Annotated in this window: 107 protein-coding genes, 16 tRNA genes, 12 rRNA genes, 2 pseudogenes and 2 other annotated features (2 of these 139 running past the window's edge); of the genes and pseudogenes, 9 read left to right on the top strand and 128 right to left on the bottom strand. The window is 46.5% G+C overall.

Going from position 1 to position 115,343, the window contains the following annotated elements; translation table 11 throughout:
- The 6 genes and pseudogenes from ACW5MY_RS01055 to ACW5MY_RS01030 form a co-directional block, all read left to right on the top strand.
- Positions 1 to 564, top strand: partial view of an exo-beta-N-acetylmuramidase NamZ family protein gene (locus ACW5MY_RS01055; protein WP_013350843.1) — the 3' portion only. 681 nt of this gene lie to the left of the window's left edge; 564 of the gene's 1,245 nt are visible here — the last part of the coding sequence; the start codon falls outside the window, past its left edge; its stop codon occupies positions 562 to 564.
- A 138-nt stretch (positions 565 to 702) separates the two neighbouring features.
- On the top strand, positions 703 to 2,298 hold the full coding sequence (gene btr / locus ACW5MY_RS01050) for a bacillibactin transport transcriptional regulator Btr (protein WP_289394107.1): 1,596 nt from the start codon (positions 703 to 705) through the stop codon (positions 2,296 to 2,298).
- 87 nt (positions 2,299 to 2,385) lie between these two features.
- Positions 2,386 to 3,342 carry an iron-hydroxamate ABC transporter substrate-binding protein gene (locus ACW5MY_RS01045; RefSeq protein WP_289394106.1) on the top strand — a complete coding sequence of 319 codons (957 nt, stop codon included), beginning with the start codon at positions 2,386 to 2,388 and terminating at the stop codon, positions 3,340 to 3,342.
- 19 nt (positions 3,343 to 3,361) lie between these two features.
- Positions 3,362 to 4,369 carry a FecCD family ABC transporter permease gene (locus ACW5MY_RS01040; RefSeq protein ID WP_014469629.1) on the top strand — a complete coding sequence of 336 codons (1,008 nt, stop codon included), beginning with the start codon at positions 3,362 to 3,364 and terminating at the stop codon, positions 4,367 to 4,369.
- Between the two features lies 1 nt (position 4,370).
- Positions 4,371 to 5,381, top strand: a complete 1,011-nt coding sequence (feuC, locus tag ACW5MY_RS01035) for an iron ABC transporter permease FeuC (RefSeq protein ID WP_038462564.1) — start codon at positions 4,371 to 4,373, stop codon at positions 5,379 to 5,381.
- Positions 5,378 to 6,129: pseudogene (locus ACW5MY_RS01030) on the top strand (alpha/beta hydrolase). The gene feuC and the pseudogene ACW5MY_RS01030 overlap by 4 nt, the downstream one beginning before the upstream one ends.
- Here ACW5MY_RS01030 and ACW5MY_RS01025 read toward each other — a convergent pair.
- The 5 genes from ACW5MY_RS01025 to ACW5MY_RS01005 all read right to left on the bottom strand — a co-directional run bounded on the left by ACW5MY_RS01025 (position 6,118) and on the right by ACW5MY_RS01005 (position 12,114).
- Positions 6,118 to 7,059: a bile acid:sodium symporter family protein gene (locus ACW5MY_RS01025; RefSeq protein ID WP_289394439.1), complete on the bottom strand. Its 942-nt coding sequence runs from the start codon at positions 7,057 to 7,059 to the stop codon at positions 6,118 to 6,120. The pseudogene ACW5MY_RS01030 and the gene ACW5MY_RS01025 overlap by 12 nt on opposite strands.
- 150 nt (positions 7,060 to 7,209) lie before the next feature.
- Positions 7,210 to 8,682: a SulP family inorganic anion transporter gene (locus ACW5MY_RS01020; RefSeq protein ID WP_044051890.1), complete on the bottom strand. Its 1,473-nt coding sequence runs from the start codon at positions 8,680 to 8,682 to the stop codon at positions 7,210 to 7,212.
- A 195-nt stretch (positions 8,683 to 8,877) separates the two neighbouring features.
- Positions 8,878 to 9,924: a zinc-dependent alcohol dehydrogenase gene (locus tag ACW5MY_RS01015; RefSeq protein WP_289394105.1), complete on the bottom strand. Its 1,047-nt coding sequence runs from the start codon at positions 9,922 to 9,924 to the stop codon at positions 8,878 to 8,880.
- Positions 9,899 to 10,849 (bottom strand): inositol monophosphatase family protein, encoded by a 951-nt coding sequence (locus ACW5MY_RS01010; RefSeq protein WP_013350834.1) that lies wholly within the window; start codon positions 10,847 to 10,849, stop codon positions 9,899 to 9,901. The genes ACW5MY_RS01015 and ACW5MY_RS01010 overlap by 26 nt, the downstream gene beginning before the upstream one ends.
- Entirely contained in the window at positions 10,846 to 12,114 is a 1,269-nt protein-coding gene (locus tag ACW5MY_RS01005) for an aspartate aminotransferase family protein (protein WP_013350833.1), read from the bottom strand. The genes ACW5MY_RS01010 and ACW5MY_RS01005 overlap by 4 nt, the downstream gene beginning before the upstream one ends.
- Positions 12,115 to 12,341: 227 nt before the next feature.
- Here ACW5MY_RS01005 and ACW5MY_RS01000 point away from each other — a divergent pair, with 227 nt between their 5' ends.
- Positions 12,342 to 13,553 carry an MFS transporter gene (locus ACW5MY_RS01000; protein WP_172800831.1) on the top strand — a complete coding sequence of 404 codons (1,212 nt, stop codon included), beginning with the start codon at positions 12,342 to 12,344 and terminating at the stop codon, positions 13,551 to 13,553.
- 95 nt (positions 13,554 to 13,648) lie between these two features.
- Here ACW5MY_RS01000 and rrf (ACW5MY_RS00995) read toward each other — a convergent pair.
- The 11 genes from rrf (ACW5MY_RS00995) to ACW5MY_RS00945 all read right to left on the bottom strand — a co-directional run bounded on the left by rrf (ACW5MY_RS00995) (position 13,649) and on the right by ACW5MY_RS00945 (position 24,379).
- Positions 13,649 to 13,764, bottom strand: a 5S ribosomal RNA gene (rrf, locus tag ACW5MY_RS00995).
- A 51-nt stretch (positions 13,765 to 13,815) separates the two neighbouring features.
- Positions 13,816 to 16,745, bottom strand: a 23S ribosomal RNA gene (locus ACW5MY_RS00990).
- Positions 16,746 to 16,919: 174 nt separating this feature from the next.
- Positions 16,920 to 18,469 (bottom strand): 16S ribosomal RNA (locus ACW5MY_RS00985).
- Positions 18,470 to 18,766: 297 nt separating this feature from the next.
- Positions 18,767 to 18,843, bottom strand: a tRNA-Pro gene (locus ACW5MY_RS00980).
- Between the two features lie 16 nt (positions 18,844 to 18,859).
- Positions 18,860 to 18,936 (bottom strand) — tRNA-Arg (locus ACW5MY_RS00975).
- A 10-nt stretch (positions 18,937 to 18,946) separates the two neighbouring features.
- Positions 18,947 to 19,021, bottom strand: a tRNA-Gly gene (locus ACW5MY_RS00970).
- 342 nt (positions 19,022 to 19,363) lie between these two features.
- A tRNA-Thr gene (locus ACW5MY_RS00965) sits at positions 19,364 to 19,436 on the bottom strand.
- A gap of 2 nt (positions 19,437 to 19,438) precedes the next feature.
- Positions 19,439 to 19,513, bottom strand: a tRNA-Asn gene (locus ACW5MY_RS00960).
- Positions 19,514 to 19,558: 45 nt separating this feature from the next.
- Positions 19,559 to 19,674 (bottom strand): 5S ribosomal RNA (gene rrf, locus ACW5MY_RS00955).
- Between the two features lie 51 nt (positions 19,675 to 19,725).
- Positions 19,726 to 22,655: ribosomal RNA gene (locus ACW5MY_RS00950) — 23S ribosomal RNA — on the bottom strand.
- 174 nt (positions 22,656 to 22,829) lie between these two features.
- Positions 22,830 to 24,379, bottom strand: a 16S ribosomal RNA gene (locus ACW5MY_RS00945).
- The 16S, 23S and 5S rRNA genes sit together here with 5 tRNA genes alongside, the layout of an rRNA operon.
- Before the next feature lie 340 nt (positions 24,380 to 24,719).
- Between ACW5MY_RS00945 and pdaB the strand changes: the two genes are divergently transcribed.
- Positions 24,720 to 25,484: a polysaccharide deacetylase family sporulation protein PdaB gene (pdaB, locus tag ACW5MY_RS00940; RefSeq protein WP_289394104.1), complete on the top strand. Its 765-nt coding sequence runs from the start codon at positions 24,720 to 24,722 to the stop codon at positions 25,482 to 25,484.
- Here the strand turns inward: pdaB and kbaA are convergent, their stop codons facing one another.
- The gene (kbaA, locus tag ACW5MY_RS00935) at positions 25,485 to 26,081 is read right to left on the bottom strand and encodes a KinB-signaling pathway activation protein (RefSeq protein ID WP_045514132.1); all 597 of its coding nucleotides are present in this window, start codon (positions 26,079 to 26,081) and stop codon (positions 25,485 to 25,487) included. It lies immediately after the preceding gene.
- 107 nt (positions 26,082 to 26,188) lie between these two features.
- Here kbaA and gerD point away from each other — a divergent pair, with 107 nt between their 5' ends.
- Positions 26,189 to 26,746 carry a spore germination lipoprotein GerD gene (gene gerD, locus ACW5MY_RS00930; protein ID WP_013350829.1) on the top strand — a complete coding sequence of 186 codons (558 nt, stop codon included), beginning with the start codon at positions 26,189 to 26,191 and terminating at the stop codon, positions 26,744 to 26,746.
- Positions 26,747 to 26,778: 32 nt separating this feature from the next.
- On the opposite strand, the gene ACW5MY_RS00925 is transcribed toward gerD, so the two are convergent.
- The 111 genes and pseudogenes from ACW5MY_RS00925 to divIC form a co-directional block, all read right to left on the bottom strand.
- Positions 26,779 to 27,831, bottom strand: a complete 1,053-nt coding sequence (locus ACW5MY_RS00925) for an Mrp/NBP35 family ATP-binding protein (RefSeq protein WP_065521553.1) — start codon at positions 27,829 to 27,831, stop codon at positions 26,779 to 26,781.
- 79 nt (positions 27,832 to 27,910) lie between these two features.
- The gene (cwlD, locus tag ACW5MY_RS00920; protein WP_289394103.1) at positions 27,911 to 28,624 is read right to left on the bottom strand and encodes an N-acetylmuramoyl-L-alanine amidase CwlD; all 714 of its coding nucleotides are present in this window, start codon (positions 28,622 to 28,624) and stop codon (positions 27,911 to 27,913) included.
- Between the two features lie 60 nt (positions 28,625 to 28,684).
- Complete coding sequence (locus tag ACW5MY_RS00915; RefSeq protein ID WP_289394102.1) at positions 28,685 to 29,128, bottom strand: DUF2521 family protein; 444 nt, start codon at positions 29,126 to 29,128, stop codon at positions 28,685 to 28,687.
- A 227-nt stretch (positions 29,129 to 29,355) separates the two neighbouring features.
- Complete coding sequence (locus ACW5MY_RS00910; protein WP_289394101.1) at positions 29,356 to 30,123, bottom strand: class I SAM-dependent methyltransferase; 768 nt, start codon at positions 30,121 to 30,123, stop codon at positions 29,356 to 29,358.
- A 137-nt stretch (positions 30,124 to 30,260) separates the two neighbouring features.
- Complete coding sequence (rpsI, locus tag ACW5MY_RS00905) at positions 30,261 to 30,653, bottom strand: 30S ribosomal protein S9 (RefSeq protein ID WP_003225846.1); 393 nt, start codon at positions 30,651 to 30,653, stop codon at positions 30,261 to 30,263.
- Positions 30,654 to 30,673: 20 nt separating this feature from the next.
- A complete protein-coding gene (rplM, locus tag ACW5MY_RS00900) occupies positions 30,674 to 31,111 on the bottom strand; it encodes a 50S ribosomal protein L13 (RefSeq protein WP_013350824.1) in 438 nt (145 codons plus the stop codon).
- 159 nt (positions 31,112 to 31,270) lie between these two features.
- Complete coding sequence (gene truA / locus ACW5MY_RS00895; RefSeq protein ID WP_013350823.1) at positions 31,271 to 32,014, bottom strand: tRNA pseudouridine(38-40) synthase TruA; 744 nt, start codon at positions 32,012 to 32,014, stop codon at positions 31,271 to 31,273.
- Positions 32,015 to 32,026: 12 nt separating this feature from the next.
- Positions 32,027 to 32,824 carry an energy-coupling factor transporter transmembrane component T family protein gene (locus ACW5MY_RS00890; protein ID WP_289394089.1) on the bottom strand — a complete coding sequence of 266 codons (798 nt, stop codon included), beginning with the start codon at positions 32,822 to 32,824 and terminating at the stop codon, positions 32,027 to 32,029.
- The gene (locus ACW5MY_RS00885) at positions 32,821 to 33,690 is read right to left on the bottom strand and encodes an energy-coupling factor ABC transporter ATP-binding protein (RefSeq protein ID WP_045514114.1); all 870 of its coding nucleotides are present in this window, start codon (positions 33,688 to 33,690) and stop codon (positions 32,821 to 32,823) included. Before ACW5MY_RS00885 ends, ACW5MY_RS00890 begins: the two co-directional genes overlap by 4 nt.
- Positions 33,666 to 34,511: an energy-coupling factor ABC transporter ATP-binding protein gene (locus ACW5MY_RS00880; RefSeq protein WP_462061649.1), complete on the bottom strand. Its 846-nt coding sequence runs from the start codon at positions 34,509 to 34,511 to the stop codon at positions 33,666 to 33,668. The genes ACW5MY_RS00885 and ACW5MY_RS00880 overlap by 25 nt, the downstream gene beginning before the upstream one ends.
- Positions 34,512 to 34,642: 131 nt before the next feature.
- The gene (gene rplQ, locus ACW5MY_RS00875) at positions 34,643 to 35,005 is read right to left on the bottom strand and encodes a 50S ribosomal protein L17 (protein ID WP_289394087.1); all 363 of its coding nucleotides are present in this window, start codon (positions 35,003 to 35,005) and stop codon (positions 34,643 to 34,645) included.
- A 77-nt stretch (positions 35,006 to 35,082) separates the two neighbouring features.
- Positions 35,083 to 36,027, bottom strand: a complete 945-nt coding sequence (locus tag ACW5MY_RS00870; RefSeq protein ID WP_003156549.1) for a DNA-directed RNA polymerase subunit alpha — start codon at positions 36,025 to 36,027, stop codon at positions 35,083 to 35,085.
- Between the two features lie 176 nt (positions 36,028 to 36,203).
- Complete coding sequence (rpsK, locus tag ACW5MY_RS00865; RefSeq protein WP_003156547.1) at positions 36,204 to 36,599, bottom strand: 30S ribosomal protein S11; 396 nt, start codon at positions 36,597 to 36,599, stop codon at positions 36,204 to 36,206.
- A 20-nt stretch (positions 36,600 to 36,619) separates the two neighbouring features.
- Positions 36,620 to 36,985 carry a 30S ribosomal protein S13 gene (rpsM, locus tag ACW5MY_RS00860; protein ID WP_003156545.1) on the bottom strand — a complete coding sequence of 122 codons (366 nt, stop codon included), beginning with the start codon at positions 36,983 to 36,985 and terminating at the stop codon, positions 36,620 to 36,622.
- Between the two features lie 22 nt (positions 36,986 to 37,007).
- Complete coding sequence (rpmJ, locus tag ACW5MY_RS00855) at positions 37,008 to 37,121, bottom strand: 50S ribosomal protein L36 (RefSeq protein WP_003156543.1); 114 nt, start codon at positions 37,119 to 37,121, stop codon at positions 37,008 to 37,010.
- 33 nt (positions 37,122 to 37,154) lie between these two features.
- Positions 37,155 to 37,373 carry a translation initiation factor IF-1 gene (infA, locus tag ACW5MY_RS00850; protein WP_003156508.1) on the bottom strand — a complete coding sequence of 73 codons (219 nt, stop codon included), beginning with the start codon at positions 37,371 to 37,373 and terminating at the stop codon, positions 37,155 to 37,157.
- A pseudogene (locus ACW5MY_RS00845) lies at positions 37,351 to 37,633 on the bottom strand (KOW domain-containing RNA-binding protein). The gene infA and the pseudogene ACW5MY_RS00845 overlap by 23 nt, the downstream one beginning before the upstream one ends.
- A gap of 64 nt (positions 37,634 to 37,697) precedes the next feature.
- Positions 37,698 to 38,444, bottom strand: coding sequence for a type I methionyl aminopeptidase (gene map, locus ACW5MY_RS00840; RefSeq protein WP_289394086.1), 747 nt, complete (start codon positions 38,442 to 38,444; stop codon positions 37,698 to 37,700).
- Positions 38,441 to 39,094, bottom strand: a complete 654-nt coding sequence (locus tag ACW5MY_RS00835; protein WP_014469622.1) for an adenylate kinase — start codon at positions 39,092 to 39,094, stop codon at positions 38,441 to 38,443. Before ACW5MY_RS00835 ends, map begins: the two co-directional genes overlap by 4 nt.
- Positions 39,095 to 39,145: 51 nt before the next feature.
- Complete coding sequence (secY, locus tag ACW5MY_RS00830; protein WP_013350817.1) at positions 39,146 to 40,441, bottom strand: preprotein translocase subunit SecY; 1,296 nt, start codon at positions 40,439 to 40,441, stop codon at positions 39,146 to 39,148.
- 1 nt (position 40,442) lies between these two features.
- A complete protein-coding gene (gene rplO, locus ACW5MY_RS00825; RefSeq protein WP_003156499.1) occupies positions 40,443 to 40,883 on the bottom strand; it encodes a 50S ribosomal protein L15 in 441 nt (146 codons plus the stop codon).
- Positions 40,884 to 40,913: 30 nt separating this feature from the next.
- Positions 40,914 to 41,093 (bottom strand): 50S ribosomal protein L30, encoded by a 180-nt coding sequence (gene rpmD, locus ACW5MY_RS00820; protein ID WP_289394085.1) that lies wholly within the window; start codon positions 41,091 to 41,093, stop codon positions 40,914 to 40,916.
- 13 nt (positions 41,094 to 41,106) lie between these two features.
- On the bottom strand, positions 41,107 to 41,607 hold the full coding sequence (rpsE, locus tag ACW5MY_RS00815; RefSeq protein ID WP_003156493.1) for a 30S ribosomal protein S5: 501 nt from the start codon (positions 41,605 to 41,607) through the stop codon (positions 41,107 to 41,109).
- Positions 41,608 to 41,631: 24 nt separating this feature from the next.
- A complete protein-coding gene (gene rplR, locus ACW5MY_RS00810) occupies positions 41,632 to 41,994 on the bottom strand; it encodes a 50S ribosomal protein L18 (RefSeq protein ID WP_013350816.1) in 363 nt (120 codons plus the stop codon).
- Between the two features lie 33 nt (positions 41,995 to 42,027).
- A complete protein-coding gene (gene rplF, locus ACW5MY_RS00805) occupies positions 42,028 to 42,567 on the bottom strand; it encodes a 50S ribosomal protein L6 (protein WP_014469621.1) in 540 nt (179 codons plus the stop codon).
- A 31-nt stretch (positions 42,568 to 42,598) separates the two neighbouring features.
- Positions 42,599 to 42,997 carry a 30S ribosomal protein S8 gene (rpsH, locus tag ACW5MY_RS00800; RefSeq protein WP_003156489.1) on the bottom strand — a complete coding sequence of 133 codons (399 nt, stop codon included), beginning with the start codon at positions 42,995 to 42,997 and terminating at the stop codon, positions 42,599 to 42,601.
- 31 nt (positions 42,998 to 43,028) lie between these two features.
- The gene (rpsN, locus tag ACW5MY_RS00795) at positions 43,029 to 43,214 is read right to left on the bottom strand and encodes a 30S ribosomal protein S14 (RefSeq protein WP_003156488.1); all 186 of its coding nucleotides are present in this window, start codon (positions 43,212 to 43,214) and stop codon (positions 43,029 to 43,031) included.
- A gap of 22 nt (positions 43,215 to 43,236) precedes the next feature.
- Positions 43,237 to 43,776, bottom strand: a complete 540-nt coding sequence (rplE, locus tag ACW5MY_RS00790; protein WP_289394084.1) for a 50S ribosomal protein L5 — start codon at positions 43,774 to 43,776, stop codon at positions 43,237 to 43,239.
- 26 nt (positions 43,777 to 43,802) lie between these two features.
- Complete coding sequence (gene rplX, locus ACW5MY_RS00785; protein ID WP_013350813.1) at positions 43,803 to 44,114, bottom strand: 50S ribosomal protein L24; 312 nt, start codon at positions 44,112 to 44,114, stop codon at positions 43,803 to 43,805.
- Between the two features lie 36 nt (positions 44,115 to 44,150).
- Positions 44,151 to 44,519 (bottom strand): 50S ribosomal protein L14, encoded by a 369-nt coding sequence (gene rplN, locus ACW5MY_RS00780; protein ID WP_003156485.1) that lies wholly within the window; start codon positions 44,517 to 44,519, stop codon positions 44,151 to 44,153.
- Between the two features lie 41 nt (positions 44,520 to 44,560).
- Positions 44,561 to 44,824, bottom strand: a complete 264-nt coding sequence (gene rpsQ / locus ACW5MY_RS00775; RefSeq protein ID WP_013350812.1) for a 30S ribosomal protein S17 — start codon at positions 44,822 to 44,824, stop codon at positions 44,561 to 44,563.
- A 22-nt stretch (positions 44,825 to 44,846) separates the two neighbouring features.
- Positions 44,847 to 45,047, bottom strand: a complete 201-nt coding sequence (gene rpmC, locus ACW5MY_RS00770; RefSeq protein ID WP_003156482.1) for a 50S ribosomal protein L29 — start codon at positions 45,045 to 45,047, stop codon at positions 44,847 to 44,849.
- Complete coding sequence (rplP, locus tag ACW5MY_RS00765; protein WP_003156478.1) at positions 45,037 to 45,471, bottom strand: 50S ribosomal protein L16; 435 nt, start codon at positions 45,469 to 45,471, stop codon at positions 45,037 to 45,039. Before rplP ends, rpmC begins: the two co-directional genes overlap by 11 nt.
- Position 45,472: 1 nt before the next feature.
- Positions 45,473 to 46,129 (bottom strand): 30S ribosomal protein S3, encoded by a 657-nt coding sequence (gene rpsC, locus ACW5MY_RS00760; protein WP_003156476.1) that lies wholly within the window; start codon positions 46,127 to 46,129, stop codon positions 45,473 to 45,475.
- 3 nt (positions 46,130 to 46,132) lie between these two features.
- Positions 46,133 to 46,474 carry a 50S ribosomal protein L22 gene (rplV, locus tag ACW5MY_RS00755; protein ID WP_003156475.1) on the bottom strand — a complete coding sequence of 114 codons (342 nt, stop codon included), beginning with the start codon at positions 46,472 to 46,474 and terminating at the stop codon, positions 46,133 to 46,135.
- 16 nt (positions 46,475 to 46,490) lie between these two features.
- Positions 46,491 to 46,769 (bottom strand): 30S ribosomal protein S19, encoded by a 279-nt coding sequence (gene rpsS / locus ACW5MY_RS00750; RefSeq protein WP_003156472.1) that lies wholly within the window; start codon positions 46,767 to 46,769, stop codon positions 46,491 to 46,493.
- Positions 46,770 to 46,826: 57 nt separating this feature from the next.
- On the bottom strand, positions 46,827 to 47,660 hold the full coding sequence (gene rplB, locus ACW5MY_RS00745; RefSeq protein ID WP_003156470.1) for a 50S ribosomal protein L2: 834 nt from the start codon (positions 47,658 to 47,660) through the stop codon (positions 46,827 to 46,829).
- Positions 47,661 to 47,691: 31 nt separating this feature from the next.
- A complete protein-coding gene (gene rplW / locus ACW5MY_RS00740) occupies positions 47,692 to 47,979 on the bottom strand; it encodes a 50S ribosomal protein L23 (RefSeq protein ID WP_003156467.1) in 288 nt (95 codons plus the stop codon).
- Positions 47,979 to 48,602, bottom strand: a complete 624-nt coding sequence (gene rplD, locus ACW5MY_RS00735) for a 50S ribosomal protein L4 (protein ID WP_007615239.1) — start codon at positions 48,600 to 48,602, stop codon at positions 47,979 to 47,981. The genes rplW and rplD overlap by 1 nt, the downstream gene beginning before the upstream one ends.
- Before the next feature lie 27 nt (positions 48,603 to 48,629).
- Positions 48,630 to 49,259, bottom strand: a complete 630-nt coding sequence (rplC, locus tag ACW5MY_RS00730; RefSeq protein WP_003156465.1) for a 50S ribosomal protein L3 — start codon at positions 49,257 to 49,259, stop codon at positions 48,630 to 48,632.
- A gap of 39 nt (positions 49,260 to 49,298) precedes the next feature.
- On the bottom strand, positions 49,299 to 49,607 hold the full coding sequence (gene rpsJ, locus ACW5MY_RS00725; protein ID WP_003156464.1) for a 30S ribosomal protein S10: 309 nt from the start codon (positions 49,605 to 49,607) through the stop codon (positions 49,299 to 49,301).
- A 248-nt stretch (positions 49,608 to 49,855) separates the two neighbouring features.
- Positions 49,856 to 50,818, bottom strand: a complete 963-nt coding sequence (locus ACW5MY_RS00720; protein ID WP_289394083.1) for an alpha/beta fold hydrolase — start codon at positions 50,816 to 50,818, stop codon at positions 49,856 to 49,858.
- Positions 50,819 to 50,921: 103 nt separating this feature from the next.
- Entirely contained in the window at positions 50,922 to 52,112 is a 1,191-nt protein-coding gene (gene tuf / locus ACW5MY_RS00715) for an elongation factor Tu (RefSeq protein ID WP_003156451.1), read from the bottom strand.
- Between the two features lie 119 nt (positions 52,113 to 52,231).
- A complete protein-coding gene (fusA, locus tag ACW5MY_RS00710) occupies positions 52,232 to 54,310 on the bottom strand; it encodes an elongation factor G (protein ID WP_007410399.1) in 2,079 nt (692 codons plus the stop codon).
- A gap of 52 nt (positions 54,311 to 54,362) precedes the next feature.
- A complete protein-coding gene (rpsG, locus tag ACW5MY_RS00705) occupies positions 54,363 to 54,833 on the bottom strand; it encodes a 30S ribosomal protein S7 (protein ID WP_003156447.1) in 471 nt (156 codons plus the stop codon).
- Between the two features lie 39 nt (positions 54,834 to 54,872).
- Positions 54,873 to 55,289 (bottom strand): 30S ribosomal protein S12, encoded by a 417-nt coding sequence (gene rpsL / locus ACW5MY_RS00700; protein ID WP_003156445.1) that lies wholly within the window; start codon positions 55,287 to 55,289, stop codon positions 54,873 to 54,875.
- A gap of 115 nt (positions 55,290 to 55,404) precedes the next feature.
- The gene (locus tag ACW5MY_RS00695; protein ID WP_013350810.1) at positions 55,405 to 55,653 is read right to left on the bottom strand and encodes a 50S ribosomal protein L7ae-like protein; all 249 of its coding nucleotides are present in this window, start codon (positions 55,651 to 55,653) and stop codon (positions 55,405 to 55,407) included.
- A 167-nt stretch (positions 55,654 to 55,820) separates the two neighbouring features.
- Positions 55,821 to 59,420: a DNA-directed RNA polymerase subunit beta' gene (gene rpoC, locus ACW5MY_RS00690; RefSeq protein ID WP_289394082.1), complete on the bottom strand. Its 3,600-nt coding sequence runs from the start codon at positions 59,418 to 59,420 to the stop codon at positions 55,821 to 55,823.
- A gap of 62 nt (positions 59,421 to 59,482) precedes the next feature.
- On the bottom strand, positions 59,483 to 63,064 hold the full coding sequence (rpoB, locus tag ACW5MY_RS00685; protein WP_013350808.1) for a DNA-directed RNA polymerase subunit beta: 3,582 nt from the start codon (positions 63,062 to 63,064) through the stop codon (positions 59,483 to 59,485).
- 243 nt (positions 63,065 to 63,307) lie between these two features.
- On the bottom strand, positions 63,308 to 63,913 hold the full coding sequence (locus tag ACW5MY_RS00680; RefSeq protein ID WP_013350807.1) for a class I SAM-dependent methyltransferase: 606 nt from the start codon (positions 63,911 to 63,913) through the stop codon (positions 63,308 to 63,310).
- Positions 63,914 to 64,004: 91 nt separating this feature from the next.
- Positions 64,005 to 64,376 carry a 50S ribosomal protein L7/L12 gene (gene rplL, locus ACW5MY_RS00675; RefSeq protein ID WP_003156436.1) on the bottom strand — a complete coding sequence of 124 codons (372 nt, stop codon included), beginning with the start codon at positions 64,374 to 64,376 and terminating at the stop codon, positions 64,005 to 64,007.
- A gap of 41 nt (positions 64,377 to 64,417) precedes the next feature.
- Positions 64,418 to 64,918, bottom strand: a complete 501-nt coding sequence (gene rplJ, locus ACW5MY_RS00670; RefSeq protein WP_013350806.1) for a 50S ribosomal protein L10 — start codon at positions 64,916 to 64,918, stop codon at positions 64,418 to 64,420.
- 63 nt (positions 64,919 to 64,981) lie between these two features.
- Positions 64,982 to 65,124: a sequence feature (ribosomal protein L10 leader region), on the bottom strand.
- Between the two features lie 48 nt (positions 65,125 to 65,172).
- Positions 65,173 to 65,871, bottom strand: a complete 699-nt coding sequence (gene rplA / locus ACW5MY_RS00665; RefSeq protein WP_045514073.1) for a 50S ribosomal protein L1 — start codon at positions 65,869 to 65,871, stop codon at positions 65,173 to 65,175.
- A gap of 94 nt (positions 65,872 to 65,965) precedes the next feature.
- Positions 65,966 to 66,391 (bottom strand): 50S ribosomal protein L11, encoded by a 426-nt coding sequence (gene rplK / locus ACW5MY_RS00660; protein ID WP_003156430.1) that lies wholly within the window; start codon positions 66,389 to 66,391, stop codon positions 65,966 to 65,968.
- A 167-nt stretch (positions 66,392 to 66,558) separates the two neighbouring features.
- Positions 66,559 to 67,092 (bottom strand): transcription termination/antitermination protein NusG, encoded by a 534-nt coding sequence (gene nusG / locus ACW5MY_RS00655; protein ID WP_013350804.1) that lies wholly within the window; start codon positions 67,090 to 67,092, stop codon positions 66,559 to 66,561.
- 165 nt (positions 67,093 to 67,257) lie between these two features.
- The gene (gene secE / locus ACW5MY_RS00650; RefSeq protein WP_003156422.1) at positions 67,258 to 67,437 is read right to left on the bottom strand and encodes a preprotein translocase subunit SecE; all 180 of its coding nucleotides are present in this window, start codon (positions 67,435 to 67,437) and stop codon (positions 67,258 to 67,260) included.
- Between the two features lie 32 nt (positions 67,438 to 67,469).
- The gene (rpmG, locus tag ACW5MY_RS00645) at positions 67,470 to 67,619 is read right to left on the bottom strand and encodes a 50S ribosomal protein L33 (protein ID WP_003156421.1); all 150 of its coding nucleotides are present in this window, start codon (positions 67,617 to 67,619) and stop codon (positions 67,470 to 67,472) included.
- Between the two features lie 89 nt (positions 67,620 to 67,708).
- Positions 67,709 to 68,365 (bottom strand): RNA polymerase sporulation sigma factor SigH, encoded by a 657-nt coding sequence (sigH, locus tag ACW5MY_RS00640; protein WP_014469614.1) that lies wholly within the window; start codon positions 68,363 to 68,365, stop codon positions 67,709 to 67,711.
- Between the two features lie 62 nt (positions 68,366 to 68,427).
- Positions 68,428 to 68,940 (bottom strand): ribosome-dependent mRNA decay endonuclease Rae1/YacP, encoded by a 513-nt coding sequence (gene rae1, locus ACW5MY_RS00635; protein WP_013350802.1) that lies wholly within the window; start codon positions 68,938 to 68,940, stop codon positions 68,428 to 68,430.
- A 6-nt stretch (positions 68,941 to 68,946) separates the two neighbouring features.
- The gene (rlmB, locus tag ACW5MY_RS00630; RefSeq protein ID WP_013350801.1) at positions 68,947 to 69,696 is read right to left on the bottom strand and encodes a 23S rRNA (guanosine(2251)-2'-O)-methyltransferase RlmB; all 750 of its coding nucleotides are present in this window, start codon (positions 69,694 to 69,696) and stop codon (positions 68,947 to 68,949) included.
- On the bottom strand, positions 69,680 to 70,111 hold the full coding sequence (locus tag ACW5MY_RS00625) for a Mini-ribonuclease 3 (protein WP_013350800.1): 432 nt from the start codon (positions 70,109 to 70,111) through the stop codon (positions 69,680 to 69,682). Before ACW5MY_RS00625 ends, rlmB begins: the two co-directional genes overlap by 17 nt.
- Before the next feature lie 4 nt (positions 70,112 to 70,115).
- Positions 70,116 to 71,516: a cysteine--tRNA ligase gene (gene cysS / locus ACW5MY_RS00620; protein WP_013350799.1), complete on the bottom strand. Its 1,401-nt coding sequence runs from the start codon at positions 71,514 to 71,516 to the stop codon at positions 70,116 to 70,118.
- Positions 71,513 to 72,166 (bottom strand): serine O-acetyltransferase, encoded by a 654-nt coding sequence (cysE, locus tag ACW5MY_RS00615; RefSeq protein WP_003156410.1) that lies wholly within the window; start codon positions 72,164 to 72,166, stop codon positions 71,513 to 71,515. The genes cysS and cysE overlap by 4 nt, the downstream gene beginning before the upstream one ends.
- 74 nt (positions 72,167 to 72,240) lie before the next feature.
- Positions 72,241 to 72,474: a binding site (T-box leader), on the bottom strand.
- 2 nt (positions 72,475 to 72,476) lie between these two features.
- Positions 72,477 to 73,928, bottom strand: coding sequence for a glutamate--tRNA ligase (gene gltX, locus ACW5MY_RS00610; protein ID WP_014469613.1), 1,452 nt, complete (start codon positions 73,926 to 73,928; stop codon positions 72,477 to 72,479).
- 91 nt (positions 73,929 to 74,019) lie between these two features.
- The gene (gene ispF / locus ACW5MY_RS00605) at positions 74,020 to 74,496 is read right to left on the bottom strand and encodes a 2-C-methyl-D-erythritol 2,4-cyclodiphosphate synthase (protein WP_013350796.1); all 477 of its coding nucleotides are present in this window, start codon (positions 74,494 to 74,496) and stop codon (positions 74,020 to 74,022) included.
- Entirely contained in the window at positions 74,489 to 75,187 is a 699-nt protein-coding gene (gene ispD, locus ACW5MY_RS00600; RefSeq protein ID WP_038463178.1) for a 2-C-methyl-D-erythritol 4-phosphate cytidylyltransferase, read from the bottom strand. The genes ispF and ispD overlap by 8 nt, the downstream gene beginning before the upstream one ends.
- Positions 75,188 to 75,200: 13 nt before the next feature.
- Complete coding sequence (locus tag ACW5MY_RS00595) at positions 75,201 to 76,301, bottom strand: PIN/TRAM domain-containing protein (RefSeq protein WP_013350794.1); 1,101 nt, start codon at positions 76,299 to 76,301, stop codon at positions 75,201 to 75,203.
- Between the two features lie 113 nt (positions 76,302 to 76,414).
- Complete coding sequence (gene disA, locus ACW5MY_RS00590) at positions 76,415 to 77,497, bottom strand: DNA integrity scanning diadenylate cyclase DisA (protein ID WP_013350793.1); 1,083 nt, start codon at positions 77,495 to 77,497, stop codon at positions 76,415 to 76,417.
- A gap of 3 nt (positions 77,498 to 77,500) precedes the next feature.
- Positions 77,501 to 78,880, bottom strand: coding sequence for a DNA repair protein RadA (gene radA, locus ACW5MY_RS00585; RefSeq protein WP_013350792.1), 1,380 nt, complete (start codon positions 78,878 to 78,880; stop codon positions 77,501 to 77,503).
- A 93-nt stretch (positions 78,881 to 78,973) separates the two neighbouring features.
- Positions 78,974 to 81,409, bottom strand: coding sequence for an ATP-dependent protease ATP-binding subunit ClpC (gene clpC, locus ACW5MY_RS00580; RefSeq protein ID WP_013350791.1), 2,436 nt, complete (start codon positions 81,407 to 81,409; stop codon positions 78,974 to 78,976).
- Positions 81,406 to 82,497: a protein arginine kinase gene (locus ACW5MY_RS00575; protein ID WP_013350790.1), complete on the bottom strand. Its 1,092-nt coding sequence runs from the start codon at positions 82,495 to 82,497 to the stop codon at positions 81,406 to 81,408. The genes clpC and ACW5MY_RS00575 overlap by 4 nt, the downstream gene beginning before the upstream one ends.
- Complete coding sequence (locus tag ACW5MY_RS00570; protein ID WP_013350789.1) at positions 82,497 to 83,054, bottom strand: UvrB/UvrC motif-containing protein; 558 nt, start codon at positions 83,052 to 83,054, stop codon at positions 82,497 to 82,499. The genes ACW5MY_RS00575 and ACW5MY_RS00570 overlap by 1 nt, the downstream gene beginning before the upstream one ends.
- A gap of 13 nt (positions 83,055 to 83,067) precedes the next feature.
- A complete protein-coding gene (ctsR, locus tag ACW5MY_RS00565; protein ID WP_003156396.1) occupies positions 83,068 to 83,532 on the bottom strand; it encodes a transcriptional regulator CtsR in 465 nt (154 codons plus the stop codon).
- 227 nt (positions 83,533 to 83,759) lie between these two features.
- A 5S ribosomal RNA gene (gene rrf, locus ACW5MY_RS00560) occupies positions 83,760 to 83,875 on the bottom strand.
- A gap of 51 nt (positions 83,876 to 83,926) precedes the next feature.
- Positions 83,927 to 86,856, bottom strand: a 23S ribosomal RNA gene (locus tag ACW5MY_RS00555).
- A 174-nt stretch (positions 86,857 to 87,030) separates the two neighbouring features.
- Positions 87,031 to 88,580, bottom strand: a 16S ribosomal RNA gene (locus ACW5MY_RS00550).
- Between the two features lie 166 nt (positions 88,581 to 88,746).
- Positions 88,747 to 88,822, bottom strand: a tRNA-Ala gene (locus ACW5MY_RS00545).
- Between the two features lie 4 nt (positions 88,823 to 88,826).
- Positions 88,827 to 88,903: transfer RNA gene (locus ACW5MY_RS00540), tRNA-Pro, on the bottom strand.
- Positions 88,904 to 88,919: 16 nt separating this feature from the next.
- Positions 88,920 to 88,996 (bottom strand) — tRNA-Arg (locus ACW5MY_RS00535).
- A gap of 11 nt (positions 88,997 to 89,007) precedes the next feature.
- Positions 89,008 to 89,093, bottom strand: a tRNA-Leu gene (locus ACW5MY_RS00530).
- 14 nt (positions 89,094 to 89,107) lie between these two features.
- Positions 89,108 to 89,182: transfer RNA gene (locus ACW5MY_RS00525), tRNA-Gly, on the bottom strand.
- 24 nt (positions 89,183 to 89,206) lie between these two features.
- Positions 89,207 to 89,288: transfer RNA gene (locus ACW5MY_RS00520), tRNA-Leu, on the bottom strand.
- Positions 89,289 to 89,295: 7 nt separating this feature from the next.
- A tRNA-Lys gene (locus tag ACW5MY_RS00515) sits at positions 89,296 to 89,371 on the bottom strand.
- A gap of 37 nt (positions 89,372 to 89,408) precedes the next feature.
- Positions 89,409 to 89,484, bottom strand: a tRNA-Thr gene (locus ACW5MY_RS00510).
- Positions 89,485 to 89,489: 5 nt separating this feature from the next.
- Positions 89,490 to 89,565, bottom strand: a tRNA-Val gene (locus tag ACW5MY_RS00505).
- A gap of 23 nt (positions 89,566 to 89,588) precedes the next feature.
- Positions 89,589 to 89,704 (bottom strand): 5S ribosomal RNA (rrf, locus tag ACW5MY_RS00500).
- A gap of 51 nt (positions 89,705 to 89,755) precedes the next feature.
- Positions 89,756 to 92,685 (bottom strand): 23S ribosomal RNA (locus ACW5MY_RS00495).
- A gap of 174 nt (positions 92,686 to 92,859) precedes the next feature.
- Positions 92,860 to 94,409, bottom strand: a 16S ribosomal RNA gene (locus ACW5MY_RS00490).
- A gap of 329 nt (positions 94,410 to 94,738) precedes the next feature.
- Positions 94,739 to 96,238 (bottom strand): lysine--tRNA ligase, encoded by a 1,500-nt coding sequence (gene lysS / locus ACW5MY_RS00485; protein WP_013350788.1) that lies wholly within the window; start codon positions 96,236 to 96,238, stop codon positions 94,739 to 94,741.
- Positions 96,239 to 96,327: 89 nt separating this feature from the next.
- Positions 96,328 to 97,329, bottom strand: a complete 1,002-nt coding sequence (gene dusB, locus ACW5MY_RS00480) for a tRNA dihydrouridine synthase DusB (protein WP_193351200.1) — start codon at positions 97,327 to 97,329, stop codon at positions 96,328 to 96,330.
- A complete protein-coding gene (locus ACW5MY_RS00475; RefSeq protein ID WP_014469610.1) occupies positions 97,329 to 97,556 on the bottom strand; it encodes a helix-turn-helix domain-containing protein in 228 nt (75 codons plus the stop codon). The genes dusB and ACW5MY_RS00475 overlap by 1 nt, the downstream gene beginning before the upstream one ends.
- On the bottom strand, positions 97,508 to 98,011 hold the full coding sequence (folK, locus tag ACW5MY_RS00470) for a 2-amino-4-hydroxy-6-hydroxymethyldihydropteridine diphosphokinase (RefSeq protein WP_013350786.1): 504 nt from the start codon (positions 98,009 to 98,011) through the stop codon (positions 97,508 to 97,510). Before folK ends, ACW5MY_RS00475 begins: the two co-directional genes overlap by 49 nt.
- Positions 98,008 to 98,370 (bottom strand): dihydroneopterin aldolase, encoded by a 363-nt coding sequence (folB, locus tag ACW5MY_RS00465; protein WP_289394080.1) that lies wholly within the window; start codon positions 98,368 to 98,370, stop codon positions 98,008 to 98,010. Before folB ends, folK begins: the two co-directional genes overlap by 4 nt.
- The gene (gene folP / locus ACW5MY_RS00460) at positions 98,363 to 99,220 is read right to left on the bottom strand and encodes a dihydropteroate synthase (RefSeq protein WP_269390550.1); all 858 of its coding nucleotides are present in this window, start codon (positions 99,218 to 99,220) and stop codon (positions 98,363 to 98,365) included. Before folP ends, folB begins: the two co-directional genes overlap by 8 nt.
- 13 nt (positions 99,221 to 99,233) lie before the next feature.
- Positions 99,234 to 100,085: an aminodeoxychorismate lyase gene (gene pabC / locus ACW5MY_RS00455; protein WP_289394079.1), complete on the bottom strand. Its 852-nt coding sequence runs from the start codon at positions 100,083 to 100,085 to the stop codon at positions 99,234 to 99,236.
- Positions 100,082 to 100,669, bottom strand: coding sequence for an aminodeoxychorismate/anthranilate synthase component II (gene pabA, locus ACW5MY_RS00450; RefSeq protein WP_289394078.1), 588 nt, complete (start codon positions 100,667 to 100,669; stop codon positions 100,082 to 100,084). The genes pabC and pabA overlap by 4 nt, the downstream gene beginning before the upstream one ends.
- Positions 100,670 to 100,675: 6 nt before the next feature.
- Entirely contained in the window at positions 100,676 to 102,097 is a 1,422-nt protein-coding gene (pabB, locus tag ACW5MY_RS00445) for an aminodeoxychorismate synthase, component I (RefSeq protein WP_289394077.1), read from the bottom strand.
- A gap of 167 nt (positions 102,098 to 102,264) precedes the next feature.
- The gene (gene cysK / locus ACW5MY_RS00440; protein ID WP_013350780.1) at positions 102,265 to 103,191 is read right to left on the bottom strand and encodes a cysteine synthase A; all 927 of its coding nucleotides are present in this window, start codon (positions 103,189 to 103,191) and stop codon (positions 102,265 to 102,267) included.
- Between the two features lie 75 nt (positions 103,192 to 103,266).
- A complete protein-coding gene (locus ACW5MY_RS00435) occupies positions 103,267 to 104,157 on the bottom strand; it encodes a peptidyl-prolyl cis-trans isomerase (protein ID WP_013350779.1) in 891 nt (296 codons plus the stop codon).
- 45 nt (positions 104,158 to 104,202) lie between these two features.
- The gene (hslO, locus tag ACW5MY_RS00430; RefSeq protein ID WP_013350778.1) at positions 104,203 to 105,078 is read right to left on the bottom strand and encodes an Hsp33 family molecular chaperone HslO; all 876 of its coding nucleotides are present in this window, start codon (positions 105,076 to 105,078) and stop codon (positions 104,203 to 104,205) included.
- A 10-nt stretch (positions 105,079 to 105,088) separates the two neighbouring features.
- The gene (locus ACW5MY_RS00425; protein WP_462061648.1) at positions 105,089 to 105,865 is read right to left on the bottom strand and encodes a type III pantothenate kinase; all 777 of its coding nucleotides are present in this window, start codon (positions 105,863 to 105,865) and stop codon (positions 105,089 to 105,091) included.
- Between the two features lie 148 nt (positions 105,866 to 106,013).
- Positions 106,014 to 107,933 (bottom strand): ATP-dependent zinc metalloprotease FtsH, encoded by a 1,920-nt coding sequence (gene ftsH / locus ACW5MY_RS00420; protein ID WP_013350776.1) that lies wholly within the window; start codon positions 107,931 to 107,933, stop codon positions 106,014 to 106,016.
- Positions 107,934 to 108,030: 97 nt separating this feature from the next.
- Complete coding sequence (gene hpt, locus ACW5MY_RS00415; RefSeq protein ID WP_013350775.1) at positions 108,031 to 108,570, bottom strand: hypoxanthine phosphoribosyltransferase; 540 nt, start codon at positions 108,568 to 108,570, stop codon at positions 108,031 to 108,033.
- Positions 108,567 to 109,985, bottom strand: a complete 1,419-nt coding sequence (gene tilS, locus ACW5MY_RS00410) for a tRNA lysidine(34) synthetase TilS (protein ID WP_014469605.1) — start codon at positions 109,983 to 109,985, stop codon at positions 108,567 to 108,569. The genes hpt and tilS overlap by 4 nt, the downstream gene beginning before the upstream one ends.
- Before the next feature lie 104 nt (positions 109,986 to 110,089).
- The gene (locus tag ACW5MY_RS00405) at positions 110,090 to 111,091 is read right to left on the bottom strand and encodes a protein kinase domain-containing protein (RefSeq protein WP_013350773.1); all 1,002 of its coding nucleotides are present in this window, start codon (positions 111,089 to 111,091) and stop codon (positions 110,090 to 110,092) included.
- The gene (locus ACW5MY_RS00400; protein WP_013350772.1) at positions 111,057 to 111,794 is read right to left on the bottom strand and encodes a vWA domain-containing protein; all 738 of its coding nucleotides are present in this window, start codon (positions 111,792 to 111,794) and stop codon (positions 111,057 to 111,059) included. The genes ACW5MY_RS00405 and ACW5MY_RS00400 overlap by 35 nt, the downstream gene beginning before the upstream one ends.
- Before the next feature lie 67 nt (positions 111,795 to 111,861).
- Positions 111,862 to 114,351: a stage II sporulation protein E gene (gene spoIIE, locus ACW5MY_RS00395; RefSeq protein WP_014469604.1), complete on the bottom strand. Its 2,490-nt coding sequence runs from the start codon at positions 114,349 to 114,351 to the stop codon at positions 111,862 to 111,864.
- 210 nt (positions 114,352 to 114,561) lie between these two features.
- A tRNA-Glu gene (locus tag ACW5MY_RS00390) sits at positions 114,562 to 114,633 on the bottom strand.
- 9 nt (positions 114,634 to 114,642) lie between these two features.
- A tRNA-Met gene (locus ACW5MY_RS00385) sits at positions 114,643 to 114,719 on the bottom strand.
- A 154-nt stretch (positions 114,720 to 114,873) separates the two neighbouring features.
- Positions 114,874 to 115,260, bottom strand: a complete 387-nt coding sequence (locus tag ACW5MY_RS00380) for a S1 domain-containing RNA-binding protein (RefSeq protein ID WP_004264630.1) — start codon at positions 115,258 to 115,260, stop codon at positions 114,874 to 114,876.
- 80 nt (positions 115,261 to 115,340) lie between these two features.
- Positions 115,341 to 115,343, bottom strand: partial view of a cell division protein DivIC gene (gene divIC / locus ACW5MY_RS00375; protein ID WP_289394076.1) — the end only. Its footprint extends 375 nt past the window's final position; only the last 3 of its 378 coding nucleotides appear in the window; its start codon lies beyond the right edge, outside the window; its stop codon occupies positions 115,341 to 115,343.

Below are 115,343 nucleotides of genomic sequence, written 5' to 3'. Positions count from 1 at the left end.
ACCGTCGTAAAGATGAAGCGCTGGAAACGGACGATGACGATTGAAGATACCGGTCTGCCGTTTGTCCTCCCTTCGCCAAACATCCCGACCCCGGACAGCATATTCGCATATTCGGCAACAGGCTTAATTGAAGGCACAAATGTATCTGAAGGAAGAGGCACGACGAAGCCGTTTGAACTTATCGGTGCGCCTTATATGAAGAGCACAGAGCTTGAAGAACGCCTTAACAGCCTCAAGCTTCCCGGCGTCACCTTCAGAGCCGCTTCATTCATCCCCAGCTTCTCCAAGCATCAAGGCAAGCTATGCCACGGCGTACAAGTCTACGTAACAAACAGAAACACATTTGAAGCGGTAAAAACAGGGCTCTCCATTCTGAAAACCATGCATGACTTATATCCGAATGACTTCTCATTCCTGCCGACAGGAGCTTTTGACAAGCTGATCGGCAACGGCTGGGTACGCAAAAAAATAGAACAAAGCGCTTCCATTCAAGACATCATCAGCACATATCAGCGCCGGCTTGATCAATTCGAGCCCGTAAGAAAGCAATACCTCATATACTGACAAGATTCGTGTTACACGTGTAACATTTTGACGTGTTTTGCATTTCCGCCTTTTTATAGGAAAACATTCATTTATTTGGTACAATTCAAATGATAACAGTTATCATTTAAATGAATGTTTCCTAAAAGGTGGTTTCTCATGAAAAACACATTATTCTTTCACCCAATTGATATCATCTCCGTAAAAAAAACAGCCGACCTTCTGTCAGAGCATCAGCTCACTGATTCCCCCGTACTGATCTTTCATGTGAAAGGCGAGGGAAAAATTGATATCGGAACAGACAGCGTCCCGCTCCAGAAGGAAACACTCTACATCTGTCCTCGTGATGAGACATTCAATATTGACCCTATACCGTCAGACGGCATCCATTTGTATATCGTCAGACTGCGTGTTTTTTCCTATTTATCAGACGAAGAAGCGATGCTTCCCGTTAATGGGGGAGACATCTTTCACGGACTCCAGCAAATGAATTTGCAGACGGTTGAACATTTAACAAGCAGGCTTCAGTCACTTTCCGAAAATGTGCAATCAGCAGACGCATTGCAGAAAATGAAATCAACAGCCGACTTTCAGCAGCTGATGTACGACCTGTATGCCGCAAAAGTGTGTCATCAGAACAATACGAAAGCGGCGATCGAACAGACAAAACAATTCATACATGCACAATTCGACACAAAAATCACGCTCACCCAGCTTGCGCAAATGGCGGGGATCAGCCCCAAGCATTACAGTGAATCCTTTAAAAAGCTATATGGGCAGAGCGTAACAGAATATATCACAGACATCCGCATGACCAATGCAAAAAAGCTGATGGCCAAAGCCAGCTGCAAACTGCGGGAAATCGCTCATCAAATCGGCTACCAGGACGAATTTTATTTCAGCCGCATCTTTAAAAAACATACAGGCAGCTCACCTACAAGCTATATGAAAAAAAGACGCACAAAAATGGCTGCGTACGGGAAAGAAATGATGGGGCATCTGATCCCGCTGCATCACGTGCCTTACGCTGCGGCGCTTCACCCGAAATGGACGGCCTATTATTACAAACAATTCTCTTCCGACATTCCCGTTCACCTGAGCGCTTACCGCTACAACGCAGATTGGGAAGAGAACTTACATACGCTGTCTCAAGCTGCGCCTGACATCATTTTCAGTCTGGATTCTGTCAGTGAAGAAGAAAAACAGCGCCTGAATGATATCACCGAAGTTTTCTACCTGCCGACTCAAGACAATTGGAGAGATCAGTTTCTGCGCACAGCCGCTTACCTGAATGAAGAACAGGAAGCAAAGCATTGGCTTGAAGCCTATCAAAGCCTTGCGCAATCAGCGAAGGATTCGCTTCAACACTTGCGGCATCAGCGTTTCTTATTTGTCCGTGTGTACAAAGAAAATATGTATATCGCCCATAACAACAGCATTGAGGAAGTCTTCTTCGGCGATTTAGGCTTTGCCTCCGCAAAACCGGAATCCTTTGCTCCTGACGAAAAGATTTCATTGGACATGCTGGCGGATTGCCAAGCTGACTGCATCATGCTGTTTACTTGCAAAGAACCGGAAACACTTCGCTATTTTCAGCGCATTCAGCAGACCGAGATATGGCAGAACCTTAGAGCCGTCAGCAATAAACGCGTGTTTCCCATTTCATCCGACCCGTGGATTGAATATTCTCCAAGCGGCCATCAGCGGATCATTGAGCAAAGCATTTCCATTTTTTCCGAAGATCGTCCATGGTAATACCGGAAATTGTCCATGGTCTTATCTCTGTTCATTCTCTATAATTCCAATTGATAATAGTTATCAATTGAACAGGAGGAACAATAGATGAAGAAATTGGCATTCGCTTTCATGATTTTGCTTTTGGCTTTCACGGCCGCGGCTTGCGGAAGCTCAGAAACATCTGATACAGCAAGTAAAGGAAAGGACGCTTCTTCAGATAAAAAGAAAATCGAATATCTCAGAAAAACATATGAAGTCAAAGCGCCGACTGACAAAATCGCCATTACAGGCAGCGTAGAGTCAATGGAAGACGCCAAATTACTCGACGTCCATCCGGCAGGAGCGATTTCATTCTCCGGCAAATTCCCGGAACTGTTTAAAGATATTACAGATAAATCCGTATCAACCGGTGAAAAAATGCAGCCGAATATGGAAAAAATTCTTGAGCTGCAGCCGGACGTCATTCTGGCATCAACCAAATTCCCGGAAAAAACATTGAAAAAATTGAGCGGCACCGCTGAGACCATTCCTGTCTCTCATATCTCATCAAACTGGAAAGAAAACATGATGCTGCTCGCCCAGCTTACCGGTAAAGAGAAAAAAGCGAAAGAAATCATTGCCGATTACGAGCAGGATCTGAAAAAGACAAAAACAAAGATCAACAGCAAAGCGAAACAGTCAAACGCGCTGGTTATCAGAATCAGACAAGGCAATATTTATATTTACCCTGAACAAGTTTATTTCAACTCCACGCTTTACGGTGATTTAGGTCTGAAGGCGCCGGCCGAAGTCAAGGCGGCGAAAGCGCAGGAACTGATTTCTCTTGAAAAATTAAGCGAAATGAATCCCGACCATATCTTTGTACAATTCTCTGATGATGAAAACGCGGATAAACCGGACGCATTGAAAGATTTAGAGAAAAATCCGATCTGGAAGAGCCTGACGGCAGTCAAAAAAGACCATGTATACGTCAATACGATTGATCCATTAGCTCAAGGCGGAACCGCTTGGAGTAAAATCCGCTTCTTACAGGTTGCGGCTGATAAGTTGACTCAAGACTAATAAAGAGTAGGTTTTTCACATGTATGCAAAACGGCGGACACACATTATTATCATCGCTTCACCGATTGCCATTGTTCTGTCGCTGCTGCTTTCCGTTTTATATGGCGCAAAGCAGCTTGACGTCCATACCGTGTTCTCCGCATTGCTGCACTTTAATCCGGAGAATACCGACCATCAGATCATATGGCATTCAAGAATCCCAAGGGCTGCCGGCGCGATGTTTATCGGCGCCGCCCTTGCTGTTTCCGGAGCGCTCATGCAGGGAATCACACGGAACTATCTGGCCTCGCCTTCGATCATGGGTGTGTCGGATGGCTCCGCTTTTATCATTACCCTTTGCATGGTATTGCTCCCTCAATCGACATCCATTGAAATGATCATATACTCGTTCATCGGTTCCGCTTTCGGCGCCGCCCTTGTTTTCGGGCTGGCCTCCATTCTCCCCGGCGGTTTTACCCCGGTGCAGCTTGCCATTATCGGAACGGTGACCAGTATGCTTCTCAGCAGTCTGTCGGCTGCGCTTTCGATTTATTTTCAAATCTCGCAGGATCTCAGTTTTTGGTACAGCGCGAGACTGCATCAAATGAACCCTGATTTTTTGAAACTGGCCGTCCCGTTTTTCGCTATCGGAATCATCACAGCCATGATTCTCAGCAAAAAGGTCACAGCCGTATCATTAGGAGACGACATTTCAAAAAGTTTGGGACAGCAGAAAAGAACTATCAAACTCATGGCGATGGCGGCCGTTGTCATATTGACCGGAAGCTCGGTGGCGCTCGCCGGAAAAATTGCCTTTGTCGGTTTGGTCGTTCCGCACATCACACGCTTTCTCGTCGGATCAGACTACAGCAGGCTGATTCCCTGCGCGTGCATCATCGGCGGCGTCTTCCTGACCCTTTGCGATCTTGCCAGCCGATTGATCAATTATCCGTTTGAGACACCTATTGAAGTTGTTACTTCTATCATCGGTGTTCCTTTCTTTCTTTATTTGATTAAAAGAAAAGGAGGGGATCAGCGCGGTGCGTAAAATGGCCGGAATTTATCTCATACTGATTGTTCTCATACTGCTCGTAAGCTATTTCAGCATGACAAGCGGTTCTTTTTCCGCAAAGCCGGGTGAACTGCTCAGCACGCTTTTCCACATCCATCCGAATCCTCAATATGAAATTTTGCTGTTTCAGCTGAGGCTGCCGCGCATTGTCATGGCGGCTGCCATCGGACTCGGTTTGGGGATAGCCGGAACCGTTATTCAGGCCATTACCAAGAACGGGCTGGCCGATCCCGGTATTTTAGGCATCAATGCCGGAGCCGGAGCGGGAATCGTCGCGTTTATGCTTCTGTTTCAGGGGCAATCTGAAGCGACGGCGCTTGCCTCCGCCATGGGCATGCCTGTCTTTGGCCTCATCGGAGGATTGATGGCGGCCGTGCTGATTTATATTTTCGCCTGGCACCGGGGCCATTTGGAATCCGGCAGAATTATTCTCGTCGGAATCGCCATGAATTCCGGATTCAGCGCGCTGTCTCTATTTCTTTCATTAAAAATGGACCCGCAGGACTATGAGATGGCGATGGTCTGGAAGAACGGCAGCATCTGGTCGGCAAACTGGATGACCATTACGGCGATACTGCCGTGGCTGATCGTGTTCATCCCTCTGCTGATGGCGAAAACGTCATTGCTGGATACCATACGTTTCGATGAGGACACGGTGAAAAGCCTCGGTGTTTCATCCAATAAAGAAAAAACCATTTTACTCGTTGCCTGCATCGCTCTGATCAGCGCATGTGTGACCGCAGCGGGCAGCATGGCGTTTGTGGGACTGATCGCGCCTCATATTTCCCGCAGGCTTGCCGGAATTGAACACAGATATTCATTACCGGTCAGCGGACTGGTCGGCATGCTTCTCGTCATATCCGCCGATTTCGCGGGCAAATTGTTTTTTCAGCCATCAGAAGTGCCGGCGGGCATTATTCTGGCGATTCTCGGCGTTCCTTATTTCTTTTTTCTGCTGTTTAAGCAAAAAAAGGGATTGGATGCATGAGAGGCACACTCACAGAACACCGGATAAACGGAAAGGAATGCACGGTGTATCTTCCTCCCTCCTATTCGGTTCAAACCAAGGCTTTACCCTGGGTTTACGTACTTGATGGGGGTGTTTTGTTTTTAGAGCAGATGGAGAAGCTTGAATTCCAATTTACGAACGGAACACTCCCTGAATTGATTTTCGCCGGCATCAAACCGGATAACAGGCTCGATGAGTACACACCATGGCCTGCGCCTTCCCTGAGCCCTGCGTTTCATGATTTCGGCGGCAAAGGGAGCCTCTTTCTTGAAGACCTGACAAATACCATCATCCCAACGGTTGAAGATATGCATCACATGTCTCCAGACCCGGGAACAAGAGGACTGATCGGCGCGTCATTAGGCGGATTGTTTTCAATGTACGCGATGTTACAGAAGCCTGAGATATTCGGCAGAATCGGCTGTATCTCCGGGTCCTTCTGGTATGAAAAATCGGCAGACTATGTCCGCTCCGCACCTTTGCGGCAGACACGGCAGCGCATCTATATGTCTGTCGGCAGCCGTGAAGCTGAGCATAAAAACAACATCCAAAACACTATGGTCAGACAAAATAGAGACGTGCATGAAAGCATGAGGCAAAAAGGCTTCTCTCACTCTCAGCTCTGTTTCACGATTGAAGAGGCGCCGTGCACCATCAAGAAGCGTTCAAAAGACAATTCATTTCAGCTCTAAGCTGGCTGTACGGAAAAAACCGCTCACGTGGCTGAGCGGTTTTTTTCATACTTCATAACGACCGGCTTAAGTTCAAAGCGCCTCAGCAAATAGCCGAATAAAGCGGCAAGGATTTGCTGAAAAAGCATCCCGATGACGACCGGAACCGCCACTTGCGACGGAAAAAACGAAACGGCGAGAACGGCCCCAGCACTGATATTGCGCATGCCTCCCGTATAAATCAGAGAGACAATTTCATCCTGGCTCCGCTTCAACAGCCTTCCGATCAGCCAAGCCACAGCATAACCCGTCATGGCAATAAAAAATACCACGGCCGCAATGCCCGCAAATTTGATATCCAAGTGCGTAACATACGGCGCGATTTCCGAACTGTTAATGGCAATGACTATCATCAGACAGAGTTTTGAAAAAGGAGACAGCGTCCGGCTTATCGCCTGAGTCCTGACCGGCGGGGAAAACTGGTTGACCATCATCCCTGCGATAGACGGAAGCACCACCATTTCCAAAAGCCCTTTCATCATTCCCCACACATCCATCTGGACATTTGCCCCGGCCAGGACAGAAAGGCTCAGCGGCACGATAAAAGGAGACAGTACGGTATCAACCAGGATTATAGACAGCGTCAATCCGACATTCCCCTTATACATCGCGGCCCAAATCAAACTCGTAATTCCGGTCGGAACCACCACACCCATTATCAGCCCCGTCACAGTTAAAGGGTCACCGCTGAATATCAGATGACCGCTTCCCCATGCAAAAACAGGCATGAAAATATGCAGAACAAACAATGCCATGATCATCGGGAGCGGCTGCTCAATACTTCGCTTCAGCGATTGAAAATTGGCACTCAGACTGCCCGTAAATGTAATAAAAGCAAAAATCCACGGCACAGCGCCGGCCATCCAGCTGATATGCTGAGATAACAGCACACCCGCCGCCACACTTGACGGAGTCAAAAGCGGCATGATTCTCCCCAACACTTGGTTCATCTTCTGAAGCCACATCATATGCAAGTCTCCTATATACGGTTTTCAAGTCTCATTCATTATAACAATGCACTCCGGCAAATTTAACCGAAAAAAAGCCCGGATATATTCATCCGGACTTCACAAATTCTATGCCATTTGCTTCATTAAATCTCGGCTTTTCTGATTTAATCCCTTTAATTCAGCCTCAATTCCGTATTCTTTACATTTGGCGACAATTTTCTCAAGAGCCGCCGCTCCTGAATCATCCCATACGTGGGCACCTGTCAAATCAATGACAATCCGTTTCACACCTTCATCATAATCGATGGCATTCATCAGCTCAGATACAGAAGCAAAAAAGATCTGTCCCGTTACCTTATATGTTCTGACATCTTTCTGTTCGGAATGTGATACAATCTTCAGCTTAGAAATTTTAGCCGTGAAAAAGATTGCGCTTAATAACACACCCACGAAAACACCCTTCGATAAATCATTTGTCAGGACGACCGTCAAGACGGTAATAACCATAACGATTGAATCCGTAAGAGGCGCTTTCCGCAAGCCTTTAATCGATGACCAATCAAAAGTGCCGATGGACACCATAACCATCACGGCCACCAGCGCAGCCATCGGAATTTTCACAACGATACCGCTTAATACGGCAATTAAAAACATCAAAAACGCTCCGGCCGTAAAAGCTGATAACCGGCCGCGTCCGCCGGCTTTCGTATTAATGACGGACTGGCCGATCATGGCGCATCCGGCCATCCCTCCGAAAAATCCGTTCACAATATTAGCGATTCCTTGTCCGCGGCTTTCTTTGTTCTTATCACTATCCGTATCCGTCATTTCGTCAATGATCTGGGCCGTCAGCAATGACTCAAGCAATCCGACGAATGCAAGCGCCAGTGAATACGGGAAAATAATCCGCAATGTCTCAAACGTCCACGGAACATCCGGTATCAAGAAATGCGGAAGTGAACTTGTAATTCCGCCCATATCACCGACTGTGCGGACATCCGCATGGAAAACCACCGCAATAATCGTCATGACAATAATCGCCACCAGCGGAGACGGCACGGCCGTCGTAACCTTCGGCAAAAGATATATAATAGCCAGTGATCCGGCGAGCATGGCGTACATCACCCAGGATGCCCCTTTGAACTGCGGCAGCTGCGCAGAAAAAATCAAGATCGCCAAAGCATTCACAAATCCAATCATGACCGAACGCGGAATAAATTTCATTAATCTCGCTATCTTACTGACCCCGAGAACAAATTGAATAATACCTGTCAAAATGGTTGCCGCAAACAAATACTGCAGTCCGTAATCGGCCACCAAAGTCACCATTACTACCGCCATCGAACCTGTAGCGGCTGAAATCATTCCCGGTCTGCCGCCGAAGATCGAAATAATAATCGCGATGCAAAATGATGCGTAAAGGCCGACCATAGGATCGACACCTGCAATAATTGAAAATCCGATTGCCTCAGGGATCAGAGCGAGAGCAACCAGAATACCGGCCAGAATGTCTTTACGGACATTTCCGAACCATTGCTGCTGTAATGTATAATCTTTCAAATGATAACGACTCCTTTTTACTATAAAAATCCGCACCATATCAGTTGGAAGCATTGATTTTATCTGGGGAATATGGGGACGGCTTACGGAGCAAAAGAGGACGCGCTCAGAGTATAATGTCGTTGGGGAAAGGAATTGTTAACAAAGAGTATCATATTAAATTTTTAATAAATCTGCAAGACCGGATAAATAAGAAAGAAAAACGGCCCTCATTTGAGCCGTTTTCGCCATTTTTTATAAAAGTCCCGGATCAGACACAAGAATGGTTTTTATCGCGCTGATATCCTTTCTCTCTTTTGTCACCGGATCGATGCCCATGAGATGATCAATGGCTTCTTCATAATTCTTCAGTTCCGTCTTTTCAGTAATGAAATCATAGAGCTGCGGAAGGTCGGACGCACATGCCAACGCAGCCTCCATGATCTGCCGGGCTTCACCTGTGCCCACAATCGTCACGCCGTTTGACAGCAGCTGGTACGGCCTTACCGTCATCTCATACGTATCATCAAAGCCCATCGGCACAATTCTGCCTCCCTTTTCAATGAAAGGATAAGCCCAATCGAGCTGATTGCCGATCGCATCAAAAATCACATCAAATTTTCTTCCTTGATTAATCCGTTTCACTTCATCCACAGTTAATGCTTCAGGATGGTAGACATAATCCGATATCCGGCTTGCCGCCTCACTCCGAAAGCTGCCTATTTCAGTCGCGACCGTCAAACGCGCCAGTTTTTTCACCATCATTTGCACAAGCAGTCCGATCGGCCCTGAACCCAAAACCAAAACCGAATCCTCCGGCTGAATCGAAGCCTTATCCACAACGTTCAGCACACAGGAGAGAGGTTCAACCAATGTGGCCCGTTCCCATTCCATGGAATCCGGAATTTTGTACATGAACCTGTCTTCCCCCACGTAATATTCCGCAAACGTCCCATGCGCCCCGATTCCAAGCTGCCATTCCTCGAAGGTTTCGCAATAACACGTCAGCCCTCTCCGGCAATAATGGCATTTCCCGCAAAACTGCGTGGGATCTATCACGACGCGGTCTCCGACTTTTACATTTGTCACGTCCGGCCCGACTTCCACGACCGCTCCCACCGATTCATGCCCCATAATCATATGATGGGTTGCATTCATTTTTCCTTTCAGCACATTTAAGTCCGTGCCGCAGATACCGGTGCCGAAAATTTTCACCTTCACATCATTGGCTTTTCGAATTTGAGGCTCGTCCACCTCTTGATATTCAAGCTTATCATTAGGAGTCCAGACCAACGCCTTCATATCTCTCTTCCTTTCTGCCCCAGCGGATTTGGTCTAATAATGTCTGATGAAGCTCCTTCGTTGATGCAGCGATACATGATTGCTGATTCTGGTAACTTAAATCTGTCAGAAGTGTGTCGTCTAAAGACCGGCCGTACGCATCCGTAATGACCACTCCCGCTTTCTTCGCCAAAAAGACGCTCGCGGCAATATCATAAGGAAATAAGTGCAGCACCTGTCCGTTCCCGACCTGCTGAAAATCTGAAAGCAGCTTCGGATCATCTTTCAGCAGACGATTGCCGATATCCACATAAGCATCCATCTGCCCCGTAATAATTCGTGAAATCGAATAAGAAGCGCTGTTGAAAACAAAGACTCCGCCGTTATTGGCCGACTGGTCAATCAAATGGCCGTATGCGTCCGTCATCAGCTGCGCCGGATGCCCGTTAAACTCAAGGCTCCAAAACATATTTTTAATATCCTGCACTCCGCTCAAATTCGGCAATTCTCCCTGATACCCTTCAAATTGAATGGTATCGCTGTAAATATCACCGTACATATAAGCGCCTGATTTCAATTCAAGTAAAAAAGCAAATTCGATATCCTTAATTCTTGCGTTTGGCTTATAGGAAGCAAGCGCAATCGAAATACATGACATTTCAAGTCCCGCGGCGGCCGGGCGCGTTCCGTCTATCGGATCTACAATTAAAATATATTGCGGATTCTCTCCAATCAGCTTGAGGCCGCCATCCTCCGTGTAAAAAGCAACCGGATGGCCCTTTTCTTGAATATAATCCAGCACCGCCTCCTCAGCAGCGGCGTCTATATTAAATTGAGCATCGCCTCCGGGGGAATATCCGTTTACGAGCCGATTTTTCAGCGTGCCTTTTTGATTTTTCACCTTTTGATAAACATATTGTCCAAGCTCAATGATATAGTCTCTCACTTGATTTCCTCCAATAGCTTGCGAAGTCTGTAGCAGAGCACCTCAGCTTCACTAAGTGTAATGGTTAAAGGCGGACGGATTTTAAATACATTTCCGAATCCGTAACGGGATGTCCGGAGAATCAGTCCGTAATCCATCGCCCGTTTGGCAATATAATTGGTCAGCTCCACATCAGGTTCATTGTTCTCTTTGACAATCTCAACACCGATCATCAGACCGACGCCTCTTACTTCAGAAATAAAAGCAAAATCCTCTTTCATCGTTTCTAAGCGGTCCATAATATAATTTCCGACCGTCGTTACGTTTTCCAAAAATCCTGGACGCTGCATGATATCTATGGTTTTACACGCGGCTGCAGCGGCCATCACATTAGATCCGTACGTAAAGGAATGTGTATATCCCGGAAGTCCGGTATACTTCTCCTCCGTCAGAGTGGCGGCAACTTGAAAGCCTGTGCCCCCGAGCCCTTTTGCTACGGTCATCATATTGGGTTTCACATCGAAATGGTCCGCGGCAAACATTTTACCCGTCCGTCCGAACCCGGTCTGAATTTCATCAAAGATCAGGGCGATATCATGTTCATCACATAGCTTTCTCAGCTGTTTAAAATACTCTTTAGGCGGAACGACGTTTCCTCCGTTTCCGGATATCGGTTCAATAATCATGGCGGCAATTTTTCCATTGCTCGCATACTCAATAAAATCATTAATTCTTTCTACGCACAGCATACCGCACGAATCAGGTTTCTGATTATAAAAACAGCGGCTGCAATAGGGATCAGGTACTTGTAGGCCAAAAGAGATTTGCGGCGGGAAAGGTTCTTTTCTGAATGAGTTGCCGGACAAAGCGGATGTCATATAGGTTTGTCCGAGGTGGCTTCGAAATAAGGAGATGACGTCGGTTTTCCCGGAGTAATACTGAGCCATTTTAATAGCTCCTTCATTCGCACCGGAACCGCTGCTGACTTTAGGGTGTACTTTTGTGAGATTATCGGGGGCGATTTCGACTAGTTTTTCTGCTAGTTTATTTACGGCGTCTGTTTGAAAGGACGATGTCACATGGATCAGCTTATCGGCTTGATCTTTAACCGTATCAATGACTTCTTTGTTACCGTATCCTAAATTCAAGTTAAACGTGGCAGAAGCACAATCAATATACTCATTACCTTCTTGATCGTACAGGTAAATCCCTTCTCCGCGCTCCATTACTACATCGTCAACACTGTAATACAAGCTGTCTGGATTCGTGATTTCCTTCGTTCCCACAAATACCACCCCTATGAAATTATTAGAAACTCGCTTTTTATCGTATTAATAATTGAAAATAATGTCAACGATCTTCTTGTAAAAAATGTTAACAATTTGTTAACGTTACCATAAGGGATGTATGTGAAAAGGTTATGTGATATAGTAACAATACTTGGATTTTTTGTAAAAACATCATGTCGTACGAGTAGAGAGAAATATTATTTTACCAATAAGGAGATAAAATGATGAAAACTCGTCTGCTGTGGATAAGCTGTTTTTCTTATGGATCGATTGCCTTTACACTTGTTATTCTTGGAGCCGTACTCCCTGAGTTACTCACACATTATTCACAAACCTACAGCAATGGCGGAGTACTAGTATTTTCTCAGTTCATGGGCTTCCTCGTGGGTGTCATCGGAATGCCTTACATGGTGAAAAAGTTCGGGCGCAAAAACGTCGTTATCTTTGGCCTGGCACTCATCAGCTGTGAGGTTTTCATCACCTTCCTGCCGCCCTGGCCGCTGCTCTTTCTTCTCGTCAGTATAGCAGGACTCGGTGCTGGATTGGTGGAATCCTGCGTAGGCACGATTATCCTCACTGCTATTAAAGAAAGACAAGCCGTGGCTATGAGCAAGATGGAAGTGGCTTACGGATTAGGGGCGCTGTTCATGCCTCTGCTTTCAGGCTTTCTTATCAACAGCCACATGTGGACAATTGCTTTTTTAGTATTAGGGTTATCCAGTTTTGCACTTTTAATCGCATGGAAGCAAATGAGTTTTGGGAGCATTGATCAGCTTCTCATACGCAAAGATGTCTCTTCCGACGGCACTAAAAAAGAAAGCACCGGCTATCGGTCACATGGATTGCTGTTTATTGCCCTGGCGGCTGCTTACTTCTTCTTTTACGGAGGCAGTGAAGTTTCAATTGTACATTTTATCCCCTCCATCTTCGCTGAGAAATGGGATATCCCCAACTCCTTAGCAACGATAACAGTCACCGTGTATTGGACTGGGATGATTATCGGCAGGTTATTAACAGGTCCGGTATCTGAAAAGCTGACATATCACCGTTATCTCCGTATTATAAGCGTTGGCGGCCTGGCTGCACTTGCTGTATTAGCACTAAGTAAAAGCGTATGGTTCGGTTTTGCCCTTTGCTTCTTTTTAGGACTGTTCATGGCCGGCATGTTTGCAATAGCCCTAATCATCACCAATCATTTTTACCCAGGAAAGACAGAAACAACTACCAGTATTCTGCTTGCCTCAAACGGATTAGGGGGTTCACTCCTTCCGATCGCCGTCGGCTGGAGCTTGGATGAGTATCCCGCACAAACCGCGTTCTGGCTGTTCACTGCACTGATGCTCCTGATGCTGCTGATTGTGTTCAGTTTAAGAATGCTCGAGACAATAAAATCAAACAGTCTTCAAAATCACAGCAGCAAAGCAAAATCAATATAAACAAAAAAGCTAATGCCTTTGAAAGGCATTAGCTCTTTATATCTGTGAGATCTTTCATATAAAAAACCCAGTTCATCATGAACTGGGTCAAGATGGCTTGGCGGCGTCCTACTCTCACAGGGGGAAACCCCCGACTACCATCGGCGCTGAAGAGCTTAACTTCCGTGTTCGGCATGGGAACGGGTGTGACCTCTTCGCTATCGCCACCAAACCATTGAGAGTGTTCTCTCAAAACTAGATAACAGGAAGCATACATTCAAAATTGGTTAAGTCCTCGATCGATTAGTATCTGTCAGCTCCATGTGTCGCCACACTTCCACCTCAGACCTATCAACCTGATCATCTTTCAGGGATCTTACTTCCTTGCGGAATGGGAAATCTCATCTTGAGGGGGGCTTCATGCTTAGATGCTTTCAGCACTTATCCCGTCCGCACATAGCTACCCAGCGATGCCCTTGGCAGAACAACTGGTACACCAGCGGTGCGTCCATCCCGGTCCTCTCGTACTAAGGACAGCTCCTCTCAAATTTCCTGCGCCCGCGACGGATAGGGACCGAACTGTCTCACGACGTTCTGAACCCAGCTCGCGTACCGCTTTAATGGGCGAACAGCCCAACCCTTGGGACCGACTACAGCCCCAGGATGCGATGAGCCGACATCGAGGTGCCAAACCTCCCCGTCGATGTGGACTCTTGGGGGAGATAAGCCTGTTATCCCCGGGGTAGCTTTTATCCGTTGAGCGATGGCCCTTCCATGCGGAACCACCGGATCACTAAGCCCGACTTTCGTCCCTGCTCGACTTGTAGGTCTCGCAGTCAAGCTCCCTTGTGCCTTTACACTCTGCGAATGATTTCCAACCATTCTGAGGGAACCTTTGGGCGCCTCCGTTACCTTTTAGGAGGCGACCGCCCCAGTCAAACTGCCCACCTGACACTGTCTCCCCGCCCGATAAGGGCGGCGGGTTAGAAGGTCAATACAGCCAGGGTAGTATCCCACCGATGCCTCCACCGAAGCTGGCGCTCCGGTTTCCAAGGCTCCTACCTATCCTGTACAAGCTGTACCAACATTCAATATCAGGCTGCAGTAAAGCTCCACGGGGTCTTTCCGTCCTGTCGCGGGTAACCTGCATCTTCACAGGTACTATAATTTCACCGAGTCTCTCGTTGAGACAGTGCCCAGATCGTTGCGCCTTTCGTGCGGGTCGGAACTTACCCGACAAGGAATTTCGCTACCTTAGGACCGTTATAGTTACGGCCGCCGTTTACTGGGGCTTCAATTCGCACCTTCGCTTACGCTAAGCGCTCCTCTTAACCTTCCAGCACCGGGCAGGCGTCAGCCCCTATACTTCGCCTTACGGCTTCGCAGAGACCTGTGTTTTTGCTAAACAGTCGCCTGGGCCTATTCACTGCGGCTCTCTCGGGCTTGCACCCTAACAGAGCACCCCTTCTCCCGAAGTTACGGGGTCATTTTGCCGAGTTCCTTAACGAGAGTTCTCTCGATCACCTTAGGATTCTCTCCTCGCCTACCTGTGTCGGTTTGCGGTACGGGCACCTCTCACCTCGCTAGAGGCTTTTCTTGGCAGTGTGGAATCAGGAACTTCGCTACTATAATTCGCTCGCCATCACAGCTCAGCCTTCACGGGAAACGGATTTGCCTATTTCCCAGCCTAACTGCTTGGACGCGGATATCCAATACCGCGCTTACCCTATCCTCCTGCGTCCCCCCATTGCTCAAATGGTGAGGAGGTGGTACAGGAATATCAACCTGTTATCCATCGCCTACGCCTTTCGGCCTCGGCTTAGGTCCCGACTAACCCTGAGCGGACGAGCCTTCCTCAGGAAACCTTAGGCATTCGGTGGAGGGGATTCTCACCCCTCTTTCGCTACTCATACCGGCATTCTCACTTCTAAGCGCTCCACAAGTCCTTCCGGTCTTGCTTCACAGCCCTTAGAACGCTCTCCTACCACTGTTCGAAGAACAGTCCGCAGCTTCGGTGATACGTTTAGCCCCGGTACATTTTCGGCGCAGAGTCACTCGACCAGTGAGCTATTACGCACTCTTTAAATGGTGGCTGCTTCTAAGCCAACATCCTGGTTGTCTAAGCAACTCCACATCCTTTTCCACTTAACGTATACTTTGGGACCTTAGCTGGCGGTCTGGGCTGTTTCCCTTTCGACTACGGATCTTATCACTCGCAGTCTGACTCCCAAGGATAAGTCATCGGCATTCGGAGTTTGACTGAATTCGGTAACCCGGTAGGGGCCCCTAGTCCAATCAGTGCTCTACCTCCGAGACTCTTACCTTGAGGCTAGCCCTAAAGCTATTTCGAAGAGAACCAGCTATCTCCAGGTTCGATTGGCATTTCACCCCTACCCACACCTCATCCCCGCACTTTTCAACGTGCGTGGGTTCGGGCCTCCATTCAGTGTTACCTGAACTTCACCCTGGACATGGGTAGATCACCTGGTTTCGGGTCTACGACCACGTACTCAATTCGCCCTATTCAGACTCGCTTTCGCTGCGGCTCCGCATCTTCTGCTTAACCTTGCACGGGATCGTAACTCGCCGGTTCATTCTACAAAAGGCACGCCATCACCCGTTAACGGGCTCTGACTACTTGTAGGCACACGGTTTCAGGATCTCTTTCACTCCCCTTCCGGGGTGCTTTTCACCTTTCCCTCACGGTACTGGTTCACTATCGGTCACTAGGGAGTATTTAGCCTTGGGAGATGGTCCTCCCGGATTCCGACGGAATTTCACGTGTTCCGCCGTACTCAGGATCCACTCAGGAGAGAACGAAGTTTTGACTACAGGGCTGTTACCTCCTATGGCGGGCCTTTCCAGACCTCTTCATCTACCTCGTTCCTTTGTAACTCCGTACAGAGTGTCCTACAACCCCAAGAGGCAAGCCTCTTGGTTTGGGCTGGTCCCGTTTCGCTCGCCGCTACTCAGGGAATCGCATTTGCTTTCTCTTCCTCCGGGTACTTAGATGTTTCAGTTCCCCGGGTCTGCCTTCTCATATCCTATGTATTCAGATATGGATACCACTCCATTACGAGTGGTGGGTTTCCCCATTCGGAAATCTCCGGATCAAAGCTTGCTTACAGCTCCCCGAAGCATATCGGTGTTCGTCCCGTCCTTCATCGGCTCCTAGTGCCAAGGCATCCACCGTGCGCCCTTTCTAACTTAACCGTTAAAAAGAATCACTACGTGATATCTTGCATTACAATTGAATGTGAATTACTTCTGTTATCTAGTTTTCAAAGAACAACATCTCGAAGAATCGAATGATCCTTCAAAACTAAACAAGACAGGGAACGTTCTGTTTATAAGACCCAAGGTCTTATATTCCGTTAAAATCCTTAGAAAGGAGGTGATCCAGCCGCACCTTCCGATACGGCTACCTTGTTACGACTTCACCCCAATCATCTGTCCCACCTTCGGCGGCTGGCTCCAAAAAGGTTACCTCACCGACTTCGGGTGTTACAAACTCTCGTGGTGTGACGGGCGGTGTGTACAAGGCCCGGGAACGTATTCACCGCGGCATGCTGATCCGCGATTACTAGCGATTCCAGCTTCACGCAGTCGAGTTGCAGACTGCGATCCGAACTGAGAACAGATTTGTGGGATTGGCTTAACCTCGCGGTTTCGCTGCCCTTTGTTCTGCCCATTGTAGCACGTGTGTAGCCCAGGTCATAAGGGGCATGATGATTTGACGTCATCCCCACCTTCCTCCGGTTTGTCACCGGCAGTCACCTTAGAGTGCCCAACTGAATGCTGGCAACTAAGATCAAGGGTTGCGCTCGTTGCGGGACTTAACCCAACATCTCACGACACGAGCTGACGACAACCATGCACCACCTGTCACTCTGCCCCCGAAGGGGACGTCCTATCTCTAGGATTGTCAGAGGATGTCAAGACCTGGTAAGGTTCTTCGCGTTGCTTCGAATTAAACCACATGCTCCACCGCTTGTGCGGGCCCCCGTCAATTCCTTTGAGTTTCAGTCTTGCGACCGTACTCCCCAGGCGGAGTGCTTAATGCGTTAGCTGCAGCACTAAGGGGCGGAAACCCCCTAACACTTAGCACTCATCGTTTACGGCGTGGACTACCAGGGTATCTAATCCTGTTCGCTCCCCACGCTTTCGCTCCTCAGCGTCAGTTACAGACCAGAGAGTCGCCTTCGCCACTGGTGTTCCTCCACATCTCTACGCATTTCACCGCTACACGTGGAATTCCACTCTCCTCTTCTGCACTCAAGTTCCCCAGTTTCCAATGACCCTCCCCGGTTGAGCCGGGGGCTTTCACATCAGACTTAAGAAACCGCCTGCGAGCCCTTTACGCCCAATAATTCCGGACAACGCTTGCCACCTACGTATTACCGCGGCTGCTGGCACGTAGTTAGCCGTGGCTTTCTGGTTAGGTACCGTCAAGGTGCCGCCCTATTTGAACGGCACTTGTTCTTCCCTAACAACAGAGCTTTACGATCCGAAAACCTTCATCACTCACGCGGCGTTGCTCCGTCAGACTTTCGTCCATTGCGGAAGATTCCCTACTGCTGCCTCCCGTAGGAGTCTGGGCCGTGTCTCAGTCCCAGTGTGGCCGATCACCCTCTCAGGTCGGCTACGCATCGTCGCCTTGGTGAGCCGTTACCTCACCAACTAGCTAATGCGCCGCGGGTCCATCTGTAAGTGGTAGCCGAAGCCACCTTTTATGTTTGAACCATGCGGTTCAAACAAGCATCCGGTATTAGCCCCGGTTTCCCGGAGTTATCCCAGTCTTACAGGCAGGTTACCCACGTGTTACTCACCCGTCCGCCGCTAACATCAGGGAGCAAGCTCCCATCTGTTCGCTCGACTTGCATGTATTAGGCACGCCGCCAGCGTTCGTCCTGAGCCAGGATCAAACTCTCCGATAAAGTAGTTTGACTGACTACGCACATCGCTGTGCGATTTATTTAAAACTTTGAATTAACAGGTACGTTTTGTCTTGTTTAGTTTTCAAAGATCATTACTGCTTGTTGAAGCAGCTTTATTAGCTTACCACTCAGCTTCTTTTATGTCAACAACTTTTTCAAGTTGTTTTCGAAGCTTTTTCTTGTTGTCTGCTGTTCATCAGCGACGAATAATAATATACCATGTTATCTCTCTATAAATCAAGTACTTTTTTAAAAAGAGTAAAAATAAAATCAGTATATTATTTCTAGTGTTTAGAATGGTCGGGAAGACAGGATTCGAACCTGCGACCCCATGGTCCCAAACCATGTGCTCTACCAAGCTGAGCTACTTCCCGATTTTCAAATAAATTATGGCGCGCCCGAGAGGAGTCGAACCCCTAACCTTTTGATCCGTAGTCAAACGCTCTATCCAATTGAGCTACGGGCGCAATAAAATAATGGAGCGGAAGACGGGATTCGAACCCGCGACCCCCACCTTGGCAAGGTGATGTTCTACCACTGAACTACTTCCGCAAGTAAATAAGTAATGAATGGCCAAAATAAAATAAAAATAACAGCACCAAAAAAGAAAACTCTCATGTTATTTATTCAGTAATGCTAAGACGGTGTAACTCTCTGCTTAATCTAAAGTAAAAGCCTATCCAAAAACCGAAAATTCATACGGTTCATTATGACAAAAGTAATTATATCAGGGTTTTGATGAAAGTCAATACCATTTAAAAATTAATTTATAACGAAGAAAACAGACTTCATCAGAAAACCTGCTGCAATTAGCACTAGGTTTTTACTGCTTTAAACAAAAAATAACAGTTCCATAACGTACGGAAACTGCTTCAGATCAACGTATTTTAGATAAGCTTCCAAGCGGGCTCGAACCGCTGACCTCTTCCTTACCATGGAAGTGCTCTACCTGCTGAGCTATGGAAGCAATGGCTCCGCAGGTAGGACTCGAACCTACGACCGATCGGTTAACAGCCGATAGCTCTACCACTGAGCTACTGCGGAATATTATAAGCTTCATAAACAAAAACATGGTAGATAAAATAAAAAGCTTGGCGGCGTCCTACTCTCACAGGGGGAAACCCCCGACTACCATCGGCGCTGAAGAGCTTAACTTCCGTGTTCGGCATGGGAACGGGTGTGACCTCTTCGCTATCGCCACCAAACCATTGAGAGTGTTCTCTCAAAACTAGATAACAGGAAGCATACATTCAAATTAGGTTAAGTCCTCGATCGATTAGTATCTGTCAGCTCCATGTGTCGCCACACTTCCACCTCAGACCTATCAACCTGATCATCTTTCAGGGATCTTACTTCCTTGCGGAATGGGAAATCTCATCTTGAGGGGGGCTTCATGCTTAGATGCTTTCAGCACTTATCCCGTCCGCACATAGCTACCCAGCGATGCCCTTGGCAGAACAACTGGTACACCAGCGGTGCGTCCATCCCGGTCCTCTCGTACTAAGGACAGCTCCTCTCAAATTTCCTGCGCCCGCGACGGATAGGGACCGAACTGTCTCACGACGTTCTGAACCCAGCTCGCGTACCGCTTTAATGGGCGAACAGCCCAACCCTTGGGACCGACTACAGCCCCAGGATGCGATGAGCCGACATCGAGGTGCCAAACCTCCCCGTCGATGTGGACTCTTGGGGGAGATAAGCCTGTTATCCCCGGGGTAGCTTTTATCCGTTGAGCGATGGCCCTTCCATGCGGAACCACCGGATCACTAAGCCCGACTTTCGTCCCTGCTCGACTTGTAGGTCTCGCAGTCAAGCTCCCTTGTGCCTTTACACTCTGCGAATGATTTCCAACCATTCTGAGGGAACCTTTGGGCGCCTCCGTTACCTTTTAGGAGGCGACCGCCCCAGTCAAACTGCCCACCTGACACTGTCTCCCCGCCCGATAAGGGCGGCGGGTTAGAAGGTCAATACAGCCAGGGTAGTATCCCACCGATGCCTCCACCGAAGCTGGCGCTCCGGTTTCCAAGGCTCCTACCTATCCTGTACAAGCTGTACCAACATTCAATATCAGGCTGCAGTAAAGCTCCACGGGGTCTTTCCGTCCTGTCGCGGGTAACCTGCATCTTCACAGGTACTATAATTTCACCGAGTCTCTCGTTGAGACAGTGCCCAGATCGTTGCGCCTTTCGTGCGGGTCGGAACTTACCCGACAAGGAATTTCGCTACCTTAGGACCGTTATAGTTACGGCCGCCGTTTACTGGGGCTTCAATTCGCACCTTCGCTTACGCTAAGCGCTCCTCTTAACCTTCCAGCACCGGGCAGGCGTCAGCCCCTATACTTCGCCTTACGGCTTCGCAGAGACCTGTGTTTTTGCTAAACAGTCGCCTGGGCCTATTCACTGCGGCTCTCTCGGGCTTGCACCCTAACAGAGCACCCCTTCTCCCGAAGTTACGGGGTCATTTTGCCGAGTTCCTTAACGAGAGTTCTCTCGATCACCTTAGGATTCTCTCCTCGCCTACCTGTGTCGGTTTGCGGTACGGGCACCTCTCACCTCGCTAGAGGCTTTTCTTGGCAGTGTGGAATCAGGAACTTCGCTACTATAATTCGCTCGCCATCACAGCTCAGCCTTCACGGGAAACGGATTTGCCTATTTCCCAGCCTAACTGCTTGGACGCGGATATCCAATACCGCGCTTACCCTATCCTCCTGCGTCCCCCCATTGCTCAAATGGTGAGGAGGTGGTACAGGAATATCAACCTGTTATCCATCGCCTACGCCTTTCGGCCTCGGCTTAGGTCCCGACTAACCCTGAGCGGACGAGCCTTCCTCAGGAAACCTTAGGCATTCGGTGGAGGGGATTCTCACCCCTCTTTCGCTACTCATACCGGCATTCTCACTTCTAAGCGCTCCACAAGTCCTTCCGGTCTTGCTTCACAGCCCTTAGAACGCTCTCCTACCACTGTTCGAAGAACAGTCCGCAGCTTCGGTGATACGTTTAGCCCCGGTACATTTTCGGCGCAGAGTCACTCGACCAGTGAGCTATTACGCACTCTTTAAATGGTGGCTGCTTCTAAGCCAACATCCTGGTTGTCTAAGCAACTCCACATCCTTTTCCACTTAACGTATACTTTGGGACCTTAGCTGGCGGTCTGGGCTGTTTCCCTTTCGACTACGGATCTTATCACTCGCAGTCTGACTCCCAAGGATAAGTCATCGGCATTCGGAGTTTGACTGAATTCGGTAACCCGGTAGGGGCCCCTAGTCCAATCAGTGCTCTACCTCCGAGACTCTTACCTTGAGGCTAGCCCTAAAGCTATTTCGAAGAGAACCAGCTATCTCCAGGTTCGATTGGCATTTCACCCCTACCCACACCTCATCCCCGCACTTTTCAACGTGCGTGGGTTCGGGCCTCCATTCAGTGTTACCTGAACTTCACCCTGGACATGGGTAGATCACCTGGTTTCGGGTCTACGACCACGTACTCAATTCGCCCTATTCAGACTCGCTTTCGCTGCGGCTCCGCATCTTCTGCTTAACCTTGCACGGGATCGTAACTCGCCGGTTCATTCTACAAAAGGCACGCCATCACCCGTTAACGGGCTCTGACTACTTGTAGGCACACGGTTTCAGGATCTCTTTCACTCCCCTTCCGGGGTGCTTTTCACCTTTCCCTCACGGTACTGGTTCACTATCGGTCACTAGGGAGTATTTAGCCTTGGGAGATGGTCCTCCCGGATTCCGACGGAATTTCACGTGTTCCGCCGTACTCAGGATCCACTCAGGAGAGAACGAAGTTTTGACTACAGGGCTGTTACCTCCTATGGCGGGCCTTTCCAGACCTCTTCATCTACCTCGTTCCTTTGTAACTCCGTACAGAGTGTCCTACAACCCCAAGAGGCAAGCCTCTTGGTTTGGGCTGGTCCCGTTTCGCTCGCCGCTACTCAGGGAATCGCATTTGCTTTCTCTTCCTCCGGGTACTTAGATGTTTCAGTTCCCCGGGTCTGCCTTCTCATATCCTATGTATTCAGATATGGATACCACTCCATTACGAGTGGTGGGTTTCCCCATTCGGAAATCTCCGGATCAAAGCTTGCTTACAGCTCCCCGAAGCATATCGGTGTTCGTCCCGTCCTTCATCGGCTCCTAGTGCCAAGGCATCCACCGTGCGCCCTTTCTAACTTAACCGTTAAAAAGAATCACTACGTGATATCTTGCATTACAATTGAATGTGAATTACTTCTGTTATCTAGTTTTCAAAGAACAACATCTCGAAGAATCGAATGATCCTTCAAAACTAAACAAGACAGGGAACGTTCTGTTTATAAGACCCAAGGTCTTATATTCCGTTAAAATCCTTAGAAAGGAGGTGATCCAGCCGCACCTTCCGATACGGCTACCTTGTTACGACTTCACCCCAATCATCTGTCCCACCTTCGGCGGCTGGCTCCAAAAAGGTTACCTCACCGACTTCGGGTGTTACAAACTCTCGTGGTGTGACGGGCGGTGTGTACAAGGCCCGGGAACGTATTCACCGCGGCATGCTGATCCGCGATTACTAGCGATTCCAGCTTCACGCAGTCGAGTTGCAGACTGCGATCCGAACTGAGAACAGATTTGTGGGATTGGCTTAACCTCGCGGTTTCGCTGCCCTTTGTTCTGCCCATTGTAGCACGTGTGTAGCCCAGGTCATAAGGGGCATGATGATTTGACGTCATCCCCACCTTCCTCCGGTTTGTCACCGGCAGTCACCTTAGAGTGCCCAACTGAATGCTGGCAACTAAGATCAAGGGTTGCGCTCGTTGCGGGACTTAACCCAACATCTCACGACACGAGCTGACGACAACCATGCACCACCTGTCACTCTGCCCCCGAAGGGGACGTCCTATCTCTAGGATTGTCAGAGGATGTCAAGACCTGGTAAGGTTCTTCGCGTTGCTTCGAATTAAACCACATGCTCCACCGCTTGTGCGGGCCCCCGTCAATTCCTTTGAGTTTCAGTCTTGCGACCGTACTCCCCAGGCGGAGTGCTTAATGCGTTAGCTGCAGCACTAAGGGGCGGAAACCCCCTAACACTTAGCACTCATCGTTTACGGCGTGGACTACCAGGGTATCTAATCCTGTTCGCTCCCCACGCTTTCGCTCCTCAGCGTCAGTTACAGACCAGAGAGTCGCCTTCGCCACTGGTGTTCCTCCACATCTCTACGCATTTCACCGCTACACGTGGAATTCCACTCTCCTCTTCTGCACTCAAGTTCCCCAGTTTCCAATGACCCTCCCCGGTTGAGCCGGGGGCTTTCACATCAGACTTAAGAAACCGCCTGCGAGCCCTTTACGCCCAATAATTCCGGACAACGCTTGCCACCTACGTATTACCGCGGCTGCTGGCACGTAGTTAGCCGTGGCTTTCTGGTTAGGTACCGTCAAGGTGCCGCCCTATTTGAACGGCACTTGTTCTTCCCTAACAACAGAGCTTTACGATCCGAAAACCTTCATCACTCACGCGGCGTTGCTCCGTCAGACTTTCGTCCATTGCGGAAGATTCCCTACTGCTGCCTCCCGTAGGAGTCTGGGCCGTGTCTCAGTCCCAGTGTGGCCGATCACCCTCTCAGGTCGGCTACGCATCGTCGCCTTGGTGAGCCGTTACCTCACCAACTAGCTAATGCGCCGCGGGTCCATCTGTAAGTGGTAGCCGAAGCCACCTTTTATGTTTGAACCATGCGGTTCAAACAAGCATCCGGTATTAGCCCCGGTTTCCCGGAGTTATCCCAGTCTTACAGGCAGGTTACCCACGTGTTACTCACCCGTCCGCCGCTAACATCAGGGAGCAAGCTCCCATCTGTTCGCTCGACTTGCATGTATTAGGCACGCCGCCAGCGTTCGTCCTGAGCCAGGATCAAACTCTCCGATAAAGTAGTTTGACTGACTACGCACATCGCTGTGCGATTTATTTAAAACTTTGAATTAACAGGTACGTTTTGTCTTGTTTAGTTTTCAAAGATCATTACTGCTTGTTGAAGCAGCTTTATTAGCTTACCACTCAGCTTCTTTTATGTCAACAACTTTTTCAAGTTGTTTTCGAAGCTTTTTCTTGTTGTCTGCTGTTCATCAGCGACGAATAATAATATACCATGCATTCGCTAAATATAGCAAGTGTTTTTTTCATTTTATTTAAAAACATAATTCGTTATATTCATATCCGCTGCGGCATAGGATGTAATCAAGCATGGACAAGATAAGGAGGCGTCATCAGTGAACCACTTCTACGTGTGGCACATCAAAAGGATAAAACAGCTGCTTATTATTATCATTGCCGCATTTGCAGCAGCCAGCTTATTTTATATACAGAGAGCCGTCCCTCTTCCTGTATTTTTAACGGATAACGGTCCGAAGGCGATTTCTAAAGGGGAGACGAAAGCAGACGAAGTCGCATTAACATTTGACATCAGCTGGGGCGATGAAAAAGCGGTTCCGATTCTGAACACACTAAAAGCAAACGGCATAAAAAACGCCACTTTTTTTCTGTCAGCTTCTTGGGCGGAGCGGCACCCGGATACAGTGGAACGTATGATCAAAGACGGGCATCAAATCGGAAGCATGGGATACGCGTATAAGAACTATACCAACCTAGAGGACCAAGACATTAAAAAGGATATCCTCCGGGCTCAGACCGCATTTAAAAAAATGGGTGTAAAGAATGTTCATTTACTCCGCCCCCCGACCGGACAATTTAATAAAAAGGTTCTTACCATTGCACAGCAGTACCACTATTCAGTGGTTCATTACAGCATTAACTCACACGATTGGACAAATCCCGGGCCTGATAAAATCATTGAAAATGTAAACAGTAATATAAAAGGCGGCGACATTGTCCTGCTGCACGCCTCTGATTCAGCAACACAAACGGAAGAAGCGCTCCCCGCCATTATTCACAATTTAAAGCAAAAGGGGCTTAAAAACGTGACTGTCGGTGATCTGATCGCAAATACTGACGTCAAATCATCAGAGGTGAAATAACTACCTCTGGGCAAACTTCGGCAGCATTAACAGCTGGAACGCATTGCAGCCCATCAGCGGGATCAGCATCAAATAAAGCCAGTCCTCATTATTCACTCTTAACGCAGGAACCCATTCAAGCGCTGTAATAACAACCATTAAAAATAATGATGAAACGAACGTATTTCTCGAGGACTGCTTTTGTTTTATATATGCCGTCAACAGGCCGACGGCAAGCAGAGCCAGCGGCAGCCACACAAACCCTGCAATCGAGTCATCCCGCTCACCGAAAAATAAAAATCTGACGTACATTAAATCAAAAGCAACAAACAGAATGATAAACAGCTGAAGCAGATTCCAAAGCGAACTCGATCTGAGGATTTCAAGGGCAAACCGGTGCACCGTCAAAAACACGAAGAATCCCATTTGACTGATCACACTGAAAATCATGCCTACTCCGATAAACCAGATCAGAACGGAGAAAATCTGTCCGGCCTCAAAATTCAGAAAGAACCCCTTGTACTCCCCCCACTTCAGTGCAAATCCCACGACGCTTGTAATAAGAGCGCCCACAGCTAAAATCGAAAAGAAAAATCGAACAAGCCCGCGGCTTTTCATCTCTTATTCATCCCCCTGACAATCGCGTTCAGCGATATTTTGTTATGTATAAATCCATTCCGATGAATCATATTAAAAGTAAGAACAAGTAAGGAAGGAGCTTATGTATGTCAAAAGCCAAAACGCTATTGATAAGCTGTTTTGTTGTGTTATCTGTAACAGCTTGTGCTCCAAAAGACCAAGCAGCGGATATGGATTATGACCAGACTAAAAAAATGGTTGTCGATATATTAAAGACAGATGATGGAAAAAAAGCAATTAAGGAAATATTAAATGATGATGCGATGAATGAGGCATTGGTGATTGATCAAAACGCCATTAAAGGCACGATAGAGAAAACCCTCACCTCTAAAAAAGGGGCGGAGTTCTGGAAAACGATCTTTGAAGACTCAAAGTTCGCCGAAAGCTTTGCGAAAACACTTCAGCCCGAGCACGAAAAAATCATAAAAAAACTGATGAAAGACCCTGATTATCAGAAAAGTTTTATGCAGATCTTGCAGGACCCCGGCATGGATAAGAAATACTACGAGCTGGTGAAAAGCCAAAAATTCCGCAGTTACCTAGAAGATGTGATTACAGAGACACTTTCCAGCCCGCTTTTCAAAAAGCAATTTGAAGATGAACTGAAAAAAGCGGCTTCAAGCTCTGAAAAAGAAAGCCAATAAAAGGCCGGGCCCTATTGATCCCGGCCCCTTTTTTATTCAGCCGTTTTTTCAATGACTTTTTGGGCGATACCCATATAAATTTCTCCGATCGGATGGCTTCTGTCGTAGACAGAAGGCGCAAACTGGTCTTTGTCCCAATCAGGCTGCTTTAAAGGAATTCTGCCGAGCAGCGGCACCTGCAATTCCTCCGCAAGCTTATCTCCTCCGCCTTGACCGAACACATATTCTTTTTCGCCGGTTTTTGCACTTTCATAGTAAGCCATGTTTTCAATGACCCCTACAACTTCATGATCGGTTTTAATTGCCATAGAACCCGCTCTCGCTGCTACAAATGCGGCTGTAGGGTGCGGCGTTGTTACGATAATCTCTTTACTGCTCGGAAGCATCGTGTGTACATCGAGCGCAACATCACCCGTGCCCGGCGGCAGATCAAGAACGATATAGTCAACCTCTCCCCAGTCAACCTCGTGGAAGAAGTTGTTCAGCATCTTGCCAAGCATCGGTCCTCTCCAAACAACCGGAGCGTTTTCTTCCACGAAAAAGCCCATAGACATGACCTTTACTCCAAATCTTTCGACAGGAAGCAGTTTTTCTCCTTCTACTGTCGGACGAACTGTAATACCCATCATGTCAGGCACGCTGAAACCGTATATATCCGCATCGATCAGGCCGACTTTTTTGCCGAGCCGCGCAAGAGAAATGGCCAGATTGACGGAAACCGTTGATTTGCCGACACCGCCTTTTCCGCTTGCCACCGCCAGAAAGACCGGCGGATGTTTCCTATTCAGCAGGGTTTCGCTTTCAGGCGCCGGTTGGCTGAATTTCGCCAATGTCTCTTCCGGCAGCTCTTCAAACCGAAGGCCGACAGTTTCCGCTCCCGCTTCTTTCAGGACGGATACAATTTCCTGCTGAATGCCCATTTGTTCAGCCGTCCCCGTTTTTGCCAATGCAATTTTTACACTGACATGCCGTTTCTCCGGCTTGACCTTTACTTCCTTAACGGCATCCAATTCTCCCAGCGGTCTATGAAGAAAAGGTTCGCGCATTTTTCCGACTATATTTCTTACTTCATCTTCTCTTATCATCGAACCCTCACCCTTTGTGTATTCGTTTACAAATGGTATTATACCATATATTAATCATAGAATCGGCGAAAAACCCTCCTTACTCGGGAGGGTCTCCTTTCTCTGTGAAGTATCTCAATACGCCCTTATACACGGAAGATGCGATTTTATCCTGATATTTAGGCTGGCTGAGCCTTTTCGCTTCCGCGGGGTTGGACAAAAATCCGACCTCCACCAGCGCGCCCGGTTTGGTTACATTCTGCATTAAGTAAATGCCGTGTATCCGCTTCGTCTTTCTCGTTGTATTCTCCAAGTTAATTCTCAATTCGTCCTGTATATATTTTGCCACTTTTTCATTCTCTTCGTATTTTCCATAGTAAAAGCTTTGGGCGCCGCTCCATTTCGGTGACGGTATGGCGTTCAAGTGAATGCTGATATAAAGCTCTGCTTCTGAACGGTTGATGATCTCCACACGCTTTCTAAGATCTTCCGCTTTGCGTCTGCTGTAGCCTTTCATCCCTTCAGGCGCTAAGTCGGTATCCGTCTCCCGCGTCATGATGACCAAAGCCCCTTGCTCCTGCAAATAGTCTCTGACTCTGGAGGCCACTTCGAGCGTAATATCCTTTTCAAGGTGATTGCTTCCCGTGGCGCCGCCGTCCGGCCCGCCGTGTCCCGGATCGAGATAGATGATTTTCCCGCTCAGCGGCAGACTCCACGGCCGCCAGGAATCATCATTATGGAATTGAAACCGGAATAAACACAATAATATGATAAAGCCAAGTAAAAAACCGAGCCATTTCAGCTTATTTCTCATACCTTTCCCTCCCGCTTGTCCCCGTTATTAATAAGTATGGGACAAGGGAAGAAATTATGATTACCTCATGCGGAGCTTACATTGTTTTTTCCTTTGCAGAAACCCCTCCGTCCACCAGCTGTTGATAAACCTGCATGACGCTTCGTAGATTTCTTTTTGTTCAACGGAAGAATATTGCTCATGCGTCCAGCTGCAAAGATATTCAAAAAAATCGACCGCCAGTTCTTCCTCCTCTTCAGACGAACGGGCGTTTGCCCTTTGCAAAGACTCACCGTAATAGCCAAAGACGCCGAACCGGCCGCCTAATAAATACGCTTCTATTGCAAAATCTATGCACCCTTCACTTAGAATGCCGTTTTCATCTTGGAGAAAGGGAAACAAAGGGGAAAGACATGCTTTTACGGATTGAATGATCTGCGTCAGTGACAGCTCCTTGAGTAAATTCTTCTCAAGCTCAAAATCCTTCTGCCGTTTCACGTCTGAAAAAGATAATACCTCTGCCATTGCCATTCACGCTCCTTTTTACTGTTATTTTGAAAGGAAAAAGGGAAAAGCATGCTTTGTTGATAGTGGAAATCCTCCCAAATGAAGGGGTTCCATGTTTAAAGGGCAGAGGCGGTGTTGTGAAAATGCTGTTACAGCACAGTCGGCAGGTGCTTGATGAGAGGCTGAGCGGAATCACAGACAAGCGCGGCCCGCAAAAAAACAGCACCTCTGACGGGATGCTGTTTTTATATTTTAATGCTTCTTGTTACAGAGTATGTATTAATGTATTCATCCAGGACGAGGCCGCCCTTGTCCTCATAAAAGCCGGTAACCATGAAGCCCGCGTCAATCTGGCCTTTAATTTGATCCTCTAACGTATGGCCGATTTCCAGCGCTTCATTATTGTCAATGAGTTCCTTTACTTTTTTCTTACTGAGATCCTTTTCATCCGAAAACGGAATGGAATACTTTACTTTTAGGACGCCCTCCTGCTCTAAATCCATATCAAATAAAAACACGACGGGATTTACAAAACCGGAGACTAAAGATCCGCCTTTTTTTAATACGCGGTGGGCTTCTTTCCATACCGGGAGCACCGTATCAACAAAGCAATTCGATACCGGATGCACGATAAAATCAAATGACTCATCCTCAAAACAGCTCAGATCATTCATGCTGCCTTTGACAGTCCGGAGCGTAAGATTTTCCCGCTCAGCAACCATTCTGTCTTGCGCAAGCTGTTTTTCTGAATTGTCAAAGACGGTGACATCAGCTCCCGCAGCAGCCAGCACCGGGCCTTGCTGTCCCCCTCCTGAAGCGAGGCAAAGAACCTTCAGACCATCTATGGGCGGGAACCAATCCGCCGGTACGTCTTTTCCCGGGGTCATTCTGATGCTCCAATTGCCTTTTTTCGCTTTGACAATCGTATGTGAATCAACCGCAACCGTCCACTCATTGCCAATTTCGACTTTTTTATCCCATGCTTTGCTGTTATGTATGGCTAACTTATTCATTATAACTGCGCTCCTTATTGTTAATGAATAGAGTATAACAAACAATTCTAGAAAAACATTGGATAACCTCTTGGATTTGAGAAAAAAATACAAAAAAACCACAACCAAGAAGTTGTGGTTTTTGCAATCCAAAACGATTAACGTTTTGAGAATTGAGGTGCACGACGAGCGCCTTTAAGACCGTATTTTTTACGTTCTTTCATACGAGCGTCACGAGTCAGAAGACCAGCACGTTTAAGTGTTGCACGGTATTCTGGATCTGCTTCAAGCAAAGCACGAGCGATACCATGACGGATTGCTCCAGCTTGACCAGATAAGCCGCCTCCATGTACGTTTACTAAAACATCATAAGTACCAGCTGTTTCAGTTAAAGTTAATGGTTGTTTGATATCTTCGATTAGAGCTGGCGATGGAATGTGCTCGCTGATTTCACGATTATTAACGACGATACGACCTTCTCCTGGAACTAAGCGCACACGCGCTACAGAACTTTTACGACGGCCAGTACCGTAATATTGAACCTGTGCCAAATTGGTAACCTCCCTTTTAATTAACCGCGAAGTTCGTAAACTTCAGGCTGTTGTGCTTGGTGTGGATGCTCAGAACCACGGTATACGTTCAATTTCTTGAACATTTGACGACCTAGAGAACCTTTAGGAAGCATGCCTTTGATAGCAAGCTCAAGCATTTTCTCAGGGTAGTTTGTACGCATTTCAAGAGCAGTTCTTGATTTCAGACCGCCTGGGTGCATTGTGTGACGGTAGTAGATTTTATCAGTTAACTTTTTACCAGTTAACTCGATTTTTTCAGCGTTGATGATGATCACATGATCTCCAGTATCAACGTGCGGTGTGTAAGTTGGTTTGTGTTTTCCGCGAAGGATAGATGCAACTTCTGTAGAAAGACGTCCTAAAGTCTTGCCTGCTGCATCAACAACTAACCACTTGCGTTCAATAGTACTTGCGTTAGCCATAGGTGTTGTACGCATTTAATTCCCTCCTAAATGATCTGTCATTTTTTCATAAACTTCTGTTACGTTCTATTTCACAACACAATAAGTTCCGGGGCTTATCGTGGGGTTGAAATACATACCATATGATATCTTATAACTTTATGCAGACTCTGTCAAGAAAATGTTACACCTGGTTTAGTTGTCATAGCAAACGCTCCATAAATACAGCCCGTGCCCCGGTGCGGTGCGCCCCGCGGCTTCGCGATCCTTCGCTTCCAGCATTGCTTTTACGTCATCAGGAGAAAATTTTCCAGCCCCTGTGTCCAATAACGTTCCGGCAATGATTCTGACCATATTATAGAGAAATCCGTTTCCGGTGATCCGCATTTGCAGGCCGTCTCCGGTCTCAGTCCATTCCAGCTCGTAAATCGTTCTGACTTTATCCTGAACCGCGGTATCAACCGCACAAAAGCTTGTGAAATCATGTGTCCCGATGAGGTGCCTTGAAGCTTCCCTCATTTTCTGCACATTAAGCTGATATGCAAAATGGTAAGCGTAATGTCGTTTAAATACGTCCGGGTGTTTCTCCGTGTATACAAAGTAGCGATATTCCTTTTGGACTGCGCTAAATCGTGCATGGAACCCATCATCCGCAATCTCTGCTGTTTTGACGGCAATGTCATCAGGCAGCAGGGCATTGAGCGCAAACGGCCATTTCTCAGCCGGAATGGACAGCGGGGTATCAAAATGAATGACCTGTCCGGCAGCATGAACATCGCTGTCAGTGCGGCCGGATGAGTAGACAGGCACTCTGCCGTCGGTTTTATGGATGACGGCCAGCGCCTTTTCCAGTTCACTTTGAACGGTCCGTTTTCCAGGCTGAACCTGATATCCGTTAAATAAATGCCCGTCATAAGCAATGGTACATTTCATTCTCATTGGGCAGCACCTCTAACTTCTTAAGAAAAACAATAATACGGCTAATAAGATGATGAGCAGAATAGCTCCGGTATCCTTGCCGGTCCAGACAAGCTTTCTGTATTTCGTTCTCCCCTCACCGCCCTGGTAGCCTCTCGCCTCCATGGCGACCGCGAGCTCTTCCGCACGTTTAAAGGCGCTGACAAACAGGGGAACAAGCAGCGGAACGACTGCTTTTATTCTGTCTTTCACCGGGCCGCTTGTAAAGTCTGCACCCCTCGCCATTTGCGCCTTCATGATTTTATCCGTCTCTTCCATCAACGTCGGAATAAAGCGCAGCGATATCGACATCATCAATGCGAGCTCGTGTACGGGCAGCTTCACCTTTTTAAATGGATGCAGGAGCTGCTCCATTCCATCCGTTATTTCAATCGGCGTTGTCGTAAGCGTCAGCAGCGTCGTCATAAAAATGAGGTAAACGAAACGGAGAGAGATAAAAATCCCCTGTACAAGTCCGCCCTCATAAACTTTAAACCAGCCAAGCCGAAAAATGACAGCACCCTCATGCGTCATGAAGATGTGCAGTAAAAACGTAAATGCCACAATCCAGATAATCGGCTTAAGCCCCTTCAGCAAAAAGCTGAACGGCACTCGCGTCAAGGCGATCACCCCGAATGAAAACAAACCGAGCAAAGCGTACGTCTGTACGTTGTTTGCCAAAAAAACGATACATACAAAAAGAAAAATGCTGACAAGTTTTGTTCGCGGGTCTAAGCGGTGAATAAGCGATGATCCGGGAACATACTTTCCGATAATCATGCTGTCCATCATTGGTCCTTATCCTCCTGAAAGAAAGCCTTAATTTCACTGGCGGCATCCTGCAGGGTGAGCATGGGTTTCTCATACTTGACTCCGAGAACCGCCTCAAGCCGTCTCTGAAACTTCACCGATTCAGGAAGATCCAGACCCATTTCGGCCATCTCTTCACCTTTTGCAAACAAATCACTCGGACTCCCCGTCGCTTTAATCGTTCCTTTGTGCATGACGATCATCTCGTCGGCATAGCGGGCGGCGTCCTCCATGCTGTGCGTGACGAGAACGGTAGTCAGGTTTCCCCGCTGATGAAGCGCATAGAACATGTCCATAATGTCCTGGCGCCCTCTTGGATCGAGCCCGGCCGTCGGTTCATCTAAAACCAGTACTTCCGGCTCCATCGCAAGAACACCGGCGATCGCCACTCTGCGCATCTGCCCGCCGCTGAGCTCAAACGGCGACCGTTCCAAAATGTCTTCCGGAAGACCCACAAGCTCCAGCATCTCTTTCGCCTTCCGTTCAGCGTCTTCTTTTTTCACACCGAAGTTCATCGGTCCGAATGCGATGTCCTTCAGTACAGTCTCCTCAAACAGCTGATGTTCGGGAAATTGGAAAACGATTCCGACTTTTTTCCGCAAAGTCTTAAGATCTTTATTCTTTTTACCGGCTGCTAAAATCGTGCTGCCGAGCTCCAGCTGTCCTTTAGTAGGTTTAAGCAAACCGTTTAAATGCTGCAGGAGCGTCGATTTACCCGATCCTGTATGCCCGATGACGGCAACGTAGCTGCCCTCTTTGATCACGGCATTGATATCATACAGAGCAAGCCGTTCAAACGGTGTCTTTATTTGATAGCGATGTTCTACATCTTTGATTTTAATGTCCACAGCTCATTCACCAGCCCTTCCTGAGTCAGATGGTTTTTCGATAACGCCAGTCCGCTTTCTTTCAAAAGCAGGCTGAGCTGGAATGAGAAAGGCAAATCAAGACCGATGGGAACCAAGTCTTCATTTAATTTAAAAATCTCTTCAGGCGGGCCCTCTGCATATTTCCTGCCGCCGTTCATTACAATGATCCTGTCCGCCCTTGCGGCTTCTTCCAAGTCATGTGTAATTGAAATGACGGTGGCCATGCCTTGATCTTTTAAGCGTCTGACAGTATCAAGGACTTCTTCTCTCCCGATCGGGTCAAGCATGGATGTCGCTTCATCCAAAATCATAATATCAGGACGCGCAGCAATAATCCCTGCGATCGCCACTCTTTGTTTTTGACCTCCGGAGAGATGGTGCGGCTCTTGATCAAGAAAATCCTGCATATTGACTTGTTTGACAGCCCAATCTACTCTCTCAATCATTTCTTCGCGCGGAACACCATTGTTTTCTAAACCAAAAGCCACATCATCGCGAACCGTTGTTCCGACAAATTGGTTATCGGGATTCTGAAAGACCATCCCTATTTTTTTTCGCACATCCCAAACAGTATCTTCAGTCAGTTTCATGCCGCCGACTTCAATATCTCCGGCCTCAGGCAAAATCAGTCCGTTCAGCGCTCTGGCCAAAGTCGACTTCCCTGAACCGTTGTGACCTACGATAGCAAGCCATTCTCCTTCGTATACCTCCAGACTCACACCGTCCAGCGCCAGCCTTTCTGCATCTTTGCGGTATCGGAATAAGATGTCTTTTACGGATATAAGCTGTTTTTGATCCACGGGCGCCTGACCTCCTCTCAGCTATAGCTCTGCTTTTCTGTCTCATGATAAAAAGTTCTGGTATCTAAAAAAAGGGCATAGATCCAGTTAGAAACTGTCCCGCCCTTCTTTAGATACACAAAAATATGTGATTAAACCAATTCGATGATTGCCATTGGTGCACCGTCACCACGGCGAGGACCAAGCTTCATAATACGTGTGTATCCGCCTTGGCGCTCCTCGTAACGAGTTGCAATGTCAGAGAATAATTTTTGAAGTGCATCTTGGTTATTTTCTTCATTAGCAACCTCGTTGCGAATGTATGCAGCAGCTTGACGACGAGAATGCAAGTCACCGCGTTTACCAAGAGTGATCATCTTTTCAACAACAGAGCGAAGTTCTTTCGCACGTGTTTCAGTTGTTTCGATTCTTTCGTTGATGATCAAATCTGTTGTAAGATCACGAAGCATAGCTTTACGCTGTGAACTCGTACGTCCTAGTTTTCTGTATGACATGTGATGTCCCCTCCTTTAATGGAATGCTGTTTCTAATTAAAAAACACACGAAAATCCTAGTTCACATGGAAACTAGATCAATCGTCTTTGCGAAGGCCGAGTCCAAGTTCTTCAAGTTTCGCTTTCACTTCTTCAAGTGATTTGCGTCCCAGGTTGCGAACTTTCATCATATCTTCTTCCGTCTTGTTCGCAAGTTCTTGAACCGTGTTAATGCCCGCACGCTTCAAGCAGTTGTAAGAACGGACAGAAAGATCAAGCTCCTCAATCGTCATTTCAAGAACTTTTTCTTTTTGATCCTCTTCTTTTTCAACCATGATTTCAGCATGCTGAGCTTCGTCAGTTAAACCAACGAATATATTAAGGTGTTCAGTTAAAATCTTTGAACCGAGAGCAATTGCTTCCTTCGGTCCTGTGCTTCCGTCAGTCCAAACATCAAGTGTAAGTTTGTCATAGTTTGCAACCTGGCCTACACGAGTGTTTTCCACCTGATAAGATAAACGGGAAACTGGCGTAAAGATTGAATCGATCGGAATCACGCCGATTGGCTGATCGTCTCTTTTGTTCGAATCAGCAGGAGTATACCCACGTCCTCTTTGTGCAGTAAGGCGAACTCGGAAACTCGCATTCTCACCAAGAGTCGCGATATGAAGATCCGGATTAAGGATTTCAACATCGCTGTCGTGTGTAATGTCAGCTGCTGTGACAGTTCCTTCACCCTGTACATCAATTTCAAGCGTCTTCTCTTCATCAGAGTAGATTTTCAATGCAAGCTTTTTAATGTGCAAGATTATCGTTGTAACATCTTCCACAACGCCTTCGATTGTCGAGAATTCGTGCAGTACACCATCTATCTGGATCGATGTTACAGCGGCACCAGGGAGTGAGGATAAGAGGATACGACGTAAGGAGTTACCCAGAGTTGTACCATATCCACGCTCAAGCGGCTCTACGACAAACTTACCAAATTTGGCATCGTCGCTGATTTCAACCGTTTCGATTTTTGGTTTTTCAATCTCGATCATTACTTAAAACCCTCCTTCAAAACGTCGAAACCTCGAATAGAATCATATGAGATTCCATCCGAAATTCCCCATTGTTTAGTCCCGTATGTGCTCAGGCAACGAGTCGGTGCATTCGTTTCATAAATAACTGTATCATAACCCATTATTGACAGGGACACAAAATCTATACAAACAAATTACACGCGGCGACGTTTTGGTGGACGGCATCCATTATGAGGAACAGGAGTTACGTCTCTGATAGCTGTAACTTCAAGTCCGGCAGCTTGTAAAGCACGGATTGCAGCTTCACGGCCAGAACCTGGTCCTTTAACAGTTACTTCAAGAGTTTTAAGTCCGTGTTCGATTGAACCTTTAGCAGCTGTTTCAGCAGCCATTTGCGCAGCAAAAGGAGTAGATTTACGAGAACCTCTGAATCCTAGAGCTCCGGCACTTGACCAAGAAATAGCATTACCATGAGTATCAGTGATCGTAACGATCGTGTTGTTGAAAGTTGAACGAATATGAGCGATTCCTGACTCAATATTCTTTTTCACGCGACGTTTACGCGTGTTTTGTTTACGAGCAGCAGCCATTGTTTAGGTACCTCCCTTACTTATTTTTTCTTGTTAGCTACAGTACGACGCGGACCTTTACGAGTACGCGCATTGTTTTTAGAGTTTTGTCCACGAACAGGCAAACCTCTGCGATGGCGGATTCCGCGGTAGCTTCCGATTTCGATCAGACGCTTGATGTTAAGAGAAACTTCACGGCGAAGGTCACCTTCTACTTTCAGTTTGTCAATAACATCACGGATTTTACCAAGTTCTTCTTCAGTAAGATCACGCACACGAGTATCTTCAGAAACACCAGCCTCTTTCAAGACTTGCTGAGCCGTTGTGCGGCCAATTCCGAAGACATATGTTAAAGAAATAACAACACGTTTGTCACGTGGGATATCTACACCAGCAATACGAGCCATTCTCTGGGCACCTCCTTATTAATTATCCTTGTTTTTGTTTATGCTTTGGATTTTCACAGATCACCATTACTTTTCCTTTTCTGCGGATAACTTTACATTTCTCGCAGATTGGTTTAACTGATGGTCTCACTTTCATGTGTTTCCAACCTCCTTCAGTTTCCGGAGTGCTTTATTTGTAACGGTACGTAATCCTGCCACGAGTTAAGTCATATGGAGATAATTCTACCGTAACTTTGTCTCCAGGTAAAATGCGAATGAAGTGCATGCGGATTTTACCAGATACGTGAGCCAAAACCGTATGGCCATTCTCGAGTTCAACTTTGAACATCGCGTTTGGCAGAGTTTCGACTATCGTACCTTCCACTTCAATTACATCGTCTTTCGCCATTCAAGTGTTCTCCCTTCTTCAAATCAGTAACTTGCTCTCTGACAAATTTCAAAAGAGAAAATCTCAGTTATCCGTTTGTCACACGCCCTGTTTCGTTTATACTGTTCTGAACTTCCGGAGATACGCAATCATAAAGGGTAAATGATTGATATTCTTTTTCTAAGGAGAATGAAATGTACGCTTTTCTCCGTCTGCTTTAGTACATGATGAAGAATCTTCATTCCGATGACAGCAGCTAGCCGGTTTTTCCTCCGACCAATTGTACATCTACAATCTGCCCAGGTGCGGAACGAAAAACATTTGTCATGGAATTCATTTCATCATCTAGACTTTTGTCAGTATATCAAAACCCGTTTCCGTAATCGAAATCGTATGTTCAAAATGAGCACACTTTTTCCCATCTACCGTTACAACCGTCCAGTTATCAGCCAATGTTTTCACATACCGGCTGCCAGCGTTAACCATCGGTTCTATAGCGAGAACCATACCAGGCTTCAGCCTAGGTCCTTTGTTTGGCGGACCGTAGTGAGGAATTTGCGGATCCTCATGCAAGTCTTGACCAACACCATGTCCGACATACTCCCTAACAACTGAAAACTGCTCATTTTCGACATACGTTTGTATTGCGTGGGAAATATTCGACAAACGTTCACCTGGTTTTGCTTCCTTCAAGCCTTTATATAAAGACTCCTCTGTCACTTCCAGCAGTCGTTTATCATCATCACTGATGTTTCCTACCGGATATGTCCAAGCAGAGTCACCATGATAACCATTTAATTTAGCACCGATATCAATGCTGATAATGTCACCGTCGCGCAAAACCCTTTTGCCGGGAATTCCGTGAACGAGTTCTTCATTAACTGATACACAGATGCTCCCGCGAAACCCATTATACCCCTTAAAAGATGGGATTGCACCCTGCTTCTCAATAAAACGTTCGGCAATTTGATCCAATTCTTTTGTCGAGATTCCTGGTTTAATGTGCTTTTTCAACTCTTCATGAGTCAAAGCCACGATTCGCCCTGCTTCCCGCATGATGCTTAGCTCACGAGGGGTCTTACAGATAATCATTTGCTCAATCCTCCAAGAAGCTCCTTCACATCTTTGTACACGTCATTAATGTCCTGCTGGCCATTGACGTTGACAAGATATCCTTTCTCGGAATAAAAATCGAGTAAAGGCTGAGTCTGCTTCATGTTGACCTCAAGCCGTTTTGAGACGGTTTCCTCATTATCATCTGCCCGTTGATAAAGGTCTCCTCCGTCTTTATCACAAACACCCGGCGTTTTCGGCGGATTGAAAACCAAATGATAGGTTGTGCCGCAAACACTGCAAATTCTGCGTCCAGTCAAACGTTCCATTAAAGAGTCTTTGTCTACTTTAATGTTAATGACATAATCAATCGGCTTGCCGTATTCCTCAAGAATGTCTTCAAGAGCTTCAGCCTGAGCGACTGTTCGCGGAAATCCGTCCAGAAGAAAACCTCTTTCACAATCATCTTTGCCGAGTCTTTCTTTGACAATGCCGATTGTGACTTCGTCCGGTACGAGCTCGCCTTTATCAATATAAGACTTTGCTTCGAGTCCGAGTGGTGTTTCTTCTTTCATAGCAGCACGGAACATATCTCCCGTTGAGATATGAGGTATCCCATAATCCTCAACAATTCGTTCTCCCTGTGTGCCTTTACCGGCTCCAGGAAGTCCCATTAAGACTAAGTTCATTCGGATTTCCCCCGTCCTCTCTTATTTAGAGGAATGGTTAAAACCAGTCCTCTAATTTTTCATAAATCCTCGGTAATTACGTTTCACTAACTGGCTCTCCAGCTGCTTCATTGTCTCCAAGGCTACCCCCACGACAATTAACAAAGATGTTCCGCCAATCTGTGCACTTTGAGGCAATCCAGCGAATTGAATGAAAAAGATAGGAAGAATGGAAATCACGGCTAAGAATATAGAACCCACAAACGTAAGTCGATACAAAATGCTCGTAATTCTATCTTGAGTCATTTTCCCTGGACGAACCCCCGGGATATAGCCACCCTGTTTTTTAAGGTTATCAGCCATTTGTTCAGGGTTTACCTGCACAAAAGCATAGAAGTACGTAAAGGCGATAATTAATGCGACATAAACCGTCATGCCCACCGGATGTGTATTGTCAAAGTTGGCTTGAATCCACTTTGTCACATCGTTTGTTCCGAAAAATGACGCGATTGTACGCGGCGTAATAAGAAACGCAACAGCAAAGATTACCGGAATAACCCCTGCAGGATTCACTTTAAGCGGAAGGTGAGTTGACTGGCCTCCGCCAACAGGTGAACGACCTTGCCCTTTTGCATATTGAATCGCAATCTTTCGTACGGCCTGCTGAATGAAAATAACACCAACAATAACGGCCAAAATCGCAATCACCAGTAAGGCGATTTTTACAATATGAATAAACAGCTGATCGCTGCTGCCGACAAATTGAGTCTCATAAATCTGCCCAACAGTTTTCGGAATACTAGCCACAATCCCCGCGAAGATGATGATCGAAATTCCGTTACCTACTCCATTGGAAGTAATTTGTTCTCCCAGCCACATTAAAAAAGCAGTTCCTCCAGTGAGTACTAAAGCAATAATCAGATATGTCGATATGCCGGATTTTTCAATCAGCATACCGTTTGCCAGGTTGTTAAACCCGTATGACATACCTAACGCCTGGATAAAACCAAGCACAATCGTAAAATATCTCGTGAACTGAGCTAATTTACGGCGGCCGACTTCACCTTGCTTAGACCACTCAGTAAACTTCGGAACAACATCCATCTGAAGCAGCTGAATGATGATCGAAGCGGTGATGTAAGGTGTAATTCCCATCGCGAAGATGGAGAACTGATAAAGCGCACCGCCGCCAAATGTATTAAGGAGATCAAAAACCCCCATCGAACTTTGTGTCTGTAACGCCTGAGCATTAACATATGGCACAGGGATAAACGCACCTATGCGAAAGACGATAAGCATGAGTAATGTAAAAATGATTTTATTCCGAATATCACTCACACGCATAAAGTTGGAGATTGTCTTAAACAAGTTAGATCACCTCAGCTGTACCGCCAGCAGCTTCAACAGCTTCTTTCGCAGAAGCAGAGAATTTATTGGCTTTTACAGTTAATTTTTTCTCTAATTTACCGTTGCCAAGAATCTTTACTCCTGCATTAAGTTTGCTAATAACACCAGTCTCAAGAAGAAGTTCAGGAGTGACTTCCGTTCCTTCCGCAAAACCGTTCAATTTGTCTACATTCACAATCGCGTATTCCTTACGGTTGATATTTGTAAAACCGCGTTTAGGAAGACGTTGGAATAAAGGCATTTGTCCCCCCTCGAATCCAGGGCGTACACCGCCGCCAGAACGAGCGTTTTGACCTTTGTGACCTTTACCAGCTGTTTTACCGTTACCAGAACCAATACCACGACCTACGCGATTGCGCACTTTGCGTGAACCTTCTGAAGGCTTTAATTCATGAAGTTTCATTAGGACACCTCCTTAGCCTATAGTTTATTTTTATTGTTCTTTAACAGAAACTAGATGAGATACTTTATTAATCATACCGCGGATCGCAGCGTTATCTTCATGAACGACAGTTTGGTTCGTTTTCTTTAAACCAAGTGTTCTTACAGTAACGCGCTGATCTTCCGGGCGACTGATTACACTGCGTTTGAGGGTAATTTCTAATTTAGCCATTAATGTTCCCTCCTTATCCTAACAGTTCTTCTACAGATTTTCCACGAAGCTTCGCAACCTCTTCGGCACGTTTAAGCTCACTTAAACCTTGAAGTGTTGCACGGATCATGTTGATCGGTGTGTTAGAACCTAAAGACTTAGAAAGGATATCAGCAACGCCAGCAAGCTCAAGTACCGCACGTACAGGGCCTCCAGCGATAACTCCAGTACCTTCAGAAGCAGGTTTCAACAAGATATTGCCTGCACCGAAACGTCCGATGATTTCGTGTGGAATCGTAGTTCCAACCATTGGTACTTCAATCAAATTCTTTTTCGCATCTTCAACAGCTTTGCGGATTGCTTCAGGTACTTCTTGTGCTTTACCAGTACCGAAACCTACGTGACCGTTTTTGTCACCGACAACGACTAGAGCTGCGAAACGGAAACGACGACCACCTTTAACAACTTTCGCTACGCGGTTAACCGTAACTAAGCGTTCTTCTAACTCTAATTTGCTTGGGTCAATACGACGCATAATCATGTGTCCCTCCTTTTTTTATTAAAATTTCAGTCCGGCTTCACGAGCTGCATCGGCCAGAGCTTTTACACGTCCATGGTATAAGTATCCGCCGCGGTCAAATACTACGTCAGAAACACCTTTCTCAGAAGCGCGTTTCGCAACGAGTTCACCGACTTTAGCAGCAGCAGCGCTGTCACCAGTGCTTTCCACGTTCAAATCTTTGTCGAGAGTAGAGGCACTAACAAGTGTAACGCCATTTACATCATCGATGATTTGAGCATAAATGTGTTTGTTTGAACGGAACACATTCAGACGAGGTCTTTCAGCTGTGCCTGAAAGTTTAGCACGAACACGAGCATGTCTTTTTTGACGAGCAGCATTTTTGCTAGTTTTCGTAATCATCCTAGGTCACTCCTTTCTTCACTTTAAGCGGTCTTACTTAGCAGATTTACCTTCTTTACGGCGAACAACTTCACCTTCGTAGCGAATTCCTTTACCTTTGTAAGGCTCTGGAGAACGTACAGCGCGGATGTTAGCAGCGATAGCTCCTACACGCTCTTTGTCTGTACCTTTTACAACTACTTTTGTTTGAGAAGGAACCTCGATTTCGATGCCCTCTTCAGGAACGATTTCAACAGGGTGAGAGTATCCAACGTTTAAAACAAGTTTGTTTCCGGATTTAGACGCACGGTAACCGACACCGACTAATTCCAAACCTCTTTCAAATCCTTTAGATACGCCTTCAACCATGTTTCCAAGCAGACTGCGAGTCGTACCATGCAACGCACGGTGCTCTTTATGATCAGAAGGACGAGTGACTGTAAGCACGTTGTCCTCAATTTTGATTTCCATATCAGGATGGAAAGTACGAGTTAATTCTCCTTTTGGTCCTTTCACAGCTACAGTGTTGCCTTCGTTCAGCGTTACTGTAACTTCAGAAGGGATCTCAAGCAGTTTCTTACCTACACGAGACATACTAAAACACCTCCATTCTTTGTTAAACTTCTTACCAAACGTATGCTAGAACTTCTCCACCAGCTTGTTTTGCACGGGCTTCTTTGTCCGTTAAAACACCTTGTGATGTAGAAATAATCGCGATTCCAAGACCGTTAAGTACGCGAGGTACTTCATTTGATTTAGCGTATACACGCAAACCTGGTTTGCTGATTCTTTTAAGACCAGTGATAACGCGCTCGTTGTTTTGTCCGTATTTCAAGAAAACGCGGATGATACCTTGTTTGCTGTCTTCTACGAACTCAACGTCACGAATGAAACCTTCACGCTTTAAAATGTCAGCAATTTCTCTTTTCAATTTAGAAGCAGGAATTTCAAGCTTCTCATGACGTACCATGTTTGCATTACGAATACGAGTCAGCATATCTGCAATTGGATCTGTCATAACCATTATATAATTACCTCCTTCCCTTTCTTGGGGATTACCAGCTGGCTTTTTTCACGCCAGGAATTTGTCCTTTATATGCAAGCTCACGGAAACAAATACGGCAAAGTTTAAATTTACGAATGACTGAGTGCGGACGTCCGCAGCGTTCACAGCGAGTGTACTCTTGCACTTTAAACTTTGGTGTACGTTGTTGTTTCGCAATCATTGACTTTTTAGCCACGATTTCGCCTCCCTTTCATTGATTATTTCTGGAACGGCATACCTACTAGAGTTAATAGCTCACGAGCCTCTTCGTCAGAGTTAGCAGTCGTTACGATAACGATGTCCATTCCGCGAACCTTTGTTACTTTATCGTAGTCAATTTCAGGGAAGATTAACTGTTCTTTGATACCGAGAGTGTAGTTTCCGCGACCGTCGAAAGATTTCTTAGAAATCCCGTGGAAGTCACGTACACGCGGTAAAGATACAGAAATAAGTTTATCAAGGAAATCATACATGCGCTCTCCGCGAAGAGTTACTTTCGCACCGATAGGCATTCCCTCACGAAGACGGAATCCAGCAATTGATTTCTTCGCACGAGTAACGACAGGTTTTTGACCTGCGATAAACGTTAATTCTTCAACAGCACTGTCGATTGCTTTCGCGTTTTGAACAGCATCACCAACACCCATGTTGATTACGATTTTTTCGATTTTCGGCACCTGCATAACAGAGTCGTAGTTGAACTTCGTCATTAAAGCAGGTGAAATTTCTTTATTGTACTTTTCTTTAAGGCGGTTCATGAGATAGACCTCCCTTCCTTTAAATACTATTTATCTAAAACTTGCCCAGATTTTTTAGCAATACGAACTTTTTTGCCATCTTCCACTTTGTATCCTACGCGAGTCACTTCACCTGTTTTAGGATCGAGCGGCATAACGTTTGATACATGAATTGGCGCCTCTTGATTAGAAATTCCGCCTTGAGGGTTTGCTTGAGTCGGTTTAGAGTGTTTCTTCACCATGTTTACGCCCTCAACTAGAACGCGGTCCTTTTTAGGGAAAGCAGCAAGGATCGTACCTTGTTTGCCTTTATCTTTACCAGAGATAACCATTACTTTATCGCCTTTTTTCACATGCATCCTGATCGCACCTCCTTGAGTAAGGCATTTATTTCATTAGATAACTTCTGGAGCCAGAGAAACAATTTTCATGAAGTTGTTTTCACGTAATTCACGAGCAACCGGTCCGAAGATACGAGTTCCACGCGGGCTCTTGTCGTCACGGATGATAACACATGCATTCTCATCGAAGCTGATGTATGATCCGTCAGATCTGCGTGCTCCGCTTTTTGTACGAACGATAACAGCTCTTACGACTTCACCTTTTTTGACAACGCCTCCTGGTGTTGCTTGTTTAACCGTGCAAACAATTACATCACCAATGTTAGCCGTTTTACGTCCAGAACCGCCAAGAACTTTAATAGTAAGTACCTCACGCGCACCGGAGTTGTCAGCAACTTTTAAACGAGTCTCTTGTTGAATCATTATTTGTTACCTCCCTTCGGAAAAAAGAATTCCGAACTTTATTAGATAATAACAGCTTCTTCGACAACTTCAACTAGACGAAAACGCTTAGTTGCAGATAATGGACGAGTTTCCATGACCTTTACGATGTCTCCGATTTTAGCTTGGTTATTCTCATCATGTGCTTTTAATTTCTTTGAGTATTTTACGCGCTTACCGTAGATAGGATCCTTTTTGTATGTTTCAACAACAACAGTAATGGTTTTATCCATTTTGTCAGAAACAACACGGCCTTGGTAAACTTTGCGCTGGTTACGTTCGCTCATGCTCACGACCTCCCCTCAGTGATTATTTGTTAGCAGCAATTTCTCTTTCACGAATCACAGTTTTCATGCGCGCGATAGCTTTGCGCACTTCACGAATGCGAGCAGTATTTTCAAGTTGTCCTGTCGCTAATTGAAAGCGAAGATTGAAAAGTTCTTCTTTAAGAGACTTTACTTTTTGTTCAATTTCAGCAGTGGTAAGGTCACGAATTTCATTAGCTTTCATTTGATTCACCACCAATTTCTTCACGTTTTACGAACTTCGTTTTAATTGGCAATTTGTGAGATGCAAGACGAAGCGCTTCACGAGCTACCTCTTCAGACACACCAGAAATTTCAAATAAAACTTTGCCCGGTTTTACAACAGCTACCCAGCCTTCAGGAGCCCCTTTACCGGAACCCATCCGTACCTCAAGCGGTTTAGCAGTGTAAGGTTTTGAAGGGAAAATTTTAATCCAAACTTTACCGCCACGTTTCATGTAACGAGTCATCGCAATACGTGCAGCTTCGATTTGGCGGTTTGTGATCCAAGAAGCTTCAAGAGCCTGGATACCGTACTCACCAAAATGTACTTCAGTACCGCCTTTAGCGCGACCGCGCATTTTTCCGCGATGCTCTCTGCGATATTTAACGCGTTTTGGTAATAACATATTATTTTCCTCCTTCCTCAGTTTTCTTCTTAGTAGGAAGAACCTCTCCACGATAGATCCAGACTTTTACACCAAGCTTACCGTAAGTTGTGTCAGCTTCAGATGTTGCATAGTCGATGTCAGCACGTAAAGTGTGCAATGGAACAGTTCCTTCACTGTAGTATTCAGAACGAGCGATGTCAGCTCCGCCAAGACGGCCGGAAACCATTGTTTTCACACCTTGTGCTCCAGCACGCATAGTGCGTTGGATTTGTTGTTTCTGCGCACGGCGGAAAGAAATACGGTTTTCTAGTTGACGAGCGATGTTATCAGCTACAAGCTGAGCATCAAGATCTGCTCTTTTGATTTCAAGAATGTTAATGTGTACACGCTTGCCAGTAAGGCTGTTAAGGGCTTTACGAAGTGCTTCAACTTCAGAACCGCCTTTACCGATTACCATACCAGGCTTAGCAGTGTGGATCGTAATGTTAACGCGGTTTGCTGCGCGCTCGATTTCTACTTTAGAAACAGAAGCGTCAGAAAGGCGTTTGCTAATGAATTCACGAATTTTTAAATCTTCGTGCAGGAAGTCAGCGTAATCTTTACCAGCGTACCACTTAGATTCCCAATCACGAATGACTCCGATACGAAGACCGACTGGATTTACCTTTTGACCCACTACTTATCCCTCCTTCTTTTCTGATACAACGATTGTAATGTGGCTCGTACGTTTGTTGATTTGGCTCGCACGTCCCATAGCACGCGGGCGGAATCTTTTTAACGTTGGGCCTTCGTCAACAAATGCCTGAGAAATAACCAGATTGTTAGCGTCCATCTCGTAGTTGTGCTCAGCATTTGCGATAGCAGATTTTAAAACTTTTTCGATGATTGGAGAAGCAGCTCTCGGAGTTAGGTTCAAGATAGATACTGCTTCGCCTACTTGCTTACCTCGAATCAGGTCCATTACTAGACGTGCTTTACGAGGAGCAATACGGACTGTTCTTGCAACAGCTTTAGCTTGCATTTAAAAGCCTCCTCTCTTAGCGTCTTGTTTTTTTATCGTCACTGGCGTGGCCTTTGTAAGTACGAGTCGGTGCGAATTCGCCCAACTTGTGGCCTACCATGTCTTCAGAAATGAATACAGGCACGTGTTTACGCCCGTCATAGACTGCGATTGTGTGACCGATAAATTGTGGGAAAATAGTTGAACGGCGAGACCAAGTTTTTACAACTTGTTTCTTGTCCGTTTCATTTAATTTCTCGATTTTTGTCATCAAGTGTCCATCGACAAATGGTCCTTTTTTCAAGCTGCGAGCCATTTTGGAACCTCCCTTCGTGATTGCACTACGGTCCGAAAAGAACCGTAGACAACCCCGTTATTTATTTTTACGACGACGTACGATAAATTTATCAGATTTGTTCTTTTTCTTACGTGTCTTGAATCCAAGAGTCGGTTTGCCCCATGGAGACATTGGTGATTTACGTCCGATTGGCGCGCGACCTTCACCACCACCGTGCGGGTGATCGTTAGGGTTCATTACAGAACCGCGAACTGTAGGGCGGATGCCTTTCCAGCGAGAGCGTCCTGCTTTACCAACGTTGATAAGTTCGTGCTGCTCGTTACCTACTTGACCGATAGAAGCGCGGCAAGCAGAAAGGATCATGCGAACTTCACCAGAGTTAAGACGTACAAGAACGTATTTGCCTTCTTTACCAAGAACCTGAGCAGATGTACCAGCTGAACGTACAAGCTGTCCGCCTTTACCAGGTTTTAATTCAATGTTATGCACAACTGTACCAACAGGGATGTTGATAAGCGGAAGTGCGTTACCTACTTTGATGTCAGCTTCGGGGCCGGACATGATTTCAGTACCTACTTGAATTCCTTTTGGTGCAAGAATGTAACGTTTTTCTCCGTCTACATAGTTGATTAGCGCGATGTTAGCTGAACGGTTTGGATCGTATTCAACTGTAGCAACGCGTCCAGGTATACCATCTTTATCGCGTTTGAAGTCGATAACACGGTATTGGCGTTTGTGTCCGCCACCTTGGTGACGTACAGTCAATTTACCTTGGTTGTTACGTCCGCCTTTCTTGTGAAGGGGCGCAAGCAAGGATTTTTCCGGCTGGTCAGTCGTGATTTCAGCAAAATCTGAAGTTGTCATGCCACGACGTCCGTTAGAGGTCGGTTTATACTTTTTAATCGCCATTTTGAATTTCCCTCCTTCTTTTTACAAATAATTAAGCTTCAAAAATTTCGATTTCTTTGCTGTCTGCAGTAAGTTTTACGATCGCTTTTCTGCGACGGCTAGTCATACCAGTATAACGGCCGACACGTTTTGATTTCCCTTTGTAGTTCATGATGTTGACTTTGTCAACTTTCACTCCAAAGATACTTTCAACTGCATCTTTCACTTCTGTTTTATTAGCTCTTACATCAACTTCAAAAGTATATTTCTTTTCAGTCATTAAATCAGCAGAACGTTCAGTAATGACGGGGCGCTTAAGAACATCACGAGGATCTTTCATTATGCAAGCACCTCCTCTACTTTTTCAACCGCAGCTTTTGTAATCAGAAGCTTCTCGTGGTTGACAACGTCTAACACGTTGATTCCGTTAGCTTGAACAACTGTAACTCCAGGGATGTTGCGTGCAGAAAGAGATACTGCTTCGTTTGCATCCGCAGTTACGATTAAAGCTTTTTTCTCAACAGATAATCCTTTAAGGATAGCTGCCATTTCTTTTGTTTTAACCGTATCAAGAGTAAGATCTTCAAGAACAATAATGTTGTTGTCGTTCACTTTAGAAGACAATACTGATTTGATTGCCAAGCGGCGAACTTTTTTAGGTAATTTGTAAGAATAGCTGCGTGGTGTTGGGCCGAATACGACACCACCTCCGCGCCATTGCGGTGAACGGATTGAACCTTGACGGGCACGACCTGTACCTTTTTGACGCCATGGTTTGCGACCTCCGCCGCGTACTTCAGAACGATTTTTTACTTTGTGAGATCCTTGACGTAAGGAAGCTCTTTGCATAAGAATAGCGTCGAATACTACGCTCTCATTTGGCTCAATTCCAAATACAGAAGCGTTTAATTCGATATCACCAGCAGTAGAACCGTTTTGGTTGTATAATGCTACTTTTGGCATGATCAATTTCCTCCTTTCCTAAGAGACTTATTTAGATTTAACAGCACTTTTTACAGTGATTAAAGCTTTTCTCGCACCAGGTACGTTACCTTTAATCAGAAGAAGATTGCGCTCAGCATCAACTTTTACGACTTCAAGGTTTTGGACAGTGATTTGATCTCCGCCCATGCGTCCAGGTAATAGTTTACCTTTGAATACACGGTTAGGATCTACAGGTCCCATTGAACCAGGACGACGGTGGTAGCGTGAACCGTGAGACATAGGTCCGCGAGATTGTCCGTGGCGCTTGATTGCACCTTGGAAACCTTTACCTTTAGATACTCCTGTTACATCTACGATTTCTCCTGCAGAGAAAATTTCAACCTTGACTTCCTGACCAATTTCATACGCATCCATATCCACGCCGCGTAATTCTTTAACGAAGCGCTTAGGAGCAGTTTCCGCTTTTGCAACGTGTCCTTTTTCCGGTTTGTTTGAAAGCTTTTCACGCTTATCGTCAAAACCAAGCTGGATCGCTTCATAGCCATCATTTTCAGCTGTTTTCTTTTGAAGAACAACGTTTGGAGCTGCTTCAATAACAGTTACCGGGATAAGATCACCGTTTTCTGCGAATACTTGCGTCATACCAATTTTTCTTCCTAAGATTCCTTTGGTCATTCGTCACACCTCCTATTAAGATCATTCTATATTTTAGAATTAAAGTTTGATTTCGATATCGACACCAGATGGTAAGTCTAATCGCATGAGAGCATCAACAGTTTGTGGTGTTGGGTTCACAATATCGATTAAACGTTTATGTGTACGCATTTCAAATTGCTCACGAGAATCTTTGTATTTGTGCACCGCACGAAGGATTGTGTAAACTGATTTTTCAGTTGGCAACGGGATCGGACCAGATACGCTGGCACCAGAACGTTTTGCCGTTTCAACAATCTTCTCTGCAGATTGATCAAGGATTCTATGATCATATGCTTTTAAACGAATACGAATTTTTTGTTTTGCCATTATTTTCCCTCCTTTTCGCCTACATCACGTTAGACAGTTCTCCGTGAGAAAAACCTGATCACCTTGCCATGGCAAAGCGGCCGGGTGTGTCAGCAACCTCTCACTTCATCGCAGTCAAAGACCAACATACACTATTATACAGAAAATAGACGCATGTTGCAAGGTTTATTTAAAGAACCTTGTGGTTTTCACACTTTGATTATTATACAGGGGATGCCATGATTAATCAAGGATATGCCTGTTTTCTTTCAGAGATGGAAAGATGCGAATCGGCTGACAACTTCAGCAAAGCGATCCGGCTCTTCCAAGTGAGGCGAATGGGCTGAGTTTTCAAACCAGTGCCATTCTTTATAGGGAGCCTCAACCTTCTGATAATATTGGTAAGATATCGTTCCCGGCACCGTCAAATCAAATCTTCCTGACATAAAACAGCACGGTATTTCAATAGAAGAAACTGATTGCCCGGCATCAAAGAAAATGAGATCTTCCCACAGATGTTTCAGGCTGAACATCTGTCCCCGCGCGGCTAAGAAGCTCCCTCTCACACCGTACGGTTCACCAAACAGCATTCGTCCGCCTGCTTTAAGGGCGCCGATCGGATTATGGGTAAAGCCTCCTCCCTTCATCTCGATACAAAGCAGAAACAATGAGCGCTGAAGCTGGCTGTTCCATGGAGGTGCACCGATAAAGCGCAGCGTCTTTTGTAGCAGGCGGTGTTTGCGCTCCTCGCTCCAATCCGTCAGCAGCCGGTAGGCTTCCGTTTCTTCCTTTTGGATATTTACAACCTGACTGATACCGATATACCCATCATACAAATCAGGTCTCTCTTGAAGAACATGAAGCGCCAACACTGATCCCCACGAATAGCCGGCGATATATATTTTTTGCCTGTTGAATTGCTTGCATAAGCGTTCGGTCAAATGAATGGTGTCAGCTGTCAGCTGATCCAAAGTCATAGACGAGCCCGGAATTTCATTTGAATATGAAAGTCCCGCCCCTCTCTGATCCCAGTTCACAACAGTGAAATGCTTTTCCAGCTCGCTCTGGTACTTTCTCGCATAGCCGATTTGAGGCGTGCCGGGCCCGCCGTGCAAAAACAAAAGCAGCGGATTGCTCTTGTCATCACCATTAATCATAATGGTCTGTTCACTGTCGTTAATCAGCAGTTGCTGAAGCATTGAAATCCGTTTTGTCTTGAAGTTATCAATCATCGCTCTGCTCCTAAATTTTGTATAACTTCTATTATACATTGAATCAGCCGGGAAACAAAAAAACGAGGCCCCGCATGGGACCCCGTATTAATGAACGAGTCGATTACTCAGTGATTGTAGAAACAACGCCTGAACCAACTGTACGTCCGCCTTCACGAATAGAGAAACGAGTTCCTTCTTCGATAGCGATTGTAGAGATAAGTTCAACGATCATTTCAGTGTTATCTCCAGGCATAACCATTTCTACGCCTTCTGGAAGATTGATGATACCAGTTACGTCAGTTGTACGGAAGTAGAACTGAGGACGGTAGTTAGAGAAGAATGGAGTATGACGTCCACCCTCTTCTTTAGAAAGAACGTAAACTTCAGCTTTGAATTTGCTGTGTGGAGTGATTGTACCTGGTTTAGCAAGTACTTGACCACGTTGGATGTCTTCACGAGCTACACCGCGAAGAAGTGCACCGATGTTGTCTCCAGCTTCAGCATAGTCAAGAAGCTTACGGAACATTTCAACACCTGTAACAGTTGTTTTGCTGTTTTCTTCTTGAAGACCGATGATTTCAACTTCGTCACCGACTTTAACTTGTCCGCGTTCTACACGGCCAGTAGCAACTGTACCACGACCAGTGATTGAGAATACGTCCTCAACTGGCATCATGAATGGTTTTTCAGTGTCGCGTTCTGGAGTTGGGATGTACTCGTCAACTGCAGCCATAAGTTCAAGAATTTTTTCTTCGTACTCAGCGTCGCCTTCAAGAGCTTTAAGAGCAGAACCCTTAACAACTGGTACATCATCACCAGGGAAGTCGTATTCGCTAAGAAGATCGCGAACTTCCATTTCAACAAGCTCAAGAAGCTCTTCGTCGTCTACCATGTCGCATTTGTTAAGGAATACTACGATGTATGGTACACCAACGTTTTTAGAAAGAAGGATGTGCTCACGAGTTTGTGGCATTGGGCCATCAGCAGCAGATACTACAAGGATAGCTCCGTCCATTTGCGCAGCACCAGTGATCATGTTTTTAACATAGTCAGCGTGTCCTGGGCAGTCAACGTGTGCATAGTGACGAGTGTCAGTTTCGTACTCAACGTGTGCAGTAGAGATTGTGATACCGCGCTCACGTTCTTCTGGAGCACCATCAATTTGATCGTACGCCATAGCTGTACCTTTACCAGATTTCTTATGAAGTACTGTTGAGATAGCAGCAGTTAATGTTGTTTTACCATGGTCAACGTGTCCAATTGTACCGATATTGGCATGTGATTTGGAACGGTCGAATTTTTCTTTAGCCATTCTAAAATCCTCCTTAAGAGCTTTTAATTAGTAATGTATAGAGTGATAGAAAGTGAAAGCAAGCTCTCACTTCCTCATCTTACAATAGTAGTTATACTTGAGTTAAGTGGCAAAATCAATTATTCGCCTTTATTTTTTTTGATAATTTCTTCAGCGATGCTCTTCGGCACTTCTTCGTAGTGATCCATGAACATTGTGAACGTACCGCGTCCTTGCGTGTTAGAACGAAGGGCAGTAGCGTAACCGAACATTTCAGCAAGAGGTACCATCGCACGCACAACTTGAGCGTTACCGCGAGCTTCCATACCTTCTACGCGTCCGCGACGAGAAGTAACATCACCCATGATGTCTCCCATGTATTCTTCAGGAATAACAACTTCAACTTTCATGATTGGTTCAAGAAGAACTGGGTTACATTTGCTGACTGCATTTTTCAATGCCATAGAAGCAGCGACTTTAAACGCCATTTCGTTTGAGTCAACATCATGGTAAGATCCATCAAAAAGTTTCGCCTTGATGTCGATTAGCGGGAATCCGGCTAGGACACCATTTTCAAGAGAGTCTTCAAGACCTGCTTGTACGGCTGGGATGTATTCACGAGGAACAACACCACCGACGATTGCGTTTTCGAATTCAAAGCCAGCGCCTTCTTCGTTCGGTTCAAATTCGATCCAAACGTGACCGAACTGACCGCGTCCGCCTGATTGACGTACGAATTTACCTTCAACTTTTGCACCGGTACGGAATGTCTCACGGTACGCAACTTGAGGAGCACCAACGTTAGCTTCAACTTTGAACTCACGCTTCATACGATCAACAATGATATCAAGGTGAAGCTCACCCATACCAGAGATGATTGTTTGACCCGTTTCAGGGTTTGTTTGTGTACGGAATGTAGGATCTTCTTCAGCAAGTTTCGCTAAAGCGATACCCATTTTATCTTGGTCAGCTTTTGATTTAGGCTCAATCGCTACGTCGATAACAGGCTCTGGGAATTCCATTGATTCAAGGATTACAAGATCCTTCTCATCACATAGAGTATCTCCAGTAGAAGTATCTTTTAGACCTACAGCAGCTGCGATGTCTCCAGCGTAAACAGTAGAGATCTCTTCACGGCTGTTAGCGTGCATTTGAAGGATACGTCCTACGCGCTCACGCTTGCCTTTTGTAGAGTTCTTTACATATGAACCGGAATCAAGTGTACCGGAATATACGCGGAAGAATGTCAGCTTACCGACATAAGGGTCAGTCATAACTTTAAATGCAAGTGCAGAGAATGGCTCTTCATCAGAAGAATGACGAACGATCTCTTCATCTGTGTCAGGACGTACACCTTTGATTGCAGCAACATCAGTTGGCGCAGGAAGGTAGTCAAGAACAGCATCAAGTACAAGCTGAACACCTTTGTTTTTGAAAGCAGATCCAACAAGTACAGGGTAGAATTCAACATTCAGTGTACCTTTACGGATAGCAGCTTTCAGTTCAGGAATAGTGATTTCTTCACCCTCAAGGTACTTTTCCATAAGCTCTTCATCAAGCTCAGCTACAGCTTCAATCAGGCTGCTGCGAAGCTCTTCAGCTTGCTCTTTGTACTCTTCAGGGATTTCTTTTGCATCTGAACGAGTTCCAAGGTCATCTTCATAGAAATACGCAACGTTTTCTACTAAGTCGATGATACCTTCGAAGTTGTCTTCAGCACCGATCGGCAATTGAATTGCGTGAGCGTTAGCTTGAAGACGGTCTCTCAGAGTGCCTACAGAGTAAAGGAAGTCTGCGCCGATTTTGTCCATTTTGTTGACAAATACGACACGCGGTACTCCGTAAGTTGTTGCTTGACGCCATACTGTTTCTGTTTGAGGCTCAACACCTGATTGAGCATCAAGTACGGCAACCGCACCATCAAGTACACGAAGTGAACGTTCAACTTCAACTGTGAAGTCTACGTGTCCCGGTGTATCGATGATGTTTACACGGTAACCTTTCCACTGTGCAGTTGTTGCTGCAGAAGTGATTGTGATTCCGCGTTCTTGCTCCTGCTCCATCCAGTCCATTTGCGAAGCACCTTCGTGAGTTTCGCCAATTTTGTGGATACGGCCTGTGTAGAACAAGATCCGTTCTGTAGTAGTCGTTTTACCGGCATCGATGTGAGCCATGATCCCGATATTACGAGTTTTTTCTAAGGAGAACTCTCTTGCCATTGGGTAATTTCTCCTTCCTTATTAGGGAATTGTAGTTTTGATTATATAAATCCTACCAGCGGTAGTGAGCGAATGCTTTGTTCGCTTCTGCCATCTTGTGAGTGTCTTCACGTTTCTTAACGGCAGCACCAGTGTTGTTAGCTGCATCAAGAATTTCGTTAGCCAGGCGCTCTTCCATTGTTTTTTCTCCGCGAAGACGCGCATAGTTAACCAACCAGCGAAGACCAAGAGTTGTACGGCGTTCAGGACGAACTTCTACAGGCACTTGGTAGTTAGCTCCACCTACACGGCGTGCTTTTACTTCAAGTACAGGCATGATGTTTTTCAATGCTTGTTCGAAAACCTCCATTGCATCATTGCCAGTGCGTTCTTTAATGATATCGAATGACTTGTATAGGATTGTTTGAGATTTACCTTTTTTACCGTCGATCATCATTTTGTTGATCAGGCGGGATACAAGCTTAGAGTTGTAAAGCGGATCAGGTAAAACGTCTCTTTTTGCTACAGGACCTTTACGTGGCATCTGAATATCCTCCCTTCATAGTTTTAATGATTTATTTGATTACTTTGCTTTAGGGCGTTTAGTACCGTATTTAGAACGGCCTTGCGCACGGTTTTCAACTCCGGCAGTATCAAGCGCACCACGAACGATGTGGTAGCGTACCCCCGGTAAGTCTTTTACACGTCCGCCGCGGATCAGTACAACGCTGTGCTCTTGCAGGTTGTGACCGATACCAGGAATGTAGGCAGTAACCTCGATTCCGTTAGTCAAACGAACACGAGCATATTTACGAAGTGCTGAGTTCGGTTTTTTCGGTGTCATTGTACCCACACGAGTACATACCCCGCGTTTTTGTGGAGAAGATACGTTAGTGTGCTCTTTTTTAAAGCTGTTGTATCCTTTGTTTAGTGCAGGTGACTTAGAGTTTTCAACTTTGCTCACGCGTCCCTTGCGAATTAGCTGATTAATTGTAGGCATGTTGTGTTCCTCCCTTCATTACGTTTTATAACCCACATACCCAGGTGGTTCATCATTAGGCAAAAAACAATGTCTTTACACAAGATTGAAATCTTATATAAAAACAAAAAGTACGCTATAACATAATGGCAACAGCTGCTGCTCCCACTTCAATTCCGCAGGCTTTGCCGAGCTTTTTCATGGAATCCACCATACAGACAGCGATGTTTTGGTTCTTTGCAAGCTGGATAACGCCAGCCGTAAGAACTGAATCCGCGTCTTTTGCCACGACGACTTCCTTCACTGAACCTCGTTTCAGAGCTTTCACTGTTTGCTTCGTACCAATAATAATTGATTTGGCCTGTGATACTTTATCATAAGACATAAACATATCCTCCAAAGTAACAGGTTTTATTTCGAGCACCTTGGTTATATTATCACTCTGCGGGACGGATGTCAACATCGTATGACATTTTTTAGTGCAGTCCGCCGCAAGAATAAATGTAATACTGAGGAAAGGCTGTCGAAACAGCCTTCCCGCAGCAGTTTATGTTATTCAGCCGGAACCATATCTTCCGCAGGCTGAACGTTTGAAACAGGTTTTACTTTTCTGTAATTCATCATACCGGTACCGGCCGGAACCAGTTTACCGATGATAACATTCTCTTTCAGGCCGAGAAGTTCATCACGCTTGCCTTTAATCGCAGCATCTGTAAGAACGCGTGTTGTTTCTTGGAATGATGCGGCAGACAAGAATGAATCTGTCTCAAGTGAAGCTTTCGTGATACCGAGAAGGACAGGACGGCCTGTAGCAGGTCGATTGCCTTCAAGCAGCACTTTCTTGTTCGCTTCTGTGAATTGGTGAATATCAAGCAATGTTCCAGGAAGAACATCAGTATCTCCAGCATCGATCACACGGACTTTGCGAAGCATCTGGCGAACCATTACTTCTACGTGTTTATCGCCGATTTCAACCCCCTGCATACGGTAAACCTTCTGAACCTCATGCAGAAGATATTCTTGAACCGTTGTCAGGTCAGTGACTTTAAGAAGTTCTTTCGGATCGATAGAGCCTTCTGTCAGAACTTGGCCGCGGGTAATCTGATCACCTTCAGCCACTTTCAGGCGTGAGTTGTAAGGTGCCGTGTATGAACGTGTCTCAACAGCGCCCTGAACAACAATTTCCTGCTGTTTGTCGCGGACTTCATTGATTTCGGCAATTGTACCGTCAATTTCAGAAATCGTCGCTTGACCTTTCGGATTACGCGCTTCGAAAAGCTCTTGGATACGCGGAAGACCTTGTGTGATATCGTCTCCGGCAACCCCGCCTGTGTGGAACGTACGCATTGTTAACTGTGTTCCAGGCTCACCGATAGATTGGGCGGCGATAATGCCTACTGCTTCGCCGACTTCAACGTCGGTTCCGGTTGCAAGGTTTCGTCCGTAGCATCGTTTACATACACCATGAGGAGTGTTACATGTAAACGCAGAACGGATCCACACTTCTTCGATTCCTGCTTCAACGATTTCCAGCGCTTTATCTTCATCGATCAATTCGTTTTCGTTAATGAGCACAGCACCCGTTTCAGGATGTTTGATCTGTTTTCTGGCGAAACGTCCGATCAGACGCTCTTCCAGACGCTCGATGATTTCCGAACCTTCTTTAAGCGGTTTTGCAAGAATACCGCGGTCAGTTCCGCAATCTGTTTCACGAATGATAACATCCTGCGCAACATCAACAAGACGGCGTGTCAGGTAACCTGAGTCAGCTGTTTTCAGGGCGGTATCGGCAAGACCTTTACGCGCACCGTGAGTGGAGATAAAGTACTCCAATACTGTCAGACCTTCACGGAAACTTGATTTGATCGGCAATTCAATGATTCGTCCAGCCGGGTTGGCCATCAGACCCCGCATACCCGCAAGCTGCGTAAAGTTAGATGCGTTACCACGGGCTCCTGAGTCACTCATCATGTAAATCGGGTTGACTTCGTCTAATGATTTCATCAGTTTGCCTTGGATAACGTCCTTCGCTGAACTCCAAATTGAAATAACTCTTTCATAACGTTCTTCTTCAGTGATTAAACCGCGTCTGAACTGTTTCATGACATTATCAACTTTGCTTTGTGCTTCTTCAAGAATTTCCTGCTTATCATCGAGAACGACGATATCAGAAACCCCTACTGTGATGCCGGCTTTCGTTGAATATCTGAAACCGAGGTTTTTCATGCGGTCAAGCATTTTAGACGTTTCCGTGATATGGAATCGTTTAAAGATTTCCGCGATGATTTTACCCAGAATACCTTTTTTAAACGGTGCGTTGATCGGCTGCTCTGCAATCACAGCTTTTACGTCAGCACCTTTATCTAAGAAGAAACGATCAGGTGTTTTCTCTTCAATGTTGCTCTTCGACGGCTCATTCATGTAAGGGAATGACTCAGGAAGAATTTCATTGAAGACCAGCTTACCGACTGTTGTAATTAACAGTTTTGAACGCTGCTCATCCGTAAATGTCACATTCTTCAGGGAGTTCGCCGCAACGGCTACTCTCGTATGAAGGTGAACATATCCGTTTTGATAAGCAAGAAGCGCTTCGTCCGTATTTTTGAAGACCATACCTTCGCCGACTGCTCCGGCGCGCTCAAGCGTCAGGTAGTAGTTTCCTAATACCATATCCTGAGACGGCGTAACAACCGGTTTACCATCTTTAGGGTTCAAGATGTTTTGAGCCGCAAGCATCAGAATGCGCGCCTCAGCTTGAGCCTCAGCTGATAAAGGTACGTGAACCGCCATTTGGTCACCGTCAAAGTCAGCGTTATAAGCTGTACATACTAACGGGTGAAGACGGATGGCGCGTCCTTCAACAAGCGTAGGTTCGAAAGCCTGGATACCTAATCTGTGAAGCGTAGGGGCACGGTTCAGTAAGACCGGATGCTCCTTAATGACAGATTCAAGTACATCCCATACTTCAGGCTGCACGCGTTCGATTTTGCGTTTTGCGCTCTTGATGTTGTGAGCAAGACCTTTTTCAACAAGCTCTTTCATAACGAATGGCTTGAAGAGCTCAAGCGCCATTTCCTTCGGCAATCCGCACTGATACATTTTCAGATGCGGACCTACGACGATAACGGAACGTCCTGAGTAGTCTACACGTTTACCGAGAAGGTTCTGACGGAAACGCCCTTGTTTCCCTTTCAGCATATGAGAAAGAGATTTGAGCGGACGGTTACCCGGTCCGGTAACCGGACGGCCGCGGCGTCCGTTGTCAATCAGAGCATCGACTGCTTCCTGAAGCATACGTTTTTCGTTCTGAACGATGATGCTAGGAGCACCGAGGTCTAACAGACGTTTTAAACGGTTGTTACGGTTGATGACACGACGGTAAAGGTCGTTCAGGTCAGACGTTGCGAAACGTCCGCCGTCAAGCTGAACCATCGGTCTTAACTCAGGCGGAATAACCGGAAGCACATCGAGGATCATCCAAGACGGCTTGTTTCCTGAATTACGGAAGGCTTCAAGCACTTCAAGGCGTTTGATCGCACGCGTACGGCGCTGTCCTTGAGAGGTTTTCAGCTCTTCTTTTAACATATCAACTTCTTTGACGAGGTCGATGTCCTGCAGAAGTTTATTAATGGCTTCCGCGCCCATAGAGGCTTGGAATTTGTTTCCGTACTTATCCAGATACGCACGGTATTCCTTTTCAGATAAAAGCTGTTTCTTTTCGAGCGGTGTATTGGCCGGGTCAGTTACGACGTAAGAAGCAAAGTAAATGACTTCTTCCAGCGCACGCGGTGACATATCCAATACAAGACCCATACGGCTCGGAATACCTTTGAAATACCAAATGTGAGAAACCGGGGCAGCCAGTTCAATATGCCCCATTCTCTCACGACGGACTTTAGCCCGCGTTACTTCAACTCCGCAACGGTCACAAACTACGCCTTTATAACGAACCCGCTTGTACTTGCCGCAATGACATTCCCAGTCCTTAGTCGGTCCGAAAATGCGTTCGCAGAACAGGCCGTCCTTTTCAGGTTTCAACGTACGATAGTTTATCGTTTCAGGCTTTTTCACTTCACCAAAAGACCATGAACGGATTTTATCCGGTGAAGCAAGACCGATGTTCATATACTCAAAATTGTTCACATCTAGCAAGGGGCCTACCTCCCTTTTTATCTTCGGATTAACCGATGTCACTTGCCTTTATCAATCAGAGACTATTCTTTAGTTACTGCGTCACGTTCAACGTCTGGAGATGCTGTTTCTTCCGGCGCTTCATCACCTGATAATGCAAGGCCGTCAGCTTGTTTCGCATCTTCTTCGTCTTCTAGATCTCTCATTTCTATTTCTTCTTCATCACTTGAGAGGATTTTTACATCCATACCTAAGCTTTGAAGCTCTTTGATCAATACTTTGAATGATTCCGGAACACCAGGCTCTGGAACATTATCGCCTTTGACGATGGCTTCATATGTTTTCACACGTCCGACCACGTCATCAGACTTCACAGTCAGGATTTCTTGAAGCGTGTAAGCTGCGCCGTAAGCTTCAAGCGCCCAAACCTCCATCTCACCGAAACGCTGTCCGCCGAATTGGGCTTTACCTCCGAGAGGCTGCTGCGTAACAAGTGAGTAAGGGCCTGTAGAACGGGCATGAAGTTTATCATCAACCATGTGTGCCAGTTTGATCATGTACATGATTCCGACAGATACACGGTTGTCGAACGGTTCTCCCGTACGGCCGTCATAAAGAACTGTTTTGGCGTCTCTTGACATGCCTGCTTCTTCAAGTGTTTCCCACACGTCTTCTTCACGCGCGCCGTCAAATACAGGTGACGCGATGTGAATGCCGAGGTAGCGGGCAGCCATACCCATGTGAAGTTCTAATACCTGACCGATATTCATACGGGATGGTACACCCAGCGGGTTAAGCATGATATCGATCGGCGTGCCGTCAGGAAGGTAAGGCATATCTTCTTCAGGAAGAATCTTCGAGATAACCCCTTTGTTTCCGTGACGTCCGGCCATTTTATCCCCTTCAGAAATCTTACGTTTCTGAACGATATATACGCGTACAAGCTGGTTCACGCCCGGAGGAAGTTCGTCTCCGTCTTCACGGTTGAAGACTTTTACGTCGTGGATAATACCGCCGCCGCCATGAGGCACACGGAGAGAAGTATCACGGACTTCACGCGCTTTTTCTCCAAAGATTGCATGCAGAAGGCGCTCTTCAGCCGTAAGCTCAGTTACACCTTTAGGCGTTACTTTACCTACGAGAAGGTCTCCGTCGTTGACTTCCGCACCGATACGGATAATTCCGCGGTCATCAAGGTTGCGAAGCGCATCTTCCCCTACGTTTGGAATATCGCGGGTGATCTCTTCCGGTCCAAGCTTTGTATCACGTGCTTCTGATTCATATTCTTCAATGTGAATAGATGTGTATACATCATCTTTCACAAGACGTTCACTCATGATGATGGCATCCTCATAGTTATAACCATCCCATGTCATGAAGCCGACCATTACGTTGCGGCCGAGAGCAAGCTCACCCAGCTCCATTGAAGGGCCGTCAGCAAGGATTTCTCCTTTGACTACTTCATCACCGACACTGACGATCGGACGCTGGTTGTAGCACGTACCTTGGTTGGAGCGGACAAATTTCAACAAGCTGTACTTATCCAGGTTGCCTTTTACTTTTTGACCGTCAATTTCTTCATAGCGGCGCACCCATACGTTTTTCGCTTCCACCCGTTCAACGATACCAGGGTGTTTACAAATAACGGCTGCACCGGAGTCTTTACCGGATACGTATTCCATACCCGTTCCGACGATCGGAGCTTCCGGCTGCATCAAAGGCACAGCCTGACGCTGCATGTTCGCTCCCATGAGGGCGCGGTTCGAGTCATCGTTTTCTAAGAACGGAATACATGCTGTAGCAGCAGATACAACCTGTTTAGGAGATACGTCCATGTAATCCACGCGGTTGCGGGCTACAACGGTGTTTTCCCCTCTGAAACGGGCTACGATGCTGTCATCCAAGAAAGAACCGTCATCGCTCAGCTTAGCGTTCGCTTGGGCTACGACATAGTTATCCTCTTCATCAGCAGTCAGGTAGTCGATTCTAGGCGTTACTTTTCCTGTTTCAGGATCAACCCGGCGGTATGGCGTCTCAATGAAACCAAAGCGGTTTACTTTCGCAAATGATGACAATGAGTTGATCAAACCGATGTTCGGGCCCTCAGGCGTTTCAATTGGACACATACGTCCATAGTGAGAGTAGTGAACGTCACGTACTTCCATACCTGCACGCTCACGCGTCAAACCGCCCGGTCCGAGAGCTGACAGACGGCGTTTATGCGTCAATTCAGCAAGCGGGTTCGTCTGATCCATGAATTGAGAAAGCTGTGAGCTTCCGAAGAACTCTTTAATAGACGCAATAACAGGTCTGATGTTAATCAGCTGCTGCGGCGTGATTGTGTTTGTGTCTTGAATTGACATTCTTTCACGTACGACACGTTCCATCCGGCTTAAACCGATACGGAATTGGTTTTGCAGGAGTTCACCTACAGAACGCAGACGGCGGTTTCCGAGATGGTCGATATCATCAGTGTCGCCCACTCCGTGCAGGAGGTTGAAGAAGTAGCTGATAGAAGAAATAATATCAGCAGGCGTAATGTTTTTAATCGCCTCTTCAATATAAGCATTACCGATCACGTTGATCGTCTGCTCTCCTTCTGCATCAGTAGGAGCATAGATTTTAATGGATTGAAGCATCACTTCATCCTCAACTACGCCGCCGTTAGGATAAAGTTTTCTGAAGCCGATTCCATTTTCTAAGTATGGCAGTACTTTATCAAGTGTTCTTCTGTCAAGAATCTGCCCTTTTTCAGCGAGAATTTCACCGGTTTCAGGATCCACCAGTGTTTCTGCAAGGCGCTGGTTAAACAGGCGGTTCTTGATATGAAGCTTTTTATTAATTTTATAGCGTCCTACATTAGCAAGGTCGTATCGCTTCGGATCGAAGAAACGGGAATCCAGCAAGCTCTTTGCGTTTTCTACTGTAGGCGGCTCTCCGGGACGAAGGCGCTCATAGATTTCAAGAAGCGCTTTGTCACTGTTTTCAGTGTTGTCCTTATCCAGTGTATTGCGGAGATATTCGTTCTCTCCAATGAGATCGAGAATCTCTTGGTCGGAACCGAAGCCGAGAGCACGCAAAAGAACCGTAACCGGCAACTTACGTGTGCGATCAATGCGGACATACACAACATCTTTCGCATCAGTTTCGTATTCTAACCATGCGCCACGGTTTGGAATGACAGTCGCGGTAAAACCTTTTTTACCGTTTTTGTCTACTTTACCACTGAAATATACACTTGGAGACCGAACAAGCTGAGATACGATAACACGTTCTGCACCGTTGATGATAAAAGTACCGGTATCTGTCATAATAGGGAAATCACCCATGAAGACATCCTGGTCTTTTACCTCTCCAGTTTCTTTGTTAATTAAACGAACCTTCACTCTTAGCGGAGCTGAGTAAGTCACATCACGTTCTTTTGACTCTTCAACGGGATACTTAGGATCTCCTAAACTGTAGTCAATGAACTCAAGAGAGAGGTTACCAGTGAAATCCTCAATTGGTGATATGTCTTGAAACATCTCTCTAAGACCCTCATCAAGAAACCACTGATAAGAAGAGGTTTGAATTTCAATGAGATTTGGTAATTCTAACACTTCGCTAATGCGAGCATAGCTTCTGCGCTGGCGGTGTCGTCCATACTGAACTAGTTGACCTGTCAACTGATTCACCCCTCAAATCATGCGTATTATATGTGTAATAAGCATCCCTTACAATGAAGAAATACTTTTACAAGACAAAAGAAAAAAGGGTTTCTAATTAAGAAAACCACATCCAAAAACAAATACCGATTATATTAGCATTTCCATGTTTGTATAATTTATACATGCACTATGATTATTCAGCATATCATGCAAAATATATACATTGGCATTTTACAATATTAACATAGCTGAAAATTCAAGTCAAACTTTTTTTGCTTTTATGATATAATAGCCTTTCTTTTTTTGAACGACAGAAACTTCGTCAAAAAGTTCCTTCAGTTTTTCAACGGCAGAAGGCCCGCCCTGTTTTTTCTGTATAACGATCCACAATTCACCTGAAGCCCTTAAATGCTCAGCGCTTTTTTCAAAAATGGCATGGACAACTTTTTTTCCGGCGCGGATTGGGGGGTTTGTAATAATCGAAGCAAATGTTTGAGCAGAATCAATATTTGAAAATAAATCACTCTGATAAATCCGGACGTTTTTTATTCCGTTTTTTTCTGCATTTTCATTTGACAGCTCTACGGCTCTTTCATTCACGTCAATCATGTGCACGGTCCGGTCTGTAAATTCACCGGCAAGCGACAGACCAATCGGCCCGTAACCGCAGCCTGCATCCAGGAAGTCACCGTCAATCTCAGGCTCTTCAAACGCTTCAATTAAGACACGCGAACCGAAATCAACTTCCTTTTTTGAGAAAACGCCGCTGTCACTTGTGAATGTATAAGATCTGTTCCGCAGTGTAAATGACCATGTCTGTTTATCGCTTTTAACTGAAGGTTTTTCTGAATAATAGTGTTCACTCATTATTAGAACCTCCTTTTTTAATTGCACTTAAAGAAAAGCAAAGAAAAAGCCCGCCTCATAAAAGCGAGCTTCCCCTACAGGCAAGTGAAGATTACTTAACTTCTACAGAAGCGCCAACTTCTTCAAGTTTAGCTTTAAGCTCTTCAGCTTCTTCTTTCGCAATACCTTCTTTAAGTGGTTTTGGAGTGTTGTCAACAAGTTCTTTAGCTTCTTTCAAGCCAAGACCAGTGATTTCACGAACAACTTTGATAACTTTGATTTTCTGAGAACCTGCACCAGCAAGGATAAGGTCGAATTCGCTTTGCTCTTCAGCAGCGCCGCCAGCAGCAGCTCCGCCAGCTACAGCTACAGGAGCAGCAGCAGTTACGCCAAATTCTTCTTCGATTGCTTTTACTAGGTCGTTCAATTCAAGTACAGTTGCTTCTTTAACGGAAGCAATGATTTCTTCGATATTTAAAGCCATTTGAAATTCCTCCATTTGTTTTATTTTAGGTTAAAATCAGATTAAGCGCCTTGTTCTTCCTTTTGGTCTGCAACTGCTTTAGCTGCAAGTGCAAGGTTGCGAACTGGAGCTTGAAGTACGCTAAGCAACATAGAAAGTAAGCCATCGCGTGAAGGAAGTTCAGCAAGAGCTTTCACTTCTTCAACAGAAGATACTTTACCTTCGATAACGCCCGCTTTGATTTCCAGAGCTTCGTGGTTTTTCGCGAACTCGTTAAGAACTTTCGCTGGAGCGACAACATCTTCAGTACTGAATGCGATCGCATTCGGTCCAGTTAAGACATCATTCAAACCATCAAGTTCAGCTTGTTCAACCGCACGGCGAGTCATTGTGTTTTTGTACACTTTGAACTCTACATTAGCTTCGCGAAGCTGTTTACGGAGTTCAGTTACTTCAGAAACGTTAAGTCCGCGGTAGTCAACGATGATCGTTGATTTGCTTTCTTTCAGTTTAGAAGCAATCTCTTCAACAACAACTTTTTTTGTTTCAATTGCGCTGCTCATGGTTACACCTCCTGTAGATTTTGTGTAACACTTATACCGCTAGGTGATCACGACTGTGACGACGATTCCATATAAAAAGCCTCCATGTGGACATGGAGGCTGTATATACAAGCATACGTAACGTAATAGCTGTGATATATATACACCTCGGCAGGATATTAAGCCACAACGGCCCCTGCTGTCTACGGTATAAATGACATATTATATTTTACAACATTTTGAATCATATCAGAATGCTGATCTAAAGTCAAATATTATTTTACGTTGAAAGTAGAAGCGTCTACTTTGACACCAGGGCCCATAGTAGAAGTAACAGCAACGTTTTTCACGTAAACACCTTTAGCCGCAGCCGGTTTTGCTTTCAGGATTGTATCATACATTGTTGTGAAGTTCTCAACAAGTTTTTCATCCTCGAAAGAAACTTTTCCGATTGGAACATGGATGTTACCAGCTTTATCAACGCGGTATTCAACTTTACCAGCTTTGATTTCGCCGATTGCTTTTTCTACTTCGAATGTAACAGTTCCTGTTTTAGGGTTTGGCATAAGACCTTTTGGTCCAAGCACACGGCCGATTTTACCGACTTCACCCATCATGTCAGGAGTCGCAACGATTACATCAAATTCGAACCAGCCTTGCTGGATTTTCGTGATGTAATCAGAATCGCCTACGTAGTCTGCACCGGCAGCTTCAGCTTCTTTTGCTTTTTCGCCTTTAGCGAATACAAGCACACGCTGAGTTTTACCAGTTCCGTTAGGAAGAACGACTGCACCGCGGATTTGCTGATCGTTTTTACGAGGGTCAACCCCTAAACGAAAAGCAACTTCAACTGTAGCGTCGAATTTAGCTGTGTTTGTTTTTTTAGTAAGCGCCACTGCTTCAGCGACGTCGTAAGCTTTTGCACGGTCTACAAGCTTCGCAGCTTCAACGTACTTTTTACCTTTTTTAGCCATTTTAAAATTTCCTCCTTATGTGGTTATAGCGGAATAACCTCCCACGAATAAGGGTTGCGAACTTGTGAAAACTCGCAACCCGACAAGAAACAAATTAATCCTCGATAACGATACCCATACTGCGGGCAGTACCTTCAACCATGCGCATTGCCGCTTCAACGTCTGCTGCGTTTAAGTCAGGCATTTTCGTTTCAGCGATTTCGCGAACCTTATCGCGCTTAACGGTTGCCACTTTATTACGGTTTGGTTCACCAGAACCAGACTCAATTCCAGCTGCTTTTTTAAGCAATACTGCAGCAGGCGGAGTTTTTGTAATAAATGTAAATGAACGGTCTTCGTAAACCGAAATTTCAACAGGAATGATTAAACCAGCTTGGTCAGCTGTACGAGCGTTAAACTCCTTACAGAATCCCATGATATTTACACCGGCTTGACCTAGTGCAGGTCCAACTGGCGGCGCTGGGTTAGCTTTTCCAGCAGGAATTTGCAATTTTACAACTTTTACTACTTTTTTAGCCACGAGACACACCTCCTTAAGTCCGTGATGTGGTAATAGGGTAAACCCTCCCACTCAAGGTTTCATTCTTTATATGAATGACGAAATATCAAGCTAGCTGCCTTGGATTAGTCCAAGACGTACCTTTGCTATATTATCATTAATATATAGCAATTTCAAGTTTTTTCACATTACAATTTGTCGATCTGGGTAAATTCCAGTTCAACAGGTGTTTCACGGCCGAACATGTTAACGAATACCTTCACTTTGCTCTTATCATAATCAATCTCTTCAATTGATCCTGTAAAGTTGGCGAATGGTCCGTCTATGACTTTGACTGTCTCATTCAATTCAAAATCAATGTCTGTTTTCCGCTCGTCCATGCCCATCCGTTTTAAGATGGCTTCCGCTTCGCCGGGTAAAAGCGGAGTCGGTTTTGAGCCTGAACCGGCTGATCCGACGAATCCGGTAACGCCCGGCGTGTTGCGGACCACATACCATGAATCATCAGTCATGACGATTTCAACAAGCACATAACCCGGGAATACTTTCTTTTTGACTACTTTTTTCTTGCCGTTCTTAATATCAGTCTCTTCTTCTTCAGGAACGACCACGCGGAAAATTTTATCCTGCATTCCCATTGATTCCACACGTTTTTCAAGGTTTGCTTTTACTTTGTTTTCATAACCGGAATACGTATGAACAACATACCAATTCTTTTCCATTCTATCAGGACTCTGCAGTCCTTCCCTCCCCGCATTTAAAAATGAAGTGTAAAACAAAAAATAGGCGCAGAGCCTATGAATCCTTTTTTTCAACACAATAAAAAACCCGCTGAACGGGTTTTGGCAAACGATATTATGATCTATTATAGCACGTATTGCTGATCATTATTCAACTATTAAACGAATTAATTGAGAAATTCCTGTATCAAGGAGGGCAAAAAAGATAACAAAAAAGATAACCGTTGAAATCACCGTGATCGTATAGCGCGTTAACTCTTTGCCTTTTGGCCAGCTAACCTTTTTCATTTCTTTCCCAACATCTTTAAAGAAACTCATCATGCGCATGTAAAAGACCTCCACAATTTAAAAAGCGAACACTATTTTGTTTCTAAATGAGCTGTATGTGAATTGCAAGTGCTGCAGTACTTCTTAACTTCTAACCGCTCAGCCGCTGATGCAGAGCTTTTCATTGTCGTATAATTACGATTCCCGCATGTTTTGCATGCCAGCGTAATCTTTTTTCTCATATCGTTACACCTTTTCCTAAATAGACATTCATTTATCTTAATAAAATAGCACAGTCAGAAAAATTCTGTCAATATGACACAGAAACCCGCTACATGCTGATTTCTCTTATTTCTAAATACTTCTCAAGCTTGCGCTTTACACGCTGCAAGGCATTATCGATTGATTTTACGTGTCGGTTTAAGTCATCTGAAATTTCTTGGTAACTTCTTCCGTCTAAATACAAAACAAGCACCTTTCTCTCCAGATCGCTCAGCAGTTCTCCCATTTTCATTTCAATATCATCAAATTCTTCCTGATTAATAATCATTTCTTCAGGATTTAACGTTTTAGCGCCTGAGATGACATCAAGCAGTGTTCTGTCTGATTCTTCATCAAAAATAGGCTTGTCTAAAGAAACATAGGAATTTAAAGGAATGTGTTTCTGACGGGTAGCTGTCTTTATAGCGGTAATAATCTGGCGGGTAATGCATAATTCTGCAAAAGCTTTAAATGAAGTGAGCTTGTCCTCTCTAAAGTCTCGGATAGACTTATATAAGCCTATCATCCCTTCCTGTACAATATCTTCTCTGTCAGCCCCTATTAAAAAATAAGACCTGGCTTTCGCCCGTACAAAATTACGGTACTTCGTAATCAAGTAATCTAACGCATCACTATCCCCAACATGAACCTTTTCAATGACCTGCTCGTCCTCCAACTGGCAAAACTGCACTTTGTTAAATTTTCCCTTGTTGTTCTGTAGATTCACTGCGATCCCCCCGGCGCACGTAGATAGAAATATTATACATTAATGGGCGAAAAAGCGTCAACCTAATCCAGGCCGCCGCGACGCCACTTTTCAAACGTTTTCAAAACCTCTTCGGACAGCTCGATTTTACCCGGGGGTTTTTCGGAAGTGATCTTTGAGACCCGCCTTTGAATCCGGCGTTCTATCGCATCAACTTCCCTCAGCAGCTCCCGGGCGGATTTGCGGAGAGCCCCTTGTCCGAAAATCGCCCATTGCTCCGTATAATCAGAGGTCGCGACATGAATCTGTGTCGCGATATTATTCAGCGCCTGGGCAAGCTTCTCGATCCGCTCATCCGCCGTTTCATTCTCCCGTGTAAAAATCACTTCGACTCTGTGATTCGTGTGTTTTTTCTCTATGCCTTTTACCAGATGTGCGTCAAACACCACAATGACTTTGATTCCCGTGTATGACTGATATTCCGCCATCTTCTGAATCAGCACATCTCTCGCTTCTTCAAAACTGTTCGCTTTTAAATCCTTTAGCTGCGGCCAAGCTCCTATCATGTTGTATCCGTCTACTAATAGGATGTCCATCGGTCTTTATTCCCCTAAAGGATTGCGTTTCCGGTAGACTTCATACATCAGAAGGCCGGCCGCTACTGACGCATTCAGAGACGTGACTTTTCCGGCCATCGGAAGTTTAATGAGAAAATCACATTTCTCTTTCACAAGGCGGCCCATTCCTCTTCCTTCGCTTCCGATAACAAGCGCCAAAGGCATCTTGCCGTCCATAGAGCGGTAGTCTTCCCGGGCGGATGCATCCGTTCCGACAACCCAAATGCCCCGCTCCTTCATTTCATCAAGTGTCCGGGCAAGGTTGGTCACCTTCACGACGGGAATGTGTTCAATGGCACCGGTCGATGCTTTTGCGACCGTCGCAGTCAGACCGACCGCTCTGCGTTTCGGAATAACGATGCCGTGTGCGCCGACGGCATCAGCCGTTCTCATGATAGATCCGAGGTTATGAGGGTCTTCCAGCTCGTCCAATATGAGAAAGAAAGGCTGTTCGTTTCTCTCTTCCGCTCTTTTATATAATTCGTCTAATTGTGCATATTCATATGCCGCCACCTGGGCGACAACTCCCTGATGCTGCCCCTCCACCATCTGATCGAGTTTTTTCCTCGGTACAAATTGGATAGTGATGCCTTGTTTTTTCGCAAGCTCAATAACTTGCTGCGCCTGTCCTTTTACTGTGTTTTCCGCCATCCATAACTTGTACAGCTTGCGATCAGACTTTAACGTCTCAATCACTGCGTTTTTTCCTATGACGTAATCATGTTGCTGACTCATTTGTTTTCCTCCCTGACGTCCCGACTTGTAAAGCCTCAGTAATCAGCTGATCCAGTCTTTCTTCTCTTTTCTCAAGAAAAAGATATCCGAGCAAAGCCTCAAAAGCTGTACTATGGCGGTACGTCTGTACATCTGTGTTTTTAGGTGTCGTCCCTGATTTCGCGTTTCTTCCTCTTCTCAGCACGGCTTCCTCTTCTTCCGTGAAAAAGGATTCGTCCTGAAGGCGGAAAAGAATGTCTGCCTGTGATTTTGCCGATACAATCCGGCTTGCTTTCTTATGAAGGTCATTCGGTTTCGTATGGCCCTGCTTAAGCAGGTGATGCCGGACATATATTTCAAAAATGGCATCACCCATATAAGCGAGCGCAAGACCGTTTAACTGCTTTGAATCTTTGATTTGTTCAAATTGAAGCATCCGCTTACTCTCCCCGCTTCCAGCGAGTTCCCTGAGCCGTATCCTCAAGAATGATATTCATGCTTTTCAGCTGATCGCGAATCTGGTCGGATAAAGCAAAATCGCGATTACGGCGGGCTTCATTTCTCTTCTCAATCAATTCTTCAATTTCTTCATCGACAAGCTCTTCTTCACCGAGCGTAAGTCCGAGAACAGATCCGATTCTGTCAAACATGCTGATAAAGGCTTTAATGACGTGATCCGCCGTATTGTCCTCCTGCATGTAGTAATTGGCGAGCTTCGCTAAATCAAACCATACGGAAATCGCATTCGCCGTATTAAAGTCATCATCCATTGCTTCTTCAAATGCCGTGCGGTGCTCTTCGATTTTAGCGAGCCATTCATCATCATTGTCAGTCAGATTCGTGCTGCTAATCAAACGATGGTTTAAATTACTGTAGGCCGTCTTCAAGCGGTTAAACGCGTTTTTTGTTTTCTCAAGCAGCTCCTCCGAATAGTTGATCGGGTGGCGGTAATGAACGGACAGCATGAAAAATCTCAGCAGCTGCGGGTCATATTGCTTAATGATATCGTGCACCAAAACAAAGTTGCCGAGCGATTTTGACATTTTCTCATTATCTATATTGATATAACCGTTGTGAAGCCAGTATTTTGCGAATGTCTTGCCTGTCAATGCTTCGGATTGTGCGATTTCATTTTCATGGTGCGGGAATGTCAGGTCCTGACCGCCGGCATGAATATCGATCTCGTCACCCAAATACTTTTTCACCATTGCGGAGCATTCAATATGCCAGCCTGGGCGGCCTTTTCCCCAAGGGCTATCCCATGAGATTTCTCCGTCTTTGGCGGCTTTCCAAAGAGCAAAGTCCAGCGCATCCTCTTTCTTCTCACCGACACGGATACGCGCTCCAGATCTGAGTTCATCAATTGATTGCTGAGATAGCTTGCCGTAGCCTTCGAAGGCTCTTGTTTTGAAATAGACGTCGCCTTCTGATTCATAAGCGTAGCCTTTTTTAATCAGCTCGCTGACAAATTCAATAATGGCGTCCATGTTCTCCATAACCCGAGGGTGAAGATCTGCTTTCCGGCATCCGAGGGCGCCCACGTCTTCAAAATACGCTTTAATGAACCGCTCAGAAACGGTCGGAACGTCCTCGCCGAGCTCGTTGGCGGCTTTAATCAGTTTGTCGTCAACATCGGTGAAATTCGATACATATTGAACGTCGTACCCTTTATATTCCAAATAGTTGCGTACGGTGTCATACACAATCGCCGGACGGGCGTTTCCGATATGAATATAGTTGTATACAGTCGGTCCGCACACGTACATTTTTACTTTTCCTTCCTCAAGAGGAACGAATGTTTCCTTTTTCCGTGTCAATGTATTATAAAGTGTAATGGTCATTTTTGGTTGATCCTTTCTTTTTTATCTTCCAGTTCAGCCTGCAGCTCAAAAATCTGCTGCTCCAATGCTCTAAACCGGTCAGCAACCGGATCGGGCAAGTCTTGGTGATTGAGATCGCGTTTGATTTTTCTTCCGTTCTGAATGACGACTTTTCCCGGTATGCCGACAACGGTTGAAAAGTCGGGAACATCACGCAGCACAACGGAGCCGGCCCCTACTTTAGAACCTTGCCCGACTGTTATAGAGCCGAGCACCTTCGCCCCTGTTGCAATTAAAGCATCATCTTTAATGGTCGGATGCCGCTTTCCCTTTTCTTTTCCCGTTCCCCCGAGAGTGACACCTTGGAAAACCGTCACGTTATTGCCGATTTCACACGTTTCCCCTATGACGACCCCCATACCGTGGTCAATGAAAAATCTTCTCCCGATGGTCGCGCCGGGATGGATTTCAATACCGGTAAAGAAACGGGCAATCTGCGATATCAGCCGCGCAAGGAAGAAAAACCTCCGTTTATATAAAGCATGTGCAATCCGATGCGCCCATATAGCATGTAAACCAGAATAAGTTAAAACAACTTCGAAATAGCTTCTTGCTGCCGGATCTTGATCGAACACTGTATCTATGTCTTCTTTTAGCATTTTAAAAAACACATGCTTCCCCCCATTCTCTCCCCGCTCCAGTCTATTTTTCCGCCTATAAAAAAAGCGCCTCTGCATGTAAACATGACAGAGACGCTTTTACCGCGCGGTTCCACTCTGTTTGAAAAACAAAATGCTGTTTTCCCAACTTAAAAGCCGGTAACGGCGGCGGCCGCCTTTAAATACTGATTTCCGCAGAAATGTTCTTCAAAGGTCTTAAGGGCGCACTTCTAAAACATGACGCATGAATCTCTCTCAGCCGATGAAGATTCTTTCTGTAATGGTCATTGTTTTATACTCTTCCCTGTCAACAATCGTATATTTAGATGCTTTTCAGGCGTTTTACGGCTGTTTCTCTTCCGATCAGCTCAATAGCCTGCGGAAGCTCCGGACCGTGTGTCTGGCCGGTAACCGCTACACGAATCGGCATGAACAGCTTTTTGCCTTTATGGCCTGTTTCTTTCTGAACAGCTTTAATTGAGGCTTTGATCTGCTCAGGCGTAAATTCTTCAAGCTCTTCAAGCTTCGCAGCAAATGCGCTGAGCACTTCAGGCACCTGTTCTTCTTCCAGAACGGCTTTTGCCTCTTGATTATACTCGATTTCATCCTTAAAGAACAAATCAGTCAGCTCGACAATTTCAGCGCCGTAGCTCAATTGCTCATGATAAAGAGAGATCAACTTATGCACCCATTCCTGCTCTTCGGCAGAAAGCTCAGTGCCGACTTTTCCTGCTTTTTGCAGGTGAGGAAGAGTCAGCTCAACAACTTGATCAAGATCCAGCGCTTTGACGTATTGGTTGTTGACCCATTTCAGTTTATGCATATCAAACAGAGCCGGTGACTTAGATAAACGATTCACATCAAAAATTTCAATAAATTGCTCTCTTGTGAAGAGCTCTTCTTCACCGACAGGAGACCAGCCGAGAAGTCCGATAAAGTTAAACAGCGCTTCAGGCAGGTAACCCAGCTCTTCATACTGCTCAATAAACTGGATAATTGATTCATCACGCTTACTTAATTTTTTGCGGCTTTCGTTTACGATAAGCGTCATATGACCGAATACAGGAATATCCCAGCCGAACGCCTGAAAAATCATGATCTGTTTCGGTGTATTTGAAATATGGTCTTCACCGCGGAGCACGTGCGTCATTTTCATTAAGTAATCGTCAATTGCGACGGCAAAGTTATACGTCGGTGTTCCGTCTTTTTTGACGATGACAAAGTCGCCGATACCGTCTGATTCAAAAGAAATCTCGCCCTTTACGATATCGTTAAAAGCGATGATTTTCCCTTCCGGCACGCGGAAACGGATGCTCGGCTGTCTGCCTTCGGCTAAAAACTGCTCCTGCTCTTCCTGAGTCAGGTTTCTGTGTTTGCCGGAATAGCGCGGCATTTCCCCGCGGGCGATCTGCTCTTCACGTTCTTTTTCAAGTTCTTCTTCCGTACAGAAACATTTATAAGCAAGCCCTTTTTCAAGAAGCTCTTCATAGTATACTTTGTAAATGTCGTTACGCTCAGACTGGCGGTACGGGCCGTACTCTCCGCCGACATCCACACTTTCATCCCAGTCCATGCCGAGCCATTTCAAATAGTTAAGCTGGCTTTGCTCTCCGCCTTCAATATTTCGCTTTTTGTCCGTGTCCTCAATCCGGATAATAAACTTTCCGCCTTGGCTGCGGGCAAATAAATAGTTAAAAAGCGCCGTTCTGGCGTTACCGATATGCAAATGTCCGGTCGGACTCGGTGCATAGCGAACGCGTACTTCATTTCCCATGTTCAAATACTTCCTTTCATCTCGTCTGTAGCCTCTAGCCGAATATATGTATCTATTCTACCACCAAATAGACCGGGCATCAAAACAATGATCAGGCTTTTTGGATCAGAACGGTCGCCTGAGCGGCAATTCCTTCGGCTCTTCCGGTAAACCCGAGCTTTTCTGTCGTTGTCGCTTTTACATTTACTTGAGAGACGTCTGCCTCAAGACCTTCCGCTATTCGTTTTCTCATAGCATCAATATGCGGAGCCATTTTCGGCTTTTGCGCAATAATCGTGCAGTCTATATTTCCGAGTACATATCCTTTTTCTTTGACAATATTCCAGACATGCTGAAGCAGCTTAAAAGAATCCGCATCCTTGAATTCCGGATCAGTATCCGGGAAATGCCTGCCGATATCTCCTTCACCTACCGCTCCAAGGCACGCGTCTGCGACTGTATGAAGCAATACATCCGCATCAGAATGCCCGAGCAGCCCTTTTTCATAAGGTATTTCAATTCCGCCGATGATGAGAGGACGGCCTTCCGTTAATTGATGCACATCAAATCCTTGTCCGATTCTAAACATTATGATTCCCACTTTCCGCTTTCATGATTGCTTCCGCTGTTATCAGATCATCCGGTGTTGTCAGCTTAATATTGGTATAGCTGCCTTCAACGATACTCACCTGATATCCGTCAAGCCGCTCGACGAGACTGGCGTCATCCGTGCCTAAGAAGCCTTTATTTTCCGCCTCCATATGCGCCTTCTTCAATAAAGAAAGACGAAAAGCCTGCGGCGTTTGAACGGCCCACAAGCTTGAACGGTCAAAGGTCTCCGCAACCCGGGAGCCTTCCGCCCGTTTTATCGTATCTTTCACAGGAACAGCCAGGACAGCCGCTCCCGCCTCCTCTGCTGTTTCAACGAGCTTATCGATATGCTGATGCGTGACAAACGGGCGCGCCCCGTCATGAACAAGGACGACGGACTCCTTATCAATCACTTTCAATCCTTCGTATACACTGTGCTGACGCTCCGCCCCGCCGGTGACAAGCTCAACTTCCGTTTGGATCGGAAATTGGGCGAGCAGCTGACGAAAATCTTCCCGTTCACTTTCATTGATCACGAGGATTATTTTTTTACACGGGCCGTGGCTTTCAAAAACCCGCAGTGTGTGTATAATAACAGGCGCACCCTTTAAGCTGATGAACAGCTTATTTTTCCCGGCCTTCATCCGTTTCCCTTGTCCGGCAGCCGGAATGACTACGACATACTCCATCATTAACTCCCTCTTAAAGAGCCTTCTCAAGCAGCTTAGGCTTGGCAAAAATCATTCGCCCCGCTGCTGTCTGCAGTACGCTGGTTACAAGCACATCAATATGTTTCCCTATATAATTGCGGCCTTCTTCCACAACGATCATTGTTCCGTCATCCAAGTAAGCCACACCTTGATTATGCTCTTTCCCGTCCTTAATCACCTGCACATTCATCTCTTCACCCGGAAGCACAACCGGCTTCACGGCGTTCGCAAGGTCATTAATATTCAGTACCGCAACCTTCTGAAGCTCACATACTTTATTTAAATTAAAATCATTCGTCACAACGACGCCGGATGTCAGCTTCGCAAGTTTGACAAGCTTGCTGTCAACCTCCTGAATGTCTTCAAAGTCGCCTTCATAAATTTCAACGGTAATATCAAGTTCCTTTTGAATGCGATTCAAGATATCCAGTCCGCGGCGTCCTCTGTTACGTTTTAAAACATCTGAAGAATCGGCGATATGCTGTAATTCCTCCAGCACAAATTGAGGAATTACAATGACTCCTTCTAAAAAGCCCGTCTGACAAATATCTGCAATTCTCCCATCAATAATAACACTTGTATCCAAGATTTTCAGCCTTTTCTCCTGTTCCTCCTGCTCCTCATCGCCGCTTCCCTTTTTCTTCTGCATTCTTGCAGAAATGGAGAACAGGCTGATCAGTTCATCCTTTTTCTTAAATCCGACCTGAAAGCCGAGATAACCGAGAAAGAAAGCCAGAAAGACCGGGATGATGGTGCTGAATATACGGTACGGAATATTGTCCAGCGGAATCACGTTTACAATGAGATATGCGATGATAAGTCCAAAAACCAATCCGAGACTTCCGAATAACAGATCCGGCACCGGGGCTCTCAGCAAAGAATCTTCAATCCATTTTACCCAATTAATCACATATTCTGTCGTCCATATACTGATGAGAAAAAAGATAATAGCACCAATTGCAGCAGACGTATATGCGTTTGTTATTAAAGGTATGTCCTGTATATTTGACAGTACAAACAATTCAGGTATTAAAAAGATACCGACAACGCAACCCACAATAATGAAGAACGCCTGAACTATTCGTTTTAACATACCCCCACCTCCTTTTAAGTAGCATTTTTCAGCAGACTGTCAAAGCCTACAAATATCAGAATAAACAAAAACTAACAATAATATACCCGGATTCCCACAGGTTTAAGCGATACTTAAAGCTGTCTATCTATATAGTGTTTTTCTTGGAGGCGTTTTAAGCCTTTTTTGATTTTTTGGGCGCGCACCTCGCCGATACCTTCAACATCATCCAGTTCTTCGGCTGTCGCTTCCGTTATGCTTGGCAAAAATCCGAATGCCTCAACCACATTTTCAACAATCGGCATCGGCAGACGCGGAATTTTGTTCAGCAGCCTGTATCCTCTCGGCAGAACATAATCATCGAGATTGGTAGAAGCGGGATATCCAAGCAGCTTAAACAAAATGGAATCATCAAGCAGATCATAGCTGGACATATCCTGAAGCTCTTTTAACAGCACGAACGGATCTTTGATTTTTTCTTTTACATAGTCTTTGATGAAAAGAGCCGCTTCTTCTTCCATATCCGTAATCAGTTCAATCACCTGCAGACAGATTAAGTGGCCTTCCGTTCCGAGTTCTTTAATATACATGTTGATTTCATTTTTTATACGGAGCACCATTTCATACCGGTGCATGACGGACAGCACGTCACTGAATGTCACAAGCTCCTCAAATTCTAAGGCGTTTAAAGCTGTAATCGTTTTGTCTAGAATGGTTTTATACTTCTCAAGCGTTTGAATGGCCTGGTTAGCCTTTGTTAAAATAAAGCCTATGTCCTTTAGTGTGTACTTCATGCTGTCCTGGTATAACGTAATGACATTTCTGCGTTCAGAAATGGCTATGACGAGACAGCCGGTCTGCTTTGCCACCCGTTCCGCTGTACGGTGCCTCATTCCCGTTTCTGAAGAAGAAATGGTCGCCTCCGGCATAAGCTGCGTATTCGCATAAAGAATTTTCTGGCCGGAATCACTTAAAATAATGGCTCCGTCCATTTTGGCCAGCTCGTATAAGTGAGCGGGCGCAAATGATGTATTAATATGAAAACCGCCATCCACGACTTGTTTTACCTTATCGTTGTATCCGACAACAATCAGGCCGCCTGTATTTGCCCGAAGTACATTTTCTATCCCGGCTCTGAGCGGGGTTCCCGGTGCAACGAACTGAAGGATTGCAGACAGGTCAAGCTCTTGTTTCGCCCCTTTTTTCTCTTTTTCCATCTATTATGATCCTCCTAATGAAGTACGAAGCGCTTCTGCAACATTTGCTACTCCGACAACCTCAATCCCTTTTGGTATTGTCCATCCGTCTGAATTTGCCTCAGGTATGACCATACGCTTGAAGCCGAGCTTCGCCGCTTCTTTTACGCGCTGTTCGATTCTTGACACCCTGCGGACTTCTCCTGTCAGACCCACTTCACCGATAAAGCAATCTGCAGGATTTGGCGGTGTATCTCTGAAGCTTGAAGCAATGCTGACGGCTACTGCCAAATCAATCGCTGGTTCATCCAGTTTGACCCCGCCGGCGACTTTTAAATACGCATCTTGATTTTGAAGCAACAGCCCCACCCGCTTCTCAAGCACAGCCATGATTAACGACACCCTGTTGTGGTCAATTCCTGTAGCCATGCGGCGCGGATTTCCGAAGCTGGTCGGTGATATGAGCGCCTGGATTTCAACTAAGATCGGTCTCGTGCCTTCCATTGACGCAACGATACTCGAACCCGAAGCCCCGGCAGAACGCTCTTCTAAGAAAATTTCAGAAGGGTTCAGCACTTCTGTAAGCCCTTCTTCCCGCATTTCAAAGATGCCCATTTCATTTGTTGAGCCGAAACGGTTTTTTACAGCCCGCAAAATACGGAATGTATGGTGCCGCTCTCCTTCAAAGTATAGAACGGTATCGACCATATGCTCAAGCAATCTCGGTCCTGCGATCGATCCTTCTTTTGTAACGTGTCCGACGATAAAAATAGGTATGCCGTTTGTTTTCGCGATTTTCATCAATTCGGCCGTACACTCTCTTACTTGTGATACACTGCCGGGAGCTGAGGTGATATCACTTTGGTAAACGGTCTGAATGGAGTCTACCACAACAAATGCGGGTTTCATCTCTTGTATAGCAGACGAAATATACTCCATATCGGTTTCAGATAAAACATGTAACAATTGGCTGTTGATTCCAAGTCTGTCGGCGCGCAGCTTCGTTTGCTTCACAGATTCTTCCCCAGAAATGTAAAGCACGCTGCCGGCCGTGTCTGCTAATTGTGCGGATACTTGAAGAAGGAGCGTTGATTTACCGATGCCGGGATCGCCGCCGATTAATACTAACGAGCCCTTCACAACTCCGCCGCCAAGCACTCTGTTGAATTCTTCGAGCTTGGTTTGAACGCGGGGTTCTTCTGATGTTTCAATTGATGTAATGGGTGATGGTTTCTGGACGGTTTGAACGGAATGGGAGAAAGCCGCCCGCCGATTCGCCGGCGCTTTTTTTATGGTTTCTTCCACCATTGTATTCCAAGCCCCGCAGCCCGGGCACTTTCCCATCCATTTTGCGGATTCATAACCGCATGAGTGGCAGATGAATTTTGTTTTTGATTTAGCCATATACGCTGTAAGACCTCTTCCTTATCGAATATTTCTCTATATAACAAAGTGAGGCATACACTTGCTTACGTATGCCTCATGTTTGTCACTATATTAGTTCGTTTTAGCAGTCGTTTTTACGACAAATTCGCCGTCCTCTACATCAAGAACGATGTGCTGCCCTTTATCAATATTGCCTCTGAGGAGCTCTTCTGATAAACGGTCCTCCACATGCTTTTGGATCGCTCTTCTTAACGGACGTGCGCCGTATTCCAAATCGACGCCCTCGTCTGCTACTTTTGCTTTTGCAGCTTCTGTCAGCTCTATAGAGAGATCTTGTTCTTTCAGACGTTTTGTTAACTGGTCAGACATAAGCGACACGATGTCTGTAAGATGTTTTTTCTCAAGGGAGTGGAAGACGATAATTTCGTCAATCCGGTTGATAAACTCAGGCCTGAAGGCACGCTTCAGCTCTCCCATCACTTTGTCTTTCATGTCTTTATGGTTTTGTGATTCATCCTGAACATTGAAGCCGACATATTTGTTGCGTTTCAGCTCGCTCGCTCCGACGTTTGACGTCATAATCAGGATCGTGTTGCGGAAATCAACAGTGCGTCCTTTTGAATCAGTCAAGCGTCCGTCTTCAAGCACTTGCAAGAGAATGTTAAACACATCAGGATGCGCTTTTTCAATTTCATCAAGCAGTACGACAGAGTAAGGTTTTCTTCTCACTTTTTCTGTCAGCTGGCCGCCTTCATCATAGCCGACATATCCCGGAGGAGAACCGACAAGGCGTGAAGTCGAATGTTTCTCCATGTATTCGGACATATCCACTCTGATCATCGCTTCCTCATCACCGAAAATGGATTCCGCCAGTGCTCTTGCCAGCTCTGTCTTCCCTACGCCTGTAGGACCTAAGAAGATGAATGAACCAATCGGACGTTTCGGATCCTTCAGACCGGCTCTTGCACGTCTCACAGCCTTTGCAACGGCTACAACGGCTTCATCCTGGCCAATGACACGAGAGTGCAGAATGCTTTCCATATTGAGAAGCTTATCTGTTTCCGTTTGCGCAATTTTAGATACAGGCACCCCGGTCCAGCTGGATACAACCATCGCGATATCCTCTACAGAAACTTCGGAGTTCTCTTGGCCTTGTTTTTCTTTCCACGTTTTTTTCGTATCTTCCACCTGTTCTCTCAGGCGCTGCTCCGTATCACGAAGAGAAGCCGCTTTTTCAAATTCCTGGCTTTGAACGGCAGCGTCTTTTTCCTTGCGAACTTCATCAAGCTTCTGCTCAAGCTCTTTTAAGTTCGGAGGCGTTGTGAAAGAACGGAGACGCACTTTTGAACCGGCTTCGTCAATTAAATCGATCGCTTTATCCGGAAGGAAGCGGTCAGATATATAACGGTCGGACAATTTAACTGCCGCTTCGATCGCTTCATCAGTAATGGATACGCGGTGATGCGCTTCATAGCGGTCACGGAGTCCTTTTAAAATTTGAATGCTTTCATCGACTGACGGCTCATCCACCTGAATCGGCTGGAAACGGCGCTCCAGGGCTGCGTCTTTTTCGATATATTTGCGGTATTCATCAAGCGTTGTCGCACCGATGCACTGAAGCTCTCCGCGCGCCAATGAAGGTTTTAAAATATTCGACGCGTCAATCGCACCTTCTGCTCCTCCCGCTCCGATCAGTGTGTGCAGTTCATCAATGAATAAAATGATATTGCCGGCCTGACGTATTTCATCCATTACCTTTTTCAAGCGGTCTTCAAATTCTCCGCGGTATTTCGTGCCGGCTACAACCGTCCCCATATCTAACGTCATTACGCGTTTATCACGTAAAATTTCCGGCACTTCATTGTTGATGATCTGCTGTGCGAGGCCTTCGGCAATCGCAGTTTTACCTACACCCGGTTCTCCAATAAGAACGGGGTTATTCTTTGTTCTGCGGCTTAATACCTCAATAACACGCTGAATTTCTTTGCTTCGGCCGATAACCGGATCAAGGCTGTCTTCCCTCGCAATCGCGGTTAAATCACGCGCCAGACTGTCAAGCGTCGGAGTGTTTGCGCTGCTATTTGTTCCGGCTCCAGATGTCCCTGTTTCATTGCTTCCGAGAAGCTGAAGAACCTGCTGTCTCGCCTTATTGAGACTGACACCCAGATTATTCAGAACTCTCGCGGCGACTCCCTCACCTTCACGAATCAGCCCGAGAAGTATGTGTTCTGTTCCTACATAAGAATGTCCCAGCTTTCTGGCTTCATCCATTGAGAGTTCTATTACCTTTTTTGCTCGAGGCGTGTAATGAGGGACAGATGTGGTGCTTTCCTGTCCTCGGCCAATCAAACTTTCCACTTCTTTTTGCATTTTATCTGAATTGAGGCCCAGCGCTTCTAAGGCTTTAAATGCTATCCCTTCACCTTCACGGACTAACCCCAATAATATATGTTCAGTTCCGATATTTGTATGGCCTAAGCGCAGTGCTTCTTCCTGTGCCAGTGCCAATACCTTTTGAGCTCGCTCTGTAAATCTTCCAAACATCATATCGAATCATCCTCCTGTCTATTTGCACTCATTTCTAAATGCAGCCTTTCCCTGATAAGAGCCGCTCTTCTCACGTCTCTTTCGTTCGGCCGTAATGCACCGCCCGAATATTGCTGGAGAAAACCCGGCTGTGTCAAAATCATCAGTTCATTAAGTATATTGCTTGATAGCCCTTTAATGATCCCCAGGTCTATCCCCAGCCGAACGTCAGAAAGGCATTTCGCCGTTTCCTTCGATTCAATCATACGGCAGTTGGATAAAACTCCGTAAGATCTGAATACCCGGTCCTCTAATTCAATTTTCGAGGTTTGATAAAGCGCTTCTCGGGCTGAGCGTTCCTGCTCAATCAGCTGGGCAGCCACACTGTTCAAATCATCGACGATGTCCTGTTCTGACTTTCCAAGTGTGATTTGATTTGAAATTTGAAAGATATTTCCTAATGCTTCGCTGCCTTCACCGTAAATTCCTCTAACAACCAGACCTAATTGGTTAATTGCCGGTATAATTCGATTCATTTGCCTAGTTAATACGAGACCCGGCAAATGCATCATGACCGAAGCCCTTAGCCCCGTCCCTACATTTGTAGGACAGCTTGTTAAGTACCCTCTCTTCTCACCAAAGGCGTAATCCACTTTCTCCTCAATCCAGTCATCAACCTGGTTTGCAGCTTTTATCGCATTGAGAAGCTGGAAGCCGGGGAAGAGGCATTGAATTCTGATATGATCTTCTTCATTTAACATAATGCTGACTTCCTCATTTTCAGAAAGCAGACAGCCGCCAAACGGCGATTCCGTTAAATTCGGGCTGATCAGATGTTTCTCCATCAGCACCCGTTTTTCCAGAGGCTGAGCTTCACTCATTCTGATTAAATGAAATTGACCGATATCAGGAAGTTTTTTCCCTGAAAAATGATCTTCGAATTGCTGAATAATGGATGAGGCTTCTTCATTCGTATACCGGGCAGGAAACTTTATATTTTCAAAGTTACGGGCCAACCGTATACGGCTGCTGAGTACAATGTCACTTTCAGGTCCCTCTTGCTTCATCCAATTGCTTAATGCGTCCTGAATAAAATGCTTGAGCGACATTACCCTTGTTCCTCCTCACTGTCTGTGCTTTTTAATTCCTGCTCCAACGATCGGATCTGATCCCTGACCTGCGCTGCTTTTTCAAACTCTTCCTGGTGTATTAAAGATTCTAGCTCCTTTTTTAACATTTCCATTTGCCGCCTTACATGCAGGTTTCCGCCTATACGTTTTGGAATTTTCCCGGCGTGCACCGTATTCCCGCTGTGGACTTTCCGCAAGATCGGCGTAATTTGGCTATAGAACGTATCGTAACACTCCGCACAGCCGAACCGCCCAGTTTTCCTCAGTTGCTGAAACGTCATGCCGCATTTCTTACAAGCTGTGCCTTGCTCTGGGTAGCCGAACATTTGAGAACCCGTGTTTTGAAATGAAGACTCCATATTCAGCAGCCCTGATAATAAATTATGAATCGAGAACCCTTGGTTTCCACTTATACCGTATGAGTCACTGTTTTCTTTTGCGCATTGTTCACATATATGAACTTCTTGCTTTTCTCCATTAACAACTTTCGTAAAGTGAAAAGTGGCCGGTCTCTCATTGCACTCTTGACAAATCAATCTTTTCACCCGCTTACTTTAGTTTTAAAGATGTGAGCATTGCTTTCATCATTCTGGCTCTTAGCTCATCCCGTTCGGGCAAATCAATATATAGAACTGAGCGATCCATTACACTCACCATCATTTTAGCTTCTCTTTCCGAAATAACCCCGTCCTCTAACAGTCTGAGAATAATATCATCAGAGGCTGCCTGAGACAAGTGGGTATGAATTTGCGAAATAATATTATTGATAAGGACGACTTCGTTATTCATTTTAATTTTGATAATACGAATATAACCGCCGCCTCCCCGTTTACTTTCAACAATATATCCTCTTTCGCTTGTGAATCTGGTGTTGATGACATAATTTATTTGAGAAGGAACACACTGAAATTTATCAGCAATTTCACTGCGCTTGATCTCTAAAATTTCTTTGCCATTTTGATCTAATACTTGTTTTAAGTACTGTTCAATGATGTCAGAAATATTATGTCCCACTCAACCCCCTCCTTTATTGACTTTGACTATATTTGACTTTAATCTTACTATAAGGTGTTTCGCAAAATTTTTCAACTGTAGCGCTCTATCTCTATTATTTCCACTTTACACAAGCATAAAACCTGCTTTTGCAAAAAGGCATATCGTTACTTTTCTCGTATTATATAACGTATGCAGAAAAACACAAAAAAGGCAGCTCATGATGAGCTGCCTTTACCGTTAAGATAGCTTGGCGGCGTCCTACTCTCACAGGGGGAAACCCCCGACTACCATCGGCGCTGAAGAGCTTAACTTCCGTGTTCGGCATGGGAACGGGTGTGACCTCTTCGCTATCGCCACCAAACCATTGAGAGTGTTCTCTCAAAACTAGATAACAGTGAGCATACATTCAAAATTGGTTAAGTCCTCGATCGATTAGTATCTGTCAGCTCCATGTGTCGCCACACTTCCACCTCAGACCTATCAACCTGATCATCTTTCAGGGATCTTACTTCCTTGCGGAATGGGAAATCTCATCTTGAGGGGGGCTTCATGCTTAGATGCTTTCAGCACTTATCCCGTCCGCACATAGCTACCCAGCGATGCCCTTGGCAGAACAACTGGTACACCAGCGGTGCGTCCATCCCGGTCCTCTCGTACTAAGGACAGCTCCTCTCAAATTTCCTGCGCCCGCGACGGATAGGGACCGAACTGTCTCACGACGTTCTGAACCCAGCTCGCGTACCGCTTTAATGGGCGAACAGCCCAACCCTTGGGACCGACTACAGCCCCAGGATGCGATGAGCCGACATCGAGGTGCCAAACCTCCCCGTCGATGTGGACTCTTGGGGGAGATAAGCCTGTTATCCCCGGGGTAGCTTTTATCCGTTGAGCGATGGCCCTTCCATGCGGAACCACCGGATCACTAAGCCCGACTTTCGTCCCTGCTCGACTTGTAGGTCTCGCAGTCAAGCTCCCTTGTGCCTTTACACTCTGCGAATGATTTCCAACCATTCTGAGGGAACCTTTGGGCGCCTCCGTTACCTTTTAGGAGGCGACCGCCCCAGTCAAACTGCCCACCTGACACTGTCTCCCCGCCCGATAAGGGCGGCGGGTTAGAAGGTCAATACAGCCAGGGTAGTATCCCACCGATGCCTCCACCGAAGCTGGCGCTCCGGTTTCCAAGGCTCCTACCTATCCTGTACAAGCTGTACCAACATTCAATATCAGGCTGCAGTAAAGCTCCACGGGGTCTTTCCGTCCTGTCGCGGGTAACCTGCATCTTCACAGGTACTATAATTTCACCGAGTCTCTCGTTGAGACAGTGCCCAGATCGTTGCGCCTTTCGTGCGGGTCGGAACTTACCCGACAAGGAATTTCGCTACCTTAGGACCGTTATAGTTACGGCCGCCGTTTACTGGGGCTTCAATTCGCACCTTCGCTTACGCTAAGCGCTCCTCTTAACCTTCCAGCACCGGGCAGGCGTCAGCCCCTATACTTCGCCTTACGGCTTCGCAGAGACCTGTGTTTTTGCTAAACAGTCGCCTGGGCCTATTCACTGCGGCTCTCTCGGGCTTGCACCCTAACAGAGCACCCCTTCTCCCGAAGTTACGGGGTCATTTTGCCGAGTTCCTTAACGAGAGTTCTCTCGATCACCTTAGGATTCTCTCCTCGCCTACCTGTGTCGGTTTGCGGTACGGGCACCTCTCACCTCGCTAGAGGCTTTTCTTGGCAGTGTGGAATCAGGAACTTCGCTACTATAATTCGCTCGCCATCACAGCTCAGCCTTCACGGGAAACGGATTTGCCTATTTCCCAGCCTAACTGCTTGGACGCGGATATCCAATACCGCGCTTACCCTATCCTCCTGCGTCCCCCCATTGCTCAAATGGTGAGGAGGTGGTACAGGAATATCAACCTGTTATCCATCGCCTACGCCTTTCGGCCTCGGCTTAGGTCCCGACTAACCCTGAGCGGACGAGCCTTCCTCAGGAAACCTTAGGCATTCGGTGGAGGGGATTCTCACCCCTCTTTCGCTACTCATACCGGCATTCTCACTTCTAAGCGCTCCACAAGTCCTTCCGGTCTTGCTTCACAGCCCTTAGAACGCTCTCCTACCACTGTTCGAAGAACAGTCCGCAGCTTCGGTGATACGTTTAGCCCCGGTACATTTTCGGCGCAGAGTCACTCGACCAGTGAGCTATTACGCACTCTTTAAATGGTGGCTGCTTCTAAGCCAACATCCTGGTTGTCTAAGCAACTCCACATCCTTTTCCACTTAACGTATACTTTGGGACCTTAGCTGGCGGTCTGGGCTGTTTCCCTTTCGACTACGGATCTTATCACTCGCAGTCTGACTCCCAAGGATAAGTCATCGGCATTCGGAGTTTGACTGAATTCGGTAACCCGGTAGGGGCCCCTAGTCCAATCAGTGCTCTACCTCCGAGACTCTTACCTTGAGGCTAGCCCTAAAGCTATTTCGGAGAGAACCAGCTATCTCCAGGTTCGATTGGCATTTCACCCCTACCCACACCTCATCCCCGCACTTTTCAACGTGCGTGGGTTCGGGCCTCCATTCAGTGTTACCTGAACTTCACCCTGGACATGGGTAGATCACCTGGTTTCGGGTCTACGACCACGTACTCAATTCGCCCTATTCAGACTCGCTTTCGCTGCGGCTCCGCATCTTCTGCTTAACCTTGCACGGGATCGTAACTCGCCGGTTCATTCTACAAAAGGCACGCCATCACCCGTTAACGGGCTCTGACTACTTGTAGGCACACGGTTTCAGGATCTCTTTCACTCCCCTTCCGGGGTGCTTTTCACCTTTCCCTCACGGTACTGGTTCACTATCGGTCACTAGGGAGTATTTAGCCTTGGGAGATGGTCCTCCCGGATTCCGACGGAATTTCACGTGTTCCGCCGTACTCAGGATCCACTCAGGAGAGAACGAAGTTTTGACTACAGGGCTGTTACCTCCTATGGCGGGCCTTTCCAGACCTCTTCATCTACCTCGTTCCTTTGTAACTCCGTACAGAGTGTCCTACAACCCCAAGAGGCAAGCCTCTTGGTTTGGGCTGATCCCGTTTCGCTCGCCGCTACTCAGGGAATCGCATTTGCTTTCTCTTCCTCCGGGTACTTAGATGTTTCAGTTCCCCGGGTCTGCCTTCTCATATCCTATGTATTCAGATATGGATACCACTCCATTACGAGTGGTGGGTTTCCCCATTCGGAAATCTCCGGATCAAAGCTTGCTTACAGCTCCCCGAAGCATATCGGTGTTCGTCCCGTCCTTCATCGGCTCCTAGTGCCAAGGCATCCACCGTGCGCCCTTTCTAACTTAACCGTTAAAAAGAATCACTACGTGATATCTTGCATTACAATTGAATGTGAATTACTTCTGTTATCTAGTTTTCAAAGAACAACATCTCGAAGAATCGAATGATCCTTCAAAACTAAACAAGACAGGGAACGTTCTGTTTATAAGACCCAAGGTCTTATATTCCGTTAAAATCCTTAGAAAGGAGGTGATCCAGCCGCACCTTCCGATACGGCTACCTTGTTACGACTTCACCCCAATCATCTGTCCCACCTTCGGCGGCTGGCTCCAAAAAGGTTACCTCACCGACTTCGGGTGTTACAAACTCTCGTGGTGTGACGGGCGGTGTGTACAAGGCCCGGGAACGTATTCACCGCGGCATGCTGATCCGCGATTACTAGCGATTCCAGCTTCACGCAGTCGAGTTGCAGACTGCGATCCGAACTGAGAACAGATTTGTGGGATTGGCTTAACCTCGCGGTTTCGCTGCCCTTTGTTCTGCCCATTGTAGCACGTGTGTAGCCCAGGTCATAAGGGGCATGATGATTTGACGTCATCCCCACCTTCCTCCGGTTTGTCACCGGCAGTCACCTTAGAGTGCCCAACTGAATGCTGGCAACTAAGATCAAGGGTTGCGCTCGTTGCGGGACTTAACCCAACATCTCACGACACGAGCTGACGACAACCATGCACCACCTGTCACTCTGCCCCCGAAGGGGACGTCCTATCTCTAGGATTGTCAGAGGATGTCAAGACCTGGTAAGGTTCTTCGCGTTGCTTCGAATTAAACCACATGCTCCACCGCTTGTGCGGGCCCCCGTCAATTCCTTTGAGTTTCAGTCTTGCGACCGTACTCCCCAGGCGGAGTGCTTAATGCGTTAGCTGCAGCACTAAGGGGCGGAAACCCCCTAACACTTAGCACTCATCGTTTACGGCGTGGACTACCAGGGTATCTAATCCTGTTCGCTCCCCACGCTTTCGCTCCTCAGCGTCAGTTACAGACCAGAGAGTCGCCTTCGCCACTGGTGTTCCTCCACATCTCTACGCATTTCACCGCTACACGTGGAATTCCACTCTCCTCTTCTGCACTCAAGTTCCCCAGTTTCCAATGACCCTCCCCGGTTGAGCCGGGGGCTTTCACATCAGACTTAAGAAACCGCCTGCGAGCCCTTTACGCCCAATAATTCCGGACAACGCTTGCCACCTACGTATTACCGCGGCTGCTGGCACGTAGTTAGCCGTGGCTTTCTGGTTAGGTACCGTCAAGGTGCCGCCCTATTTGAACGGCACTTGTTCTTCCCTAACAACAGAGCTTTACGATCCGAAAACCTTCATCACTCACGCGGCGTTGCTCCGTCAGACTTTCGTCCATTGCGGAAGATTCCCTACTGCTGCCTCCCGTAGGAGTCTGGGCCGTGTCTCAGTCCCAGTGTGGCCGATCACCCTCTCAGGTCGGCTACGCATCGTCGCCTTGGTGAGCCGTTACCTCACCAACTAGCTAATGCGCCGCGGGTCCATCTGTAAGTGGTAGCCGAAGCCACCTTTTATGTCTGAACCATGCGGTTCAAACAAGCATCCGGTATTAGCCCCGGTTTCCCGGAGTTATCCCAGTCTTACAGGCAGGTTACCCACGTGTTACTCACCCGTCCGCCGCTAACATCAGGGAGCAAGCTCCCATCTGTCCGCTCGACTTGCATGTATTAGGCACGCCGCCAGCGTTCGTCCTGAGCCAGGATCAAACTCTCCGATAAAGTAGTTTGACTGACTACGCACATCGCTGTGCGATTTATTTAAAACTTTGAATTAACAGGTACGTTTTGTCTTGTTTAGTTTTCAAAGATCATTTTGTTCACTTTTCCAAGCAACTTTTTAAGTATATAATAAGTTTCTTTTAAAGTCAACATATTTTTTTATAAATGGTGGAGCCTAGCGGGATCGAACCGCTGACCTCCTGCGTGCAAAGCAGGCGCTCTCCCAGCTGAGCTAAGGCCCCAAAGTGGTCGGGAAGACAGGATTCGAACCTGCGACCCCATGGTCCCAAACCATGTGCTCTACCAAGCTGAGCTACTTCCCGATTATATATTTTATTATGGCGCGCCCGAGAGGAGTCGAACCCCTAACCTTTTGATCCGTAGTCAAACGCTCTATCCAATTGAGCTACGGGCGCATAATAATGAATGCCGAGGGCCGGACTTGAACCGGCACGGTAGTCACCTACCGCAGGATTTTAAGTCCTGTGTGTCTGCCAATTCCACCACCCCGGCGTGGATGGTATAGTTGGAGCGGAAGACGGGATTCGAACCCGCGACCCCCACCTTGGCAAGGTGGTGTTCTACCACTGAACTACTTCCGCATACAGGACAACTATCCTGTATAATGCGGGTGAAGGGACTTGAACCCCCACGTCATAAGACACTAGATCCTAAGTCTAGCGCGTCTGCCAATTCCGCCACACCCGCGTAAACATGGTGAGCCATGAAGGACTCGAACCTTCGACCCTCTGATTAAAAGTCAGATGCTCTACCAACTGAGCTAATGGCTCTTTTTAAAAAGACTTATATTATTATCTTGTCCAAAAATGGTGCCGGCCAGAGGACTTGAACCCCCAACCTACTGATTACAAGTCAGTTGCTCTACCAATTGAGCTAGGCCGGCAAATATGGTGGAGGATGACGGGCTCGAACCGCCGACCCTCTGCTTGTAAGGCAGATGCTCTCCCAGCTGAGCTAATCCTCCGTATATTACACTTACGTGTAATAGCTTGGCGGCGTCCTACTCTCACAGGGGGAAACCCCCGACTACCATCGGCGCTGAAGAGCTTAACTTCCGTGTTCGGCATGGGAACGGGTGTGACCTCTTCGCTATCGCCACCAAACCATTGAGAGTGTTCTCTCAAAACTAGATAACAGTGAGCATACATTCAAAATTGGTTAAGTCCTCGATCGATTAGTATCTGTCAGCTCCATGTGTCGCCACACTTCCACCTCAGACCTATCAACCTGATCATCTTTCAGGGATCTTACTTCCTTGCGGAATGGGAAATCTCATCTTGAGGGGGGCTTCATGCTTAGATGCTTTCAGCACTTATCCCGTCCGCACATAGCTACCCAGCGATGCCCTTGGCAGAACAACTGGTACACCAGCGGTGCGTCCATCCCGGTCCTCTCGTACTAAGGACAGCTCCTCTCAAATTTCCTGCGCCCGCGACGGATAGGGACCGAACTGTCTCACGACGTTCTGAACCCAGCTCGCGTACCGCTTTAATGGGCGAACAGCCCAACCCTTGGGACCGACTACAGCCCCAGGATGCGATGAGCCGACATCGAGGTGCCAAACCTCCCCGTCGATGTGGACTCTTGGGGGAGATAAGCCTGTTATCCCCGGGGTAGCTTTTATCCGTTGAGCGATGGCCCTTCCATGCGGAACCACCGGATCACTAAGCCCGACTTTCGTCCCTGCTCGACTTGTAGGTCTCGCAGTCAAGCTCCCTTGTGCCTTTACACTCTGCGAATGATTTCCAACCATTCTGAGGGAACCTTTGGGCGCCTCCGTTACCTTTTAGGAGGCGACCGCCCCAGTCAAACTGCCCACCTGACACTGTCTCCCCGCCCGATAAGGGCGGCGGGTTAGAAGGTCAATACAGCCAGGGTAGTATCCCACCGATGCCTCCACCGAAGCTGGCGCTCCGGTTTCCAAGGCTCCTACCTATCCTGTACAAGCTGTACCAACATTCAATATCAGGCTGCAGTAAAGCTCCACGGGGTCTTTCCGTCCTGTCGCGGGTAACCTGCATCTTCACAGGTACTATAATTTCACCGAGTCTCTCGTTGAGACAGTGCCCAGATCGTTGCGCCTTTCGTGCGGGTCGGAACTTACCCGACAAGGAATTTCGCTACCTTAGGACCGTTATAGTTACGGCCGCCGTTTACTGGGGCTTCAATTCGCACCTTCGCTTACGCTAAGCGCTCCTCTTAACCTTCCAGCACCGGGCAGGCGTCAGCCCCTATACTTCGCCTTACGGCTTCGCAGAGACCTGTGTTTTTGCTAAACAGTCGCCTGGGCCTATTCACTGCGGCTCTCTCGGGCTTGCACCCTAACAGAGCACCCCTTCTCCCGAAGTTACGGGGTCATTTTGCCGAGTTCCTTAACGAGAGTTCTCTCGATCACCTTAGGATTCTCTCCTCGCCTACCTGTGTCGGTTTGCGGTACGGGCACCTCTCACCTCGCTAGAGGCTTTTCTTGGCAGTGTGGAATCAGGAACTTCGCTACTATAATTCGCTCGCCATCACAGCTCAGCCTTCACGGGAAACGGATTTGCCTATTTCCCAGCCTAACTGCTTGGACGCGGATATCCAATACCGCGCTTACCCTATCCTCCTGCGTCCCCCCATTGCTCAAATGGTGAGGAGGTGGTACAGGAATATCAACCTGTTATCCATCGCCTACGCCTTTCGGCCTCGGCTTAGGTCCCGACTAACCCTGAGCGGACGAGCCTTCCTCAGGAAACCTTAGGCATTCGGTGGAGGGGATTCTCACCCCTCTTTCGCTACTCATACCGGCATTCTCACTTCTAAGCGCTCCACAAGTCCTTCCGGTCTTGCTTCACAGCCCTTAGAACGCTCTCCTACCACTGTTCGAAGAACAGTCCGCAGCTTCGGTGATACGTTTAGCCCCGGTACATTTTCGGCGCAGAGTCACTCGACCAGTGAGCTATTACGCACTCTTTAAATGGTGGCTGCTTCTAAGCCAACATCCTGGTTGTCTAAGCAACTCCACATCCTTTTCCACTTAACGTATACTTTGGGACCTTAGCTGGCGGTCTGGGCTGTTTCCCTTTCGACTACGGATCTTATCACTCGCAGTCTGACTCCCAAGGATAAGTCATCGGCATTCGGAGTTTGACTGAATTCGGTAACCCGGTAGGGGCCCCTAGTCCAATCAGTGCTCTACCTCCGAGACTCTTACCTTGAGGCTAGCCCTAAAGCTATTTCGGAGAGAACCAGCTATCTCCAGGTTCGATTGGCATTTCACCCCTACCCACACCTCATCCCCGCACTTTTCAACGTGCGTGGGTTCGGGCCTCCATTCAGTGTTACCTGAACTTCACCCTGGACATGGGTAGATCACCTGGTTTCGGGTCTACGACCACGTACTCAATTCGCCCTATTCAGACTCGCTTTCGCTGCGGCTCCGCATCTTCTGCTTAACCTTGCACGGGATCGTAACTCGCCGGTTCATTCTACAAAAGGCACGCCATCACCCGTTAACGGGCTCTGACTACTTGTAGGCACACGGTTTCAGGATCTCTTTCACTCCCCTTCCGGGGTGCTTTTCACCTTTCCCTCACGGTACTGGTTCACTATCGGTCACTAGGGAGTATTTAGCCTTGGGAGATGGTCCTCCCGGATTCCGACGGAATTTCACGTGTTCCGCCGTACTCAGGATCCACTCAGGAGAGAACGAAGTTTTGACTACAGGGCTGTTACCTCCTATGGCGGGCCTTTCCAGACCTCTTCATCTACCTCGTTCCTTTGTAACTCCGTACAGAGTGTCCTACAACCCCAAGAGGCAAGCCTCTTGGTTTGGGCTGATCCCGTTTCGCTCGCCGCTACTCAGGGAATCGCATTTGCTTTCTCTTCCTCCGGGTACTTAGATGTTTCAGTTCCCCGGGTCTGCCTTCTCATATCCTATGTATTCAGATATGGATACCACTCCATTACGAGTGGTGGGTTTCCCCATTCGGAAATCTCCGGATCAAAGCTTGCTTACAGCTCCCCGAAGCATATCGGTGTTCGTCCCGTCCTTCATCGGCTCCTAGTGCCAAGGCATCCACCGTGCGCCCTTTCTAACTTAACCGTTAAAAAGAATCACTACGTGATATCTTGCATTACAATTGAATGTGAATTACTTCTGTTATCTAGTTTTCAAAGAACAACATCTCGAAGAATCGAATGATCCTTCAAAACTAAACAAGACAGGGAACGTTCTGTTTATAAGACCCAAGGTCTTATATTCCGTTAAAATCCTTAGAAAGGAGGTGATCCAGCCGCACCTTCCGATACGGCTACCTTGTTACGACTTCACCCCAATCATCTGTCCCACCTTCGGCGGCTGGCTCCAAAAAGGTTACCTCACCGACTTCGGGTGTTACAAACTCTCGTGGTGTGACGGGCGGTGTGTACAAGGCCCGGGAACGTATTCACCGCGGCATGCTGATCCGCGATTACTAGCGATTCCAGCTTCACGCAGTCGAGTTGCAGACTGCGATCCGAACTGAGAACAGATTTGTGGGATTGGCTTAACCTCGCGGTTTCGCTGCCCTTTGTTCTGCCCATTGTAGCACGTGTGTAGCCCAGGTCATAAGGGGCATGATGATTTGACGTCATCCCCACCTTCCTCCGGTTTGTCACCGGCAGTCACCTTAGAGTGCCCAACTAAATGCTGGCAACTAAGATCAAGGGTTGCGCTCGTTGCGGGACTTAACCCAACATCTCACGACACGAGCTGACGACAACCATGCACCACCTGTCACTCTGCCCCCGAAGGGGACGTCCTATCTCTAGGATTGTCAGAGGATGTCAAGACCTGGTAAGGTTCTTCGCGTTGCTTCGAATTAAACCACATGCTCCACCGCTTGTGCGGGCCCCCGTCAATTCCTTTGAGTTTCAGTCTTGCGACCGTACTCCCCAGGCGGAGTGCTTAATGCGTTAGCTGCAGCACTAAGGGGCGGAAACCCCCTAACACTTAGCACTCATCGTTTACGGCGTGGACTACCAGGGTATCTAATCCTGTTCGCTCCCCACGCTTTCGCTCCTCAGCGTCAGTTACAGACCAGAGAGTCGCCTTCGCCACTGGTGTTCCTCCACATCTCTACGCATTTCACCGCTACACGTGGAATTCCACTCTCCTCTTCTGCACTCAAGTTCCCCAGTTTCCAATGACCCTCCCCGGTTGAGCCGGGGGCTTTCACATCAGACTTAAGAAACCGCCTGCGAGCCCTTTACGCCCAATAATTCCGGACAACGCTTGCCACCTACGTATTACCGCGGCTGCTGGCACGTAGTTAGCCGTGGCTTTCTGGTTAGGTACCGTCAAGGTGCCGCCCTATTTGAACGGCACTTGTTCTTCCCTAACAACAGAGCTTTACGATCCGAAAACCTTCATCACTCACGCGGCGTTGCTCCGTCAGACTTTCGTCCATTGCGGAAGATTCCCTACTGCTGCCTCCCGTAGGAGTCTGGGCCGTGTCTCAGTCCCAGTGTGGCCGATCACCCTCTCAGGTCGGCTACGCATCGTCGCCTTGGTGAGCCGTTACCTCACCAACTAGCTAATGCGCCGCGGGTCCATCTGTAAGTGGTAGCCGAAGCCACCTTTTATGTCTGAACCATGCGATTCAAACAAGCATCCGGTATTAGCCCCGGTTTCCCGGAGTTATCCCAGTCTTACAGGCAGGTTACCCACGTGTTACTCACCCGTCCGCCGCTAACATCAGGGAGCAAGCTCCCATCTGCCCGCTCGACTTGCATGTATTAGGCACGCCGCCAGCGTTCGTCCTGAGCCAGGATCAAACTCTCCGATAAAGTAGTTTGACTGACTACGCACATCGCTGTGCGATTTATTTAAAACTTTGAATTAACAGGTACGTTTTGTCTTGTTTAGTTTTCAAAGATCATTTTGTCTTTCGTTCAAGCGACTTTATTATTATATCTTATCAATCTCTTGAAGTCAACAACTTTTTAAAATTTCTTTTTTCGTCAGCGCCTTGTTTAGCGGCAACGAATAATAATATACCACCTCACAAATAATAGTGCAATAGTTTTTTAAAAAGAAAATCAAAAAAGTTTTACAAACGACTTGTTTCTAAAAAAGCGCCGTACTGCGATATGCAGAAACGGCGCTTTCACTTTTATTAGCGATGTCTCATTTGAGGGAATAATAAAACGTCTCTGATAGACGGAGCATTTGTTAACAGCATGACGAGGCGGTCGATGCCGATACCCAATCCTCCGGTCGGCGGCATGCCGTATTCAAGAGCTTCAACGAAGTCTTCATCCATCATATGCGCTTCATCGTTTCCTTCTTCTCTTTCTTTCAATTGCGCTTCAAAGCGTTCTCTCTGATCGATAGGGTCATTCAGCTCCGTAAACGCGTTAGCGTGCTCACGGCCGACGATAAACAGCTCGAAACGGTCTGTAAAACGAGGGTCCTCAGGATTTTTCTTAGCGAGAGGAGAAATCTCTACAGGATGTCCGTAAATAAATGTCGGCTGAATGAGTGTTTCTTCAATTTTTTGTTCGAAGAATTCATTGATGATATGGCCCACTGTCATTGAGTTTGTGATCTCGATGCCATGTTCTTTTGCATGGCTTCGCGCTTCTTCAACAGTCATCTCATTCCAGAAATCTACGCCTGTCGCTTCTTTGACGGCATCTACCATATGGAGTCGTTTCCATTCAGGTTTCAGATCAATCTGCTCTTCGCCGTACTGGATTGTGGTGCTTCCCAGCACTTCCTGCGCAATATGTGCAACGAGGTTTTCCGTCAGGCTCATAATATCCTTATAATCGGCGTACGCTTCATACAGCTCAATCATCGTGAATTCAGGATTGTGGCGTGTAGAAACACCTTCATTACGGAACACGCGGCCGATTTCGTAGACTTTTTCTAATCCGCCGACGATAAGGCGTTTCAGATGCAGCTCAATCGCAATACGCATATAAAGAGGCATATCGAGCGCATTATGATGCGTGATGAACGGGCGTGCAGACGCTCCTCCCGGTATGCTGTGCATCGTAGGTGTTTCAACTTCTAAGTATCCATGGTCATCTAAGTATCTTCTCATCGCTTGGATGATTTTGCTGCGTGTGATAAACGTTTGTTTGCTGTCAGGATTTACGATGAGATCAAGGTAGCGCTGACGGTAACGCTGTTCTACATCTTTTAATCCATGATATTTATCAGGAAGAGGACGCAGTGCTTTTGTCAGCAGTTCAAAAGATGTCGCTTTGACAGACAGCTCGCCTACGTTTGTTTTGAAAACTTTCCCGGTGATGCCGATAACGTCTCCGAGGTCTGAAGATTTAAAGATTTCATATTGTTCTTCGCCGACACTGTCTTTTCTTACGTAGATTTGAATTTGGCCCTCTAAGTCCTGCAGGTGCGCAAAGCCGGCTTTTCCTTTTCCGCGCTTTGTCATCATACGGCCTGCAATGGTAACTTCGATCGCTTTTTCTTCAAGTTCTTCTTTAGAAAGCTCCTGATAGGCGTCAATGATCTGCTGAGATTGATGTGTTCTCTCGAAACGTTCGCCGAAAGGATCAATGCCGTTTTCTCTCAGCTGGTTCATTTTATCGCGTCTGACTTGCAGCTGGTCGTTCAATTCCTCATGATTTTGCTCTTCTTGACTCATTGGTATCACTCCGTTACATTTTGATTTCATGAAAAAGCAGAAAAACTGCCAGCGGTAAGCTGGCAGTGAGCAGCAATAGAGGGTGTATATTAACCTACTTTTGCATCTTGAAGCTCTTTTGCCTCTACTTCAGCCGTAAATGCATCTAAAAGCTGCACAAACTCATCACGCGCCTCACAATGGTTGATTCCGTTGCGGACCTCCGCATTGCCTCTGACGCCCTTCAGATACCAGGCAGCGTGTTTTCTCATTTCTCTGACTGCCACTTTTTCGCCTTTTAACTTAATCAGGCGGTCTAAGTGCAGCTTACATACTGACATTTTTTCACGGACTTTCGGTTCGTCTTTTAACTCACCGGTTTCAAGATACTGAACCGTACGGTAGATCATCCACGGGTTGCCGAGTGCGGCACGGCCGATCATGACACCGTCAACACCGGTTTCCTCGAGCATGCGTTTCGCGTCCTGAGGCGTTTTGACATCGCCGTTTCCGATGACAGGAATAGAGAGGGATTGTTTTACTTCTTTAATGATATCCCAGTTCGCAGTGCCTTCATACATTTGCACTCTTGTGCGGCCGTGCAGCGCAACGGCTTTTCCGCCGGCGCGTTCAACGGCCTGGGCGTTTTTCACGGCATAAATGTGATCTTCATCCCAACCCATTCGCATTTTCACTGTGACGGGTTTATCAACAGCATCTACTACTGCGGATACCATTTCATAAATTTTGTTCGGATCGAGAAGCCATTTTGCCCCTGCATCGCATTTTGTAATCTTCGGCACAGGACATCCCATGTTAATATCAATAATATCAGCCGTCGTATTTTGATCGACAAACTTAGCCGCTTCTACAAGGGTTTCTTTCTCTCCTCCGAAAATCTGAAGGCTGAGAGGTTTTTCTCTCTCCTCGATGAAGAGCATTCCCATTGTTTTCGCGTTGTTGTACAGAATGGCTTTGTCACTGACCATTTCCGCACATACGAGTCCCGCTCCGAATTCTTTAACAGTAAGACGGAATGCGGCATTGCAGACTCCGGCCATCGGAGCAAGAACTACTCTGTTTTTCAATTCAATATCACCGATTTTAAACATTAATCGACCTCCTTTCGTGCATTTTGAGGCGGAGCCAATTCCTCCGCGCTTATATTTAAAGCATCAGCAGCATCACGAATGATCACAGCTGACGGCAAACGGTTTCCGCGTTCAATCTCGCCGAGAATGGAAACTGATATACCTATCGCTTTTGCAAACCCTTCTTGAGTATACCCCTTCAGCTTTCTGAATGCACGAATTCGTCTACCCCAGATTTCTGCTTCCATACTCTTACACCTTCTTGGTTTGTTTCAGCGCTTATGGTGATATGATCCGCCTGAGGACAAATTTCTTTTAACGGCGCAAGGACAAATAAGCGCTCATACATTCTCGGATGCGGAACAATCAGCCGCTCTGTTTCAATATTTTCACGATTATACAGCAAAATGTCAAGGTCTGCCGTTCGCGGCCCCCAGCGGATCTCCCTCGTTCTTCCTAATTCTGCTTCAATGCTCTGCGTCACATCAAGAAGGTCAAAAGGGGATAATGCCGTTTTCACTTCAACCGCCATATTGAGAAACTGATCCTGATCCTCATAGCCGACGGGATCCGTTTCATATATGGAGGACACTTTTGACACCGTCACGCCATCCTGCCGGCTGAGCATGGCCACTGCCTGGCGCAAATAGTGTTCACGATCGCCCATATTGGAGCCGAGGCCGATATATGCCGTGTTGTTCATGATTTCTTTCTCGTCATTTCTATGGCTACTGATTTATAATGGCCGGGAATCGGCGGATCAGGCTTAATAACCTTTACCGTACATTGCTGCACAGGCTCAAATTTCTTAAGAACCGTGTCTGCGATCCGTTCCGCAAGCGTCTCGACCAAATTGACGGGCTCGCCCTCAACGATGCCGCGGCAGACACTGTAAAGCTCCGTATAGTTAATGGTATAAGAAAGGTCATCCGTTTGTCCCGCTTTGCTCAAATCCAGCTCGGCAGTCAGGTCTACTTTGAAGCGCTGACCGAGTTTATTTTCTTCTTCGAACACGCCGTGATATCCGTAAAACTCCATACCTTCTACATATACTTTATCCATGATGTGCGCCTCCTTTATTCAACATAGCATCCATCATCTTAGTCATTCTCGCGATCTGCTTGACATCGTGCACCCTCACAATGTCGCAGCCTTTCTGGACGCCAAGGCATACTGTCGCTCCCGTCCCCTCGGCACGTTCTTCAGGAGGAAGGTCAAGCACTCGGCCGATGAATCTTTTTCTCGATGTCGCGAGGAGCAGCGGATACCCTAACCCGCTGAACACCTCCAGCTTGTTCATGACAGCCAGATTGTCCTCATAGTTTTTCGCGAAGCCGATCCCCGGATCCAGAATCATGTTTTCATCTGAAACGCCGGCTTCTGCGGCAATTTTTACACTTTCCATCAAGTCTGCGAGCATATCAGGAATCAGATCGTTATAGTTTCTCTCCTTGCGATTATGCATTAAGATAATCGGAACACCGTGTGCGGCGGCTACTGACGCCATGTCAGGATCACCTTTCGCCCCCCAGATGTCATTAATGATGGAGGCCCCCGCTTTGACCGCTTCGTCTGCTACGGACGCTTTGTACGTATCAATTGAAATCGGAACGTCCAGTTCGCTTGTGATCCGCTCTATGGCGGGGATTACACGTGACATTTCCTCATCAGCCGACACGAGTGATGCGCCGGGCCTTGTCGATTCTCCGCCGATATCTATGATGTGCGCCCCTTCTTCAGCCATCTTCGCCGCATGGAGAAGCGCCCTTTCCGTACTGTCGTATTTACCGCCGTCAGAGAAGGAGTCTGGCGTTACATTTAATATCCCCATAACGAGTGTCTTCTCTTTATAGGACAGAGCGCCTTTTTTTGTATGAATCAGTTTAGGCTGTTCAATTGTTTGCTGCGCCATTTTGTTCCTCCTCCTATACATTCATTTTGTTTATTTCCCGCTGATACTGCGCACGGAGCAATTGCACTGTTTTACCGTCCGCTCCGGGAAGCGGCACTTCCTCTATTTTAGAAAACGAGATGATTTCAAGGACGGAGTTTGTCATCCATGCTTCATCCGCTTCAAGCATTGATTGAAAGCGGAATCGGCCTTCAATGACTTCTGTCCCCTGCCGTTTTAATTCATCAATGACAAACTGCCTCGTTACACCGTCGAGAATGCCTGTATCCAAGGATGGCGTGAAGACCTTGTCTCCTTTTCGCCAAAACACATTGGAGACAATGCCTTCCGCGACATCTCCTTCTCCGGTCAGGAAAATCCCTTCAAGATTCGGATCATTGCCGATTTCCTGTTTAGCGTACATGTTGTTTAAATAGTGATGGGATTTTAACCGAAAAGATCCTTCAGGCGTATTTCTCCGGACAGAGAGAAGCTTGCCTTCTTTTTGAACAGGCAGGGCTTCCGGATTGAGCCGGTTGACGAAACAAAGGACGGTCGGCTTTTCATAAGTCTGGGCAGTAAATCCCTTATCGCTGACACCGGCGGAGACGTTAAGCCGGACACGCGCGCTGCCGTCCTCTATGTCATTGAGGAGCAAGAGGCTGTCAAGCATATCAAGCAGCTCCCGCTTGTTCACCTCATACGCAATCTGCAGATCCCGAAGCGCCCTGTTGAGCCTGGCGACATGCGCATCCGGCAGAAACGGCCGGCCGCTGTAAAGCCTGAACGTCTCGAACGCGCCGATCCCGTACAGATAACCATGGTCAAAAGGAGAAAGCGCCGCTTCTTTCTCCTCTATATATTGACCATTCAAATATATAATCACACCGTCACTTCCTTCTTGCGGTGTGTCTCTATAAAGTTTCTGAGCATCTCTTTGCCGAAGGAGGTCATGATGGATTCCGGATGGAACTGAACACCTTCAACAGGAAGCTCATTATGGCGGATTGCCATAATTTCTCCTTCTTTGGTTTGAGCGGATACCGTAAAGCAGGCCGGCAATGTATCCGCTTTGACAATAAGCGAGTGGTACCGCGTGGCGACCAGCGGATTTTGCAGGCCTTTAAAAATTGTCTGCCCGTCATGCATAATCTCTGACGTTTTGCCGTGCATGAGCCGTTCCGCTCTGACGACGTCGCCGCCGAATACTTGTGCGATCGACTGATGTCCGAGACATACGCCGAAAATAGGAATGCTGCCGGCAAAATGTTTGATGGCCTCGAGGCTGATCCCCGCTTCATCCGGACTGCACGGCCCAGGTGAAATCATCAAGAAATCCGGCGCCAGCTCTTCAATCTGCTCGATCGTAATCTCGTCATTCCGTCTGACGATCAGTTCCTCCCCCAGCTCACCCAAATATTGAACCAAGTTGTACGTAAATGAATCATAATTGTCAATCATTAATATCATCTCTGCTCACCTCATCTGATTTTTTGTCTCTTCTTCGCTCAGCTCTAATGCCTTTTTCATTGCAAAAGCTTTTTTGAACGATTCCTTGTATTCGTGCTTCGGAACCGAGTCAATGACCACTCCTGCCCCGGACTGCATAAAAGCATGTCCGCCGGCTGCATAGATCGTCCGGATTACAATGTTAAACTGCAAATCTCCGTTAAATCCAAACCAGCCTATAGATCCAGTATAAAGCCCTCGTCTTGTCGGCTCAAGCTCTTCTATAATTTCCATCGTTCTCACTTTGGGCGCTCCCGTGATGGTGCCGCCCGGAAAAACCGCATGAATAATATCTGTCGCGTCATATCCGTCCTGCAGTTCTCCCTGTACATTTGACACGATATGCATGACGTGGGAGTACTTTTCGATCGCCATAAACTCGTTCACCCGCACGGAGCCGTAGCGCGATACGCGCCCGAGATCATTGCGCTCAAGATCAACAAGCATGACGTGTTCCGCACGTTCTTTTTCATTGTGAATTAATTCATCAGCAAGCGCCTTGTCTTCAGCATCGTCTTTTCCTCTTGAACGCGTACCCGCGATCGGTCTCGTTTCAAGCTTCTTCCCCTTTTTTGTTACCAATAGCTCCGGCGACCCGCATATCACTTGAAAACCCGGCGTCTCCAGATAGGCCATGTAAGGAGACGGATTAACGTTTCTCAAATGTTTATACACTTCATACGGATGAACGGATAAGGACTGGGATTGCCTGATGGACAAATTAACCTGAAACACATCACCGCTCACAATATATTGTTTAATTTGTTCTACAGCCTGTGAAAATCCTTCTTCAGTGAACGGAGCGGCATACGATCCGTCTCCGTCCCGGTTCAGCGGTGAATAAGGCTCGTCCTCCGTTTGGAGGGAACACCACATATCCTCTAAGCCGGACAGCTTCTCTTCCGCAAGCTCCGCTTCTTCCGATTCGGTATGAGTAATGAGCCATAACGCCTCTTCCTCATGGTCATAAACGGCCACATCGTCAAAAACGAGAAAGTAAATATCAGGTGTTTCCAAATCATCTAAAGACAGCATCTTAAAATTCTCAATATATCGGGCGTAGTCGTAACTGATAAAGCCAATTGCGCCGCCTTGGAAGTCCGGGAACTCATCGTTTGTTTCCGTCCCAAGCGCCTCAAACCACTCATGAAAGGCCCGCAGCGGGTCACCTTCTTTAAACAGCGTTTCCCCTTCATGCTTGATTGTCGTAATTCCGTCTTTCCCCTTGACGGACGCAATCGGATCTAGACCGGCTATACTGAATCTTCCCCCTCTCGCGCTTTCGAGCAGAACATGCCGTTTTCTCGATTTCGAAAGGTTTTCATACTGCTGTAAAAATGCTTGTTTCGTAAAAGGTATTCTTCTTCCTGCCGGTCTGCGTTGTGCCATCTTATCAATCCTCTGCTTCGTTTTTCTCTAGTTTTATTTTATAGCAATCACACTGGTGAAAAAAGTGAATTTCTCTTCCAACGATAGAATTCGAAACGTTTTTTGGATTTTCGATGCTTCAGGCACAAAAAAACTCCCGGATACAGCCGGGAGCCGTGTGTATGTCTCTATTCAAACTGATATAGCGGTGTGCTTAAGTAACGCTCTCCGTTACTAGGGATGATCGCAAGCACTTTCTTGCCTTTTCCCAGTTTTTTCGCGATTTCCAGCGCCGCGTAAATGGCTGCTCCGGAAGAAATACCGCCGAGAATCCCTTCTTCTTTTGCCGTTTTACGGGCATATTCAAATGCGTCCTCGTTTTTAACGGGAATGATCTGATCATAAATGTCCGTGTTCAATGTTTCAGGGACAAAACCCGCACCGATACCCTGAATTTTATGCGGACCCGGTTTTCCGCCAGAAAGAACTGGAGAGTCCGCCGGCTCTACCGCATAAATTTTGATGGATGGATATGCTTCTTTCAGCACTTCACCCGCTCCCGTGATGGTTCCGCCCGTACCGATACCGGCCACGAACGCGTCAAGCTGGTCTTCTCCAAACTGTTCTACGATTTCTTTCCCCGTTGTTTGACGGTGAATTTCCGGGTTTGCCGCATTGTTGAATTGCTGAGGCACAAAATAGCCGTGTTCCTCCGCAAGTTCTTCCGCCTTTTTAATGGCGCCCTTCATTCCTTCTGCGCCGGGAGTCAGTACAAGCTCCGCCCCGTATGCGCGCAGCAGATTGCGTCGCTCCATACTCATCGTATCAGGCATAACGAGGATCGCTCTGAGGCCTTTTGCCGCAGCCACCATCGCAAGACCGATTCCTGTATTTCCGCTTGTCGGTTCAATGATTGTGTCGCCGGCTTTTAATTTCCCTTCTTTTTCAGCCGCTTCAATCATCGCCACTCCGATACGGTCTTTTACGCTGCTGCCCGGATTCATGTATTCAAGCTTCAGATATACATCTGCGCTGTTTTCATCCGTCAGGCGATTCAATTTCACAATAGGAGTATTACCGATTAGTTCAGTAATAGAATTTGCAATACGAACCATATTGGACACCTCAATTTCCGACTAAATTTATTGGTATTATAAATACAAGTTATCAATTTCAAAATTTTTTGTCAATCATTTAGTTCTTTTTTCCCCGTAGAACCAAGAGACCCCCGCCTCTTTCCACAGCGTTTTGACCGTCGCCTTATCACCTAATTGATCCATCGCGATCTGGCGTCTGATTTGGCTCTTCACTTCATTGTATGAGAAAGTTCTCGCTTTAAGCTTTTCTTTCAGCTGAATGACCGCATATCCTGAAGAAACTTTAATCGGTTCAGCCGACCATTCATTTTCTTTAAGGTTTTTGGCTTCTGTGATATATGCCGGCGGGATATTCTCCTGGTTTTCTGTCACAAAGCCGAGGTCTCCGCCATACTGAGACGTGTATCTGTCTGTGGAACGCTCTGCGGCGACGGCTTCAAAGCTGGAACCGCCTTTCAAATCAGCCAGAACCCTGTCCGCTTCTTCTTTGCTTTTAACGACGATATGCCGGATTCTGTAGGAATCATCGAATTGATACAGTTCTTTATTTTTATTATAAAATGATTGCATTTCCTTATCCGAAATATCGATATCCTTCGTCAGCAGTTCTTCAAGAAGAATGTTGTAGCGGATCTGGTCTTTCCATTCTTTTTCCGTAATATGACTGTCTTCATAAAATGAATTATTCACAGCTTTGATTAAAAGAAATTCTCTCTCCAGTTCGCTGTTTGACACTGTGAGTTTATTCTTTTTCGCAAGTTTTTCCACTACTTGTGTATTAATCATGTCTTCCAGAGTTGATTTTCCGTACTCATCTTCCATCTTTTTCATCCAGTCTTGCCTCGTGATATGTTTATCACCGATTGTCGCGATGGATTCTTCAGATGATCCCGCGGCTTGGGATTTTGTTAACTTATACGCGACTGCCACGCTGCATACTAACAGCGCCGCTACAATAATTGTCAAAAGTGTTCTCGGTTTCAAAATCTACCCCATCCCTTTAATAAAATAGAACAACCCGCTAAAGAGCTAGCGGGTTGTTTCGTCACGAAGCTCTTCCAGTTCTTCTTTTGTAAATAAATATTTCTCATTACAAAAATGGCAAACCGCTTCGGCTTTTCCGTCTTCTTCTATCATATCTTGTATTTCTTTTTTGCCTAGTCCTAAAATAGCCGCTTCGAATCGGTCTTTTGAACAAGAACAGTGAAATTTGACCGGCATGGTCTCGAGTACGTCCGGTTTTTGACCCAGTACTTCTTCTAAGATTTCTTCCGGTGTCAGGCCTTTTTGAATTAATTTAGAAATCGGTTCGATTTGAGATAATTGCTTTTCGATTGTTGAAATGGTTTCTTCATCGGTTCCCGGGAGAAGCTGGATAATGAAGCCGCCCGCAGCGAGAATTGTGTTATCAGGGTTTACAAGCACACCTACACCGACGGATGAAGGGACTTGTTCAGAAGAAACTAGGTAGTATGTGAAGTCGTCACCGAGTTCGCCTGAGACAATCTCTACTTGTCCCGTAAAATAGTCACGCAAGCCCAGATCTTTTACAACACTAAGGGTTCCGTCCGTTCCTACCGCCCGTCTGACATCCAGTTTCCCCTGTTCATTGAGGTCAAAATGAACGTGCGGATTTGATACGTAGGCTCTGACTTCACCCTTTGCGTTCGCATCTGCGACAATGGCACCGATCGGGCCGCCGCCTTCTATCTTGACGGTCAGCTTATCTTCACCCTTCAGCATCGCTCCGAGGATCAGAGAAGCTGTCATCGTCCGGCCGATTGCGGCTGATGCCGTCGGCCATGTGTCATGCCTTCTTTGCGCTTCATTTACCATATCTGTCGTTCTGGCTGCATAAGCCCGTACTTTACCGTCATATGCAATTGCTTTAATTAAATAATCCATCGTTTACCTCCTATACGTGACCCACGCGATTTCGCTCATAAATGATTTCAAGCCCTTTCAGAGTGAGAAACGGGTCAACAATATCAATACAGTCTGATTCGTTCGCGATCAATGATGCAAGTCCGCCTGTCGCAATGACTTTCGGTTCTTGTTTGGCCTGCCATTTCATCCGCTTCACTATGCCTTCAACTTGTCCGACATAGCCGAAAAGGATGCCGGACTGCATGGCGCTTACCGTGTTTTTGCCGATGATATTATCCGGACGGGCAATTTCAATTCTCGGAAGCTTGGCCGCACGGGAGTAGAGCGCTTCCGTTGAAATCGTAATGCCGGGAGCAATCGCGCCGCCCATATATTGCTTGTTTTCATCAATGTAGCAATACGTCGTCGCCGTTCCGAAGTCAACGACAATTAATGGGCCGCCATACTGCTGAATTGCCGCAACGGCGTTGACGATCCTATCTGCCCCCACTTCTTTCGGATTGTCATATTTTATATTTAAACCTGTTTTCATCCCCGGGCCGACAACCTGCGGCTCGATGTGAAAGTATTTTGTGCACATTCTTTCTAAAGAGAACATGATCGGCGGCACAACGGATGAGATGATAATCCCTTCAATTTGTTCAAACATGAGTCCGGAATGTCCAAATAAGGAGCGGAGCAGCATGCCGAATTCATCTTCCGTTTTGTGTCTGCTCGTTTCTATACGCCAATGATATTCTAATTCCCCATCATGATATACACCAATCACGGTGTTGGTGTTCCCCACATCTATAACCAGTAACAACCTCTATCACCACTTTTGAATAGTTTCTAATCATAACATTTTCAACATTCTACAATACCATACACGATCTGCGGCTCTTTTGTAAACAAAACGGAACCAGTAAAAAAACCGCCGGTATATGCCGGCGGTTTTCATATCAGAATGCGAACTATTCTTTCGGTTCGTCCTTCTTTTCGTCTTCTGTTTTAGACAGAATGTTTACTTTCACATCGTCTTTTTGAAGATGGTCATCTGAGAAATTTCGCTCTGGGAGTTTTCCGTGATCCACAAGATGCTTGATTTGTTCCGCATCTAATGTTTCCACATCAAGCAATGTCTGAGCAATCAATTCAAGCTTATCGCGATTTTCAGTCAGGATTGTTTTCGCACGCTCATAACATTCTTTAATGATGCGTTGAATTTCCTGATCGATTTCGTAAGCGATCTGATCACTGTAGTTTTGCTCGTTGTTGAAATCCCGGCCCAGGAATACTTGACCGCCTTGAGATTGACCGAACTGAAGCGGTCCGAGTTTTTCTGACATACCGAACTCTGTCACCATTCTTCTGGCAATGTTCGTTGCCCGCTGGAAGTCATTGTGAGCCCCCGTGCTGACTTCGCCGAAGATAATTTCCTCGGCAACGCGTCCGCCCAGAAGACCGACAATTTTATCGAGAAGTTCAGGTTTTGTCTGGAAGTAACGGTCTTCTCTCGGAAGCATGACTGCGTATCCGCCTGCCTGCCCCCTCGGAACGATCGTTACTTTATGAACCATATCGGCTTCATCCAGCACAAGTCCGATAACGGTGTGACCGCCTTCGTGGTACGCCACGATATTGCGTTCTTTTTTCGAAATGACGCGGCTTTTCTTCGCAGGGCCCGCAATGACACGGTCCGTTGCTTCATCAATGTCGCGCATGTCAATTTTCTTCTTGTTTTGACGGGCAGCAACGAGTGCCGCTTCGTTAAGAAGGTTTTCTAAATCGGCGCCTGAGAAACCAGGTGTTCTTGAAGCAATTGCTTTTAAGTTCACCGTCTCATCAAGCGGTTTGTTTCTCGCATGGACCTTCAATACGGCTTCACGGCCGATGACATCCGGACGGTCTACCGTAATCTGACGGTCAAAACGTCCTGGACGGAGCAATGCAGGGTCCAGAATGTCCGCACGGTTTGTCGCAGCGATAATAATGATTCCTTCATTCGCACTGAAACCGTCCATCTCTACAAGCAGCTGGTTCAGCGTCTGTTCGCGTTCATCATGCCCGCCGCCAAGACCGGCGCCGCGCTGACGTCCCACAGCGTCAATCTCATCAATAAAGATCAGGCAGGGCGCGTTCTTTTTCGCATTTTCGAATAAATCACGAACACGGGAAGCACCGACACCGACAAACATTTCAACGAAGTCAGATCCGCTGATGCTGAAGAAAGGAACGCCCGCTTCACCGGCTGATGCTCTCGCAAGCAATGTCTTACCGGTTCCCGGAGGTCCGACCAACAGTACGCCTTTAGGAATTCTCGCGCCAAGCTCGGCAAATTTGCGAGGATCTTTCAGAAACTCAACAACCTCAACAAGCTCCTGCTTCTCCTCATCCGCGCCGGCTACATCTTTAAACTTCACGCGTTTCTTTTCTTCCGTATACAGCTTCGCTTTGCTCTTTCCGAAGTTCATGACACGGCTTCCGCCGCCCTGAGCCTGATTGAGCAGGAAGAAAAACAGAATAAAGATGATGACAAACGGAATGATCGTCGTTAAGAACGTCACCCACCCGCTTGTTTCCTGTGCGGGATCAACTTTTACGTCCGTCTTTTTAATTGCGTCAAATATCTGGTCTGCTCCTTTTCCTTCAGGAACATGTGTTAAAAAGTACTGGTCTTTGTCATATTTTTTCAGCTGTCCTTTTACCTCATAAACACCTCTGACAGGCTGAACCGATACGCTGTCAACTTTCCCTTCATCGAGATTCTTGATAAACGTACTGTACGACATATTTTCTGTTTTCGGGTTTGAAGTCTGGAAGTAACTCACAACCCCGATTACTACTAATAAAATAAGTAAATAAAAAATGGTATTACGGAAGACCCGATTCATTCCTTACCTCCTCCCACAGTAAGCACAACTATGTTCAATAGTACCATAGAAAATCATTCCAATACAACCGATAACCATCTCGGAAGCAGGCAGCCGATCAGCTTTCATAAATCGCCGGTTTTAACACTCCGATGTAAGGCAGATTGCGATAGCGTTCGGCATAATCAAGTCCGTAACCCACAACAAACGCGTCAGGAACTTCAAAGCCTACGAAGTCTGCTTTAATGTCCGCTTTTCTTCCGCTTGGTTTATCCAACAGGGTAACAATCTTAATTGATTTCGCTTTACGATATCGGAAGAGTTCTACGAGATAGCTCAAGGTTAACCCACTGTCGATAATATCTTCAATGATTAAGATGTCCCGGCCTTCTACAGATGTATCCAAATCTTTGATGATTTTGACTTCTCCGGAAGAAACCGTGGAATTTCCGTAGCTTGATACATCCATGAAGTCCATTTCCAAATATGTATCAATATGCTTTATAAGATCAGCCATAAAAGGAAGCGCTCCCTTTAATACACCGATTGCCAACGGAAACGTGTCGCTGTACTCGCTTGTTAATTGTTCTCCAAGCTGTTTTACTTTCTGCTGGATCTCTTCTTCTGAAATCAGCACTTTTTCGATATCTTGTTTCATGTTAATGCTTGCCCCCTACACTTTTCATGCTGTCTATATTGTAATACAATGCGGTCACTGTTTGGAATCACAAGATCGTCAAAGATGGATTTTTTCAAGCCAGGCAGCCAGATAATTTCACCGCTTGCATCCGTTACAATCGGCCATACGTCCCGATCACGCAGAGGCAGTTTATGATCAATAAATATATCTTTTACCTTTTTCGAGCCATTCATCCCTTTAAGTTTGATCCGGTCACCGATTTTTCTCGTCCGGATTGTTAAAGGAAATTGCACCTTATTTCTGCTTGTCATAAAAACAGCATTCCCATTTGTGATATGAGGGTCAGCCTGATCGGCCACCTCTATCATAAAGCCGTTGGGCAGAACAGCAGTCTCGCCTTCCGCTCCTTGCAGCTGCAGCTCAAAGGGAACCTTTTCACATTGCCATTGTTCAAATGTAAACAAACATGTCTGATATGATTTGACCACCTTCAGCCCTTTCGGAAAATCAAGCACCCCAGAAGCGCTTCCGTTTTCTGCCCATTCAAGAAACTGCTGTATGTGGCGGGCGGAAAACGACGATGGAACGTTTTCATAAAGATAGTTTAATATTAGTTGAACTCCTCTTCTTTGTAAAGGTATCGGAAGGGCAAGCAATTGAGAGGAGCTGACTTCAACTGATGTGTCAGACTTGCTTGTAATAACCTTATTCATTCGTTCTTTCGTTAATGACTGCAAGTATTGTTCGTCTTCTGTCAGTGCTTCACTCACTTTTTGAAACATTTTATGAACGTCAGGTGATTCTTGTTTTAAAAAAGGAAGCACGGTCTTTCTGAATCTGTTTCTTGTATAATCGTCCTTTGTATTGCTCTCATCCGTTCTGTAGGACAGTCTTTCTTGACGGCAGTATTCAAGGATTTCATCCTTTGCCGCATAGAGGAAAGGCCTGATCAGCAAACCGGAAGCAAATTCGCGGACGGGCTGCATTCCCGCAAGCCCTGCCCCGAGCGTGCCTTTCGCAAGCCTCATGAGCATGGTCTCAACTTGATCATCTCCATGATGAGCCAACGCTAAAAACTTCGCTTGGTGCTTTGCCATCAGATCTTTGAAAAACTGATATCTGCAATCACGCGCGGCAGCCTGCTTGTTCAGCTTATTCTTCTTTGCGTATGCAGAAACATCAATCTGGACCGTTTCGCAGAGAATGTGTTCCGCCTCGCAGTATGACTGCACAAACTTCATATCTTCTTCAGATTCAGATCCTCTGAACTGATGGTCGACATGCGCCGCTATGATAACGGAGGACTTCCCGAAGTGCTTATTCAGCATACTGAGAAGCGCCATTGAATCTGGGCCTCCGGAGACCCCGGCAATAATCGTTTCCCCCTCCGCCTGAAGATGATATGTTTTGAAAAAATCTTCCACGCTTTTCACAATGTCCCCCTCACGATGAGCAGGTTTTTTAAAGATATACATATCCTATCACTTTCATTCCCTCCAAGCAAAGAAGAAGCATGAGCTCAGGCGTCCGGCCGGCATTAGATGAGAAAAAAGACGATGTAAGCGAAATAAAGGGCGAGAACGCTGATTAAAATGAGTGTTGTTTCAAATAAACCATTGTTTTTTGCGGGTTTTTGTTTAGGTTTATACCGGGTCTGAGAAACAGTGCCCTGCCGCGGTTTTGCTTGCGGCGGCTTAGGCTTTGCGGCATCCTTCCTTTTGCTCCCGATACACTGCCCCGCCGTCAGGATATCATGCTTCATGGCTTCCGCCGAAGGATATTGGCCGTTTAAAGCAGAAAACAGAACCTTCTTATACTTATTCAAAAACGGATGGCCTTCAATGATGGACCGAAGCTGCTCTTTCGGCTTGCCTGTCTTCTTGCACTCTTTCTTCTGAACACAGTGGATCATGATCATCGCTACAGCAAACAAGTCATAGGATGGTTCTGCTTTTCTTGTTCCATACCCCCAATAGCCCCTGTCGTAAAACTCCGTATACTCTTTAATTGCGCGGCCCTGTTTTGTCGTTCCCCCTACATCAATGCAGCGAATGGCAGCCGGAGGTCCGGTTACAATGAGGTTTTCCGGCTTGAGGTCGCCAAAGACCCATCCTTGCTGATGAAGGACTGACAGACTGGAAAGAAGCTGAACCATCAGCACCGGAATCCACTCTGTTCCCTTACTGCTGATATATTGCGGAAGAAGCGGCCCTTCTATGTACTCCATCACGTAAAAAGATACATTTTTATTCAGCTGCGGAATAAACGCATCGTCCGCATCAAAAAAAGAAGGCCCCATCGTTTGCGACCGGGCCTTTGAAAAGGATTTCAAGACATTCACTTCAGAGGTAACAGACATGCTGTCGCTGCTTATTTTCAAAGCGACATGTCCGCCTGATGCTTCTGCCAGATATACAATACCGTTAGCCCCTTTGCCAAGCTGTTTGAGCAATCTGTAGGATTTGCCGTTCCATTTGCCCTGAATTGCCGTCCCCGGTGCCAGACTACATGCCAAACTCGTCAAAGCGTCGTTCATCATCTGCCAACATGCTCCTTCTTGAGCGGATTCTCTCAAACTGCTGTGTCGCTTCCCGGATAGCGGGACCCGTAGGGGTGATTCCGCCGGTTGACAGCTTCGCAAAGAGTGCAGAAAGGGATTCAAGCTTCGGCGTCCAATTCAGCACAAGCTCAACTTCCTGGCTTTTCCCGGGAAATATACACATTGCAAATTCATTGTGTCCGGCCCGGGAATTTAAACTGATGGAAAGATCGATCAGCGCTTCTTTCACCGTCGGCAGTTTTGGCGCCATGCTGGCACTCGTATCAACCAGTACAAGCACTTGCAGATGAACCGTTTCGCCGAGCTCATCAACCACTTCCATCACTTCGCCGCGTTTTTCCGGAGAAAGCTCTTCCATTTCAACGTTTTTCCCTAAAATTTGTTTAAGCTCTTGATTGACGACACCCTGCAGTGTCTGGGTCATTGCTTTTTTCGTCACCATTTGAACCGTCTGAGACAATTGAGATGCATACACAACTTGGTGGACGCCGCCTCCGGCCATGGCGATGCCTTCAACTTCCTTCATTGCCTCTTGGTCAATCGCGTTTTCTTCCATAATTCCTATAACATTCACCGTAATCCCCTGCTCCTTGGCGAAAGCCGCCATTGCGATCGGGTCTTCGCCATGATTGGAGCAGCCATCTGTAATCAGCAGAACTTGATTTAAATGTCCCTTATTCACATACATTCCTCCCGGTGATACGATTAGTCCCATCTTCGCCAGAAGGAAAGTGATTTATACGAAAGGTTTAAGAAATCTCCTTATTATTTTGGAAAACTGCCGGCACAGGTATGGAAGCCCATTTCGGCGTATTATGATCAATCCGGACGACAACGACCGTCATGTCGTCTTCGATTTGGCCGGCACGCGTTCTGATGACCTCTTCCATTAATATATCAGCGATTTCCTGCGGGTCTTCGGTTTTTAGCCCTTTCATTTTCCGTTTCATCCACAGGTCGTGGTTTTCAACATGCTTCGGTCCTTCAAATATACCGTCACTCATCATGACAAGCAGATCACCCGCTTTTAACTGTTCACTTACGACTTCCACATCAAATTCATTGATAATGCCGATCGGCAGATTGCTGGCCTGCACTTTCATGACTTGATCTCCCCGCTTAATAAAACTCGGCGTTGAACCGACCTTCAAGAATTTGCAGCTTGCATCCTGAAGGTCGATGATAGAAAGATCAAGAGTTGAATAGATTTCGTCTGTCGTCCGTAAAGACAGAATACTGTTGATGGTTTTAATCGCTATCTTTTCATCAATACCGGATTCGAGAATTTTTTCAAGCAGTTTAATCGTTTCATTACTCTCATAATGAGCCCTCGCCCCATTGCCCATGCCGTCACTGATCGCGGCCGCATACTTTCTCGCGCCCAGTTCCATCATGCTGTAGCTGTCGCCGGAGACAAGACCGCCGCCTTTTGCCGCATGAGCCGCGCCTGTCGATACCCGGTAAGACTTGGTCGAACCGAACGCGACATGGCTGTAGCCATTTGGATGAGTCGAGTGCTGTTCGCTTTTGACAAGTATCTGCTCCTCAAGAATGTCAGACAGCATCGGGGCGATAATTTTCTCACTCTCACCGTGCCCCCCGCTGAACGGGATTGTCATTTCGATATCAATGTTGCCCTGCTCCAAGCTGTATATCTCGACATGCTGAATCTCGATTCCGAAATGCTGAAGCGCCTCTATCATTTGTTCTTCCTGTATAAAATGCTGCTCCCTTTCCCGTTTTATTTCCCGAGAAAAGTCCGCCATGACCTCAGAAACCCCCAACAGCTGCTCGGCAACAAGCCTTCTGCTGTCCTGGACTTTTCTTTTCAGCGTCAGATGGGCGTGATGGTGGGCAAGCTCGTCTTCAATCAGCTCTTCCACCTGTCTGGATTTGGAACAGTGCTGCTGAAACTCCTTTTTTAATCTGCGGTTTGAGGCATATTGTTTTTCTTCTGTTTCATGCATAACTTGTTTCATTAAATCATATGTTTTATCAAAGTTTTGAACCCAGCATTTGCTTTTCTTATAACAGGATTGGCAGGAATGCTCAGTAATTTTGCTTAAAAAGAGATCCACTTCCCCTTCTTCAGCCTGCTCATCGGAAGACGTCTGATGAAAGGTGGCAAAGCTCTCCGACAAGGCATGAAACACATTGGAGAACTGGTCTACTTTCTGGGCAGTGACATCTCTGATTTTCCTCGCGTACTGCTGCTGTTCCTGACTGTGCTCAGCAGTGCCCGGTATGTAGCGCGCCACCTTTTTCGTAATCGATTGGGGCGTAATTAAAAACAAGGCAACGGCAATTAACGATTCGTAAAGGGTGGTCATTAATCCGGCGGACCCTTCCCCATATAATGAAATCAGCAGTGAGCCGATCACTAATCCGACTGCGGCGCCGGCTTTCTTGCCTTCCTTCAGCAGTCCGCCAAGAAGTCCGGAAAACGCAAGCAGGCTCATTTGATAGAGATTTCCGATATTCGCGAGCCCGAGAATCAACCCGGTCACAACACCGACAGTACAGCCGATGCTTGCTCCGCCGACAAAGGAAAAACTCAGCACGACATAGCGGGCCAGGATATGCTCGGCCTGCATTCCTTGAAATGAAACACCGGCAAGCCCGGTTAAAACAGATGCGATCAAGATCATAAAACAGATGATTTCTTCTATTTTTAATGATTGTTTCACTTTTTTGATCGTGAAGATCGGCAAGCTTTGCAAAAAGATCAGCGTCAAAATAAAGGCCAAGCCCGCCTCAACAACAGCCATTACATAATCATAGGTGGTAAAAGCGCCGCTTTCAAAATAAACAAAACCGATTCTCGCGGCAGCCATGGAGAAAAACACCACGATCGGCAGCATCTTCACCCGGTCCTGCATGATATATGTACCGATTTTTGAAAATAGAGTGAAGACGGCCAAAGCTGTCAGAATCAGCAAAGAGTGTTTCGGCGAAATGGTTAAAGCGCCCGCAAGTAGCGACAGACAAGCATAGAAGGCTTTATCTCTTCTGATCAAAAGCATTGCTCCGAAAAACGGGAGCGCAAACGGAAGAACCTCAGATAATATGAAAGCCCGTCCAAGTAAAAAACCGATCACGACATAAATGAAACCCTTATAGAAAAAAAGTGAATGCGCTTGATGAACCGCAAGCTTTGCAGCCTTTTCAAAAAACGATTGCAGTTTTTCCAGAGCTTGTCCCGCCATCGGCCCGTTCACTCTTCTTTCCGCTTTTTCCATTGCTCTCATCCCCCACCTGTTTTATTCGTTGCTTGTCATTATAAATGAAAGCACAGATAGGATTTTGTCAAAAGAAGGTAACGATTTCAAAGAACTCTTCGACGCTTTCTCCCTTGTTCCCCTTTCCTCTCGTATTTCCTCCGACATTTCTCAAAAAGTTGTCTAAATATGAAAAAATCGGCTTCTGTAAAAGAAGCCGATTCGCTTGGATGACCCGTACGGGATTCGAACCCGTGTTACCGCCGTGAAAGGGCGGTGTCTTAACCGCTTGACCAACGGGCCAAATATATATGGTAGCGGCGGAGGGGATCGAACCCCCGACCTCACGGGTATGAACCGTACGCTCTAGCCAGCTGAGCTACACCGCCATATAAGTGCTTATAAGCACAAGTTATATAATACAAAGGTTTCTTCATTCCGTCAACAAAAATTATGAAGTTTTAATTTTCTGACTAATAGGATAAATAAAAAAAGCATCCGCGGGATAGACGAATGCCCCATGTATTTATAGAAAGCAGCAAGTTATCCTCTTCTTGCTCCGCGCCCTCCACGTTTTGATTCCGTGTTTCGTTTTAAAGATGATAAGCGGTCTTCGCTATCTTTAAGAAACTTGTTCATTTTCTGTTCAAAAGATTCTTTCGGACGGAAATCATTTCTAGGTCTGGCTTGCGGACGGTCTTTAGCTTTTTTAATTGATAAACCAATTTTCCCGTCTTTTTCAACGTTGATGACTTTCACTTCAACTTGATCGCCGACTTTTAAATGCTCGTTAATGTCTTTCACATAATTATCGGCTACCTCACTGATATGAACGAGACCGGTTGAGCCTCCAGGCAATTCAACAAATGCTCCGAAATTTGTAATACCTGTTATTTTCCCTTGCAACTTGCTGCCAACTTCAATCGACATAAAAAAAGTGCTCCTCCTTAGGCTTATAAAAAGATCGTTTGTTTAATTATACCTAAATAAAAATTTAAGTGTCAACAAGGCTA

It is taken from the genome of Bacillus sp. Bwzl_19 (assembly GCF_054900515.1).
Note: the sequence above shows the minus strand (reverse complement) of the source record. Positions and strands in the feature narration are given on the sequence as shown.

Coding starts and splice junctions, on each gene's coding strand:
- rpsK (WP_003156547.1), bottom strand. CDS start 36,599: ATGGCTGCTGCTCGTAAACAAAACACGCGTAAACGTCGCGTGAAAAAG.
- rplP (WP_003156478.1), bottom strand. CDS start 45,471: ATGTTATTACCAAAACGCGTTAAATATCGCAGAGAGCATCGCGGAAAA.
- radA (WP_013350792.1), bottom strand. CDS start 78,880: ATGGCTAAATCAAAAACAAAATTCATCTGCCACTCATGCGGTTATGAA.
- rpsM (WP_003156545.1), bottom strand. CDS start 36,985: ATGGCTCGTATTGCTGGTGTAGATATCCCACGTGACAAACGTGTTGTT.
- rplR (WP_013350816.1), bottom strand. CDS start 41,994: ATGATTACGAAAACTAGCAAAAATGCTGCTCGTCAAAAAAGACATGCT.
- ACW5MY_RS00475 (WP_014469610.1), bottom strand. CDS start 97,556: ATGGAAGCAGAAATCTGGGGTAGACGAATTCGTGCATTCAGAAAGCTG.
- rplL (WP_003156436.1), bottom strand. CDS start 64,376: ATGGCTTTAAATATCGAAGAAATCATTGCTTCCGTTAAAGAAGCAACT.
- ACW5MY_RS00910 (WP_289394101.1), bottom strand. CDS start 30,123: ATGAATAAGTTAGCCATACATAACAGCAAAGCATGGGATAAAAAAGTC.
- pabA (WP_289394078.1), bottom strand. CDS start 100,669: ATGATATTAATGATTGACAATTATGATTCATTTACGTACAACTTGGTT.
- infA (WP_003156508.1), bottom strand. CDS start 37,373: ATGGCGAAAGACGATGTAATTGAAGTGGAAGGTACGATAGTCGAAACT.
- ACW5MY_RS00575 (WP_013350790.1), bottom strand. CDS start 82,497: ATGTCGCTCAAGCATTTTATTCAGGACGCATTAAGCAATTGGATGAAG.
- gltX (WP_014469613.1), bottom strand. CDS start 73,928: ATGGGAAATGAAGTACGCGTTCGCTATGCACCGAGTCCGACCGGACAT.
- rplD (WP_007615239.1), bottom strand. CDS start 48,602: ATGCCAAAAGTAGCATTATACAACCAAAACGGTTCTACTGCTGGTGAT.
- ACW5MY_RS00915 (WP_289394102.1), bottom strand. CDS start 29,128: ATGGCAGAGGTATTATCTTTTTCAGACGTGAAACGGCAGAAGGATTTT.
- rplV (WP_003156475.1), bottom strand. CDS start 46,474: ATGCAAGCTAAAGCTGTTGCAAGAACAGTCCGTATTGCTCCTCGTAAA.
- folK (WP_013350786.1), bottom strand. CDS start 98,011: ATGAACAACACGGCATATATCGGCCTCGGCTCCAATATGGGCGATCGT.
- rplF (WP_014469621.1), bottom strand. CDS start 42,567: ATGTCTCGTGTAGGTAAGAAACTGCTTGAGATCCCTTCTGAAGTTACA.
- ACW5MY_RS00925 (WP_065521553.1), bottom strand. CDS start 27,831: ATGATAAGAGAAGATGAAGTAAGAAATATAGTCGGAAAAATGCGCGAA.
- lysS (WP_013350788.1), bottom strand. CDS start 96,238: ATGAGTCAAGAAGAGCAAAATCATGAGGAATTGAACGACCAGCTGCAA.
- rplA (WP_045514073.1), bottom strand. CDS start 65,871: ATGGCTAAAAAAGGTAAAAAGTACGTTGAAGCTGCGAAGCTTGTAGAC.
- hslO (WP_013350778.1), bottom strand. CDS start 105,078: ATGGATTATTTAATTAAAGCAATTGCATATGACGGTAAAGTACGGGCT.
- rplJ (WP_013350806.1), bottom strand. CDS start 64,918: ATGAGCAGCGCAATTGAAACAAAAAAAGTTGTTGTTGAAGAGATTGCT.
- hpt (WP_013350775.1), bottom strand. CDS start 108,570: ATGAAACAAGATATCGAAAAAGTGCTGATTTCAGAAGAAGAGATCCAG.
- ACW5MY_RS00835 (WP_014469622.1), bottom strand. CDS start 39,094: ATGAACTTAGTCTTAATGGGACTTCCTGGAGCCGGTAAAGGCACACAG.
- rpmD (WP_289394085.1), bottom strand. CDS start 41,093: ATGGCTAAATTAGAAATTACCCTCAAACGCAGTGTAATCAGTCGCCCG.
- ACW5MY_RS01040 (WP_014469629.1), top strand. CDS start 3,362: ATGTATGCAAAACGGCGGACACACATTATTATCATCGCTTCACCGATT.
- ACW5MY_RS01025 (WP_289394439.1), bottom strand. CDS start 7,059: ATGCCGCTTTTGACTCCGTCAAGTGTGGCGGCGGGTGTGCTGTTATCT.
- ACW5MY_RS00870 (WP_003156549.1), bottom strand. CDS start 36,027: ATGATCGAGATTGAAAAACCAAAAATCGAAACGGTTGAAATCAGCGAC.
- feuC (WP_038462564.1), top strand. CDS start 4,371: ATGGCCGGAATTTATCTCATACTGATTGTTCTCATACTGCTCGTAAGC.
- rpmJ (WP_003156543.1), bottom strand. CDS start 37,121: ATGAAAGTGAGACCATCAGTTAAACCAATCTGCGAGAAATGTAAAGTT.
- ACW5MY_RS01000 (WP_172800831.1), top strand. CDS start 12,342: ATGAAAACTCGTCTGCTGTGGATAAGCTGTTTTTCTTATGGATCGATT.
- ACW5MY_RS01045 (WP_289394106.1), top strand. CDS start 2,386: ATGAAGAAATTGGCATTCGCTTTCATGATTTTGCTTTTGGCTTTCACG.
- dusB (WP_193351200.1), bottom strand. CDS start 97,329: ATGTTTAAAATCGGTGATATTGAATTGAAAAACAGAGTAGTTCTTGCT.
- map (WP_289394086.1), bottom strand. CDS start 38,444: ATGATTATCTGTAAGACCCCTCGTGAGCTAAGCATCATGCGGGAAGCA.
- fusA (WP_007410399.1), bottom strand. CDS start 54,310: ATGGCAAGAGAGTTCTCCTTAGAAAAAACTCGTAATATCGGGATCATG.
- disA (WP_013350793.1), bottom strand. CDS start 77,497: ATGGAAAAAGAGAAAAAAGGGGCGAAACAAGAGCTTGACCTGTCTGCA.
- nusG (WP_013350804.1), bottom strand. CDS start 67,092: ATGGAAAAGAATTGGTATGTTGTTCATACGTATTCCGGTTATGAAAAC.
- rpmC (WP_003156482.1), bottom strand. CDS start 45,047: ATGAAAGCTAATGAAATTCGTGACCTTACCACTGCTGAAATTGAACAA.
- cwlD (WP_289394103.1), bottom strand. CDS start 28,624: ATGAGAAATAAGCTGAAATGGCTCGGTTTTTTACTTGGCTTTATCATA.
- rplM (WP_013350824.1), bottom strand. CDS start 31,111: ATGCGTACAACACCTATGGCTAACGCAAGTACTATTGAACGCAAGTGG.
- btr (WP_289394107.1), top strand. CDS start 703: ATGAAAAACACATTATTCTTTCACCCAATTGATATCATCTCCGTAAAA.
- ispF (WP_013350796.1), bottom strand. CDS start 74,496: ATGTTTAGAATCGGACAAGGATTTGATGTGCATCAATTAACGGAAGGC.
- rpsG (WP_003156447.1), bottom strand. CDS start 54,833: ATGCCACGTAAAGGTCCTGTAGCAAAAAGAGACGTTTTACCTGATCCG.
- rpmG (WP_003156421.1), bottom strand. CDS start 67,619: ATGAGAAAAAAGATTACGCTGGCATGCAAAACATGCGGGAATCGTAAT.
- rplQ (WP_289394087.1), bottom strand. CDS start 35,005: ATGTCATACAGAAAACTAGGACGTACGAGTTCACAGCGTAAAGCTATG.
- cysS (WP_013350799.1), bottom strand. CDS start 71,516: ATGACCATTACACTTTATAATACATTGACACGGAAAAAGGAAACATTC.
- kbaA (WP_045514132.1), bottom strand. CDS start 26,081: ATGAAAAGCCGCGGGCTTGTTCGATTTTTCTTTTCGATTTTAGCTGTG.
- folB (WP_289394080.1), bottom strand. CDS start 98,370: ATGGATAAAGTATATGTAGAAGGTATGGAGTTTTACGGATATCACGGC.
- tuf (WP_003156451.1), bottom strand. CDS start 52,112: ATGGCTAAAGAAAAATTCGACCGTTCCAAATCACATGCCAATATCGGT.
- rlmB (WP_013350801.1), bottom strand. CDS start 69,696: ATGAGTCAGCAACATGATTACGTCATAGGAAAAAACGCAGTGATTGAG.
- rplX (WP_013350813.1), bottom strand. CDS start 44,114: ATGCATGTGAAAAAAGGCGATAAAGTAATGGTTATCTCTGGTAAAGAT.
- pabB (WP_289394077.1), bottom strand. CDS start 102,097: ATGGCACAACGCAGACCGGCAGGAAGAAGAATACCTTTTACGAAACAA.
- ACW5MY_RS00695 (WP_013350810.1), bottom strand. CDS start 55,653: ATGTCTTATGATAAAGTATCACAGGCCAAATCAATTATTATTGGTACG.
- cysK (WP_013350780.1), bottom strand. CDS start 103,191: ATGGTTCGTATTGCAAATTCTATTACTGAACTAATCGGTAATACTCCT.
- ACW5MY_RS00405 (WP_013350773.1), bottom strand. CDS start 111,091: ATGATGAACGACGCTTTGACGAGTTTGGCATGTAGTCTGGCACCGGGG.
- ACW5MY_RS00720 (WP_289394083.1), bottom strand. CDS start 50,818: ATGATTGATAACTTCAAGACAAAACGGATTTCAATGCTTCAGCAACTG.
- rpsJ (WP_003156464.1), bottom strand. CDS start 49,607: ATGGCAAAACAAAAAATTCGTATTCGTTTAAAAGCATATGATCATAGA.
- rpsQ (WP_013350812.1), bottom strand. CDS start 44,824: ATGAGCGAACGTAACCAGCGCAAAGTTTACCAAGGCCGTGTTGTTTCT.
- ACW5MY_RS00380 (WP_004264630.1), bottom strand. CDS start 115,260: ATGTCGATTGAAGTTGGCAGCAAGTTGCAAGGGAAAATAACAGGTATT.
- rpsS (WP_003156472.1), bottom strand. CDS start 46,769: ATGGCTCGCAGCTTGAAAAAAGGACCATTTGTCGATGGACACTTGATG.
- rplN (WP_003156485.1), bottom strand. CDS start 44,519: ATGATTCAACAAGAGACTCGTTTAAAAGTTGCTGACAACTCCGGTGCG.
- rae1 (WP_013350802.1), bottom strand. CDS start 68,940: ATGGACATCCTATTAGTAGACGGATACAACATGATAGGAGCTTGGCCG.
- rplB (WP_003156470.1), bottom strand. CDS start 47,660: ATGGCGATTAAAAAGTATAAACCGACCTCTAACGGACGTCGTGGCATG.
- rplC (WP_003156465.1), bottom strand. CDS start 49,259: ATGACCAAAGGAATCTTAGGAAGAAAAATTGGTATGACGCAAGTATTC.
- ACW5MY_RS00890 (WP_289394089.1), bottom strand. CDS start 32,824: ATGATGGACAGCATGATTATCGGAAAGTATGTTCCCGGATCATCGCTT.
- ACW5MY_RS00595 (WP_013350794.1), bottom strand. CDS start 76,301: ATGTTAAAACGAATAGTTCAGGCGTTCTTCATTATTGTGGGTTGCGTT.
- rpsL (WP_003156445.1), bottom strand. CDS start 55,289: ATGCCTACAATTAATCAGCTAATTCGCAAGGGACGCGTGAGCAAAGTT.
- folP (WP_269390550.1), bottom strand. CDS start 99,220: ATGGCGCAGCAAACAATTGAACAGCCTAAACTGATTCATACAAAAAAA.
- ispD (WP_038463178.1), bottom strand. CDS start 75,187: ATGGAGTATGTCGTAGTCATTCCGGCTGCCGGACAAGGGAAACGGATG.
- ACW5MY_RS01015 (WP_289394105.1), bottom strand. CDS start 9,924: ATGAAGGCGTTGGTCTGGACTCCTAATGATAAGCTTGAATATCAAGAG.
- ACW5MY_RS01020 (WP_044051890.1), bottom strand. CDS start 8,682: ATGGTGCGGATTTTTATAGTAAAAAGGAGTCGTTATCATTTGAAAGAT.
- rplO (WP_003156499.1), bottom strand. CDS start 40,883: ATGAAACTTCATGAATTAAAGCCTTCAGAAGGTTCACGCAAAGTGCGC.
- ftsH (WP_013350776.1), bottom strand. CDS start 107,933: ATGAATCGGGTCTTCCGTAATACCATTTTTTATTTACTTATTTTATTA.
- rpsE (WP_003156493.1), bottom strand. CDS start 41,607: ATGCGTCGTATTGACCCAAGCAAATTAGAGTTAGAAGAACGCTTAGTT.
- truA (WP_013350823.1), bottom strand. CDS start 32,014: ATGAGAATGAAATGTACCATTGCTTATGACGGGCATTTATTTAACGGA.
- ACW5MY_RS00680 (WP_013350807.1), bottom strand. CDS start 63,913: ATGAGTGAACACTATTATTCAGAAAAACCTTCAGTTAAAAGCGATAAA.
- rplW (WP_003156467.1), bottom strand. CDS start 47,979: ATGAAAGATCCTCGTGATGTTCTTAAGCGCCCCGTCATTACTGAACGT.
- gerD (WP_013350829.1), top strand. CDS start 26,189: ATGTCAAAAGCCAAAACGCTATTGATAAGCTGTTTTGTTGTGTTATCT.
- spoIIE (WP_014469604.1), bottom strand. CDS start 114,351: ATGGAAAAAGCGGAAAGAAGAGTGAACGGGCCGATGGCGGGACAAGCT.
- ACW5MY_RS00625 (WP_013350800.1), bottom strand. CDS start 70,111: ATGCTTCAATTTGAACAAATCAAAGATTCAAAGCAGTTAAACGGTCTT.
- secE (WP_003156422.1), bottom strand. CDS start 67,437: ATGCGCATGATGAGTTTCTTTAAAGATGTTGGGAAAGAAATGAAAAAG.
- rplE (WP_289394084.1), bottom strand. CDS start 43,776: ATGAACCGCCTTAAAGAAAAGTACAATAAAGAAATTTCACCTGCTTTA.
- clpC (WP_013350791.1), bottom strand. CDS start 81,409: ATGATGTTTGGAAGATTTACAGAGCGAGCTCAAAAGGTATTGGCACTG.
- rpsH (WP_003156489.1), bottom strand. CDS start 42,997: ATGGTTATGACAGATCCAATTGCAGATATGCTGACTCGTATTCGTAAT.